Source organism: Peribacillus frigoritolerans (assembly GCF_001636405.1).
Classification (GTDB): Bacteria; Bacillota; Bacilli; order Bacillales; family DSM-1321; genus Peribacillus; species Peribacillus frigoritolerans.
In genome coordinates this window covers 470,687-586,029 of record NZ_KV440950.1, presented here as the reverse complement: position 1 = coordinate 586,029, position 115,343 = coordinate 470,687, and the positions used below count along the sequence as shown (strand labels likewise).

At 42.1% G+C, this 115,343-nt stretch carries 94 protein-coding genes, 1 tRNA gene, 1 pseudogene and 1 riboswitch (2 of these 97 running past the window's edge); of the genes and pseudogenes, 23 read left to right on the top strand and 73 right to left on the bottom strand.

Features of this window, described 5'->3' with window-relative positions:
* The 6 genes from A6755_RS02810 to A6755_RS02785 form a co-directional block, all read right to left on the bottom strand.
* Positions 1–1,083, bottom strand: partial view of a phosphoglycerate kinase gene (locus A6755_RS02810; RefSeq protein ID WP_063589721.1) — the 5' portion only. Its footprint begins 102 nt before the window's first position; 1,083 of the gene's 1,185 nt are visible here — the first part of the coding sequence; its start codon is at positions 1,081–1,083; its stop codon lies beyond the left edge, outside the window.
* Positions 1,084–1,329: 246 nt separating this feature from the next.
* Positions 1,330–2,337 (bottom strand): type I glyceraldehyde-3-phosphate dehydrogenase, encoded by a 1,008-nt coding sequence (gene gap, locus A6755_RS02805; RefSeq protein WP_034309982.1) that lies wholly within the window; start codon positions 2,335–2,337, stop codon positions 1,330–1,332.
* Between the two features lie 32 nt (positions 2,338–2,369).
* The gene (locus A6755_RS02800; protein ID WP_063589720.1) at positions 2,370–3,404 is read right to left on the bottom strand and encodes a sugar-binding transcriptional regulator; all 1,035 of its coding nucleotides are present in this window, start codon (positions 3,402–3,404) and stop codon (positions 2,370–2,372) included.
* Positions 3,405–3,543: 139 nt separating this feature from the next.
* Entirely contained in the window at positions 3,544–3,786 is a 243-nt protein-coding gene (locus A6755_RS02795) for a glutaredoxin family protein (RefSeq protein ID WP_052137347.1), read from the bottom strand.
* 15 nt (positions 3,787–3,801) lie between these two features.
* On the bottom strand, positions 3,802–5,139 hold the full coding sequence (gene rpoN / locus A6755_RS02790; protein WP_312019025.1) for an RNA polymerase factor sigma-54: 1,338 nt from the start codon (positions 5,137–5,139) through the stop codon (positions 3,802–3,804).
* Positions 5,140–5,453: 314 nt separating this feature from the next.
* Positions 5,454–5,525: transfer RNA gene (locus A6755_RS02785), tRNA-Arg, on the bottom strand.
* Positions 5,526–5,814: 289 nt separating this feature from the next.
* On the opposite strand from A6755_RS02785, the gene clpP reads away from it, so the two are divergent.
* On the top strand, positions 5,815–6,420 hold the full coding sequence (gene clpP, locus A6755_RS02780) for an ATP-dependent Clp endopeptidase proteolytic subunit ClpP (RefSeq protein ID WP_034309977.1): 606 nt from the start codon (positions 5,815–5,817) through the stop codon (positions 6,418–6,420).
* Positions 6,421–6,520: 100 nt separating this feature from the next.
* Here the strand turns inward: clpP and A6755_RS02775 are convergent, their stop codons facing one another.
* From A6755_RS02775 to A6755_RS02700, 16 genes are all read right to left on the bottom strand, one after another.
* A complete protein-coding gene (locus A6755_RS02775) occupies positions 6,521–6,778 on the bottom strand; it encodes an HPr family phosphocarrier protein (protein WP_034309974.1) in 258 nt (85 codons plus the stop codon).
* Positions 6,779–6,798: 20 nt separating this feature from the next.
* Entirely contained in the window at positions 6,799–7,752 is a 954-nt protein-coding gene (gene whiA, locus A6755_RS02770) for a DNA-binding protein WhiA (RefSeq protein WP_034309971.1), read from the bottom strand.
* A 67-nt stretch (positions 7,753–7,819) separates the two neighbouring features.
* On the bottom strand, positions 7,820–8,806 hold the full coding sequence (locus A6755_RS02765; protein ID WP_034309967.1) for a gluconeogenesis factor YvcK family protein: 987 nt from the start codon (positions 8,804–8,806) through the stop codon (positions 7,820–7,822).
* A complete protein-coding gene (gene rapZ, locus A6755_RS02760) occupies positions 8,796–9,695 on the bottom strand; it encodes an RNase adapter RapZ (protein WP_034309965.1) in 900 nt (299 codons plus the stop codon). Before rapZ ends, A6755_RS02765 begins: the two co-directional genes overlap by 11 nt.
* A 45-nt stretch (positions 9,696–9,740) precedes the next feature.
* Positions 9,741–10,199: an NUDIX hydrolase gene (locus A6755_RS02755; protein ID WP_034309963.1), complete on the bottom strand. Its 459-nt coding sequence runs from the start codon at positions 10,197–10,199 to the stop codon at positions 9,741–9,743.
* Between the two features lie 557 nt (positions 10,200–10,756).
* The gene (trxB, locus tag A6755_RS02750) at positions 10,757–11,704 is read right to left on the bottom strand and encodes a thioredoxin-disulfide reductase (protein WP_034309960.1); all 948 of its coding nucleotides are present in this window, start codon (positions 11,702–11,704) and stop codon (positions 10,757–10,759) included.
* 103 nt (positions 11,705–11,807) lie between these two features.
* Positions 11,808–13,310: a tetratricopeptide repeat protein gene (locus tag A6755_RS02745; protein ID WP_034309958.1), complete on the bottom strand. Its 1,503-nt coding sequence runs from the start codon at positions 13,308–13,310 to the stop codon at positions 11,808–11,810.
* Positions 13,303–13,482 (bottom strand): hypothetical protein, encoded by a 180-nt coding sequence (locus A6755_RS02740; RefSeq protein WP_063589719.1) that lies wholly within the window; start codon positions 13,480–13,482, stop codon positions 13,303–13,305. Before A6755_RS02740 ends, A6755_RS02745 begins: the two co-directional genes overlap by 8 nt.
* A gap of 39 nt (positions 13,483–13,521) precedes the next feature.
* Positions 13,522–14,178: a bifunctional phosphoribosyl-AMP cyclohydrolase/phosphoribosyl-ATP diphosphatase HisIE gene (gene hisIE / locus A6755_RS02735; protein ID WP_034309952.1), complete on the bottom strand. Its 657-nt coding sequence runs from the start codon at positions 14,176–14,178 to the stop codon at positions 13,522–13,524.
* Positions 14,175–14,933, bottom strand: a complete 759-nt coding sequence (hisF, locus tag A6755_RS02730; protein ID WP_034309948.1) for an imidazole glycerol phosphate synthase subunit HisF — start codon at positions 14,931–14,933, stop codon at positions 14,175–14,177. Before hisF ends, hisIE begins: the two co-directional genes overlap by 4 nt.
* Positions 14,934–15,668 (bottom strand): 1-(5-phosphoribosyl)-5-[(5-phosphoribosylamino)methylideneamino]imidazole-4-carboxamide isomerase, encoded by a 735-nt coding sequence (gene hisA / locus A6755_RS02725; protein WP_034309946.1) that lies wholly within the window; start codon positions 15,666–15,668, stop codon positions 14,934–14,936.
* On the bottom strand, positions 15,665–16,297 hold the full coding sequence (hisH, locus tag A6755_RS02720; protein ID WP_034309944.1) for an imidazole glycerol phosphate synthase subunit HisH: 633 nt from the start codon (positions 16,295–16,297) through the stop codon (positions 15,665–15,667). Before hisH ends, hisA begins: the two co-directional genes overlap by 4 nt.
* Positions 16,298–16,885 carry an imidazoleglycerol-phosphate dehydratase HisB gene (gene hisB, locus A6755_RS02715; RefSeq protein ID WP_034309943.1) on the bottom strand — a complete coding sequence of 196 codons (588 nt, stop codon included), beginning with the start codon at positions 16,883–16,885 and terminating at the stop codon, positions 16,298–16,300.
* Between the two features lie 104 nt (positions 16,886–16,989).
* Positions 16,990–18,264, bottom strand: a complete 1,275-nt coding sequence (hisD, locus tag A6755_RS02710; protein ID WP_063589718.1) for a histidinol dehydrogenase — start codon at positions 18,262–18,264, stop codon at positions 16,990–16,992.
* Positions 18,265–18,290: 26 nt separating this feature from the next.
* On the bottom strand, positions 18,291–18,920 hold the full coding sequence (gene hisG / locus A6755_RS02705) for an ATP phosphoribosyltransferase (protein WP_034311625.1): 630 nt from the start codon (positions 18,918–18,920) through the stop codon (positions 18,291–18,293).
* Positions 18,913–20,097 carry an ATP phosphoribosyltransferase regulatory subunit gene (locus A6755_RS02700; RefSeq protein WP_063589717.1) on the bottom strand — a complete coding sequence of 395 codons (1,185 nt, stop codon included), beginning with the start codon at positions 20,095–20,097 and terminating at the stop codon, positions 18,913–18,915. Before A6755_RS02700 ends, hisG begins: the two co-directional genes overlap by 8 nt.
* A 470-nt stretch (positions 20,098–20,567) precedes the next feature.
* Here A6755_RS02700 and A6755_RS02695 point away from each other — a divergent pair, with 470 nt between their 5' ends.
* The 3 genes from A6755_RS02695 to A6755_RS26870 all read left to right on the top strand — a co-directional run bounded on the left by A6755_RS02695 (position 20,568) and on the right by A6755_RS26870 (position 22,482).
* On the top strand, positions 20,568–21,626 hold the full coding sequence (locus A6755_RS02695; RefSeq protein WP_063589716.1) for a processed acidic surface protein: 1,059 nt from the start codon (positions 20,568–20,570) through the stop codon (positions 21,624–21,626).
* Complete coding sequence (locus A6755_RS02690; RefSeq protein ID WP_063589715.1) at positions 21,622–22,260, top strand: class D sortase; 639 nt, start codon at positions 21,622–21,624, stop codon at positions 22,258–22,260. The genes A6755_RS02695 and A6755_RS02690 overlap by 5 nt, the downstream gene beginning before the upstream one ends.
* Positions 22,261–22,338: 78 nt before the next feature.
* Positions 22,339–22,482, top strand: coding sequence for a YwzD family small protein (locus tag A6755_RS26870; RefSeq protein ID WP_174878684.1), 144 nt, complete (start codon positions 22,339–22,341; stop codon positions 22,480–22,482).
* Between the two features lie 40 nt (positions 22,483–22,522).
* Here the strand turns inward: A6755_RS26870 and A6755_RS02685 are convergent, their stop codons facing one another.
* The 10 genes from A6755_RS02685 to A6755_RS02640 form a co-directional block, all read right to left on the bottom strand.
* Positions 22,523–23,041: an acyltransferase gene (locus tag A6755_RS02685; protein WP_034309938.1), complete on the bottom strand. Its 519-nt coding sequence runs from the start codon at positions 23,039–23,041 to the stop codon at positions 22,523–22,525.
* Entirely contained in the window at positions 23,038–23,709 is a 672-nt protein-coding gene (ppaX, locus tag A6755_RS02680) for a pyrophosphatase PpaX (protein ID WP_063589714.1), read from the bottom strand. Before ppaX ends, A6755_RS02685 begins: the two co-directional genes overlap by 4 nt.
* On the bottom strand, positions 23,699–24,643 hold the full coding sequence (locus A6755_RS02675; RefSeq protein WP_063589713.1) for a nucleoside recognition domain-containing protein: 945 nt from the start codon (positions 24,641–24,643) through the stop codon (positions 23,699–23,701). The genes ppaX and A6755_RS02675 overlap by 11 nt, the downstream gene beginning before the upstream one ends.
* 27 nt (positions 24,644–24,670) lie before the next feature.
* Entirely contained in the window at positions 24,671–25,483 is an 813-nt protein-coding gene (gene lgt / locus A6755_RS02670; protein ID WP_063589712.1) for a prolipoprotein diacylglyceryl transferase, read from the bottom strand.
* Between the two features lie 26 nt (positions 25,484–25,509).
* Positions 25,510–26,445 carry an HPr(Ser) kinase/phosphatase gene (hprK, locus tag A6755_RS02665; RefSeq protein ID WP_034309933.1) on the bottom strand — a complete coding sequence of 312 codons (936 nt, stop codon included), beginning with the start codon at positions 26,443–26,445 and terminating at the stop codon, positions 25,510–25,512.
* 534 nt (positions 26,446–26,979) lie between these two features.
* Positions 26,980–28,080, bottom strand: a complete 1,101-nt coding sequence (locus A6755_RS02660; RefSeq protein ID WP_063592406.1) for a DUF4097 family beta strand repeat-containing protein — start codon at positions 28,078–28,080, stop codon at positions 26,980–26,982.
* Positions 28,081–28,616: 536 nt separating this feature from the next.
* Positions 28,617–31,496 (bottom strand): excinuclease ABC subunit UvrA, encoded by a 2,880-nt coding sequence (gene uvrA, locus A6755_RS02655; RefSeq protein WP_063589711.1) that lies wholly within the window; start codon positions 31,494–31,496, stop codon positions 28,617–28,619.
* Between the two features lie 6 nt (positions 31,497–31,502).
* Positions 31,503–33,488, bottom strand: coding sequence for an excinuclease ABC subunit UvrB (gene uvrB, locus A6755_RS02650; RefSeq protein WP_048684098.1), 1,986 nt, complete (start codon positions 33,486–33,488; stop codon positions 31,503–31,505).
* Between the two features lie 219 nt (positions 33,489–33,707).
* Positions 33,708–33,938, bottom strand: a complete 231-nt coding sequence (locus A6755_RS02645) for a CsbA family protein (protein ID WP_034309928.1) — start codon at positions 33,936–33,938, stop codon at positions 33,708–33,710.
* A gap of 189 nt (positions 33,939–34,127) precedes the next feature.
* Entirely contained in the window at positions 34,128–35,711 is a 1,584-nt protein-coding gene (locus A6755_RS02640) for a catalase (RefSeq protein ID WP_134402193.1), read from the bottom strand.
* A 219-nt stretch (positions 35,712–35,930) separates the two neighbouring features.
* Here A6755_RS02640 and A6755_RS02635 point away from each other — a divergent pair, with 219 nt between their 5' ends.
* Together A6755_RS02635 and A6755_RS02630 are read left to right on the top strand one after the other, a co-directional pair.
* Positions 35,931–38,189 carry an MMPL family transporter gene (locus A6755_RS02635; protein ID WP_134402192.1) on the top strand — a complete coding sequence of 753 codons (2,259 nt, stop codon included), beginning with the start codon at positions 35,931–35,933 and terminating at the stop codon, positions 38,187–38,189.
* A gap of 614 nt (positions 38,190–38,803) precedes the next feature.
* Positions 38,804–39,337, top strand: a complete 534-nt coding sequence (locus A6755_RS02630) for a YceI family protein (RefSeq protein ID WP_034309918.1) — start codon at positions 38,804–38,806, stop codon at positions 39,335–39,337.
* 56 nt (positions 39,338–39,393) lie between these two features.
* Here the strand turns inward: A6755_RS02630 and A6755_RS02625 are convergent, their stop codons facing one another.
* Together A6755_RS02625 and A6755_RS02620 are read right to left on the bottom strand one after the other, a co-directional pair.
* A complete protein-coding gene (locus tag A6755_RS02625; RefSeq protein ID WP_063589708.1) occupies positions 39,394–40,449 on the bottom strand; it encodes a FecCD family ABC transporter permease in 1,056 nt (351 codons plus the stop codon).
* Positions 40,446–41,450: a FecCD family ABC transporter permease gene (locus A6755_RS02620; RefSeq protein ID WP_063589707.1), complete on the bottom strand. Its 1,005-nt coding sequence runs from the start codon at positions 41,448–41,450 to the stop codon at positions 40,446–40,448. The genes A6755_RS02625 and A6755_RS02620 overlap by 4 nt, the downstream gene beginning before the upstream one ends.
* Before the next feature lie 190 nt (positions 41,451–41,640).
* Here A6755_RS02620 and A6755_RS02615 point away from each other — a divergent pair, with 190 nt between their 5' ends.
* Entirely contained in the window at positions 41,641–42,630 is a 990-nt protein-coding gene (locus tag A6755_RS02615; RefSeq protein WP_034309908.1) for an ABC transporter substrate-binding protein, read from the top strand.
* A 66-nt stretch (positions 42,631–42,696) separates the two neighbouring features.
* On the opposite strand, the gene A6755_RS02610 is transcribed toward A6755_RS02615, so the two are convergent.
* From A6755_RS02610 to secA (A6755_RS02570), 9 genes are all read right to left on the bottom strand, one after another.
* On the bottom strand, positions 42,697–43,890 hold the full coding sequence (locus tag A6755_RS02610; RefSeq protein ID WP_084738155.1) for a PDZ domain-containing protein: 1,194 nt from the start codon (positions 43,888–43,890) through the stop codon (positions 42,697–42,699).
* 192 nt (positions 43,891–44,082) lie between these two features.
* Positions 44,083–45,507, bottom strand: coding sequence for a S41 family peptidase (locus A6755_RS02605; RefSeq protein WP_063589706.1), 1,425 nt, complete (start codon positions 45,505–45,507; stop codon positions 44,083–44,085).
* A gap of 141 nt (positions 45,508–45,648) precedes the next feature.
* A complete protein-coding gene (locus A6755_RS02600) occupies positions 45,649–47,040 on the bottom strand; it encodes a murein hydrolase activator EnvC family protein (protein WP_063589705.1) in 1,392 nt (463 codons plus the stop codon).
* A gap of 93 nt (positions 47,041–47,133) precedes the next feature.
* Complete coding sequence (gene ftsX, locus A6755_RS02595; RefSeq protein WP_034309901.1) at positions 47,134–48,027, bottom strand: permease-like cell division protein FtsX; 894 nt, start codon at positions 48,025–48,027, stop codon at positions 47,134–47,136.
* On the bottom strand, positions 48,017–48,703 hold the full coding sequence (ftsE, locus tag A6755_RS02590; protein WP_034309898.1) for a cell division ATP-binding protein FtsE: 687 nt from the start codon (positions 48,701–48,703) through the stop codon (positions 48,017–48,019). Before ftsE ends, ftsX begins: the two co-directional genes overlap by 11 nt.
* A gap of 293 nt (positions 48,704–48,996) precedes the next feature.
* Positions 48,997–49,338 (bottom strand): cytochrome c551, encoded by a 342-nt coding sequence (gene cccB / locus A6755_RS02585; protein WP_063589704.1) that lies wholly within the window; start codon positions 49,336–49,338, stop codon positions 48,997–48,999.
* A gap of 49 nt (positions 49,339–49,387) precedes the next feature.
* Positions 49,388–50,251: a YitT family protein gene (locus tag A6755_RS02580; protein ID WP_034309892.1), complete on the bottom strand. Its 864-nt coding sequence runs from the start codon at positions 50,249–50,251 to the stop codon at positions 49,388–49,390.
* A 157-nt stretch (positions 50,252–50,408) separates the two neighbouring features.
* A protein-coding gene (gene prfB, locus A6755_RS02575) for a peptide chain release factor 2 (RefSeq protein ID WP_223255851.1) occupies positions 50,409–51,507 on the bottom strand; the annotation gives its coding sequence in 2 pieces (ribosomal slippage) (positions 50,409–51,443 and positions 51,445–51,507; 1,098 coding nt in all).
* Between the two features lie 151 nt (positions 51,508–51,658).
* Positions 51,659–54,172, bottom strand: a complete 2,514-nt coding sequence (secA, locus tag A6755_RS02570; RefSeq protein WP_034309885.1) for a preprotein translocase subunit SecA — start codon at positions 54,170–54,172, stop codon at positions 51,659–51,661.
* A 419-nt stretch (positions 54,173–54,591) separates the two neighbouring features.
* Here secA (A6755_RS02570) and A6755_RS02565 point away from each other — a divergent pair, with 419 nt between their 5' ends.
* Positions 54,592–54,915, top strand: coding sequence for a helix-turn-helix domain-containing protein (locus tag A6755_RS02565; protein ID WP_063589703.1), 324 nt, complete (start codon positions 54,592–54,594; stop codon positions 54,913–54,915).
* 131 nt (positions 54,916–55,046) lie between these two features.
* Here the strand turns inward: A6755_RS02565 and sinI are convergent, their stop codons facing one another.
* The 10 genes from sinI to A6755_RS02520 form a co-directional block, all read right to left on the bottom strand.
* Positions 55,047–55,187, bottom strand: coding sequence for a DNA-binding anti-repressor SinI (sinI, locus tag A6755_RS25800; RefSeq protein WP_084737319.1), 141 nt, complete (start codon positions 55,185–55,187; stop codon positions 55,047–55,049).
* A gap of 30 nt (positions 55,188–55,217) precedes the next feature.
* Positions 55,218–55,303, bottom strand: a riboswitch (cyclic di-GMP riboswitch).
* A gap of 621 nt (positions 55,304–55,924) precedes the next feature.
* Positions 55,925–56,482, bottom strand: a complete 558-nt coding sequence (gene hpf / locus A6755_RS02560) for a ribosome hibernation-promoting factor, HPF/YfiA family (protein WP_048684017.1) — start codon at positions 56,480–56,482, stop codon at positions 55,925–55,927.
* Between the two features lie 338 nt (positions 56,483–56,820).
* Positions 56,821–57,219, bottom strand: coding sequence for a flagellar protein FlgN (locus A6755_RS02555; protein WP_063589702.1), 399 nt, complete (start codon positions 57,217–57,219; stop codon positions 56,821–56,823).
* Positions 57,220–57,299: 80 nt separating this feature from the next.
* On the bottom strand, positions 57,300–57,563 hold the full coding sequence (gene flgM, locus A6755_RS02550) for a flagellar biosynthesis anti-sigma factor FlgM (protein ID WP_063589701.1): 264 nt from the start codon (positions 57,561–57,563) through the stop codon (positions 57,300–57,302).
* Positions 57,564–57,787: 224 nt separating this feature from the next.
* The gene (locus tag A6755_RS02545; RefSeq protein WP_034315676.1) at positions 57,788–58,207 is read right to left on the bottom strand and encodes a TIGR03826 family flagellar region protein; all 420 of its coding nucleotides are present in this window, start codon (positions 58,205–58,207) and stop codon (positions 57,788–57,790) included.
* Positions 58,208–58,306: 99 nt separating this feature from the next.
* Positions 58,307–58,999, bottom strand: a complete 693-nt coding sequence (locus A6755_RS02540) for a ComFC family protein (protein ID WP_034315679.1) — start codon at positions 58,997–58,999, stop codon at positions 58,307–58,309.
* The gene (locus A6755_RS02535) at positions 58,992–60,392 is read right to left on the bottom strand and encodes an ATP-dependent helicase ComFA (RefSeq protein WP_244889620.1); all 1,401 of its coding nucleotides are present in this window, start codon (positions 60,390–60,392) and stop codon (positions 58,992–58,994) included. Before A6755_RS02535 ends, A6755_RS02540 begins: the two co-directional genes overlap by 8 nt.
* Positions 60,393–60,505: 113 nt before the next feature.
* On the bottom strand, positions 60,506–61,348 hold the full coding sequence (locus A6755_RS02530) for a DegV family protein (RefSeq protein ID WP_063589700.1): 843 nt from the start codon (positions 61,346–61,348) through the stop codon (positions 60,506–60,508).
* Positions 61,349–61,532: 184 nt separating this feature from the next.
* Complete coding sequence (locus tag A6755_RS02525) at positions 61,533–62,216, bottom strand: response regulator (RefSeq protein WP_063589699.1); 684 nt, start codon at positions 62,214–62,216, stop codon at positions 61,533–61,535.
* 33 nt (positions 62,217–62,249) lie between these two features.
* Positions 62,250–63,404 carry a sensor histidine kinase gene (locus tag A6755_RS02520; RefSeq protein ID WP_034315684.1) on the bottom strand — a complete coding sequence of 385 codons (1,155 nt, stop codon included), beginning with the start codon at positions 63,402–63,404 and terminating at the stop codon, positions 62,250–62,252.
* A 614-nt stretch (positions 63,405–64,018) separates the two neighbouring features.
* Here A6755_RS02520 and A6755_RS02515 point away from each other — a divergent pair.
* Positions 64,019–64,654, top strand: a complete 636-nt coding sequence (locus A6755_RS02515) for a YigZ family protein (RefSeq protein ID WP_057278137.1) — start codon at positions 64,019–64,021, stop codon at positions 64,652–64,654.
* Positions 64,655–64,832: 178 nt separating this feature from the next.
* A complete protein-coding gene (locus A6755_RS02510) occupies positions 64,833–65,855 on the top strand; it encodes an LCP family protein (protein WP_034315688.1) in 1,023 nt (340 codons plus the stop codon).
* Between the two features lie 170 nt (positions 65,856–66,025).
* Here A6755_RS02510 and A6755_RS02505 read toward each other — a convergent pair whose 3' ends face one another.
* The 3 genes from A6755_RS02505 to A6755_RS02495 form a co-directional block, all read right to left on the bottom strand.
* Positions 66,026–67,111, bottom strand: coding sequence for a glycosyltransferase family 4 protein (locus A6755_RS02505; RefSeq protein ID WP_063574686.1), 1,086 nt, complete (start codon positions 67,109–67,111; stop codon positions 66,026–66,028).
* A gap of 76 nt (positions 67,112–67,187) precedes the next feature.
* Positions 67,188–68,291 (bottom strand): glycosyltransferase family 4 protein, encoded by a 1,104-nt coding sequence (locus tag A6755_RS02500; RefSeq protein WP_063589698.1) that lies wholly within the window; start codon positions 68,289–68,291, stop codon positions 67,188–67,190.
* An 18-nt stretch (positions 68,292–68,309) separates the two neighbouring features.
* On the bottom strand, positions 68,310–69,053 hold the full coding sequence (locus A6755_RS02495) for a WecB/TagA/CpsF family glycosyltransferase (protein ID WP_057278141.1): 744 nt from the start codon (positions 69,051–69,053) through the stop codon (positions 68,310–68,312).
* 111 nt (positions 69,054–69,164) lie between these two features.
* On the opposite strand from A6755_RS02495, the gene A6755_RS02490 reads away from it, so the two are divergent.
* From A6755_RS02490 to A6755_RS02480, 3 genes are read left to right on the top strand one after another with little or no spacing between them, the layout of a single operon-like run.
* Positions 69,165–70,595 (top strand): O-antigen ligase family protein, encoded by a 1,431-nt coding sequence (locus A6755_RS02490; RefSeq protein WP_063589697.1) that lies wholly within the window; start codon positions 69,165–69,167, stop codon positions 70,593–70,595.
* Between the two features lie 4 nt (positions 70,596–70,599).
* Positions 70,600–72,126: a murein biosynthesis integral membrane protein MurJ gene (gene murJ, locus A6755_RS02485; protein ID WP_063589696.1), complete on the top strand. Its 1,527-nt coding sequence runs from the start codon at positions 70,600–70,602 to the stop codon at positions 72,124–72,126.
* A 24-nt stretch (positions 72,127–72,150) separates the two neighbouring features.
* The gene (locus tag A6755_RS02480) at positions 72,151–73,317 is read left to right on the top strand and encodes a glycosyltransferase family 4 protein (RefSeq protein WP_063589695.1); all 1,167 of its coding nucleotides are present in this window, start codon (positions 72,151–72,153) and stop codon (positions 73,315–73,317) included.
* Between the two features lie 36 nt (positions 73,318–73,353).
* On the opposite strand, the gene tagH is transcribed toward A6755_RS02480, so the two are convergent.
* The 5 genes and pseudogenes from tagH to A6755_RS02455 form a co-directional block, all read right to left on the bottom strand.
* Positions 73,354–74,151: a teichoic acids export ABC transporter ATP-binding subunit TagH gene (gene tagH, locus A6755_RS02475; protein ID WP_063589694.1), complete on the bottom strand. Its 798-nt coding sequence runs from the start codon at positions 74,149–74,151 to the stop codon at positions 73,354–73,356.
* Positions 74,152–74,168: 17 nt separating this feature from the next.
* Entirely contained in the window at positions 74,169–74,966 is a 798-nt protein-coding gene (locus tag A6755_RS02470; protein WP_034315708.1) for an ABC transporter permease, read from the bottom strand.
* 3 nt (positions 74,967–74,969) lie between these two features.
* A pseudogene (locus A6755_RS02465) lies at positions 74,970–76,175 on the bottom strand (CDP-glycerol glycerophosphotransferase family protein); the annotation flags it as partial.
* Between the two features lie 123 nt (positions 76,176–76,298).
* Complete coding sequence (locus tag A6755_RS02460) at positions 76,299–77,837, bottom strand: glycosyltransferase family 2 protein (protein WP_063589692.1); 1,539 nt, start codon at positions 77,835–77,837, stop codon at positions 76,299–76,301.
* Positions 77,838–77,933: 96 nt separating this feature from the next.
* Positions 77,934–81,263 (bottom strand): CDP-glycerol glycerophosphotransferase family protein, encoded by a 3,330-nt coding sequence (locus A6755_RS02455; protein ID WP_084737299.1) that lies wholly within the window; start codon positions 81,261–81,263, stop codon positions 77,934–77,936.
* 888 nt (positions 81,264–82,151) lie between these two features.
* On the opposite strand from A6755_RS02455, the gene tagD reads away from it, so the two are divergent.
* The 4 genes from tagD (at position 82,152) to A6755_RS02435 (ending at position 86,246) form a co-directional block, all read left to right on the top strand.
* Entirely contained in the window at positions 82,152–82,550 is a 399-nt protein-coding gene (tagD, locus tag A6755_RS02450) for a glycerol-3-phosphate cytidylyltransferase (protein WP_034315711.1), read from the top strand.
* Positions 82,543–83,706 carry a CDP-glycerol glycerophosphotransferase family protein gene (locus A6755_RS02445; RefSeq protein ID WP_063589691.1) on the top strand — a complete coding sequence of 388 codons (1,164 nt, stop codon included), beginning with the start codon at positions 82,543–82,545 and terminating at the stop codon, positions 83,704–83,706. Before tagD ends, A6755_RS02445 begins: the two co-directional genes overlap by 8 nt.
* A 294-nt stretch (positions 83,707–84,000) precedes the next feature.
* The gene (locus A6755_RS02440) at positions 84,001–85,041 is read left to right on the top strand and encodes a C40 family peptidase (RefSeq protein WP_063589690.1); all 1,041 of its coding nucleotides are present in this window, start codon (positions 84,001–84,003) and stop codon (positions 85,039–85,041) included.
* A 278-nt stretch (positions 85,042–85,319) separates the two neighbouring features.
* A complete protein-coding gene (locus tag A6755_RS02435) occupies positions 85,320–86,246 on the top strand; it encodes an LCP family glycopolymer transferase (RefSeq protein WP_063589689.1) in 927 nt (308 codons plus the stop codon).
* Between the two features lie 20 nt (positions 86,247–86,266).
* Here the strand turns inward: A6755_RS02435 and A6755_RS02430 are convergent, their stop codons facing one another.
* From A6755_RS02430 to secA (A6755_RS02420), 3 genes are all read right to left on the bottom strand, one after another.
* On the bottom strand, positions 86,267–88,054 hold the full coding sequence (locus A6755_RS02430; protein ID WP_063589688.1) for an LTA synthase family protein: 1,788 nt from the start codon (positions 88,052–88,054) through the stop codon (positions 86,267–86,269).
* A gap of 244 nt (positions 88,055–88,298) precedes the next feature.
* Positions 88,299–88,760 (bottom strand): SLAP domain-containing protein, encoded by a 462-nt coding sequence (locus A6755_RS02425; protein WP_063589687.1) that lies wholly within the window; start codon positions 88,758–88,760, stop codon positions 88,299–88,301.
* The gene (gene secA / locus A6755_RS02420) at positions 88,757–91,135 is read right to left on the bottom strand and encodes a preprotein translocase subunit SecA (protein ID WP_063589686.1); all 2,379 of its coding nucleotides are present in this window, start codon (positions 91,133–91,135) and stop codon (positions 88,757–88,759) included. The genes A6755_RS02425 and secA (A6755_RS02420) overlap by 4 nt, the downstream gene beginning before the upstream one ends.
* A gap of 256 nt (positions 91,136–91,391) precedes the next feature.
* Here secA (A6755_RS02420) and A6755_RS02415 point away from each other — a divergent pair, with 256 nt between their 5' ends.
* Positions 91,392–92,819 (top strand): alkaline phosphatase, encoded by a 1,428-nt coding sequence (locus tag A6755_RS02415; protein WP_174878683.1) that lies wholly within the window; start codon positions 91,392–91,394, stop codon positions 92,817–92,819.
* Between the two features lie 366 nt (positions 92,820–93,185).
* Here the strand turns inward: A6755_RS02415 and A6755_RS02410 are convergent, their stop codons facing one another.
* From A6755_RS02410 to A6755_RS02400, 3 genes are all read right to left on the bottom strand, one after another.
* Positions 93,186–95,255, bottom strand: a complete 2,070-nt coding sequence (locus A6755_RS02410; RefSeq protein ID WP_063589685.1) for a SpoIID/LytB domain-containing protein — start codon at positions 95,253–95,255, stop codon at positions 93,186–93,188.
* Between the two features lie 320 nt (positions 95,256–95,575).
* On the bottom strand, positions 95,576–97,582 hold the full coding sequence (locus tag A6755_RS02405; RefSeq protein ID WP_084737291.1) for a penicillin-binding transpeptidase domain-containing protein: 2,007 nt from the start codon (positions 97,580–97,582) through the stop codon (positions 95,576–95,578).
* Positions 97,583–97,732: 150 nt separating this feature from the next.
* Entirely contained in the window at positions 97,733–99,169 is a 1,437-nt protein-coding gene (locus A6755_RS02400; protein ID WP_063589683.1) for a hypothetical protein, read from the bottom strand.
* 468 nt (positions 99,170–99,637) lie between these two features.
* Here A6755_RS02400 and A6755_RS26865 point away from each other — a divergent pair, with 468 nt between their 5' ends.
* Positions 99,638–99,781 carry a hypothetical protein gene (locus A6755_RS26865; RefSeq protein WP_174878682.1) on the top strand — a complete coding sequence of 48 codons (144 nt, stop codon included), beginning with the start codon at positions 99,638–99,640 and terminating at the stop codon, positions 99,779–99,781.
* A gap of 28 nt (positions 99,782–99,809) precedes the next feature.
* Here the strand turns inward: A6755_RS26865 and A6755_RS02395 are convergent, their stop codons facing one another.
* On the bottom strand, positions 99,810–100,127 hold the full coding sequence (locus A6755_RS02395) for a hypothetical protein (protein WP_034315725.1): 318 nt from the start codon (positions 100,125–100,127) through the stop codon (positions 99,810–99,812).
* Positions 100,128–100,674: 547 nt separating this feature from the next.
* Between A6755_RS02395 and A6755_RS02390 the strand changes: the two genes are divergently transcribed.
* The 3 genes from A6755_RS02390 to A6755_RS27430 all read left to right on the top strand — a co-directional run bounded on the left by A6755_RS02390 (position 100,675) and on the right by A6755_RS27430 (position 106,650).
* Complete coding sequence (locus tag A6755_RS02390; RefSeq protein WP_034315727.1) at positions 100,675–101,568, top strand: helix-turn-helix domain-containing protein; 894 nt, start codon at positions 100,675–100,677, stop codon at positions 101,566–101,568.
* 491 nt (positions 101,569–102,059) lie between these two features.
* The gene (locus A6755_RS02385; protein WP_063589682.1) at positions 102,060–103,685 is read left to right on the top strand and encodes a hypothetical protein; all 1,626 of its coding nucleotides are present in this window, start codon (positions 102,060–102,062) and stop codon (positions 103,683–103,685) included.
* Positions 103,678–106,650, top strand: coding sequence for a DEAD/DEAH box helicase (locus A6755_RS27430; protein WP_063589681.1), 2,973 nt, complete (start codon positions 103,678–103,680; stop codon positions 106,648–106,650). Before A6755_RS02385 ends, A6755_RS27430 begins: the two co-directional genes overlap by 8 nt.
* Before the next feature lie 128 nt (positions 106,651–106,778).
* On the opposite strand, the gene A6755_RS02375 is transcribed toward A6755_RS27430, so the two are convergent.
* Positions 106,779–107,387, bottom strand: coding sequence for a LysE/ArgO family amino acid transporter (locus A6755_RS02375; protein WP_034315735.1), 609 nt, complete (start codon positions 107,385–107,387; stop codon positions 106,779–106,781).
* A gap of 124 nt (positions 107,388–107,511) precedes the next feature.
* Between A6755_RS02375 and A6755_RS02370 the strand changes: the two genes are divergently transcribed.
* On the top strand, positions 107,512–108,957 hold the full coding sequence (locus A6755_RS02370; protein WP_063589680.1) for an aminotransferase-like domain-containing protein: 1,446 nt from the start codon (positions 107,512–107,514) through the stop codon (positions 108,955–108,957).
* Positions 108,958–109,105: 148 nt separating this feature from the next.
* Here A6755_RS02370 and A6755_RS02365 read toward each other — a convergent pair whose 3' ends face one another.
* From A6755_RS02365 to A6755_RS02350, 4 genes are all read right to left on the bottom strand, one after another.
* Entirely contained in the window at positions 109,106–109,522 is a 417-nt protein-coding gene (locus tag A6755_RS02365; RefSeq protein WP_063589679.1) for a hypothetical protein, read from the bottom strand.
* 737 nt (positions 109,523–110,259) lie between these two features.
* On the bottom strand, positions 110,260–113,997 hold the full coding sequence (locus A6755_RS02360) for a S8 family serine peptidase (protein ID WP_244889619.1): 3,738 nt from the start codon (positions 113,995–113,997) through the stop codon (positions 110,260–110,262).
* A 207-nt stretch (positions 113,998–114,204) separates the two neighbouring features.
* Entirely contained in the window at positions 114,205–115,107 is a 903-nt protein-coding gene (locus A6755_RS02355; protein ID WP_048685793.1) for an ABC transporter permease, read from the bottom strand.
* Positions 115,108–115,119: 12 nt separating this feature from the next.
* A protein-coding gene (locus A6755_RS02350) for an ABC transporter permease (RefSeq protein WP_034316217.1) crosses the window boundary here: on the bottom strand, positions 115,120–115,343 show its end. It continues 781 nt past the right edge of the window; the window shows 224 of its 1,005 coding nt (coding positions 782–1,005); its start codon lies beyond the right edge, outside the window; it ends in the stop codon at positions 115,120–115,122.

The following is a 115,343-nucleotide window of genomic DNA, read 5'->3' as shown; positions in this document are numbered from 1 at the left end:
TCCAAACTTTTCTGCAGCTGCGGCCGAATCCCCTCCGCCAACAATGCTGTACGTATCATTTGCTTCCGCCAAGGCTTGAGCAACGGTTCTCGTTCCATTCGCAAATTTATCAAACTCGAATACACCCATTGGTCCATTCCAAATGACAAGCTTGGAACTTTTGATTACATCCGCAAATAATTCACTTGTTTTCGGTCCGATATCAAGAGCCATTTTATCATTTGGAATAGCATCGATATCGACATTATCCGTCTCTGCATCAGGTGAAAATTCAGAAGTTACGACTGCATCGATAGGCAAATGAAGTTTTACGCCTTTTTCTTTTGCACTTTCGATGAAAGATTTGGCCAATTCTATTTTGTCTTCTTCCAATAAAGAATTACCAATTTCATGACCTTGCGCTTTAATAAATGTGTAACCCAATCCACCACCAATGATCAAGTGATCGACTTTTTCCAAAAGGTTTTCGATAACGCCTATCTTATCCTTTACTTTTGCTCCGCCAATTATAGCTGTAAAAGGACGTTCTGGGTTGGATAGGGCTTTTCCAAGTACAGAAAGCTCTTTTTCCATAAGCAATCCAGCAACGGCCGGGAGATGGTGAGCTATTCCTTCAGTTGAAGCATGTGCACGGTGCGCAGCTCCGAATGCATCGTTAACATAAACATCAGCCAGTGCCGCAAATGACTTCGCCAATTCTTGATCGTTCTTCTCTTCTCCTGGATAGAAACGAACGTTTTCCAACAACAGGATCTCGCCATTTTGCATGTTTTCAATGATTGATTGAACGGTCTCGCCGTATGCTTCTTCTGCCTTTTGCACATCTTTGCCGCTAAGTTCGCTTAGTCTTTCCGCAACAGGTGCTAAACGCAATTCTTCTACGACTTGTCCTTTAGGACGGCCAAGATGGCTGGCTAAGATGACTTTTGCGCCTTGTTCTGTCAAATAGGAAATCGTCGGCAGTGCAGCCTTGATTCTCGTATCATCCGAGATTTTTCCGTCCTGCATCGGCACGTTGAAATCAACACGGCAAAATACGCGTTTCCCCTTTAATTCAATATCTTTAATTGACTTTTTATTCATAATCCAAGAACCTCCTTAGATATTGTTATCATATTTTTGATTCTTTTAGCCAAAAAGGGAGAGGGTAAATTTCCCAACTCCCCTTTTCTCTTTTTCATTATAGTCGGTTTCCAGGAAATTATCCAAAAACAAGAAATGTAAACGCTTGACTGATTAATGACTTACTAATAATATCATCTTCTGCCAAGTTTTTTTAGAGCTGTGATAAAAAAAACCTCACCTTGGTGAGGTTTTTTATTATTCTAATTACAATCCTTTTTTAGCCAAATAGTCGATCAAATCAACAACACGGCTTGAATATCCTGTTTCATTATCATACCAAGATAATACTTTAACCATGTTTCCTTCCATTACCATTGTGGAAAGGGCATCGATTGTAGATGATGATGGGTTACCGTTATAGTCAGTTGATACTAGCGGAAGTTCGCTGTACTCAAGGATTCCTTTTAATTCACCTTCAGAAGCCTTTTTGAATGCTGCATTAACTTCTTCAACTGTTGTGTCCTTTTCAAGTTCAGCAACAAGGTCGACAACAGACACGTTTGGAGTAGGTACACGCATAGCCATACCATTCAATTTCCCTTTAAGTTCAGGAAGGACAAGTGCAACAGCTTTTGCTGCCCCAGTTGTTGTAGGAATGATATTCTCGGCAGCTGCACGTGCACGACGGTAATCTTTATGAGGCAAATCAAGGATTTGCTGATCATTTGTATAAGAGTGAACAGTAGTCATCATACCGCGTTTGATTCCGAATTGTTCATGAAGCACTTTAGCAAATGGAGCTAAGCAGTTCGTTGTACAAGAAGCATTAGAGATTACATGGTGGTTTGCTGCATCATATTTGTCTTCGTTTACACCCATGACGATCGTGATATCTTCATCAGATGCAGGAGCAGAGATGATTACTTTTTTCGCGCCAGCTTCTAAATGCTTAGCTGCATCCGCACGTTTTGTGAAACGTCCAGTAGATTCCACAACTACTTCTACTCCCAGTTCACCCCATGCTAATTGTGCAGGATCACGTTCAGCCAATACTTTTACTTTGTGACCATCAACAACAAGGTAATCCCCATCAACTGCTACTTTTTCATTAAGTGATCCATGAATTGTATCGTATTGAAGAAGGTGCGCTAACATATTAGCATCCGTTAAGTCGTTAATAGCAACAATCTCTACCCCAGGATTACTCAATGCTGCACGAAATACATTACGTCCAATACGTCCAAAACCATTAATACCAACTTTTACTGCCATGAAAAATTCCTCCTTTTAAGTTCGCAAATATATTAAGGGGTGTAATTCCCCTGAATTAACTCTTGTGCCGCAGCTTCATCCGTGATCAAAACGGTCGATGAAGGTGCGCCTTTCATGTAGGAACGGATAGCCTTTGCTTTAGTTTTGCCACCTGCCACAGTTATCACTCGCTTTTCAGGGCTAAGATCATCTAACTGGATGCCGACTGTCAAAACTTTATGAACAACTTTGCCGTTTTCATCGTAATAATAACCGAATGCCTCTCCTACAGCATTTCCATCTAACAGCTTCTTTAACATTTCTGGCGAAGAATTTCTTCTCTCTGCCATCGCCATGGCATCACCGATTCCATGAATGATCATATCGGCAGACTTGATTTGGGAAATCACTTCTTTAATTGCAGGTTCCTTCTGAAATGATGCATAAACCTCACCGCTTAATTGATCGGGTACATATAACACTCTGTATGAGGCTTGAGCCTTCTGTGCCATTTTTTCGACAATCGTATTGGCCTGATTCTTCACCGCTTCACCAATTCCCCCGCGGGCTGGGACAAATGTCAATTTCCTGGATGCTTCATCAGGTGACAACGAATTAGCCACTTCTGCCATTGTCGATCCGCCAGTAACCGCAATGATATTCTTTGAGTTCCATTCTCGTTTCATACGGTTTGCACAAGCTTTACCCAATTCTTTTTTCACCCATGGGGTTTCATCACAATTTCCTGAGACAATTATGACTTCATCCACTTGTAACAAATCCTGCAATTGCTTTTCCATTATGTCTATACCCATTACTTCACGCATTATTCCTTCTAACTTATCCAGGATTTCAATCCCTTCATCAGTCAGCGTCATGCCAGAACTGAAGATGTTAACCAGGTTCTGACTTTTCAGAAAATCAACCTCGCCTCTAAGCGTCCGCTCTGTCAAATTAAGGCTCACGGACAGACTGCGCCTTCCAACCGGCTGCATCATTTTGATATAACGCAGGATATCATATCTTTTTTGCATAACCAAAAGGAAATCGGGCAATAATTTTCTTTGTACCTCGAGTAATGTACGCATATTTAAAACTCCTAAAAAGTTAAGTTGGACATATAACGTCCCGGGTAGTCATTTTCTGTCCCACTTAAAACAAAAAAATATTCCTGCTACATATTTTATTCTAGCAGGAACGGAATGTTTCTTCAAATGATTTGAAAAATTATTTTTCCAAAAGCCTATTTAGAGCTGATTTATCAACGTTTCCGAACTGAACGATTTCATCTTTCCATTCAACGACAGGAATCATCAGCCCGAATCTCTCAAGCAAATCATCATCGGTATGGATATCGATTTCCTTATAGCCTATGCCTGACTCCACTTTCACTTCTTCGAGTATCTGCTTGGCTTTATCACATAACGGGCATTTATCCCTACTATATATAACAAACGCGTTCGTTTCCAAAACCACTCATCCTTTTCAGTCATATCTTTTTCGTTTAGATGAAGAAGGGATCCCTAATTGTTCCCGGTACTTGGCAACGGTTCGGCGTGCCAGGATAATTCCATGCTCTTCCTTCAGCCGTTCTGCCAAGTCTTGATCCGAAAGCGGCTTTTGTTTATTTTCCCCATTGATGGCTGCCTGGAGGCTCTTTTTCGCTTGCATGCCCGACATATCCTCATCAAGGCCGACCGACTGTAAAGAAGTGGTGAAAAATATCCGCATCTCTATCGTGCCAAATGGTGTCTGTACGTACTTCCCTTTAACCGCCCGGCTCACTGTGGACTCATGTATGCCAAGTTCGTCTGCGATTTCTTTCATCGTCATCGGCTTCAAATAGTTCAGGCCATGATGAAAGCACGCCGGCTGTTTTTCGACGATGCACTGAATAACCTTCAATATCGTTTCTTTTCTCTGTTGGATTCCCCTGGAGATCCATTGGTATTCCTGCCACTTATCCTGGATAAACCGCTGAACTCCCTGATCCTTATGGCTCTTCATTCGGTTTAAATACCCTTTATCCACATTAAGATTGGGTGTGTTACCATCATAATTCCCGACAAGCAGCATGCCATCCCGAACTTCCACGACCACATCCGGCACTATATAAGAAGGTTTTTCCTGAAAAAAGAGTGATGCCGGACGCGGGTTCAACGTCTGGACATAATCAAAGACCTCTTGAATCTCCTTCAGTGTAACACCGATTTTCTTACTTAGGTCTTTCCAGCGCTTTTCAGCAAAATCGAGGAAATGGTTTTCTATGATCGATTCTGCCAGCAGATTCTCCCCTTCTGCTTTCACTTGAAGCAAAAGGCACTCTTGAAGATTCCTCGCTCCGATGCCATGCGGTTCGAGTTCCTGTAAAATCGAGAGACACTCTTCCAAAACGGCCGGAGATATGCCTGGGATGCATATATCATCCAGCTGAGTCCTTAAGTAACCGTTTTCATCAAGGTTATGAATTAATAGAAGCATTGCCTTTTGCTGCTCACCGGAAAACTGCTGGTGATTCACTTGGGACATGATATGCTGTTCCAGCGATATGGTATCTTCACTGATCTGTTCAATCCAATAGTTGGCATCATACGTATTTTTAAGAGTCCGTTTACCTTTTTTGCGGTCAAAAGTTGGCTGAAATACAGAAGATGTTGGCTGATCTATTGACAGTAATGGGTTCTCCACCATTTTATTTTCTAAAAAAGCCGATAGCTCCTGCGAGGAGTATTGCAGCAATGTAATAGCTTGCATGAGCTCCTGGGTCATTGCCATCTTTAATGTTTGCTGTTGAAAAAGTCCTGCTTTCATATTCATACTCATCGATTCATCCCTCCCCCACTCCATTTTACATTATCAGGAGAAAATTCTACACAAAAACCCATGAAAACGCTTACGATTTTTTTCTGAATAGTTTATTTGTTTTAAATACTATATGTTAGAAACGCAAATTTAACAACTACTTTTATTGAAAAATCACCATTTTTCAATAGTGTGGGCGAATATTTTCAAGACAGGACCGACATTACAGGGTTCGATGGAATATTACGGAAAACGCGCAAATTCGGCAAAAATTTTAACTCTCCTAAAAAAGACCAATAAAAAATCCCCCACTTTATTAAGCAGAAGATTGGTAATGCCCTCGGCAGGAATCGAACCTGCATTTCAAGCTTCGGAGGCTTGCGTTCTATCCGTTGCACTACGAGGGCGTAATAGAAAATATTTTTTTAACAGACTTCATTATATGATAGAATACCCTCCTTTGCAAGGGTTATCATGTTTAAAACTTTATCATTTGGGTATTATGGGTAATGTGGAAATTCATCCCTGTGCGGCATATTATATAAAACATTCTATCAGGAAGGAGCCTTAGCCAGAAAATTGTCGAACAAATTATCCAGAATAGGGTTTGTTTTGTTTGACCTAAATTGACCAAAAAGTGTATCATACATACATAAAGAATTTAAATGATTCTCTTAATCGAAGGAGGAAATGAACATGAATTTAATTCCTACAGTTATCGAACAAACAAGTCGTGGGGAGCGTGCCTACGATATTTACTCCCGTTTATTAAAAGACCGGATCATTATGCTAGGAAGTGCAATTGACGATAATGTTTCCAACTCCATTGTTGCTCAATTACTATTTTTAGAAGCGGAAAATCCTGAAAAAGATATCACTCTATACATCAACAGCCCTGGCGGAAGCATCACTTCCGGTATGGCCATTTACGATACTATGCAATATATCAAACCTAATGTTTCGACAGTATGCATCGGTATGGCCGCTTCCATGGGTGCTTTCCTATTGGCCGCTGGCGAAAAAGGCAAACGTTATGCATTGCCAAACAGTGAAGTCATGATTCACCAACCACTTGGAGGAGCTCAAGGTCAAGCTACGGAAATTGAAATTGCTGCCCGCCGTATCCTTCACTTGAAAGATAAGCTGAACCAAATCTTGGCAGAACGTACGGGACAGCCTATCGAAGTCCTTCAAAGAGATACGGAACGTGATAACTTCATGACTTCCGAAAGAGCTCTTGAATATGGCTTGATTGACAAAGTCATCACGCGCAGCGTTCTTGATGATAAAAACTCTAAGTAATCCTGTAACAAAAGAAAGGCTCCGGACATCGCCATAAGCGACTTCCGGAGCCTTTTTTACATGATAAAAGAAAAGGATGCACATTTAGGCATCCTCTTTTTTAACCCTCTTGCTGTACGAACTCTTCCAATGCTTCTAATGCTTCTTTTTCATCGCGTCCTTCGATGATTAACTTCACGGACACACCAGAACTGATTGCAAGGCTCATTAACCCCATTATACTTTTTGCATTCACTTTCTTTCCTTCTTTTTCAAGAAAAACATCTGAATGAAAGCGGTTAGCTTCTTGTACAAAAAGAGCCGCCGGCCGAGCTTGCAAACCCGTTTTCAATTTTACCTCAACTTGTTTCTCCACCATCTTGATCTCCCCTGTTAGCTTTATTTTTTCGCAGCAATAGCCTCTCCCCCACGGAGCCTGTCAGCTATTTCATCAATCTTACGCAATCGGTGATTAATCCCGGACTTACTGATGGTTCCCCCGGATACCATTTCCCCAAGTTCCTTTAAGGTTATATCCTGAAACGCTATCCTAAGCTCCGCAATTTCCCGAAGCTTATCCGGTAAAATGCTAAGTCCTACCGTATCCTCGATATAATGGATATTTTCAACCTGGCGCAATGATGCCCCGATCGTTTTGTTCAAATTGGCTGTTTCACAATTCACAAGCCGATTCACTGAATTACGCATATCACGGACAATCCGTACATCCTCGAACCTTAATAAAGCTGAATGGGCGCCAACTATACTTAAAAACTCGGCAATCTTTTCGGCTTCTTTCAAATAAATGATGTACCCCTTCTTGCGTTCAAGTGTCTTGGCCTTCAAGCCAAACTTATTCATTAGCTCACAAAGGGCATCATTGTGCTCTTTATAAAGTGAGAAAATCTCAAGGTGATAGGAAGACGTTTCCGGATTGTTTACCGAACCCCCTGCAAGAAATGCACCTCTTAGATAAGAACGCTTACAGCATTTCTTCCCAACAATAGTATCGGATATATCATGGAGAATTTCAAAGCCATCGCCTAAAATTTCCAAATCGGTTAAAACCCGCTGCCCTCCGGATGACATCCTGACAATATATACATTGTTCTTTTTAAGCTTCATCTTTTTACGGACCAACAGCTCGACCTGGACCTCATAACTTTTTTTAAGCAGCGTATAAATCCTTCTGGCAATCGCAGCATTCTCAGTTTGAATATCCACAACAAGCTTCCGATTAGAAAATGAAAGGGATCCGTTCATCCGGATAAGCGCACACAATTCCGCTTTACCGCAGCAATCCTTTCCCTCTAATGTTGTAAGCTCTTTTTTTGTTTCTGAAGCAAAAGACATCCATTTCACCCCCAATCGAACGCAGGTAATCTATTTTTATCAATCAAAAAACCGTCCCCGCTTATATCTACGGTTCTATGTGGCTTTTTGTTTCATTTACAAGCATATTATAAAGCAAATCCGCCACTTTTTTCGTATCATGGCGTATTACATTCCCTTCAAAGCTGAAAATGCGTTCTTGTATGATTTCAAGACCCATCATTTTTAAGCTTTCCACATCATACATGACCGGTTTGGCATATTCAGCTTGATAGCGCTGCTGAATCTCGGTTGGTATTTCCTCATTATTAACAAGTATCCTGTCAATATATGCATTTCCCATATGGTCATATATCGCTTTTATATGATCACTCGCGCTATAATCCAGAGTCTCGCCGGCTTGTGTCATCAAATTGCAAATGTACACCTTCTTCGCCTTGGAGCGGGCAACCTCTTCTCCTAAACCAGGGACAAGTAAGTTAGGCAGAATGCTAGTATATAGGCTTCCTGGACCTATGACTATAAGATCTGCCTGCTTGATTTCCTGGAGAGTTTCACTAAGCGGCTTTATATGATGAGGAGACAGGAACACTTTTTTTATTTTCTTTCCTGAGAAGGGAATCTTGGACTCTCCTGTAACAATCGTGCCGTCATCCATCTCTGCATGGAGAACCACACTTTGATTCGCAGCCGGAAGCACTTTACCGCGGACATTAAGGAATTTACTCATTTCCTGGATCGCATGGACGAAATCCCCGGTCAGCGAAGTCATTGCCGCCAGTATCAAATTCCCCAGCGAATGCCCGGACAACTCATTTTTACTTTGAAAGCGATGCTGAAACATTTGTTCAACAAGGGGCTCTACATCCGATAACGCAGCCAGCACGTTACGAATATCACCCGGAGCGGGAATATCCATATCCTCGCGAAGGCGACCTGAACTTCCACCATCATCAGCTACCGTTACGATTGCCGTTATATCCACCGGATGCTTCTTTAACCCTCTTAACAAAACAGGAAGGCCGGTTCCTCCACCGATGATCACAACCTTAGGCTGTTTCTTTTTATCTAACATCTGCTTTCCCCTTACTTTTTTCGATATCGCGATGTGATACTTGAACCCTGTAATCCTTTTTGAAGTGGTTTGAAATATACTCCGTCAATGCTACAGAACGATGCTGGCCGCCTGTACACCCAATCGCAACAACAAGCTGCGCTTTCCCTTCACGTTTATAATACGGAAGCATGAAAGCGAGCAGATCGGTCACTTTTTCCAAGAATTTTTGCGTCTCACTCCATTTTAAAACGTAACTAGACACTTCCTGTTCCAAGCCAGTCCTTGGCCTCATATGGTCAATATAATATGGATTTGGCAGGAACCGTACATCAAATACAAGGTCGGCATCTATCGGCAGACCATGCTTGAACCCGAACGACATGACATTGACTGTAAAACCGACACTTTTATCAGCAGAAAACTCCGAAGCGATTTTCTCCCTCAATTCGCGCGGTTTCAGTTGGGAAGTATTAAAGATCAACTGGGCCCTTCCCTTCAATTCGTCCAAAAGTTCCCGTTCCATTTTAATGCCTTCCAATGGCCGGCCTAATGGAGCAAGGGGGTGGGTCCTTCTCGTTTCCTTATATCTGCGTACCAAGGAATCATCATCAGCTTCAAGAAAAAGGATTCTTGGTGATACTGCAGCTGCATCCGATAAATTATCCAGTGCAAGAAACAAGGAATCAAAAAATTCCCTTCCCCTTAAATCCATGACAAGAGCCACTTTATTCATCTTATTCCCGGAGTCCTTCATTAACTCCAAAAACTTTGGCAACAGCGTGGGCGGCAAATTATCGACGCAAAAAAAGCCGAGGTCTTCAAAACTTTGAACCGCCACTGTCTTACCTGCTCCGGACATTCCGGTAATGATGACCAATTGCGTTTCACTCATCTGCCCTGTACTCATAGTTTCTCCGCCCCCATGTATAGCAATCTTTTTTATCTCTAAAAATTAACCTGGATCCAACCGGTAAGAAAGCAGCTTGAACTCTGGCGTATAGGTAAAGGTTCCATAGATGATCCCACTGCCATGAACCATATAATCCAGGATGTGAAAATCACCTTCAGCCATCATCAGCTTTTTAACATCTTCAACCGGATGCCAGCTAAGTTCCCCTTCTTCACAAACATCCACATTTACACCATCGGAATCCGTTGCAAAGAAGGTGAACATCATCCATTCTGATAAAACTTTATCTCCGTCCTTCATGATGAAGGTGAAAATACCTTTGATGGAAGGGTTTTTTAAATAAACGCCCGTTTCTTCGCGATATTCCCTAATGCAAGCATCGCGAACAGATTCCCCAGGTTCCATCTTGCCGCCTGGAGCCACCCACCATCCGCGTCTAGGCTTTTTCAATAAGAGGATTTGATTATCTCTGATCAATACACAGTTTGTGACACGTTGCACGTTCTTCACCTCGATTGGCTCTGCTCGACTAATAGAAACCTTCACCCCCGTGTTGAAGAGATTCAGTTTATATCCTTAAACCGCCGCTAGATATCCATTTGGCGATCTACAAATGCTAATAGTTCAAACAAGTTGTATTTTTCATCTTCTTACCATTATGAAAGATATATATATGTTTAGTATATCTTATCATTATACTATTTTTAAAATAAGCTAACAATAAAGTAAACTTCCTGCATTGGGGGAATCTTCAATCGCAAGGAATCACATAGGTAAGCCTTTATCCTGCTTACCTCCTATTCTTCTCCACTTTCGCTTCCTAAATGCAAAGGAACGACTTGTTTCACATTAAAAACCGCTGGATACATCCTAAAAATTGGAACTAAAGATATAGTCTCAAAGCAGGAAAACAAAAAAAAGACACAGAAACTTATTCTGTGTCCTTAAACGTTTATAATTAAAGGGGGTCAACTTCTATCCCCTACTATACCGAATCATTATTTCACGCATGTTACAACATCGTTAAAACGGAATTACGATTGTATATTCTTGTGAAATCAAGCCTTTGGCTGCAATTTTTCTTGAAGTTCCTCAACAAAATGCTGAGCGGATTGGGCGGCAATGCTTCCATCGCCTGTAGCTGTAACGATTTGGCGCAATGTTTTTTCACGAACATCACCTGCAGCGAAAATACCAGGTACGCGTGTTTCCATCCGATCATTCGTTTCAATATAGCCTGTTGAGTTCAAGATGCCCAAGTTTTCAAATGGTTTCGTTAGCGGAAGCATTCCGATATAAATGAATACACCATCTGCGTCCATCACTGTCTCTTCTCCGTTTTCAGTGGAAACTAGTGTGACACCGCCGACCTTGCCGCCTTTTTCATTGATTTCCTTCAAAGTGTGATTCCAGATGAAGTTAATTTTCTCATTGGCAAATGCACGATCTTGAAGAATCTTTTGAGCACGAAGTTCGTCACGTCTGTGAACGATCGTCACTTTCGAAGCAAAGCGGGTTAAGTACACACCCTCTTCAACAGCAGAGTCTCCGCCGCCGATAACGAACAGTTCCTTTTGCTTGAAGAATGCACCATCACAAACTGCACAATACGATACACCGCGGCCGCCCAATTCTTTTTCGCCTGGAACGCCGATTTTCTTGTATTCGGCACCAGATGAAATGATGATTGAACGTGCTTTGAATTCCTTTGAACCAGCTTTGATCGTTTTATACTCTTCACCGTCGATGATTTCCTTAACATCCCCATAGGCATACTCCGCACCGAACTTCTTTGCATGGTCAAACATTTTCGTTGAAAGTTCAGGTCCGAGTATAGTGTCGAATCCAGGATAGTTTTCAACTTCCTCCGTATTGGCCATTTGCCCGCCCGGTACTCCGCGTTCTAACATCAATGTTGAAAGGTTCGCACGTGATGTATAGACAGCCGCCGTCATCCCTGCAGGACCAGCTCCAATAATAACAACGTCATAAATTTTTTCAGACATGTTTTCACTCCTCCATATTCCATTACAAATGGAACCTTCACTACGGTTAGTGTTCCCTACCTATTATCCTATATAACAAATAATTTTTCGTCCAAATATCTGCTCATCCGAGTAAGTTTTGAACCAACTTCACGTACTTAGATAAGGTGGACACCGAAATGAAATGTTTGTCTGCGATTGCCTGTTTGCTCGCCTTCTCACTTTTAAGCTGAATCCACACGTACTCCACCGCAGATGCCCATCCTGCAGGATTATTTAGCTTCTGCTCGGATTTCACCGCTTCGATGAAAACGGAAAACCACATTAAATAGAGCCCGGCTTCATTTAATTGTATCGGTTGGAAATGCTGATATAATAACTCAGCTGTGCGATCGGCAAAATCAATCGGTGTTAATTGGCGCTCTTTAGCAGGACCTTGAACAAGTTCGGCATAATCACGTTCCAATTCAGTGAAATTCTGGTTTAGGTTGAGGACCTGGTTTTTCAATAGCTTCTGTTTATGAACCGAATGTTTCAGAAGGAAAATGGCAAAAAGCCTTTCTTCGATGAATTCACTTTCCAGCCTTTTTATAATAGAAGGAAAATGATGTTCAAAACCATCTGAAGTTGCATTCATATCTCCCCAAGGCTCCATGCCTTCCTTTTCCGGGTTCATTTCCACGACCTTTTTCCATGCCTTTTTGGCAGCCTGTTCGTGGCCTAGGTGGTAAGCTGAAATGGTAAGCCAGTAGTAGAAGGTTCCATCTCCTTCGAACCCTTGCTTTTGAAGTCCTTTAAGCCAATTATATGCAGAAGCATAATTTCCGATCAGAGCGAAGGTCGCTCCAAGCTTGAAACGGTGTTCGGATAGCATGGGCCTAATTTTCTCCAGCATCTGTATGAGCTCTTCAACCTTTGCCTCATCCTGTTGATAATGATGAAATACAACAAGGTTACAAAGCGCATGCAGGTTTCCCGGACTTTTTTCCAGTACCTCATCAAGTGTTGCAAAAGCTTCATTCACTTGACCAAGATAGAAATAGGCAAGTGCCAGGTTATTATAAGCGGACCAGTAATCCTCGTACTCGGCAATCGTTTCTTTCAGCACTTCGATCGCCTTCGGGAAATTGCCTGATTCCAGGTACTCGCGGGCTTGTTCCTGTTTGGTAATGAGCCCATCATGCTTAAAGGGATTTTCTTCTGACTCATCCGACTCAAAAGTTATCAATTCAAGCAAATCCTCTGCGTCATCGCTGAACTCCCCGTCTTCTTCTTTATCAAGATAAGCACTGGCGTGACGATAAGCCTCCTTGAACATGCCTAAGTGGGCATAATTATTCGCCAGGAAGTAATGACATTCCGACATATAAGGATCCATCACATCCAAGATGTTTTCCAAAAGGTTGTTTGAATAATTATATTCACCGATTTCCGAGCAAGTGATAGCCAATTGACAAGCTATCATCGGTTCAGCAGGTTCAAGTTCCAGCGCACGTTCCAGGTATTTCTTTGATTTAGGTAATTCCCGTCTATGATAAGCTTTTAAACCCTTGGTGAAATAATACTCACCTGTTGGGTGAAAGGTTAGAATTTTTGCCTGTTGGCCAAATTTAGAGTCTTTACTCATGTAATCCTCCATCTACAAGTTGATTAACCATAGTATTATAACATATTGGAGAAAATTTGCCGAACAATTCAAGAAAATGGAAAACAGGAATCATCATGCTTTCTTCAAGAAAAATTGAAGCATTTTCCTTGTCATATGTTGATTCAGGATCACTGCCCGCCATCGTAAACACACACAAAAGCCCTCCTATTGACGGAGGGCAATCACCATTTCATTCGGTTTCTTTCGGTTCATCCTTTTCGGCATGTCTAGCCTTCAATACATCAAGCACCGCTTGGAAAGGCAGCTCCTGCTCTTGAAGAAGAACGAATAAGTGATAGAGGAGATCGGCACTTTCCATCGAAAGTTCCTCTGCATCACGGTTCTTAGCAGCAATGATCACTTCTGCCGCTTCTTCACCGACTTTCTTCAGGATCTTATCAACGCCCTTATCGAATAGGTAGGTCGTATATGAACCTTCAGGCATTTCCGATTTTCTTTTTTCAATCAATCTTTCTAATTCCGTCAAGAAAGTCACATTCGCCTTCACGGCTTGTCCGGCTTCCCCGTTTTGGTAAATCGTTTCGCTAAAACAGCTTGTTGCCCCAGTATGGCACGCAGGTCCTGCAGGCACGACCCGCACGACCAATGCATCCTGATCGCAGTCATACTTCATTTCGGTGATTTTCTGGATATTGCCGCTGGTTGCTCCTTTATGCCATAATTCATTGCGCGAACGGCTGAAGAAAACCGTTTCCCCTTTTTCAATCGACAATTGCAGAGATTCTTGATTCATGTAAGCAAGTGTCAGCACTTCGCCTGTTCCTGCATCTTGAATAATTGCCGGTACCAGACCTTTTTCGTCGTATTTAATAGTTTCAAGATTCATCGTACAACCACTCCTTGTTGTTTGAGAAACGCTTTGACTTCTTTAACGGATGTTTCTTTATAATGAAAAATCGATGCCGCTAATGCTGCGTCGGCTTTACCTTCTTGGAAGGCTTCCTGGAAATGTTCAGCGTTGCCTGCCCCGCCAGATGCGATGACCGGAACTGAAACGGCTTCAGATACCGTTTTTGTCAAAGCGATATTAAACCCTTGTTTCTCGCCGTCACAATCCATGCTTGTCAATAAAATTTCCCCAGCACCGCGGGATACGGCTTCCTGCGCCCACTCGGTCACTTCCCATTCAGTCGGTTTCCGGCCGCCGTGGGTATATACGCGCCATGACCCAAGCCCTTCATCATATCGGGCGTCTATGGCAACCACGATACATTGGGAACCAAAATAATCAGCACCTTCATTAATTAACTCAGGACGCAGGATGGCTGCTGTATTTAGGGATACTTTATCGGCACCAGCCCGCAGGATCTTCTTCATATCCGCCAATGAATTAATGCCGCCGCCCACCGTGAACGGGATTGCCAAGCTGCCCGCTACCGCTTGAACGACGTCGACGATCGTTTCCCTGCCTTCATGTGATGCGGAAATATCCAGGAAGACAAGCTCATCGGCACCTTCTTGATCGTAAAAGGCTGCAAGTTCGACCGGATCTCCAGCATCCCTAAGGGAAACAAATTGTATGCCCTTGACTACGCGCCCATCTTTTACATCGAGACATGGAATAATTCGTTTAGTGAGCATTTAACCACGCACCTTTTCTAGTGCTTCTTCCACAGTAAAGCGGTTGGTATAAAGTGCCTTGCCGATGATAGCCCCTGCAATGCCTTGGGCTTCAAACTCCTTGAGGGTGATAAGGTCTTCGAGTGAACTAATGCCTCCTGAAGCAATCACGTTTTTACCAGTTGCCTCCGCCATGGCCAATATACCTTTCACATTCGGCCCTGAAAGCATGCCATCCGTCGCGATATCAGTCACGATAAAGGTCTCGGCACCTGCATCGGCCAGTAGTTTGCCAAGATCTACCGCAAGGGTTCCAGACGTTTGAAGCCAGCCATGAGTGGCAACCTTGCCATCCTTCGCATCGATCCCGATAGCGATATGGCTTCCATATTTCCTAATCATATCTTTAGTGAAATCAGGGTCTGAAACGGCCGAGCTGCCTAGAATGACACGTTCCACTCCATTATCCAGATAATGGGCTATATCCCGTTCCGTTCGGATGCCGCCGCCGATTTGAATGCGGGCGCCTAACTCACTTGCCGCTTTAATTACGTAAGAATCATTGATTCTTACTCCCTCTTTAGCTCCGTCAAGGTCGACCATATGTATCCAACCGGCTCCTTGGTCCGCAAAGCTTTTAGCCATATCGAAGGGGGAATCACCATAAACGGTTTCCTGATTGTAATCTCCCTGGATTAAGCGGACGCATTTGCCTCCGCGCATATCAATCGCCGGGTAAATAGTAAAGTTGCTCATGCTTCTTCCTTCCCTTCTACTAATGACAGATAATTTCTCAAGAGTGACATGCCCATATTCCCGCTTTTTTCCGGATGGAACTGCATGCCGAACACATTCCCTTTACCAACGATTGCCGGAACTTCCACATCATACGTCGCCGAAGCGGTAACGAATGAATCATCTGTATCGACGTAGTATGAATGGACGAAATAAACATGTTCCTCTTCCAGCCCCTCATTCACTGGTGATGCGTGTTTGAATTCAAGTCGATTCCAGCCCATGTGCGGCACTTTATAAACCTTGTCATTCGCATCCACTCCCTTAAAACGAACGACTTTTCCCGGGATGAGGGATAATCCTTTTGCCGGTCCATTTTCCTCACTTTCATCAAAGAGAAGCTGCATACCAAGGCAGATGCCTAATAGGTATCCCCCATCCGCTACATATCCCCGCAGGAATTCATCCAGCTTTTGTTTTTCCAAAAGACTCATGGCATCCCTGAAAGAGCCAACGCCGGGAAGTATGATCCCTTTCGACTTTGAAAGTTCTTTTGGGTCATCGGAAATGAATGAATCGGCACCAAGGCGCTCAAGACCTTTACTTACAGAAAATAAATTCCCCATGCCATAATCGACGATCCCGATCATTTACAACATTCCTTTCGTCGAAGGGATGCCTTTGACACGTGGATCGATTGTCGTAGCTTCATCCAATGCACGGCCAAGCGCTTTGAATATTGCTTCGATCATATGATGTGTGTTGTGACCGTAATGAACGACTACATGAAGGTTCATCCTGGCTTCAAGAGCGAATTTCCAAAGAAACTCGTGCACCAGTTCAGTATCGAAAGTACCGACCTTTTGCGAAGGAAACTCAGCCCGGAACTCCAGATGCGGACGGTTGCTTAAATCGATGACAACCTGGGCGAGTGCTTCATCCATTGGTACGAAAGCATTTCCGTAACGCTTTATCCCGCGCTTGTCTCCAAGGGCCTCCAATAACGTCTGACCCAAGCAAATGCCAATATCTTCAGTTGTATGGTGATCATCCACGTCTGTATCTCCATTTGCATCTACTGCCAAATCAAACTTCCCGTGTTTCGTGAACAAATCCAGCATATGCGTCATAAACGGAACGCCGGTCTTAATGGAGGAATTACCTTCCCCATCCACATCAAACTTCAAACTTATTTCCGTTTCATTCGTCTTTCGCTCCACACTAGCAAAACGTTCCATTACAGCTCCTCCTCAACGGGGTACGACCCCTTTTCCCAAGATGTAAAAGCATGTCTAAAGTCTTTATATTACTGATTTCACTTATTTAATCATTCAGGACCTTTTCACGATTCATTCACACCACGTGATTCGATGGCACGGGCATGGGCCTCAAGTCCTTCCATTCGGGCAAATGCTGCGATTTTTTCTGCATTTTTGCGGAAGGCCGTTTCACTATACATGATGATGCTCGATTTCTTTTGGAAATCATCCACATTCAGCGGGCTGGAAAAACGGGCGGTTCCATTGGTAGGCAACACATGATTGGGGCCTGCAAAGTAATCCCCGACGGGCTCCGAGCTAAAACGCCCAATGAAGATTGCACCGGCATGACGGATTTTAGCCATGATTTCAAGTGCATCTTTGGTCACAATTTCCAAATGTTCCGGTGCAAGTTCATTAATCGCTTCAACAGCTTCTGCCATATTCCCGCATACAATGATTCTTCCATAATCCCTTATCGATGCTGCAGCAATATCATGACGCGGAAGCAACGCCACCTGCTTGGTCACTTCTGATGCCACTTCTTCTGCAAGAGACGTAGAAGTCGTGACCAAAACACTGCAAGCCTGGGCATCATGCTCCGCCTGTGATAACAAGTCTGCCGCTACTTCTGCAGCGATGGCCGTTTCGTCCGCCAATACCGCTATTTCACTTGGACCTGCGATCATATCAATGGCGACATCCCCGAATACTTCGCGCTTCGCTAACGCCACATATATATTTCCCGGACCCACTATTTTATCCACTTTCTTAATTGTTTCCGTCCCATAAGCGAGGGCAGCTATGGCCTGAGCCCCGCCAACTTTATAGATTTCCTTAACTCCGGCAATTTTGGCGGCTGCCAAAACCACTGGCGATAATTTCCCATCTTTCCCTGGAGGAGATACCATAACGATCCGTTCCACCCCCGCGGCCTTCGCAGGCAGTGCATTCATCAATACTGACGAAGGATAGGCCGCTGTGCCTCCAGGTACATAAACACCTACAGCATCAAGAGGTGTCATTTTTTGTCCTAGCATCGTTCCTGTATCATCAGTCGTAAACCATGAATTTCGAATTTGTTTCTCGTGAAACATTCGGATATTATTCGCAGCTTCTTGAATAATATCAAGCTGCTCAGCAGTCAATGCCGCTGTCGCTTCTTCCATTTCCTGCTCCGATACAAGCAATTCCCCTGGACTGACACCATCGAAACGTTCAGTATAGGTATGTAAAGCCGCGTTTCCGCGTTTCCTGACATCATAAATAATATCCTGAACCGCTTTTCTTTGATCGGCAGTACCTGCTTCAACCGAGCGTTTCAGGGAAATCCCTTCAGCAAACCGTTCTATTTTCATACCTTCACCTCATTAGCGATTCTTTACTATTCAATAATTTCTGCTAGCCGTTCCACGATTTCGGTAATCCTTGCTTCTTTAATTCGATAGCTGACAGGGTTTGCTACCAGCCTCGAAGTCACATTGGCGATTTTCGCATATTCCACAAGACCGTTTTCCTTCAATGTCCGCCCGGTTGAAACGATATCGACGATTCGTTCAGCTAACCCAATTAACGGTGCTAACTCAATAGACCCATTCAACTTTATAATCTCGACTTGCTCCCCCTGCTCGCGAAAATAACTGGAAGCAACATTCGGGTATTTACTGGCTATTTTGGGGGCGATGTCACTTATTTTCGTACCAGGCAGTCCAGCTACAGCCAAGTAGCAGGCACTGATTTTCAAATCAAGTAACTCATAGACATCACGTTCTTCCTCAAGCATGACATCCTTCCCTGCAATTCCAATGTCAGCGACACCGTGTTCCACATAGGTTACGACATCCATCGGTTTAGCTAAAATGAACCGAAGATTCTCTTCTTCCACCTCAAGGATCAATTTCCGGGAATCATCAAACTCGGGAGGGAGACGAAAACCGGCCCTTCTTAATAGCTCTGCCGCTTCTTCAAATATTCTCCCTTTCGGCATGGCAATCGTTAAAAAGCTATTATTCATCTTTTCCATTCCCCCCGTTCCCCACGAATAAATGAACTTCAGAAAATGTCCGTGTAAAAGCATCGACATTTTGGACGACTGTAATATCTTGAATCGTTACCGATTTCCCTTCGGAGCGTTTTTCCCTTGCAAAACCGATCGCTTCCAATCTTCGTTCGGGACTGAATAAAATACATTCTGGCGCGACAGGCTGAATCGGCTCCCCAAGAGCTTCTGCAAGACGATCCACCCGGATTGCAAAACCTGTGGCCGAAGCATTCCAGCCGAACTTCTCAAGCAGGTTATCATACCGGCCGCCATTGCCGATTGGAGAACCGACTTGTCCGGCATACACTTCAAATAAAGTTCCCGTGTAATAACTCATATGACTGACCAATGTAAGGTCGAAGCTCACATATTGTTCAACGTCAAATTCTTTTAGCTGCGCAGACAATTCCTTCAGTTCAGCCAAAGAATCTTGCCCTTTATTATTTTCAACCAACCCTAGCGCCTTTCCCATGGTTCCTTCACTGCCACGTAAGGAGGTAAATTCGATAAGCCGTTGTTTATCAATGGATGAAAGCGGCAGTGATTTAACATGCTCACGATAACCAACATAATTTTTTTCATACAAAAACTTCCTTAATATAGAGGCCCTTTCCTCCGTACCTAGAATGCTCAAGAAAAACTCTTGCAGAAATCCGATATGTCCAATGGAAATTTTAAATTCCTGAAGCCCTGCAGCCTTTAGAGCATCCGCAAGCAGGGCAATCATTTCAGCGTCGGCACTTATTGACTTATTCCCGATACATTCAATGCCAATCTGTTCGAATTCTGCCGGCTTGCCTCCTTCACGCTGCTGTGCCCGGTATACATTCGCGGAATAAGCCAGGCGAAGCGGAATTTGCTGTTTTAGCAGCTTGGATGCTGCGACCCGTGCAATGGGCGCTGTCATCTCGGGACGGAGTACGAGCGTATGCCCCTGGGAATCAAGAAGTTTAAACAACTGTTGATCCAATATTGCTGAAGCCTCGCCAATTGTTTCATAATATTCCAAAGCTGGCGTTTCAATAAATTGATAGCCCCACTTCTTGATTTCATCACTCATTTTATTTCTGGCCGACACTTTCGTTTCATACAGCACCGGCAATGTATCTCTCATGCCTAATGGTTTTTCAAACATAAATGGCTTTGTCACGACTGCACATCCTTTTGCAATATTGATTACTATCTATATCCAATCGGTCCGCCTATAGGCAAAAACCGATGCACCCATTCCCTATTTTTTTATCCCTTTATCTTTCCAAGGTTTTCACGCTTAAATCCAATTTTCGGATAACATATAAAAATAGTATCAAATTAAATGACATAATCCTATAAATAATCGCAATAATCTATTAAATCACTTTAGTTCGCTAATATGGTAGCAGGTTGAAGTTATTAATAGTTTACCCCTGCCCCCACCTCACGTCAAGGAAAATATGCCTAATCCCATTCCTTCCTACCACGTCGTTCTTGGATATTCTTCATGATTGGTTTAAGCCCTTTTCCCCGGATACTTCTTCCTATCTTTAGCCATTCATTGTTATTAATGTGTACCTTTTGGTTTAGCTGTTTTATAATACATAGGAGTTTGGCAATATTAGAGAAATTTAGGGGGATATGGGAATGAAGAGATATTTTTCGTTTTTTGTGGCACTTATCGTTCTTTTTTCACTGGGTTCAAGCGGAACGAAGGGTTTTGCGGCAACTAAGATCAACCAGGATGAGCTTAATGCATACCTTTCTGAAGTTAGAATGACGCAAGAAGAATTGGAAGAGTATTTATCCTATTACGACTTAACATTGAATGAACTGAAATCGGCAGAAGAGTTGCGTGAAACATTAGGACCTGCCGTCACTCTTGAGAGCTTACAGAATCTACTTAAACAATATGAAATGACAGAAGCTGAACTTACTGAATTATTAATGGAATACGGCGAACTGGAAGAGGGTGATTCCATCATCGATACCTTCCATTTCATTTACGACATTGAGGATATCATCGATTTAGAAATGGATTATGATGAGGAAGAGATGGAATATGGCGAGGAAGAGATCAGCGATTTAATGGATGGTCTCTTTACTGAGATCGGCCTTACGGACGAAGAGCTCGACAGATTCATGAACCACCTTTTGCCTATCGTCGAAGACCCTTCTTTTGAATCTCGTTTAATGGCGATCTCCGATAGGATGAATCAACTCGAGTATTTTGAAACAATTGATGAATTATCTGCAGAACAAGTGGCAGAATTGCTTTCGATATATAATGATCTTCAAAGCTTGCTGCAAATTCAATTCAAATTTTCTTTAATTCAGGATGGTGTCACGACAAACCTATCCCTTGAGGCATTATTCCAGCTTAAGGAATTGACGAATGCTAGTTTACTAGTTTCCATTTATGATTTAAACGGACATTTCCTTCTCGATTTTACATTGACTGGTGAAATGATCGGTTCCGATTTAGTGAAAGAAACCAGCAATGACATGAAACAGTCCACCGAGGTCATTTCTAAAGTGGCTGAGGTAAAAAAAGAAAAGAGGAAACCTTCGAAACCTGAGCATAAAACGGAAAAAGGCGGAGTGCTTCCTAAAACGGCAGGTAATTATTTATTCGGGGCTTTATGCGGTTTAGTGTTGATGGGTATCGCTTTCGGATTAATTAGAAAAGCGAGACTCACTAATTAAGATGAGCAAAAATAGGCAATCCAGGCATAAGAAAAAATCGTTGCTTATCACTGCTGTTTTCTTTTTAACCTTAGGTTTTTATTTTACAACGACAAACGCTTATACGCTGTTAAAAGGCTATGCCCTATATAAATGGAATGAATCTGACACGACGGAAGCTACGGCTAAGCTCCCCGAACCGAAGACGAAAGCAAATAGTCCCGATGAGCTTGAACTATATGAAGAACGACCGGAGACAGGTGATTTGATGGGTGAGCTTTATATCCCAAAAATCGAGGCAACACTCCCAATTTATCACGGAACGGACGAAGATGAACTCGAAAAGGGCGTCGGTCACTATGCGGGGTCCGTCCTTCCCGGTGAAAAGGATAATTCCGTTTTATCCGGTCATCGGGATACAATTTTCAGAGATCTAGGTGAAGTCGGCGAGGGTGACTTGCTGATTGCCAAGACAGAAGCAGGTTCGTTTACATATAAAGTGAGGAAGGTCCGTATCGTCGATGCGGATGACCGTACCGTGATCGTTCCCAAGCCTAAAGCCACACTTACAGTAACAACCTGCTACCCTTTTTCATATATTGGTAGTGCACCGGAACGGTACGTATTGGTTGCCGATTTATTGAAATCGGAATAGATAAATGAGATGCGGGGCTGAAATCGTTCAGCTCCCTCTACATAAATCTTTACTAGATGATAGGAGGACAAGCTCAATATGGAAAAACAGGCACAGGAAAGGTTTTTTCAAATTTTAAAAGAAACGTATGAAGCGACGGTGAACCAGGAAAATATATCAATCAACGAAGTGATAGATCATCTAAAGAATGAACTGACTCCGTTATACCCAAAATGCCATTAAAAAAGGACCTGCCGCATATAGGGGCAAGTCCTTTCTTTTATCATAAGGAAGTTTGCTGCTCTCTCTCAAGCATTTCCTCTTTGGTATATATGATTTTCATTGGATTCCCCCCAACGAAAGCTCCCTCCGGAACATCCTTATGGACAAGCGTCCCCGCAGAGACAATCGCCCCATTACCAATTGAAAGTCCTGGAAGAATGGTCGAATTCGCGCCAATCAATACTTCATCGCCAATGACCACTTCTCCTAAACGATATTCATGAATCAAATATTCATGAGCAAGGATCGTCGTATTATAGCCAATGACAGTATTTATTCCGACCGATATTTTTTCCGGAAACATCACATCCGGCATGACCATCAAGGCAAACGAAGTATGCTTCCCGACCTTCATATGTAAAAAAGTCCTGTATAGCCAATTCTTCATGCCCAGAAAAGGCGTGTAACGCGCTATCTGTATCACCACAAAATTCTTGACGACTTTCCAGAATGGAACGGTCTTAAATACATGCCATAGTGAATTGGCCCCTTCAACTGGATAGCGGGACGTGCGCCTCATTTTTTTCTAGCCTCCGTGAGTTTTTCAACCTCAACGATATTCAATAAATCCGCCATCTGCTCAAGCATATAATCAGGGTGATAGCTTTCCAGGAATTCACGGCCTTTAATGGACCAGGAGACCCCTGCCGTTTTTGTACCTGTATTTTTCCCGCCCATGATATCATGATAACTGTCGCCAATCATGATCGCTTCTTCAGGGACCGAACCGAGTTGATGTAAAGCTTTTACCAAAGGCTCTGGGTCCGGCTTTGCCTTTTCCACCTCATCCAGTGTGACCACCACTTCAAAGAACTGATCCAGTTTGCTTAAACGCAGGCCCTTTTCGACGACATCACGCTTCTTTGTCGTAACGACTGCCAATTTATAACCGCTCTGCTTCAGCGTTTGAACGGTTTCGAACACCCCGTCAAATTGTGTGACAAGCAAATCATGGTTCCTCCAATTATGCTCCCGATAGTATGCGATCATTTCATCCACACGTTTTGAATCAATGGAAGAAAACGTATCGACCAAAGTCGGTCCGATAAATGGAATGATATCTTCCCGCTTGTACTTTCCAGGACAAAAGTGGTTTAAAGTTTCTGTAAAAGAGGCGATGATCAATTCATTTGTATTAATCAACGTACCATCAAGATCAAATAATAATGTAGTTATGTTACTGTTCATATACAGCTTCCTTTCTCTGTACCCTATCAGTCCGATTCCATATATATGCAACGACCATCGTTAAAACAATGGCAGTGAGCAGCCGAATAAGTAACAGCGGCAAGACCGGAATCCCCAGCGGAATAAAAATCAGTGTGTCTTCTACAACAGCATGGCAGGCAACTAAAAAGATGAATGCAATCGTCATATCCTTCTTCGAAACATTATCCTCTTTAGCCGCTTGAATCATTACGCCCGCGCCATATGCCAAACCAAGAGTCAAGCCTGTAACGAAAGGCATGGAAGCATTCGGCTTCATCCCCAGGACCTTCATGAAAGGAGCAAGGCTCTTCGAGAAGGCTTCCAGCCACTTTAAATCCTTCATGATTTGAACCGCCACCATGAGCGGAATAACGATGACCGCAAGCTGGCCAATTCCTGAAAGGGCCTGGATGACCCCATGCAAAAGGATTGCTCCCGTTCCGTTAATCTCTGCAGCCTCCCCGATAGCCGTTCCGTGGGCCATTTCAGATCCGCCCTGCCAAACAAGATTGATGACGACCGCGGACAAAAGCGCAAGCCCTATCCGTACTGTTAGAATGACCCACAGCTTGACACCGGTTTTCATCGCCACACCTGACTCAATCAATAAATTATGTGAAAAAGATAGCATCATAGCGATGATAAAAACTTCTTTCACAGTCAAATCAAGCGTTAATATGCCAGCAATCGCTGCGTATAAATTCAGGAAATTCCCTAATACAAGAGGAATTGCAGCATCCCCTGGAAGACCGATGAGATTCATCAAAGGCGCTATCAAGTTGATGATGAACGGCAATACAGGCGTATATTGAAGCACAGTGACGATCAGAGTAACCGGAAATATCACTTTCCCCAAAGACCAGGTTGTATCCAAGCCTGAAAGAAGTCCCTTTTTAACCGAATTTACTATCACTATGCCCTCTCCCTTTTCACATATTACCTATGCATCTAAATATCTTTTGTCTGCATGCCCGCGGACCCTTCTATAGACCACTAAAGCAATGGCTACAGCTATCAACACTATCGAAATCACTTGTGCGATACGCAGTGACTCCGTCAGCATCAAACTGTCCGTCCGCAATCCTTCGATGAAATAACGTCCGATGGAATACCATAATACATAGGTTAAAAACAGTTCCCCCCTGCGCAAGTTCACTTTCCGTAAACTTAAGAGAATTATGACTCCGAGGATATTCCAAATCGATTCATACAAGAAGGTCGGGTGATAGTAAGTACCGTTTATGTACATTTGATTTATGATGAATTCAGGCAAATGCATATTTTCAAGGAATGACCTTGTTACTTCTCCCCCATGCGCTTCCTGATTCATGAAATTACCCCAACGGCCAATCGCCTGCCCCAACAATAAGCTCGGTGCAGCAATATCCACCAGCTTCCAAAATGAGACCTTCTTGACCTTTGCAAAAACGATTGCAGTCAGCACCGATCCGATCAACGCACCATGTATGGCAATTCCGCCATTCCATATTTTTATGATATCCCCCGGGTTTTGTGAATAGTACTCCCATTGGAAGATCACATAATAAATACGGGCACTAATGATCGCGATCGGGACAGCAAACAAAATCAAATCAGTAAATATTTCCTTATCAAGACCTCTTCGCTCAGACTCCCTTAATGCGATAATTAGTCCCAATAACACACCGAAACCGATGATTAGCCCATACCAATGTACCTGGATGGGCCCTAGATCAATCGCTATCGGATTCAGCGGCTGTATTCCTTGTTCCATTTTGTCCCCTCTTTTCCTATAACCTTTTAAAATTCATCATGTTCCGGATCTGCAATGGCATGGTTCAAGCGATCTGAAAACTGTTCTGCAGCATTTACTCCCATTCGTTTCAGACGGTAATTCATGGCTGCCACTTCAATGATAACAGCTAAATTTCGCCCTGGACGGACAGGTACGGTAATTTTCGTCACTTCCGTATCAATGATTTTCATTTTCTCTTCATCAAGGCCAACCCGGTCATACTGCTTATTTTTTTCCCATAGTTCCAGATTGATGACGATTGAGATCTTTTTATTGCTGCGGACTGCACCAGCTCCAAAAAGTGTCATTACATTTATGATTCCCAATCCCCTTATTTCAAGAAGATGTTCGATTAAATCCGGGGCATTCCCGACAAGTGTATCTTGATCTTCCTGCCTGATTTCGACGCAGTCATCGGCTACGAGACGATGACCCCGTTTCACTAATTCCAGGGCTGTCTCACTTTTACCGACTCCGCTTTTACCGGTGATCAACACACCTAAACCATAGATATCCACCAATACACCATGAACGGCAGTGGTTGGTGCCAACCTGCTTTCAAGGAAATTGGTCAGACGGCTGTATAACCTTGTCGTCTTCATATTGGATCTCATCACAGGAACGGATTCCCGCTCAGAAGCTTCGATCAATTCTATCGGCACTTCCTGACCACGCGTAATGATGATGCCTGGAGTGAAGTCCCGGCACAACTCTTCCATCCTCTGTATTCGATCCGGTTCATTCAACCGATTAAAAAAGGACATCTCCGTCATACCTAACAGCTGTACTCGATCTGCTGGATAATAATCAAAAAAACCGGCTATTTCAAGTCCGGGACGAGATAAATCACTCGTGACGATCGGTCGGTTAATTCCTTCTTCCCCACTGATAAGTTCTAGACCGAACGCTTCTACTATATCCTTTGTACGGACTTTTGCCATATATCTTTCCTCCTTTTGGAGCGATGCTATTTTTTGAGATACTTTTTCTATTTTAGCATTTTTCTGTTAATAACCAAACAATGCACTATCGATTTAACGTTTTTTTATTTACTCCCGCCGGATTTGCCACGTGAACAGGAAAGAGATGAGGATGAACATAAATAAAAGAAAGCCCGCCATTTTATATTGGCCGGCTCACTTTGGAGACAAAAGGGATAGGAAAACGCATCTTTCATCAAATGATGTTCCCGAACCAACTCCCAAGCACCCCCTTAGGTGTGGTTTCGCTAAAAATTGCATGTTGATTTCCGCTCAAGAAACTCGCTTATCCAGAGGCGGTCGTGGAGCCTCCTCGGCTTGCGCCTGCGGGGTCTCCCCTAGACGCGCTTTTCCCGCAGGAGTCTCGTACACCCGCTCCAATCAACCTTATTATTAAATTTAGAACAATTCATAAAAAAACTGCAGGCAAACTCGTTTTCAGAGAGTTTCCCTGCAGTTTGCTCCGTCAGTGATATCAACAGTCTTTCCCTTTCTTCAGGAAACCGTTATTGCTGCAGTCTTCGTTTCTGCAAAAACATGAAGCACAGGAACTTCTTCTTTAACCGTCTTGAACTTAAGGACCTTCTGAACCACATCACTTTTCTCTTCGATGATGGTCATCCCTTCCAAAGTTACATTAAAGCTTCCTAAATTGGATTTCAACTCTCCTTCGATCGCCTTGCCTGGAGGCAGGGTCAGCTGGACTTTTCCAGTGACTGACTTAGCATGGATCGAATCGCAATCCATTCCTGAATTCGTACAGATGACTTCACCATTGAACGTTTGAACATCCAATTTCTTGAAGTACCCATCGGCATTAATTGCTCCATTCAAGGTCTCGGCTTCCAGGTCATTAAAATTGGTATCTGAAATGGTGATCATCCCGTTACCAGTTTCAAGCTCACAGAAATCACCCGTACCCCGCATGATATGAATGGCACCATTCGCCGTTTTCGCTTTAAAGTTCTCTGATTTCAATGATTCAGCCGTGATTGCTCCATTGAACATCCTAACATGAATGTCCTCATATTCCTTTCTTGGAATGTACATGGTCGTATCAACCTTTATGGATTTTTCACGAACCTTGAACTTCAATTTTCCATTTTCAATCGTGAAATCGACTTCTTCCAAAAAGTTTTTCCTGGCTTCTTCTATATCTTCCACACGGTATACCTTAGCTTGGCATTCCACCCGGACATCATCATGGTCCCATGCGGCGATTTTCATTTTCCCATTTGCTATATCTACATCAACTACATTCAGGAAATCTTGATCATGCTGGAAAATATGACTGACCTCCACAGATTTTCCGAAATTGAAATCAAGATCCGTTTCTTTGATTTTCTTAAAAGCACTTTCAACGAAATCCATAATCTTTTCTTTCGATGACTGGATATTCTTCTTAAACGTATCCTGATTGCTTCCTTCGCTTTTCTTATCCACGACTACCGTCGATAATTCATTTTGCAATTTCTGCTCTTTAGCTTCACTTTCCTGACTGGCTTTATCTAATTCTTCCAATAGGCCCATGGCTTCTTCCGCTGATAACTTTCCATCCTGAATCATTTCTAAAATTTTCTTTCTTTCCTCCTGCATGAACATTCCTCGCTTTCTTCTATCATTTTATTCATACATACGCCTAGATATCTAAAAAGTTTCATAAATACCGTTTTTCCCATCATTCGACAAACGAAAATGACAATTTCCGAAAAGGAAGATGTTTGATTTCCCCGGAAATATCTTGTTTTCCCATTCTTTAATCAAATGATTGATTAAATGAACACCGTCATTTTTCTACAAAAAAACAAGCCTGATGGCTTGTTCCAGACTGTAGATAAACTTCGAAGAAAAGCCAGTTTTGCCTGCAGTTTTTATTTAAAAACGTACCAATTGATTTCAGAAATCCGCTCCCTTTCCGCCGGCTGTCTGCCAAGCCTCCTCACCGCAAGCGGCTGTGGGGTCTTGGCTAGCCAGTTATACGGCAGGAGTGTCGCAAATTTCTTCAATCCAATAAGGATTACTGTAAAAAACCATTAAGGTTAATCTAGTCTTGTTTTAAAATCATGGTTCGGCATTAGACCGTTCCGAACCCTTTTTGTCTAAAACCTTAACAAGCCTGATGGCTTGTTCTTTTAAGCATGTTCATGCTCTGTTTCTTTTTCTTCAATCCAATTTTCCATACGAATTTGATCACGGGTAAGTACAGGTTTTAAGTATTTTCCCGTATACGATTCGGAAACTTCACATATTTTTTCAGGTGTTCCATAAGTGACGATCGTACCGCCCTTATCTCCGCCTTCCGGTCCCAGGTCAATAATATGGTCCGCCGTCTTGATGACATCCAGATTATGTTCGATCACCAAAACTGTATCCCCATTGTCAACCAGCCGCTGAAGCACCTGGAGCAGCCTTGCTATATCGTGGACATGAAGTCCGGTAGTCGGTTCATCCAAGATATAAAATGAGCGCCCAGTGGAACGGCGATGCAATTCGGAAGCGAGTTTCACCCTTTGCGCTTCACCGCCTGATAAAGTGGTGGCAGGCTGTCCAAGCTTGATGTAACCCAAACCAACGTCATAAATCGTTTGCAGCTTCCGTTTGATTTTTGGGATATTTTCAAAGAAACTAACGCCTTCCTCGACTGTCATATCGAGGATGTCGGATATATTTTTCCCTTTATATTTCACCTCAAGTGTTTCCCGGTTATAACGCTTACCATGACAGATTTCACATGGGACATATACATCTGGGAGAAAATGCATTTCAATCTTGATAATGCCATCACCTCGGCATGCTTCACAGCGGCCGCCCTTCACATTGAAACTGAACCTGCCTTTTTTATAACCGCGTATCTTCGCTTCATTAGTCGAGGCAAATACGTCACGAACATCATCGAATACACCCGTATAGGTAGCTGGATTCGATCGTGGGGTCCTGCCAATTGGTGATTGGTCAATATCAATGACTTTATCTAAATGCTCAACTCCCTTAATCTCGCGGAAATCACCTGGCCTGGCTTTTGCCCGATTCAGCTTTTGAGCCAAAGATTTATGGAGGATTTCATTCACTAATGTACTTTTCCCTGATCCAGATACTCCCGTAACCGCTGTAAAGACCCCAAGTGGGAATTTCACATTAACGTTTTTCAGATTATTTTCCTTGGCACCTTTTATCTCAATGACACGGCCATCATTTTTCCGGCGTTCCAATGGCAATGGAATGAATTTCTTCCCTGCCAAATATTGACCCGTTAAGGATTTAGGATCATTCATGACCTCTTCCGGAGTACCGGCGGCCACTATTTCCCCTCCATGCGCTCCGGCTCCTGGACCAACATCAATCAAATAATCCGCAGCAATCATCGTATCTTCATCATGCTCGACAACAATCAGGGTGTTCCCGATTTCGCGCATATTCTTCAATGTTTCGATCAAACGGTCGTTATCCCTCTGATGCAGCCCTATTGAAGGTTCATCCAGAATATAGAGGACTCCCGTTAAACGGGAACCGATCTGCGTCGCCAATCTTATACGCTGCGCTTCACCGCCGGATAATGTTCCCGCTGCCCTGCTCAACGTCAAATATTCCAAACCTACATTAGCCAGGAAACCGAGCCGCTCACGAATTTCACGTAAAATCAATCTCGCAATTGCCGCTTCCTTTTCAGTCAAATCAAGCTCATCGAAAAATACTAATGCATCTTCCACTGATAAAGCTGTCGTTTCACTTATATGGACCCCTTGAATGAGCACGGAAAGACTCTCTTTCTTCAAACGGTGACCCTTACAGGTTGGACAGTGATGTTCTGACATGTATTTCTGCATTTGCTCACGAATATAGTCTGAACTCGTCTCCTTGAAGCGCCTTTCGATGTTTCTTAAAACTCCTTCAAATGGAATATATCCTTCTTGCACTCTTCCAAAATCATTTTTATAACGGAAATATATCTTATCTTTACCTGAACCAAGCAAGACCTTATCCATCTTCTCTTCCGGTAAATCTTTAACGGGCACATCCATATCTATTCCATAATGGTTGGCTACCGCTTCAAGGAGCTGAGGATAATATTGAGAACTCGTCGGCTCCCATGGCGCAATCGCATGTTGACGGAGGCTTAATTCGTTATTCGGGATGACGAGATCACGGTCCACCTCAAGCCTCGCCCCCAAGCCATCACAATCCGGACAGGCCCCGAACGGGCTATTGAAGGAAAACATCCTCGGCTCTAACTCTTCAATCGAAAATCCGCAGTATGGACAAGCATGATGTTCACTGAAAAGCAGCTCTTCCTCACCCATTACGTCAATGATGACTTTGCCTTCGCCAAGCTGTAAAGCACTTTCCAATGAATCTGCAAGCCTTGCCATGATCCCCTCTTTAATGACGATCCGGTCAATGATGACTTCAATCGAATGTTTCTTATTTTTTTCGAGAGTGATTTCCTCACTGAGATCATGCATTTCCCCGTTCACACGAATGCGGACATAACCTTGTTTCTTAACATCCTCCAAAATCTTCGCATGTGTCCCTTTTCTGCCTGAGACGAGCGGTGCCAATACTTGAAGCTTGGTTCTCTCAGGGTAATCAAGAATGCGGTCCACCATCTGTTCGATCGTTTGTGAGGTGATTTCTATATTATGGATCGGACAGGTCGGCCTGCCGACCCGTGCAAATAACAGCCTTAAATAATCATAGATCTCCGTAACAGTCCCTACAGTTGAACGAGGATTCCGACTGGTCGTTTTCTGGTCTATGGAAATGGCTGGTGACAAACCTTCGATCGCATCGACATCCGGTTTATCCACTTGGCCTAAGAATTGACGAGCATAAGCGGACAGTGATTCCACATAACGTCTTTGCCCTTCTGCATAAATCGTATCAAAAGCCAAGGAAGACTTTCCAGATCCGGATAATCCGGTCAGCACAACAAGTTTGTCTCTCGGTATCGTGATATCAATATTCTTTAAATTGTTGGCCCTGGCGCCTTTTATCACAATTTTATCCATTGCCATGTTTCGTCACCCTTCCGCTTTTAACTCTAGTAATAAATCACGCAGCTCGGCAGCTCGCTCGAAGTCCAGTGCCTTTGCCGCTTCCTTCATTTCTTTTTCCATGCTTGCCATCACTTTTAAACGCTCTTTTTTAGGGAGCTTCGCAAGGCTTGGTGCAAGATCTTCCTTATACTCTTCTCCTTCTTCTGCTACATGCGTCGCCCTTATGGAGTCACGGATATCCTTTTGAATGGTTTGAGGCATTATTCCATGCTCTTCATTATACTTCTCCTGGATTTCACGGCGCCGCCTCGTTTCATTGATGGCAAGTTCCATCGAATTCGTGATGCGGTCTGCATACATGATGACATGGCCGTTGGCATTACGGGCTGCACGGCCCATCGTTTGAATAAGCGAACGTTCCGAGCGAAGGAACCCTTCCTTATCGGCATCCAGAATGGTCACTAACGACACTTCCGGAATATCCAGGCCTTCCCTTAAAAGGTTGATTCCAACGAGTACATCATATTTGCCCATTCGGAGTTCCCGGATGATTTCTATCCTTTCCAAGGTCTTCACTTCCGAATGAAGATATTGGACCTTGATGCCGATTTCCTTTAAATAATCAGTTAAATCTTCAGACATCTTTTTCGTCAAGGTCGTTATGAGCACACGCTCGTTCTTTTTGACGCGCTCCTGTATTTCACCGATCAGGTCATCTATCTGCCCTTCAATCGGCCGCACTTCTACCGTCGGATCCAGCAATCCGGTAGGACGGATGATTTGCTGAACCATTTCTGGTGTATGTTCGAGTTCATATGGTCCCGGAGTTGCCGAAACGAATATGGATTGATGGACCTTTTTTTCAAATTCTTCAAATCTTAGCGGGCGGTTATCTTTCGCGGACGGCAGACGGAAGCCATGGTCGACGAGCACTTGCTTCCGCGCCTGATCTCCATTGAACATTCCGCGGATTTGCGAAAGGGTCACATGTGATTCATCCACGACCAATAGGAAGTCCTCTGGAAAGTAGTCCATTAAAGTGTATGGTGTCGCACCCGAGGGGCGAAGGGTTAAATGGCGGGAATAGTTCTCGATCCCAGAACAAAAGCCCATTTCCCGCATCATTTCCAAATCATAGCGGGTCCGCTGCTCCAAGCGCTGTGCTTCAAGGAGCTTTTCATCTTCCCTTAATTCCTTCAATCTCTCTTCCAGTTCCGTTTCGATATTTTGAATGGCTATCCGCATTTTCTCTTCGCGGGTTACGAAGTGGGAAGCCGGGAAAATGGCAATATGTTCCCGTTCACCGGTAATTTCACCGGTCAGGGCATCGACTTCACGGATACGGTCAATCTCATCCCCGAAAAACTCGACCCGTACACAATGTTCATCACGGGAGGCCGGGAAAATTTCTACGACGTCGCCGCGAACGCGGAAGGTCCCCCGTTGGAAAGCAATATCATTCCTCTCATATTGAATATCCACGAGTCTGTGCAGCAAGGCATTCCGGTCTATTTCCATGCCAGTTCGGAGGGAAACGACCATCTCCCGGTACTCTTCAGGAGAACCGAGTCCATATATGCACGAAACACTGGCAATGATGATGACATCTTTCCTTTCGAACAAAGATGATGTGGCCGAGTGACGCAGTTTATCGATTTCATCATTGATGCTTGCATCTTTTTCGATGAATGTATCCGTGGATGGAACATAAGCCTCTGGCTGGTAGTAATCATAATAGCTAACGAAGTATTCGACGGCATTATTAGGGAAGAACTCTTTGAACTCACTGTAAAGCTGCCCTGCCAACGTTTTATTGTGGGCAATGACAAGAGTCGGTTTATTGATCTTTTGGATCACATTGGAAACGGTGAACGTTTTCCCTGTACCCGTTGCCCCCAATAACGTCTGCATTTCCTTGCCTTCCTTAATCCCTTCGACCAGCATTTCAATTGCTGCCGGCTGATCTCCTTGAGGAGAGTATTTTGAGACTAACTCAAACTTATCCTTCACCAAGCATGGCCTCCTATTGAAATATTTTTATATGAAAACGGGACATGCCTATATCCCTTCTATTTATTCCGGTTTAATAAAGCATATATACACATTCTACCACAATAGCCTTAAAACAAACCAGCAATAAGCGAACATCCATTCGATTTTTGTTTTAATGAACTTCATGATGTGTTGAGGGGAATGACAAGTTTGAGTACAAAAAAAGCACCTTTGATGTCAGGCGCTCTTGGATGTACGTTTCATCATTCTTTTTGATAACCAGAATCCCACTGTCAGGGATAAGGCATCGACGATGATCAATAAGTTTGTATGCGTATAACCTTTATATGCGGACGCTGTAATCAAGGCAACAGTTAAAACAAGGCCTACGACATTGTTATAGGTGACTCTTGAAAATAGCATGACAAGTAGACAAGGAAGGAAAAGGGCAGAAAGAATTTTAATCATTTTTTCATCTCCTTTATAAGAGAAAAATAGAGTAGTTTCAGTTTAAATGATTATGAAGTTTTTTGCCAATCAATTTCCTGCTTGATTTTAAAAGGCATCCTTGGAAGAGCATCCACACATCCATTAATTATGCCCATAAAAAAAAGAGGCAAACCCCTTTATAAGGAAGTTTGCTTCTTTTCAGTTCAATCAATATGGATCCGCTTCATGTCCTTTTCTAACGGCGGCCTCAGGGTTATCCGTCCCACCCAGTGGTTTTGAAGATTCCGTATGTTCAGAGGCCGCGGCCAGTCCCTCTTTCAACCTGCGGCCATACTCTTCATCGGCCTCTTCTGCAAGTGCTATCATTTTTTCCTGAATGCGCTTGTCGGCAGGAGCCAATGCCGCCACTAAATTGGAAATTAAATCGTCTTTTTCCCAATCCTCGAATTCCCGGAACGTTTCCCCAGCCTGTTTCGTATTGTTTTGGCGATCGATTGTCTCACGGACAAGTTTCCCTTCCACCATAGGTGTATACTCTTTGCCCGTTTGATTGGCTTCCTTCAAGCCGCCGACAGTGGATGGTTCGTAGTTGATGTGGGGGCTTTGGCTGCCTCTGCCAACTTCATATTGCATCTGTCCGCCAGTCTGATTCGTGGCAGTTCGTTTCTTTGGAGCATTGATCGGCAGTTGCAAATAATTCGCGCCAACACGGTGACGCTGTGTATCGGAATAAGAGAATGTACGTCCCTGTAACATCTTGTCATCAGAAAAATCCAGTCCATCCACTAGGACACCGGTACCGAATGCAGCCTGTTCGACTTCAGTGAAATAGTCTTCAGGGTTTTTATTCAATACCATCGTACCGACATGCAGCCATGGGAACTCATCTTTCGGCCAGATCTTCGTATCATCCAGCGGATCGAAATCCAACTCAGGATGATCATCATCACTCATGATCTGTACGTTGAGATCCCATTCCGGATAGTCCCCGCGTTCGATCGCTTCATATAGATCCTGTGTGGCATGATTGAAGTTCGTAGCTTGAATTTCATTGGCCTCTTGCTGCGTCAGGTTCTTGATCCCTTGTTTCGGCTCCCAATGATACTTGACGAGCACCGCTTTCCCTTCCTCATTCACCCATTTATAAGTATTGACCCCTGATCCTTGCATCATGCGGTAGTTAGCTGGGATGCCCCATGGGGAAAACACAAAGGTAACCATATGGAATGTTTCAGGTGAACTCGAGCAAAAATCGAAAATCCTCCTGCCGTCCTGAATATTCGTGACCGGATCCGGTTTGAATGCATGAATCAAATCCGGGAATTTCATGGCATCACGGATAAAGAAAATTTTCAGGTTATTGCCTACAAGATCCCAGTTTCCATCTTCCGTATAAAATTTAACGGCAAATCCCCTTGGGTCACGTAACGTTTCCGGGGACGTCCCTCCATGAATAACAGATGAAAACCTCACGAATACCGGGGTTTTTTTACCTTCTTCCTGAAAAACCTTCGCTCTCGTATATTTTGAAATCGGCTCGTCCCCCGCTTTACCTGTCGGAACGAAATAACCATGCGCACCTGCACCGCGGGCATGCACAACTCGTTCAGGGATGCGCTCCCTATCAAAGTGGCTGATCTTTTCCAGGAAATCATAGTTCTCAAGTGTACTAGGACCTCTGTTCCCTACAGTTCTTAGACTCTGGTTATTCGTTACCGGGTGCCCTTGCCTGTTCGTTAATGTTTCATTCGTTTCACCATTTGTTTTTTTGGATTTATCAGACAAAAAAATCCCTCCTTTGTTAATAAAGGCCACAATACTACTATACTTTCCCCCATTTCCTATATTTAACTCACCGATCTTCAAAATTTAATTGAAATTAGGTAAATAAGTACTTTTCCCCTATATATCGATGAGCCTATTTTCATGCCATTAACGACTTGAAGAGTTTAGTAGTTGGAGTGAGCATACCCATTTTTGTATAAGTCAACATCACACCACTATAATGAAATGAGGATAAAAAATTTAAAAAGCGGGGTGCCTACATTGGACGAATCAATAATAGGAAGACTTGGCAGGATGATGACCGGAAAAACCAGTCGTTGGGTTGTCATTGCCGCATGGATAATTGCAGCAATCGCATTAACCTTCATATTGCCTGCCGTTAATGATCGAACAGCAAATAATGCCTCAGACTTGCCTGAAGACTCACCTTCTGTCGTGGCTGATGAACTTATTAAAGAAGAGTTTCCAAATTCCTCCGGAATACCTGCCCTGCTTACATGGCATCGGAAAGGTGGACTGACAGAGGCCGACTTGGCTGAAATCCAGTATCTTTCCAAGGAACTGACAGATAATCCATTGACACAGCAATCTTTCTTACCGCCGCTTCATGAAATTCCGTTGCCTGCTCTTAAAGGATCGGTTTCAGAAGATGGAACGACTTTCGTACAGCCGCTTTTCTTTAAAGAAAAGACCGAGACTGAAATTCTCGAAAAAAATCTTGAAAGCATTAATGAAGCAGTAACGGAGCGCATTGGAACGGACCCATTCAAGGTCCCGACCGATTCAGATGAATTATCCCTTCGAGTGACAGGCCCTGTAGGAATATCAGTCGATGCAACGGGTTTATTTTCAGGTGCTGATTTCAAATTGCTTTTAGCGACAGTAATACTTGTACTTGTCGTATTATTACTCATTTACCGCTCTCCGCTTTTAGCCATAATTCCTTTAATCGGAGTAGGCTTCGCCTATATTGTCACAAGCCCGATCCTTGGCTTCATGGCAGATCATGGTTGGATTACAGTCGATTCACAGGCCATTTCAATCATGACCGTATTATTATTCGGTGCCGGAACGGACTATTGCCTATTTTTAATTTCTCACTACAGAAGTGAATTAAGGAATCATGAAAACAAACGGGAAGCCATGATCGCCGCATTTAAAGATTCATCAGGCGCCATTGCGATGAGCGGCCTAACGATCGTCATCTCCCTGCTAACATTGCTTGTAGCCAAATACGGAGCCTACCACCGTTTCGCTGTACCATTCAGCTTGTCGATTTTAATCATGATGCTGGCAGCTTTAACACTTGTACCTGCATTGCTTTCTGTATTCGGAAGGGCTTCCTTCTTCCCAATCGTCCCGCGTACACCTGAAATGGCAGAAGCACGGGCCAAGAAAAAGGGAAAAGCCGTCAAAAAGCATAAAGAAGGCCGCATCGGTAACTGGATTGGCCATATCGTCACAACCAAGCCATGGACCGTCATTCTTACATGCCTGATCATCTTCAGTGTTTTAGCTGGATATTCTTCACAAATAAAATATTCATATGATATTCTCTCTTCCTTCCCTGAAGATATGAACTCCCGTGAAGGCTATTCTGTCATTTCCGACTCGTATTCACCAGGCGAACTGGCACCGGCGACAGTGGTTGTCGATACGGATGGTGAAGATATTGATTTAGCACCGGCATTAAAAGGGATGGATATTGTGGAAACTGTTGCCGATCCAGTCTCAAGTAAATCGAATGAAGATCTGCAATCCTATGAGGTCACATTCAACATCAACCCATATGATATCGAGGCCATAGATTCCATTCCTGATATCCGCACAATGGCGGAGAAAGAATTGAAAGCCGCCAATATATCTTCGGTAGATGAAAAGGTTTGGGTTGGAGGGCAGACTGCGACTCATTTCGATAAAAGGGATACCGTCAAATCCGATGAATTCTTGATCATCCCGATCATCATCGTCCTGATTTCCCTGCTCCTTTTAGCCTACTTGCGATCTATGACAGCCATGGTGTATTTAATGGGGACAGTCATTCTCTCATTCTTTGCAGCTATGGGGTTAGGTTGGATTATCCTGCACCATTTCATGGGTGTCGATGCGATAGAGGGGACAATTCCACTTTATTCTTTCGTATTCCTGGTCGCACTTGGAGAAGATTATAATATTTTCATGGTTTCAAGCATTTGGCGTAAGAAAGAAACGATGCCAATCAAGCAGGCCATCAGAAAGGGCGTTGCCGAAACTAGCGGTGTCATCACCTCCGCCGGAATAATCTTGGCAGCCACTTTTTCCGTTCTAGCCACACTTCCGATTCAAGTATTGGTCCAATTCGGGCTCATTACCGCCCTTGGTGTTTTAATGGACACATTCATTGTGCGCCCGTTCCTTGTTCCTGCAATCACCTCCCTCCTTGGCCGCCGTGCTTTTTGGCCGGGTAAAGTGACCAATCAAGAAGAGAAAGAACAGGCCAATTAATAAAGATGTCCGCTTTACCCTTCTTCATTAAAAACCCTGTGACCCATAAATGTACAGGGTTTGAGTTTGTAGACAAAAGGGTTTTTACCTGAAATTTCAAAACAAAGTCGATTGTAACGGAGGGTGCGAGACGCCTGCGGGAAAAGCGCGCCGAGGAGGCTTCCGGACCGCCCGCGGAAAGCGAGTGCCTGGAGTTGAAATCATCATTCTTCGAGTTTTATAAACCTTCATAAAAACTGAGACAAACTTGATTTTCATCGAGTTTGTAGACAAAAGGGTTTTTACCTGAAATTTCAAAACAAAGTCGATTGTAACGGAGGGTGCGAGACTCCTGCGGGAAAAGCGCGTCGAGGGGAGACCCCGCAGGCGCAAGGCGCCGAGGAGGCCTCCGGACCGCCCGCGGAAAGCGAGTGCCTGGAGTTGAAATCATCATTCGAGTTTGTCTACAGTCTGAAAAACCTGTGCCCCATAAATGCACAGGGTTTTTCATGTTTTCAAAATTAAGGAAAACTTTCAGTTGACACCATTGCTTTCAGCTCTTATAATTACATTAAGTTAAGATATCTCAAATTAAAGATATATAAATTCAAGATTAATAATCAGGAGGAATAAATATGACAAATACAAAATGGATAGTCGACCCGACTCACAGCACTATTGAATTTTCCGTAAAACATATGATGATCGCCAAAGTAAAAGGAAGTTTTAATAAGTTCGAGGCAAGCATTCTAGCAAACCCATCGGATCTAACGACTGCAGAGATTGATTTTACCGTTGATGTGGCCAGTATCGACACACGCAATGCAGACAGGGACAATCACTTACGTTCCGCTGACTTCTTTGATGTAGAAAAAAACCCTACATTAACATTCAAATCAACGAAAATCGTGAAAACGGATGAAGATGAATACGATGTAACTGGAAATGTGACTCTTAATGGAGTTACACAAGAAGAAACTTTCAGCATCACCTTCGAAGGCCAAGGGAAAGATCCATGGGGAAATGAAAAAGCAGGCTTCAGCGGAAAAGGGAAAGTCAAACGCAGTGATTATGGTCTAACCTATAACGCGGCATTAGAAACAGGCGGCGTACTGATCGGCGATCAAATCACGCTTACCATCGAAATCGAAGCAGCTAAAGAAGCTTAAAGAAATAAAGAAGCAGCCATCCCTAGGATGACTGCTTCTTTTTGCATTTACCGGAATTACGAATTTCTCGTTTTATATAGTAAATAAATGAAGTATGGTGCCCCGATGCTCGCTGTGAAGACACCAGCCGGTATTTCCAAAGGTGAGAATAAAGTCCGTCCAATCAAATCCGCCACCATAACCAGGATGCCGCCAAGCAAAGCCGAAGTCGGCAGTAACACTCCAAAACTAGAACCAACCAGCCTTCTGGCCATGTGCGGTGCCATTAATCCCACAAACCCTATTCCCCCAGCAAAAGCTGTGGAACCGCCAATCAAGGCCGTACTGATCATCAATAATGTAAACCGCTGTTTTTGGACATGCCCCCCAAGCCCCGTTGCCAGGTCATCGCCTAGCTCCTGTAAATTAATATTCCTGGCATACAGGAAGGCAATTAACAGGAATAGAATCGTCCATGGTGCCAGTACAGCGATATTATTCCAAGTGGAGGTGGACACTGACCCGGTGATCCAAAGGTTTGCCTGGCTCGCTTGAAAGACTGGGCCAAGAATCATCATCATCGTAGTGAGCGCCTTCATTAAAGCCATCACCCCAATCCCGATCAACACAAGCCTGATCGGGGGAACCCCATTTTTCCAGGCTAATGAATAAACGAGTAAGGCCACGACTGTCGCCCCAATGAATGCAGCGACCGGCAGCCAATTGATGCTCACCGTTAATGAATGGTTCTTATCGCTAAAAATGGCCAAGAATCCAACGACCGCCACAGTCGCTCCTCCCGTAATTCCCAAGATATCAGGCGAAGCAAGTGGGTTTCTAATCATCCCTTGAAGGATACCCCCAGCTACAGCAAGGCCCATCCCTACCAACAGGGCAACAATTATTCTAGGCAGGCGGAAAGAGTGGATAATAAGCCGGTCGCTCTCCGTCCCTCCTCCGATAAAGACCTGGAGAACGCTTAGCGGATTTATATTCATTTCACCCACTCCAGTACTGATCACAAATACTAGTGAAGTGACTAAAAATAATATGAAAATCACGATCATGGCTTTTTTATCCATCAAGAATGATATTTTTTCATTAAACAAACGAAAGCTCTTATATGACTTCATCGACCGCTGAACCCCTTTCTAGCTATATAAATAAAGAATGGGGTCCCGATTATGGCTGTCATGACTCCAACCGGAACTTCTCGAGGCATCAGGATATACCTGGATATGACATCGGCTGCAATCAAAAGCACCGCCCCGAAAAGTCCAGAGAAGGGAATCAACCAGCGATGATCGATGCCAACTATAGAACGGGTAAGATGCGGAACGACGATTCCTATAAAGCCAATCGGACCCGCAACCGCTACTGATCCGCCAGAGAGCAGGATGATTGCCAGCCCCAGGACCAGTTTAAGGAATGCTATATTCAGTCCAAGACCCTTTGCAACATCTTCACCCATGGATAACACATTCATTTTACCGGACATGATCAAGGCAAGGGCCCAGCCTGCGGCAAGATAAGGCAGGACGGCAACTAAATTGTCCAGGCTTCTACCGGAAACGGATCCGGCAAGCCAGAATAGGACTTGCTCTAAAAGAGCCTCATTAGAAACAAGAAGACCTTGTGTAAGTGAGGCTACCATTGCCGTCATGGCTGCACCTGCCAATGTCAGCTTCATCGGTGTCAAGCCGCCGCGTCCCATGCTTCCTATCATAAATATGCTTATCGCGGCTATGGCGGCCCCTAGGAATGAAAGCCATGTGAATACTTGAAGATTGCTTATCCCAAAAACGGTGACACCGGTGACCACCGCCAATCCCGCCCCGGCGTTGACCCCGAATATATCCGGGGAGGCGAGGGGGTTTTTAGTTAGCGTTTGCATCAAAACCCCGGAGATGGCTAAACTTGCACCGATGGCCGAAGCGATCAGGGCACGCGGAAGTCTGACTGATTGAATGACAATGTGTTCGTTCGTCCCATTGAAATCGGTAAAAGCATCGATGGCCATTTTCCATGTTGTATCCGTATAACCGTATACAATGCTTGAGCACAGTAAAAACAGCAGCAAAAGAATGGTAATGAACAGCCCCATCCATTTCTGCCATGAATTTTTTAATAACATATCCAGTTACCTTTCCAATCACGTTTGTATATCCGTATTTAATTCAATTGTACTGGGGTTAACAGGATTATGTCAACGAATTTGAGAATCATTTTCAATTATATATTGACAGAAAAGTATATTCATTTTATGATGATGCTGTTAAGTGCGAATGATTATCATTTGCTGACAAATTGGGAGGGATACATAGATGTTTAGATTTAAGTCTTTATTAACGCTTTTTACAATATTTGCAGTCTTCCTTCTAGCAGCTTGCGGGAACTCGGATGAAAAGGCCGATGGAAATAAAGCTGAAGACAAGAAAGAGGAGAAAAGCTACACAATTGAGCATGCCATGGGCACTGCCGAGTTGAAAGAAACGCCTAAAAGAGTCGTCGTTTTAACAAATGAAGGTACTGAAGCATTGATCGCTTTAGGAATTAAACCTGTTGGTGCCGTTCAATCATGGCTTGGTGACCCTTGGTATGACCATATTAAAGATGATATGGATGGGGTCGAAGTTGTTGGTGTTGAACATGAAGTTAACTTAGAGAAAATCGCATCACTGAAGCCTGACTTGATTATCGGAAGCAAGATACGCCAAGAAGCTGTTTATGATAAATTAAATGCAATCGCCCCTACCGTTTTCTCGGAAACGCTAAGAGGAGATTGGAAAGAGAACTTCAAACTTTATGCAAAAGCCTTGAACCTTGAAGAAAAAGGTAACGATGTAATTGCGGAATTCGATAAAAATACTGAAGATCTTAAAGCTAAATTGGGTGATAAAGTAAATCAAGAAGTTTCCATTGTTCGTTTCATGGCTGGAACTACTCGTATTTATTACACAGATTCATTCTCTGGAGTGATTTTCGATCAATTAGGATTTAAACGTGCAGAACAACAGAAGGAACTTTTCACTGCAGATAATAAATTAGGCAACCTTGCCATTGAGGTTGGAAAAGAAGTCATCCCTAAAATGGATGGAGATATTCTCTTCTACTTCACCTACGCTCCTGAAGGCGACAAACAAGCCCTAAGCACAGCAAAAGAGTGGACGAATGATCCACTTTGGAAAAACCTTGATGCAGTCAAAAACGGAAATGCCCATGAGGTCAGCGACGCAACATGGAATACAGCTGGCGGAGTAATTGCAGCTAATAAAATGCTGGAAGATATAGAAAAAATCATGCTTGAAAAGTAATAACACGTTTCCATTGAAAAAGGCCTTTCTCGATATAATTCGAGAAAGGCCTTTTATTTTATATCATTAACCCACTTGTCCGCTTTCCTTCAATTGATCGTCAACGAACAAGAGGCCCAGTTCGTAATGCTCCCCGTCAAATAGAGCTCTTTGCACAAAACGAATCTGTTCATTATTATCGATGACCTCGAGCTTGCAATGTGCCCGGTTTATTTGTAGCGCCCTGTATAGCTCTTCTTCTTCCCTGACGACGACCCCATTTATTTTCGAAATGACCTCGCCTTTTTGCAACCCCATTTTATCTGCCGGAGATTGAGGGATAACGCCTAAGATCTGGACACCCAGCTTACTTTTCGAAAAATAAAAAGGAAGCTTTTGATCCATTGCCTTTTGGGAATGATGCAGGAATTCACGGCAAAGGATTGCCAAAACAACCGTTATGATTGCCAATGGAGGGTACCAGTAACCAACTGCAGCCAATACCGTAATCACAATTCCCAATGCCCCTACCTTTTTGCCTTGCGCCTTAATTGCCAGTTCCGGGAGCGTCCCATGAACTTGTTGCTTAAAGCCGATTAAAATGGGCAGTACGATCGGCGACAGGGACATGTCCCCGATTGTAAAAACCGGATACCATTCGAAAGGAGCTGGAAGTTCTCCTCCAGGAATCATAACGAACATGGGAATTAGCCATACCCGCTGTGAAACATACACACCTATCGGCTGCCCCCTTTTGGATACCTCCAAGTGAGGAGAGACCTTTTTACTTCCATTAGCAACGATCAAAAACCCTTCAGCAATCAGTAATAACCCCATTAAAATAACAAGTGTCGGATATACGGACCGATCTAGCTGATTAAGGGCATCCTGAAATAACGTCAGCTCGATATCTCTATCATAAAGAAAGAACAGGATAAAGAAAGTGAGCCCCATTGTATAAACGGGGGAAACAAACCTCTTTTTCATGGATAGCATCGCCAAAACCGTAACCACTGCCATGATGGACATTGCCGCCAAAGGAATGGCGAGTCCGGTGGCCAGCGTGAGGAAGGAAAGGATCAATCCCCCTATCAATCCTTGAGGCAGCATGGAACGCAGCTCCATGGAAAAACTGTAGATCTTCGTATTAAAATCATGGCGTTCCCGTTTAACGCGAAGATAGCCGATGAATAAGCAATAGGCAATCGAAACATAAAGCAAAGGGTGAAGGAAAAGTTTTCCTAATCCCATTAAGCATGCAATCAGCCAATCCGTTGTCAATTTCTTTCCACCATCCTCAAAAGTAATCAAAATTTTGTCAAACTTCGTTCTGGTCAGTTACCTCCTATTCTATCAAAAATGTAGCCTCCATGCCTATTAAGATGCAGAAAAATTAGGTTTATCTCAAGTTAGCAGGCAAGGAATGATTAAATGCAAAAGAGGCACCGCTCCAAGGGGAACGATGCCATCAAGTTACTTCACTAAATAATTCAAAGCTGTGCGTAACTGGATATCATTATCTTCATCCTGGATCTTTTCCAGAATGGCGGATTCCAGATGCGCTGCGGTTTTAGCATCCAGCTTACCGGTCACTTCCAGGCCGAATTGTTTTTGGAATGCCTTTACTGCGATTTCGGTACTCCAATCATAATATCCATCCTCACGCCCCGGTTCAAATCCGAGTCCTTTCAGAATGCTTTGGGCATACTGGATTTGTTCATCATTCATATCCCGCTCCAACACCTTCTCAATCGCCAGCTGATGGGCATCAAAATACTCCGGTTGCTTGACTTTGATCGTCGGTTCGATCCCTTTTTTATGGATCCAGTTCCCTGAAGGAGTCAGCCACTTATATAACGTAAGTTTAATCTTACTGCCATCACCCATTGGTACAGCTTGCTGTACTGTGCCTTTACCGAAAGTCTTCTCGCCAACCAATGGATAGCCTCCCGCCTCTTGCATGGCGCCAGCCAGGATTTCCGAGGCAGATGCGCTCCCTTTATCCGTCAAGACGGCAATGGGATAACTTTTCGCTTTCTTAAGGCTTGTGAAAAACGATTGTGTTTCCCCCGTTCTTTCTGCAATTTGCAAATAGGGCTTGTCTTTTGTGATGAACTCGCCAAGAATCGTTTCCACACTGGAAAGAAGGCCGCCTGGATTGCCGCGTACATCTATGACCAAGCCCTTGATTCCCGTCTTTTCCAGCTTCTTAATCTGCTTTTTGAAATCACTTGCAGTATTTTCCGAGAATGTGGTCAACTCGATATAACCGATTTGTTCTCCGCCGACTTCCTTAATTGATGAAAATACGGTATCCAATGGAATTTCGGCGCGCACCATATTGAATTCAAGTGGATTATCAATCCCTGCCCGCTTTATTTCCATTTTGACGGGTGACCCTTTTTCGCCGCGGATTTTCAGGCGTGTTTCATACAGATCCAGCCCTTCTACACTTTCACCATTCACCTTGAGGATTTGATCTTTCGGCTTTAATCCAGCTTTTTCTGCAGGTGAGTCTTTGTAAGGAGAAACAATTATGACCTTACCATCTTCCATTCCGATTTCAGTCCCGATCCCTTCAAAAGAGGAGTCCAGGGTTTCATTGAATTGCTTAGCGGTCTCCTTGTCCATATATACGGAATAAGGATCTTTCAGTGCTGACAGCATGCCTTGGATGGCACCCTCCACCAGGTTGGAGCCGTCCACCTGCTCTACATACTGACTTACGATTAAGCCGTAAGCTTGTTCCACTTTTGCCCATTCCTTATCCTTTGATATTTCTTGGCTTTCATCCTTTGCTTCATTCTTGGCCGGAAGGCTTGTCCAATATATGCCCCCCACTGCTCCAATGGCTAGTGACATGATGATTGCTAGAGGAAGTACCCATTTTTTGACCATATTTATCCCCATTTCTGACCTGATATGTATTTCACTATATGAGGGGAATGAAAAGAATATGCTTATAGAAAATGATGACACCACATAAAAAAACAGACAAGGAATTTATCCTGGTCTGTTTTTCATTTGATATATTGGGTATTAATTAGGTATATAGTTTAATGGATTAACAGCATTTGACTTGCTATAATTCCATGAGCCTTTATGTAGCTCAAAGTGTAAATGCTGACCATATGAATGTCCTGTATTACCCATGATGCCCACTTGTTGACCTTTGGCAACTACAGCACCTTCGCCTACTTGTCTAGAACTTAAGTGTGCATACACAGTAGTCCATTGCTGACCGCTGATCGAGTGGGTAACGAAGACGACGTTACCGTATGTACTTGAGAAGTAAGAACGGCTTACGACCCCGTCGGCTGCCGCTACAACCGGAACCGTTCCACTAGCAGCTATATCGATGCCGGCATGCTGTTTATTCCAGCGTTCACCCATTGTTGAAGATACATATCCTGCACTAGGTCTAGTGAAAGTACCCGATGATACGGCTGGCGCTTGACTTACATTAGACGAAGCGGGTGAAGATGATGATGAACTGTTGCTTTTTGCACTATATCCTGAAGAAGTGGATTGTTTTTTTGTTTCGGTTGCCTGTGATGCTTGTGATGCTGCTTGTGCAGCCGCTTGTGCAGCTTCTTGCTCTGCACGTTTTTTCGCTTCGGCTGCCGCTTTTTTACGAGCTGCTTCCAATTCGGCAAGACGTTGATGTTCCAAGCTGATGGCTGATTTGATGGCTCTTTCTTGAGCAGCGAGATTCGCTTTTTCTTCCTCTAGACCCATCTTCTCATGTTCATGCTTTTCAGTTTGTTGCTTTAATTTTTTAACCAATGCATCCTTTTCTTGCTTCTGCTGTTTTTGTTGCTTTTGAATTTCCAATAGTTCAGCTTTTGCCACTTCTAAACTGGCAAGCTTCGTTTCAACGGCTTTTTGCTTTTCTTCGAGATCTTTTTTATCCAGCTCATGCTGCTTTAAAATATCGCGGTCGGCTTCAGCGATTGTCGCTACAGCTCCGACACGGTCAACTAAATCCCCAAAACTGGATGATCCGAATAATACTTCAAGGTAGTTCACGTCCCCGCCAGTCTCCTGGAAAGAAAGTGCCCTTTCCTTCAATACTTCATTACGTTTCGCGATCCGCTCTTTTAATACTTTAATCTCTTCTTTCAATGCCTCGATTTCTTTTTTCGTTTGTGTAATTTCAGCATTTTTAGCATCGATTTTTTTTGCGGACTCTTCGATTTTCGCTTCAATGGCAGCGATTTGGTCTTCTGCTGTCATTTGCTTATCCTGCAGGCTATCGATTTTCTTTTCCGTCTCGGAAATATTCGATTCAACACCTGAACGTTTTTCCTGGATGGATTCTTTCTGTTTCTCTAAATCCGATATAGACTCAGCATAAACCGAAGGTGCCGCTAGAATGCTTCCCAACCCGATCATGATGGAGGCATTCATGGCAATGATATTTTTTTTCACGTTTCATTTCCCCTTTCAACCCGTTACATCCTTGCCTTGTAACGTCTCTCTATTTATGTCTGGCTACTTTTGGCTTTCGAGTAAAGATACAATTTAAACTTTCAAGAACTTCCTGACGGACATCAAGCTGCCCCATATTCCGATAACCGCACCAATTACGATGAGGATGGCCGATACTTGATAAATAAACGGATTTGCAGGCAGGAAATCTATGAATTTGAACGTAATCTGCGGTGCTGCATATTTATAAAGATTATAGTAGAGTACTGCAATCAGTCCTATCGGAATGATGGAACCGAGGACTCCCAACCAAAGTCCTTCCAAGAAGAATGGCCAACGGATGAATGTATTCGTCGCTCCTACCAATCTCATGATCTCAATTTCTTTTCTTCTGGCTACAATGGTAATTTTAATCGTATTCGAAATCAGGAACATTGCAGTAAATAGTAAGCCTACAATAAGAACGATCCCTATGTTTCTAGCAATATTAACAAAGCTGAATAGTTTCTCGACGTAGCCTTGTCCATATTTAACACTTTGGATATATTCCATACCTTCGATTTTTTTTGCCACCTTGATGACATCTTGCGGAGATTTCGTTTTGATAACATAAACATCCCTTAATGGGTTATCCTGTTCAAATGGTTTAAAAGCCTCACCATTATCTCCTAAATCATCTATTAAATTAGTAAGCTCTTCATCTTTTGGAGAGAAAATCACTGATTCGATACCGTTTATCTCCGTAATTTGCTTACCGATAGCTTTTATATCGTCATCATTCGCCGCATTATCAATATGTGCACGAACTTCGACATCTTTCTCCACATTTCCCGCGATATGATTTAAATTCATCATGAGCACTAAAAAGACGCCAACCAAAGTTAGAGTGACCGTTACTGCACTGACTGAAGCAAACGTCATCCATCCATTACGGCCAATATTTTTAAAACTTTCACGGAAGTGACGGAGCAATGTTCTAAATTTCATATCCGTAATCACCTCGATGTTCATCGCGAACTATTTTTCCACTTTCAATGGCAATGACACGTCGTTTAATATTGTTGACGATGTCCCTATTATGTGTAGCCATGACCAGTGTAGTTCCGCGTTTATTAATTTCTTCGAATATGTTCATGATTTCCCATGATGTTTCGGGATCAAGATTACCTGTAGGCTCGTCGGCTATGACTACCTTGGGATCATTGACGATCGAACGGGCTATCGCAACCCTTTGCTGTTCCCCGCCAGATAACTCGGAAGGAAGCATTCTCGCTTTATGTTTAATGCCAACCAGATCAAGAACTTCCATGACTCTCTTTTTGATTTCTTCTGGTTCTTTTTCAATAACTTCCATGGCAAAAGCAACATTTTCATATGCAGTGAATGTTTGAAGGAGTTTAAAATCTTGGAATACCATACCGATATTACGGCGGAATAGAGGAACTTTCGAATTGCGGATACTTGGCAGGCTTACGCCATTGACCAAAATATTACCGCTTGTAGGCTTTTCTTCCCTATACATCATTTTGATGAAGGTCGATTTTCCGGCACCGCTCGGACCCACTACATAAACGAATTCGCCTGGCTTTATTTTCACATTGATTCCATTAATGGCAATTACGCCATTTGGGTATGTCTTTTTTACATCTATCATTTCTATCATTCTAAAACCACCTAATTTGCTTGGATTATCACTATGTATCTACAGCTTTTCGACAATTTTCACTGAAATCTGACAGGAATCTTCCTTACTTGAGCACAGAAACATTATAACATCATATTTTGTCAAATTAAGCATAAAAAATATTACAGTTTCATTTCAGTTAGACATATATCAACATCTATGTAATAATTCCAGGATTTGATTGCTTGATAAGTGGTTGATTCGCGAGTTATTTTGAGGGTTTAATGGAGGCTAAATGAAACGTCCCGCTAAGCAGAACGTTTCATTAATCATTATTTATGTCCAGCAAGCCATTCAGCGACCATGCTCGCTTCCTTGCCCTTGATTATACCTTTTGGCATTCCGCCTTGACCATTCGCAATGACTTTTTCAATGTCTTCTTTTGATAGCTTGGAACCTACCTTCGTCAAGTTCGGTCCCACGCCGCCTTCAAGATTCACTGCATGGCAGCTTGAACATTTGTTTTCATAAATTTTTGCGGCATCACCGGCACCTGCCGTAGACGTTTCGCTATTTTCACTTACAGACTCTTTATCTGCAGCATCATCGTTCCCACCGCATGCAGCCAAGGCCAAAGAAGTACCCAGAATTAAGGCTAACCACTTCATTTTCATTGAACTTACCCCCTCTGATTTATACCAGCACAAGAACATTATACCAATTTCAATCCAGTTTAAAACCCTCCCCAAGTACCTCCGATGCGTCCATTACAATTACAAACGCTTTAGGGTCAACGAGTTTCACCAATTGTTTCAATTTGGTGAATTCCGACTGGTCTATTACACACATCAAAATTGGACGAGTATCATCCGTATAGCCGCCATACCCGGATATGCCTGTTACACCCCGGTCCAGCTCATGTATGATAGCATCCCTTACTTCCATTTCTTTATTCGTGATGATCAGTGACATCTTCGAACGGTTCAATCCAATCTGGACAAGGTCGATCGTCTTGCTTGTCACATATAGTCCAATCAATGCATAAAGGCCTTTTTCAATATCAAAAACGATGGCAGCACTTAAAACGATGATTCCATCAATGACAGCCACACAGGTCCCCAATGACAGATGGGTATATTTATGGAAAATCTGTGCCGCCAAATCGGTCCCCCCAGTGGAACCCTTGCCGCGAAAGACGATCCCCAGCCCAAGCCCGACCATCATCCCCCCGCAAATCGAACCAAGCAATGCATCATTCGTCCATGCCTCCCAATCATTTGTCAGAAATACCACTAAAGGCAGAAACAAGGTTCCAATCAGGCTTTTGGCTCCGAAATGCCTTCCGAGGATAATAAGCCCCGCAATGAACAAAGGGATATTAAAACCCCAAAGAACATAAGCCGGCTCCCAACCGAGAGTTGAATCGAGAATCGTGCTAATCCCGCTAACCCCTCCGGATGCGACCTGGTTAGGCAGTAAAAACACATTAAAACCAATGGCAATTATGGACGAACCGACAATCACCAATCCATACTCCGTTAACTTTTGAACGAAAGGGTGCCTCTGCTCCCTGTATCTTCTCTTCATTTTGCATAAGTCTCCTCGAACCATCATTATTATCTAGTATTGGCCGAACGAGGTAGAGCATCCCTTTTCAATCCTGTAAATGTCAGCCAGAAGATTCATTAAAAAGGGAAATCATAAAAAAAGGCCGGACCGGGGAAACCGGTCCGACTGGCTGATCTTATAATTTTGAACGCAAGTACGCATCAATGAACATATCGATATCCCCATCCATGACAGCTCCCAAGTTTCCGGTCTCCGCACTAGTACGGTGATCTTTAACCATGGAATACGGATGGAAAACATAAGAACGAATTTGGCTTCCCCAGCCAATTTCCTTTTGCTCCCCGCGGATTTCATCCAATTCAGCTTGTTGCTGTTCAATTTCACGTTGATACAATTTGGCTTTCAGCATATTCATGGCCTGGGCCTTGTTTTTGATTTGGGATCTCTCGTTTTGGCACGTCACCACGGTGTTCGTAGGTAAATGGGTGATCCGGACCGCAGAGTCCGTTGTATTGATATGCTGACCACCTGCACCACTTGCCCGGTACGTATCGATTTTCAAATCTTCCGTTCGTACTTCTATATTGATCGTCTCATCGAATTCCGGCATGACTTCACATGAAACGAATGAAGTGTGGCGTCGTCCTGAGGAATCGAAAGGAGAAATACGGACAAGACGGTGTACCCCTTTTTCCGCTTTCAAATAACCATAGGCGTTATGGCCTTTGAAAATTAAAGTGACACTCTTGATCCCAGCTTCATCACCTGGAAGGTAATCAAGGGTTTCCACTTTAAAGCCTCTTTTTTCACCCCATCTTGTATACATGCGCAACAGCATGGAACCCCAATCCTGGGACTCGGTACCGCCTGCACCAGGATGCAGTTCAAGAATGGCATTTTTCGAGTCATATTCTTCACTTAATAAAAGTTGAAGTTCAAAGTCATTCATCTTTTGTGCAAGAACCGTGATTTCTTCTTCCAGCTCAGCTAAAAGTTCTTGATCATTCTCCTCTTTCACTAATTCATATGTCAAATCCAGATTTTCATATGATTCATTCAGGTCGGACAATTGATTGACTTGTTCTTTCAAAGCATTCGTTTCATTGATGACAGTTTGTGCTTTTTGCTGATCATTCCAAAAATCGGGATGTGTCATCTCATTTTCTAGCTGTGCGATTCGTGCCTCTTTTTCATCTAAGTCAAAGAGACCCCCTAAAGTCCGTTAATCGTTGCGCTGTCCGTTCAAGTTCATTTCTTATTTCTGCTAATTCCATTTCTCTTCACCTCATTAAGTATGTTAAAAAAAATCCCTGAAGAGGGATTCCCTTCATTACAATAAACCTCTTCAAACTATATGCAAACTAAACATGAAAAGAGGCGGCTAGCCTTGGACTTAACCGTCTCATCTTCATTATACACCTAACTTTAGCCTAAATTGCCATGGCAATTCTTATATTTTTTACCGCTGCCGCATGGGCATAACGCGTTTCTTCCAACGTCTTCCTTTTTACGGGCAGGGGCTTTTTTCACTTTTCCCCCGTCTTCTTCCTTCGGATTGACCGCTTGTCCTTTTATGACTTCCTTGCGTTCCAAATTGTTGCGGATTTCAGCCTTCATGATGTATTTCGCGACTTCATCTTCCATTGAAGCAATCATCGCTTCAAACATTGCAAAACCTTCAGATTGATATTCACGAAGCGGATCTATTTGGCCATAAGCACGAAGGTGGATCCCTTGGCGCAGCTGCTCCATTGCATCAATATGGTCCATCCACTTACTATCGACTGCACGAAGAACGATTACTTTTTCGAATTCACGCATTTGTTCTTCAGATAGCTCTTCTTCTTTTTGGTCATAGCCTTCTTTTACTTTTGCTAAAATGAACTCAACCAATTCCGATTCGTTTTTCCCTTCCAAATCAGCCACAGTGATTGAACCTTCATTGAATAGGTTACCATTCAGGTAGTCGACAAGGCCTTGTAAATTCCAGCCTTCCTCATCGCCCATTGGTGCAAACGCGACAACATTTCGCTGGATGGATGCCGTGATCATCGTTTCGACGATTTCACGTAAGTTTTCACTTTCCATGACATCGAAACGCTGTTTATAGATAATTTCCCGTTGTTGACGGAGAACATCATCATACTGCAGTAATTGCTTACGTGAATCGAAGTTATTGCCTTCGACCCGTTTCTGTGCGGATTCAACGGCCCTTGTCACCATTTTACTTTGAATTGGCTGGGAATCATCCATACCTAGGCGTGCCATCATGTTTTTCATGTTATCCGAACCGAAGCGGCGCATCAATTCATCTTCCATTGATAAATAGAATTGAGTGACCCCTGGATCTCCCTGACGGCCGGACCGGCCACGCAGCTGGTTATCTATACGCCTGCTTTCATGACGTTCCGTGCCGATGACAGCAAGGCCCCCAAGCTCCTTGACACCTTCACCAAGCTTGATATCCGTACCGCGACCTGCCATGTTAGTAGCGATCGTAACTGAGCCTTGATTACCCGCATTCGCAATGATTTCCGCTTCACGCTCATGGTTCTTTGCATTCAAAACATCGTGAGGGATGCCTTTTTTGGATAAATAGGCAGATATGACCTCAGATGTTTCGATGGCAACCGTACCGACAAGCACAGGCTGACCCTTTGTATAACGTTCGGCGATATCTTCCACAACAGCCTTGAATTTCCCATCAGTTGTCGCATATATAAGATCTGCCCTGTCATCCCTGATGATATTCCTGTTTGTCGGGATCGCAATGACATTCATATTATAAATATTGCGGAATTCCTCTTCTTCCGTTTTGGCTGTACCGGTCATACCTGAAAGTTTTTCATACATCCTGAAATAGTTCTGGAATGTAATCGTCGCAAGAGTCATGCTTTCATTTTGAATTTCGAGTCCTTCTTTCGCTTCGATCGCCTGGTGGAGACCTTCACTGTAACGGCGGCCTTTCATCAAACGGCCAGTGAATTGGTCAACGATGACTATCTCGCCTTCCTGGACGACATAATCCACATCCAAATGCATGGAAACATGAGCCTTTAACGCCTGATTGATATGATGATTCAAAGTAACGTGACTAATATCGAATAAATTATCGATATTAAACGCTTTTTCAGCTCGATTCATCCCATCTTCCGTCAGCTGAACACCTTTTGTCTTTTCATCATATGTGTAGTCCGTATCTTTCTTTAAGGTTCTTACAAACGCATTGGCCTGGATATAGAGCTGAGCCGATTTCTGTGCCGAACCGGAAATGATCAATGGCGTTCTCGCCTCATCAATCAAAATCGAATCGACCTCATCGATGACAGCGAAGTGCAGCGGACGCTGTACCATTTGTTCTTTATATAACACCATATTGTCACGAAGATAATCAAAACCTAACTCATTATTCGTACTGTACGTAATATCAGCATTATACGCTGCCTGCTTTTCTTCTTTAGAATGACTGTTCAAATTCAACCCGACGGTCAAACCGAGGAAATCATACAAAACACCCATTTCGGTGGCATCACGGTGTGCCAAGTATTCATTGACGGTAACGACATGTACACCTTTACCGGTAAGCGCGTTTAAATAAACCGGCATCGTGGATGTTAAGGTTTTACCTTCCCCTGTTTTCATCTCGGAGATATTTCCATCATGAAGGGATGCCCCACCCATGATTTGAACACGGTAAGGATATAAGCCCAGAGCACGCTTTGCCCCTTCACGCGCAACCGCAAAAGCCTCGACAAGCAAATCATCAACGGTTTCCCCATTTTGATAACGCTCTTTAAACTCTTCCGTTTTGGCACGCAACTGTTCATCCGATAACGCAGCAGTCTCATCAGCCAGCGCCTCGACCTGATCGGCGATTTTTTCTAAACGTTTGATTTCTCGCTTATTCGGATCAAAAACTTTATTTAATATATTAAGCATTCAATAACGCTCCTCTATTATGGTAATGATCGTTCAATGACAAAATTCATATAAGTAAGAAGAAACACACCTTCTATTATTACTAATGCACGCTTAATTTTACCACTTCTATCATAGAGGTACAACTTCATGTCACTTCGCTGGTATAGACCTGAATGCAATTCTTGCGAAAAACAATGGATAAATGAGGAGGAAAACTGTTAAAATAGGAGGAAGTATAAAAAATATGTTGCAAACTCCCCACTATTCCATATGCAAATGTGAATTATCCACAACCTTCCATCACTAGATGCTGTGTCCTCTCTAGAGATAGCATGCCAAGGTAATCCAACCTTACAGGCGTCATGTTTTGAATGATAAGGTGGGCTGCCGAAACTTATTAGCGGAAGATAAATAGAACATGTTTCGAGGTGGTATTGATGATTGGTGAACGTGTAAAAAAACTGCGAGAAGAAAAGAAAATGTCGATGACTGAACTTGCCGATAAAGCAGGCGTTGCAAAGTCTTATTTAAGTTCGCTCGAGCGGAACTTACAAACGAATCCTTCTATTCAATTTCTTGAAAAAATCTCCTCCGTACTTAACATCCCTGTTGATGCCCTGCTTTACGATGCACCAAATAAGGAAACCTTGGACAATGACTGGATGAGAATCGTTGAGGAAGCCATGAATTCGGGTGTCTCAAAACAACCATTCAGGGAATTCATCGAGTTTAATAAATGGAGAAAAGATAAAGAAGAGTAGAGTGGTAGTGCACTAGTTTACCTACATAATCCTAAGCTAGACTCACAAGAGTCCCAAGGAAGAATAAACCCTATAAACAGCCAATGAATCGAACCACTGTTTATAGGGATGTTCTCGAATTTGTTTTGAACCTATTTTCCATCGTTCTCCTCAAATATTGCCTCAGGGCTTTCCCGTTTCAAAAAAGCAATGATTTCCTCTTTTTTGAAACCCAAGCTTCTTGCTTCAGAAATCAATTTCACCCATTCTTGATCCATTTCCACATTAGCCACCTCTTCTACCTCCTAAAATACTCTTGTATTTCAGGCAGACCAGCCATCATAGTCACAAGGACCTTAGACCTGTGCCTTTGCGCCCTCATTTTTCAAGGAGTTTGCCTTTGTCGTGGTATTTATTACCAAATACATTACCTATAATCATATTATAACGGATACGCACTCCATATATTGCTATTTTATGTCGGTAATCCACATAAATGCAAAAACTTTCATCCGACAAAATATTACAATATTAAGAAAATTTGAAGTTCAGGTGATTTTTCATAGACTAATTCAATTTCGTTTTACTCTTCTTAAAATTTCTTTGGGGTGTATTGATTCTCTCGATTGTAAATGCATCGTGGGCTTTTTGCGAAGTTAAGTCCTCACCGCAGGTCGGGCAAAGCCACTTTCCATTTTCCGCACTGCTAAAAGAAGCCCTGTGGCATGTATGGCAATTCTTTCGATACAAATAATCCAACCCCCTCTGCCCCTTGATCAAATTGTTTTCTACAAATAATTCATTGTTCTTTTTAAAGAACTAACAATTCGAGTGTAGTGCAAAAGATATAGGTATTTGAATAGGTTAAATTAACTATTTATCTTAATGAAGAACAAATTTCGTTCTTTTAAGTGATCTTTGTGTTTTTTAGAAAACCAAAAAAGCAATCATTTTTACGTTCAAACGGATTCTATCAACATGCAAAAAAGCACAACCCGGATGGGCTGTGCTTTTGATCTTAGAATAATAATTAACTAGGTTCAATCAATCCATAGCGTCCATCTTTTCGGCGGTACACTACGTTTGTTGTATTAGTATCCGCATTCGTGTAAACGAAGAAACTGTGACCAAGCATATTCATTTGTAAAATCGCTTCTTCACTGTCCATTGGCTTTAAATCAAAGCGTTTATTGCGGACCACTTCAATATCATTATCGTCTTCGAATTCATCCACCACTTCGTCAGCTTCCGTATTGAAGGCGAATGCATCGGGTGTAGTCGATAGATTGTTTCGGAACTTGCGATTGACCTTCGTTTTATGTTTACGAATTTGGCGTTCAAGCTTATCATTGATCAAGTCAATGGCAGCATACATATCCGCATTTTCCTCTTCAGCGCGAAGAACCAAATTCTGCATGGGAATCGTCACTTCGACCTTTGATGTATTATTGTTCACTTTTAAATTGACTAACACATTTGCATCTGGTGTATTGTTAAAATATCGTTCTAACTTGCCAATTTTCTTTTCGACGTATTCTCGAATTGCTGGAGTTACCTCAATGTTTTCACCGCGTACGTTGTAATTCATAAAGTGAGTCCTCCTTAAATTAAGACTATACAGTTAGATTCTACAATACCCCTCCGGTTCCTTTTAGAAACACATCATGAAATATGTCGAAATAATGAAACAATTGTCGGAAGGTTTGGAAAGGGTTGATGTCTGCCCTAGCTTCATTATATCAAATGCTATGCTAGAAAGAAAAAATTAAGCCTATTTTATTTACAGAAAATTTAAAAATATTTAACATAAAAACCGTTTGGACTCCAAAAGGTAAGGAAATCAATTTCTTTTATCATAGAACACGCCATCCACTGATAGACTTTCATACGGATTCGTGTATTTATTGGAGGACTTTTTCTTCTTATTCATTTCCTGGATATCCAGATGAATTGAAGGGACTGATAGATCAATTGCTGATTTAAACCGTTCCGCTCCTTCAGCTTTGCCACTTCATCGATCAATGCCGCTTTTAGCATTTCAAGGACTTCCGTTTCTTCTGGTCCTGTCAGTTCCGTCACGGTATGGATGGAGGCAGGCTGTCCCGCCGCTCCATTGGCTGCAAGAAATTCCTCGACTGCCCTTTCTCTTTCCTTATCCGTCTGACTGATCGCTTTAATATGCTTTTGTTCCGAAATCAGCAGGGCAGTAATCGCCTCGGTATCATTAGCTTTCAAAATGGCCGTTTTTCTTATCGCCAATTGATTGAAGCTTTTATGAAGCTTGATCAATTTTTCAAGCGATCCGATGATGTTCCGTGCAGTCATTTTGCTGCCTCCTCCGCTCATAAATTAAGGACGGAAACTTGCTCCGTCCACTTCATTCAAGCTTCTTTTTCATGGAAAATTCATTCCCGGTAAAAATCGATGAGACCCTTAGCCGTTGCTTGTGCATTCAATTTATAATTTCCTTTTTCAACCTGGATTTTCAGTTCATCCACTTTTGCTTGTCTTGCAGCAAGAATCGAAGATGATTGCTGCATTTCTTTTGCCGCTGAAGAAATTTCAACTTTATCCGAGGATTTGACCTTGGATTCCTTGATATTCCCCGTTTTATTGGCTTGAAGATTATAAGGGTTAACACCTGTCATACCGACGTTATTGATTTTCATATTCCAGATCCTCTCCTTCGGTCGATTTTATAAATCCCATTATGTTTCGATTCCTTAACACATGAAAATGGCTCTGGACTGTGTTATTCTCCCTATCTTTATTATCGACAAGGAACTGATTTCTTTAATTGTTTGCTGTAATCTTTCCTTCGACACCCATTGTCGAATATTGTTCTCAATATCGAATATTTTAACAAAAACGGCATCATGTTTCCATGAATGAATTACCCTTTTTGCTCATCCTTCATGTAGTACGTATTTTTTTTATCATTTCCTTGAATTTCAGTCAGGCGCTTTTCTTCATTTTCAAATGCCTGCAAATCCGTAACGAGCGAATTGCCGCATTTGCCGCATAACCTTCCGCTCTTGATGTTGGCGCCGCACTTTTCACAAGGAATTCCGAGATTGGGAAACTGTGAAATTCTCAGCTTTCCGGTTCTCACAAATTTAATAATTAACCTTTCTTCAACGCCGGTTTCCATAACCACCTGCATCATGGACGCCGTTCTATTTGTTTTCTTGCGAATATATGCATACACTTTATCATATTGGGCTTCTTCTTCTTTATAACAGGCATCGCACACATCACGGAATTTCGTCATAACGAATAACGAATTACAGTTTGGACAGTTGAATACATCCATCGAGGCCCCTCCTTCACCATCACGGCGATTATTCTTCAGTACTGTATATATCGAATAATCCCGGCGATACTTTAGGAAGTTTTATTAAAATAAGCTTTTTCACCTAGCCAGGGTGATCGATGATACTTCTTTGGCCCCAGCCGTTATCAATGCCTTTGCTGCATGCCTGAGAGTTGTGCCAGTTGTGTAAATATCATCGATGATCAAAATGGACTTATGCTCCAGCATATCAGATTGCATGACCTGAAAAACCTGCGGTAATGACATTCTCTCTTGACGAGATTTTTTTGATTGTTTTTCGGTATGGATTCTTGTCAAGGTCTCAACCGTATGAAGTCCAACTAGATCTGCCAAAGCCTTTCCCTGGTTGAACCCCCGCTCCTTAAGCCGTTCATCGCTAAGCGGGATGGCGGTTACCAGGTCAAACTCCACCTCCTTTAACCTTTCTTTCAAAAAAGGGACGAAAACCTCAGCTAACGCATAATCACCCCGGTACTTATATTTAGCAATCAGGTCTTTTAAGTATTCATTATAATGAAATAGCGCTATGTTCTTCGACAAATAGCCTCCCCATTCCCTATTCCTTTCCCATCTTGAACAATCGAAACAGAGGTCGCCGGTCATATGGTCCCCTCCCAGCTCCCTTGAGCACATTGTACATGTATCTCCGGTTATCCTATTAAGTTTCCCCTCACATCCTTCACAGATTGCCCTTGCCTCGGCCTGCTTTAGCAGGCTCCCCCATGTCAAAGCTTGCTTCATTCCTTCATCACAAACTAGACATCTATTCATCCAGCAGCCCCCTTTTCATGGCATTTTTATTCATCATCTGTATATGGCGGACCGCCTCGGACATCGCTTCACTTTTACCGTAATGAAAAAAGGTGACCGTCCCGGAAGGGTTCGCAAAGCTTCTCCCTACCCTGCCGGCAATCTGAACGAGAGCGCTATCGGAAAACACTTCATGTTCAGCACCGATCACGGCTACTTCCAACCGCTCGATTGTCACGCCCCGTTCCAGGATGGTCGTGGTCAGTAATCCCGGAACGAGTCCATTCCTTAAGGCCATTACTTTTTCCTTTCGATCAGGGTGCAGGGAGTGGACAATCGATAATTCAGGGGACAGCCTTTGAAACAGCGGAAGGACTTGCTCCATCACTCTGATGCTTGGAAAAAACAATAGGAAGGGGATATTCTGGTTAAGGCGCTCACTTACCCATGCGTTGATTTTCGATGGAATCTTTTGTTGAAGGAATAGTTTTTGCCAATTGCCGCTCCACTTCATTTCAGGAACGGGGATTGGCTGGCGATGATAACGGGCCGGGATTATGAAGGCTTTCAATTTGCCGCTTCGGTATAGCCGCCGCATACTCTTCGAAGGTGTGGCGGTCAAGTAGATGGTTGCCGCGGATACCTTTTTCGACTTATTAACCGCATAATGCAGCGAATCATCCATTGAGTAGGGAAACGCATCGACTTCATCAACGATGATGACATCGAAAGCTTCAATAAAACGGAAAAGCTGATGGGTCGTGGAAACGGTCAGTGGCGAAAAACCATGTCGATCTTCACTGCCGGCATGGAGGGTAGTGACTTCAATGGCAGGAAAAGCTTTTTTTAACCTTGGGGAGAGTTCGAGAACGACATCGGTACGCGGTGTTGCCAAACAAATCCGTTTCCCGGCAAGCAAGGCTGCCTCAATCGCTGGAAATAACACCTCCGTCTTCCCTGCCCCGCATACAGCCCATACCAGGAATTCATCTTTTCCGTTTACGGCTTCAACGACACAGTCGGACGCATTCTGTTGACCTGCCGATAAAGTGCCCATCCACCTCATCACATTGTCAGGAATCGTATATTGAATGCCGGGACCGGTCCACCTATAAAGCTTTGCACATTCACTGACCCGTCCCATCATGATGCATGAGCGGCAGTAAGTGCAATCTAGATTGCAAATCTTGCAAGGGAAAGTATAAAAAAAGGTTTGATCTTTGTTACCGCAGCGTACACAGTGATAACTGCCGTTCCCGGATTGCACGCCGCAAGTTTCCGAGACATACCCATTCTTGAGGTGCTCTGTGAGGATTTCTTGGGAGAAGGGGATTTCGAAGGCCAAAAGATGTTTTCCGGTGAGATGGTTCTGAAGTTCAGGGGAATAAGGCGGGGAAATGCTCGTTTTTTTCAAACTGCAACCTCCATTTCTTGATATATTACACTCCCCCTTATCATTCGCTTTTAATTCCCGGATTCCTTTTTGTTCATAAAAAAACGCCTTTCAATTAGTAAAGGCGTCAAAGCTTAAATTTTATACCAGCCCATCCCCATCGAGCCTTCGCCCAGATGCGTTCCGATTACTGGGCCGAAGTAGCTGATGTCGAATTCGACATTCGGGAACCGGGCTTCAAGTTCCGCTTTCCAGTCTTTGGCTTCACTTTCCCGTTTTGCATGAATGATGACGGCCTTATATTTCTCGCCGCTCGCCGCCTCTTCTCCAAGTAAATCGGCAATCCGTTTCATCGCTTTTTTCCTTGTACGGATTTTTTCGAATGGGACGATGACTTTATCAACAAAATGGAGCACCGGCTTCACTTGAAGCAGACTGCCGATCAAAGCTTGGGCACTGCTTAAGCGGCCGCCGCGCTGGAGATGGGATAGGTCATCTGCCATGAAGTATGCCTTGACCGATGGTTTCATTTCTTCAAGCCTGGCCATGATTTCTTCTGCACCTTTGCCATCAAGTGCCATCTTCGCCGCCTCGATCACGTAAAACCCTTGTACCATGCAGCTGATTTCCGAATCAAACGCATGAACCCTGATTCCCTCGACCATTTCACCTGCAGATACAGCTCCTTGATACGTGCCGCTGATGCCGCTCGATAAATGAATGGAAATAACATCATCATATTCTTTTTGCAGTTCCTCGAACTTCTCGACAAACTTCCCGATTGGAGGCTGTGAAGTGGTCGGCAATTTCTCCTGCCTCTTTACTTCCTCATAAAACTCATCCGCAGTAATATCAATTTCCTCCCGGTAAGCTTCATTGGAAAAAATGACATTAAGCGGCATCATATGTATATGTAAACGATCACGCATTTCCTTTGGTATATATGCAGTGCTATCTGTTACGACTGCGGTTTTCATATCAGTACCATCCTTATAAAAATTTACTTCGTATCATATTCAACATTCTATCTGAAAATGCCTTTATTTGCATTAAATAGCTTTTTTAATTACCAAAAATTTGAATATGATCACCAAACAAAAAAATCCAGCCCTTCAGCACGCATTGCGGAATCTGAAGAGCCGGACTTATCGAACGCTTTGATTACTTCACTTCTACCCAGCCGTTTTTAATAGCTAGGACAACCGCTTGTGTACGGTCATTCACATTCATCTTCTGAAGAATGTTACTCACATGGTTCTTGACTGTTTTTTCACTGATATATAGAGTTTCGCCGATGGCCCGGTTGCTTTTCCCGTCAGCTAAAAGCTGAAGCACTTCACATTCACGTCGAGTCAATAGGTGAAGCGGCCTCCTGATTTCTATCGTATGTATGGAATCACGATCAGCACCCTCTTCAGCTGCTAAACGGCGATATTCTTTAACTAAGTTATGGGTGACCTTCGGATGAAGGTATGAGCCGCCTTCAGCGACTACACGCACAGCATCGATCAACGCGTCTGCGTCCATCTCTTTCAACAGATAACCTTGTGCTCCTGTTTTCAATGCGTGCTGCACGTAGTTTTCATCATCATGAATGGAAAGGATGATGACTTTTGTTTCAGGGTAACGGCTCACGAGCATTTTTGTAGCTTCGACCCCATTCATGTTCGGCATGTTGATATCCATGATAACAACATCAGGTTTATGTGTTTCAACAAGATCCATAGCTTCGCTTCCGTCATCACCCTCGGCAACAACATCAAAGGATGATTCAAAATCTAATATGCGCTTTACGCCTTCACGAAAAAGCTGATGGTCATCGATTATGACGATACTAGTCTTCAACGGCTTCTTCCTCCTAGTTTCTATTTAATATGTCTATTCTCTATTATTTAAATGGTAGGGAATTTGGATAAATACCAAAGTGCCTGCCCCCGGTTGTGAATCGATAGTCATTTCACCTTCCAACAGCTCGACTCTTTCTCTCATTCCAACCAAGCCAAATGAGCCTTCTTTTTGAATCGAAGAGTCAAACCCCTTTCCATCATCTTTGACGACGACGGTCACCATCTCCTTGGAAATGGACAGTTTAACTTGAATCTGTTTTGGGTCCGCGTGCTTCAATGAATTTTGTACAGCCTCTTGAACCAGCCTGAATAATGCGACCTCCATATCGGAAGGGAGCCTTTTGACCTGCCCAAGGTTGACGAAATTCAGATTCACGCCATTATTATAGTCTTCGGTCGTTTGCAGGTACTTTCTGAGGGTTGGAACAAGTCCTAAATCATCAAGCGCCATAGGCCTAAGGTCATAGATGATTCTTCGCACTTCATATAAAGCATTCCTTACCATGACCTTTAAACTGCGGATTTCCACTAACGCTTCATCAGGACCTCTCTCCCGCTGCACTCGTTCTATCAGGTCTGAGCGCATCATGACGTTTGCCAGCATTTGCGCCGGACCATCATGGATTTCACGTGAGAGCTTTTTACGTTCCTGCTCCTGGGCTTCGATTATTTTCAGTCCGAAGTCCTGCTTGCGTTTCGCTTCTTGAAGGGCTTCCCCCACAAATTTAAGATCTTGTGTCAAATAATTCTGCACCACCGATATTTGCGAGACGAGATGCACCGCTTTATCGATCGTCTGCTGCAAACCCCTTAACCTTAACTCAAGTTCATCCCGGCGATTACGGAGCTCTTTCTCCAATTGCCGGTTAATTTGTAAATCGACTTGCAGCTTATGTGCCCTTTCATAAGCATCGCGCACTTGTTCTTCAGAAAAATGGTTGAAGTGCATACTGACTTCTGAAAGCCTTTTTCGAGCAAACCTGGCTTTTGAATCCAGTGCATCGCTGTCGGTTATCACAATGGCAACCCTGATTTTCACATCATCAAGCTCTTTTGATAATGTCTCGAAATCCTTTCGGCATTGTTCGCCGATATCAAAGACTTCATCCTTACTTTCACTAACAGTGCTCACCATTGTTTCTAAGATCTTGTCCAATGCTTTAGCATCAACCTTTTTTATGGACATTAAGATCCCTCCACTTAAATCAAAAGACTTAAACAATTTATTGTCTCAAAGACTATGTATATGGAAAAAAGTTCTTTCCCTTTTTCATGAATGGTTAAATTTCAGGAAACATTTGTATGAAGTAACCTTCATGAACATATTGTACCAAAAAAAGTTTAAAAATACGTTAATTTCCTTTTTGGTTTCCATAAAATGTACATACTTACTATACATCTCATAATCCGGCCATTAAGTCTGCCTATTAAAGGCAGATAGCCATATCAATTATCCTAATACAAAATATCCTTTTCAATCAAATGGGATATTCCGCTCCATTGATTATCATATGAAACAGATGCATTTATTAAATGGCAAAATCCTTGAAATGAGAGGACACGTTAAGGTAAAGCCAGGATAATGGCACAGAACTCATGTTTTTCCTATAATGTTATTCTTTTAAGCATATATGACCAGCTAATAACAATAACAGGCAATGAAATTAATTATAACACGTACAGCTTTATCTTATATTAAAGTTTCTTTACACATGCAGTATGTAAATGAATCGTGATTGCCACTTTTTCCGCAAAGCCTTATAATAAATCAACTAATAGGAAGCACGAAGGTGGAATAATATGCTCACTCAATATTTAACGGTGGCTGGTCGCGGCGAACATGAAATCGTCATTGAAAAATCCCGTTTTATTTCCCACATCGCCCGGGTCGAAACCGAAGATGCCGCACAGGCCTTTATCCAGGAAATCAAGAAAAAGCACAAAGATGCTACACATAATTGTTCAGCTTATATGATCGGGGAACAAAATCAAATCCAAAAAGCCCTCGACGATGGGGAACCGAGCGGAACGGCAGGCGTCCCTATCCTAGAAGTGCTTAAGAAGAAAGAACTGAAAGACACAGCTGTTGTGGTCACTCGGTATTTTGGCGGCATCAAACTTGGTGCTGGCGGTCTCATTCGCGCTTACAGCAAAGCTACTTCAGAAGGGATAAATGCCACTGGTGTCGTCATTAGGAAACTGATGCGGGTCATTTCGACAACCGTCGACTATACCTGGCTTGGAAAATTGGAAAACGAATTGCGCTCTTCCATTTATCAAATAAAGGAAATTCAATACCTTGATCAGGTCAATATCCTTGTATATGTTGAGGAAACACAAAAAGAGACATATATCGCTTGGATTACAGAGCTGACAAATGGTCAGGGCCATATCACCGAGGAAGAAATGCTTTATTTGGAAGAGGAATTCTCCTGATATACTCCTGCATATTTTCCCTTTTTTTTGCTGTAATATAATTGAAAAGAAATATTTATTTTACGAAATTATTAAATCATTGTAAAATTAGGTGTAATATATGACGAAATATAAACTGCAGGATTCGAAAAATAGCGATATATGTCTGATGTTCGTTATTTAAAAGGAGAAGAAAAAGATGTCTACTACTAGGCGTGTTTATAAAATTAAAAAAACAAAGAAAAAAAGGCGAAAGAGGCTTTGGTTATTGCTTGTTCCCCTTCTGGTACTTGGTCTGGGGGCTTCTACGTATGCTGCAACCCTGTATATGAAAGCCCAGAATGTATTCAATGATTCCTATGACCCTGTGGAAGCTTCAGCAAAGCGAGATGCAGCGATCGACCCGCTCGAAGATAATTTCTCGATTCTTTTCATAGGAATCGATGATAGCAAGGACCGTGACTTAAAAGGAAATTCCCGGTCGGATGCTTTAATGCTGGCCACATTCAATAAAGATCAAAAATCTATAAAGCTATTAAGCATTCCGCGTGATTCATATGTTTACGTGCCAGCTAAAGGCGTAACCACGAAAATCAACGCGGCCCATGCAGCCGGCGGTCCGAAAGCGACGATGGACACCGTAGAGGAGTTACTCGATGTCCCTGTCGATTATTATGTTCGCATGAACTTCAATGCTTTCATCGATGTTGTAGATTCATTGGATGGCATCGAAGTCGACGTCCCTTATGAAATGTATGAAATCGATTCACATGACAAAAAGAATGCCATCCACCTCGAAGAAGGATTACAGACCGTTGATGGTGAAGAAGCATTAGCATTTGCACGGACACGTAAAAAAGACAGTGATATCCAACGCGGCGAGCGTCAGCAGGAAGTGCTGAAAGCCATCATTGCCAAAGCAACCTCTGCTGGATCACTAACGAAATATACAGACGTAATGGAAGCTGTCGGCGACAATATGACAACGAACCTTAAATTCTCGCAAATGAGAGGTTTCATAAAATATGTGACTACCGATAAAGGCATCAATCTTGAAACCATCAAACTTGAAGGTCAGGATTCTACCATTAACGGAAGCTATTATTATCAGCTGAACGATACATCATTAGCGAACACTAAGCTGTTGCTTCAATCCCACTTGAACCTGGGACCAGCTGAAGGCAATCAAACTGAAGCAGTTCAATCACAAATACAAGAATAAAGCGAACCCCCCACTCGTCATGAGTGGGGGGTTTTTAATGCATTATATGAAATCACAAAGAATAGCCCTAAAAAGATCAAGCCTGTATTACAAAAAAGCCACCAACCGTTATTTCAAACGATTGGTGGCTTCAATAAAACTAGCGAATCTAGTAATCTATTCCTAAATGATCATGGCTTGTTTTTAAAGTTGAGCATCTTGAGCAACGGCTGGTAGTTTGAATTGACCAAGCCAATTTTCTCCACGAAAATCTCTATGATCAGCAGAAGTCCCGTTACAAGGATCAAAGCCCCCCACATCGTGGCAAATGAAAAGATTATCGCCGCTAAACCAAAGCAAGCAGCTAAAGCATAAATGAGCAAGACAGTTTGCTTATGGGTGAATCCCAAGTTTATCAAACAGTGATGTAAATGTGATTTATCAGCAGCCGAGATCGGCTGTTTATTGACGACCCTGCGGATAATCGCGAAAAATGTATCCGAAATGGGAACACCCAAAATGATGATCGGTACGATCAAGGAAATCATCGTTACGTTTTTAAACCCTAGAAGGGAAAGAACGGCAATGATGTAACCTAAGAATAAGGCACCTGTATCCCCCATGAAAATCTTTGCCGGATGGAAGTTATATTTCAAGAAGCCAAGAGTGCTTCCAATCACGATCAATGCGACCACGGCAACAAATAGGTCCCCTTTAATAAGGGCCATAGTTGCAATTGTCACTAATGCGATCGTTGAGACACCGCCTGCAAGACCATCCAGTCCATCTATTAGGTTGATTGCATTAATGATGCTGACGATCCATAAAATGGTGATCGGTATACTGAAAACACCAAATTCAAGAGTATCGGTAAAGAACGGCAAGTTGATGAATTCCACTTCAAGACCGCCCCATAATACGATAATGAGGGCAGCCAAAACCTGGCCCAGGAATTTGGGTGCAGCTCTTAATTCAAAAATATCATCAGCCATCCCGATCAATATGATGACAAGCGCTCCCACCAGAAGGGGCAGCTGCTCCCCAAAAGGCAGCTGCTCCCCAAAATCATCCATGAAAGGCAAGAAGAGCAAGAAGAGCAAGAAGGTAATGCAAAAACTCAAAAATATAGCTAAACCGCCCATGCGCGGCATAATTTTACTATGCACTTTTCGCTCATTCGGTTTATCGGTAGCTCCTAATTTAAAGGCCAGCTTTCCGACAAAAGGAGTCAAAAAAATGGATAATAAAAAGGCTACCAACAAGGCCCCTATTAACATCAAGAACCACCTCAATTCAACTAAAAATCTAATACCCGTTACGATCTATAAGAAAACCTATATATAAATGCTTATTTTAATTTTTCATCCTCAAATAAACATTATATACGTTATTGGCTAAAATCTCTATAGAAAAGTTGTTTTTTGCAAATTTTTGTAAATCCAGCCCTATCTTTGTCAAGTCCCCCGATTTTTTTAATTCCAAAGCATTGCAGATGGCCAGCTTCAGCTGTTCGACATTGCCGATATCCGTTATCCAGCCCTTGCCCCGATCGGGAATCAATTCCTGTACACCGCCGACATCACTAGTGATTGCCGGAAGGCCGGATCTTGCACCTTCAAGTAAAACGAGTGGGAAACTTTCGCTTAAGGAAGTCAATAATGTGATGTCCCCCAACGGGTAGATTCGATCTAAATCTTCACGATACCCTAAAAAGTACACATGATCGGATAATCCCTTTTCCGAGACCATCTCTTTTAGAGCGGTTCTCCTGCTTCCGTCCCCTGCAAGGATCAGCTTCACATGGGGAAATTCCGATACCACTTCACTTAGTGCCGCTAAAGCAAATTCATGACCTTTTACCGGTTCAAGCCTTGCAGGCATGATGATGATGAAATCATCTTTCCCAAACCCGAAATCTTCTCTTTGAAACGGGAAAGGCAGTTCCTTTTCAAAGTCAATTCCGTTCAGGATCTTTGTTATTTTGGATGAATGGATTCCTTGGTCAATCAAGTCCTGCTTAAAGCGGTCGGAAACCGCCAGTATATGATCGGCATATTGGAATGACCTTACATGAAGGCCAGTAAACAATTTCCCTTTTACACCCTGCCCTAAAAAATCATGATGAGGCGAACTGTGAACAGTAAGGAGCCATGGGCATTTAATGAGGCGCTTTATAAAAGCACCATATATATTAGCCCGCGGACCATGTGTATGGATGATGTCTATATTATTTAGACGGATAAAGTCCCTTAAAGGTTTCAAAATTGAAAGGTCATATTTGGAATGTTGCTTGAAAAGTTCAGTTTGTATCCCGGAGGACATGGCCCGCCGGTATAGTTCACCATTTTCAAATACACCTAGCAAACACTCCTCTTTATTCAATTGGTTCAGTAAGGACATAATATGAAACATACCGCCGCCGGTTTCATTACCAGCGTTTAAGTGCAAGATTCTCATCCAGTCCACTCCTTATGTTCAGGAACGCTGCACCGTTTTCCTTAACCGCCGAACCTTTAATACGAATCTTGGCAGCGCAAGCATCCGTTTCCACCGTGAAGGTTGCTGGATCAGTCGGTACAACCATTCAAGACGCATTTTTTGCCAGAAAACCGGGGCGCGGTTCACCTTTCCCGCAAGGACATCAAAGCTTCCCCCTACTCCCATGAATAGCCCTTTATTGAATAACGCATAGTGTCTGGAAACCCATTTCTCCTGCCTGGGGAACCCTAATGCAGTCAATATGATGTCAGGTTCAAGTTCCGCTATCGACTTCGGCAGGGCATCATCCTTGATATCAATGTAACCATGGTTGTATCCCACCAACTCGAGACCCGGGTATAATTCTTTCACTTTCAGGGCCGCTGCTTCAATCACGTTTTCCTCCGCTCCAAGCAGATAAACCTTCAACGCTTTTTCATCAGCGACCCGAAATAATTCATTCATCAAGTCGAATCCTGTAATCCGCTCTTGTAAAGGTTGATTTAGCCATTTAGAGGCCATAATAATACCAACGCCATCAGGAGTGATGTAATCAGCCGATATAATGATGTCTTTATAGTCCTTATGTTCATTTGCATACTCGACTATTTCGGGATTTGCCGTAACGACAAACGTTTTTTCCTGATTCATCAATCTCGGATAAATCATTCTATTCATGAACTCATCCATATTGCTATCAATGAATGGTATGGTTAGTATCTCAACAAACTTCTCTGTCATTTCACTTCAGCCTTTCATATGTACTATACATCTAAAGGGTGGGGTATTATTCAAGAAATTTTTTCATACACATCATAGAACGTGATTTTTGATTCAAAGGTGGTTAATCAATTGAAGTTTATAGAAAAACAATCGTTACCCATTCTATTTCTGTGCCTGCTCATCCCATCGGCAGTGCCTCACCCTATCGCCGGTTACATGGCAACGGCGCTGATGCTCGTTTTTATCGTTATAAATAAAAAAAACCTGTTATTAATTCTATTCATTTATTTCCCTGCCCGTCCCCTATTGATGGAACTGAATAGCGGCTTAACTTATACAGGTGACCTAATCATCCTCACCTTATTCATTTCTTTGCTTATTGAAAAATTCAAAAAGAACGAATGGCCATTTTCGAAATATCATTTCACTGCGCCATTTTGGTTGTTTTGTTTAATTGGTGCCGGTGCTGCACTCATAAACGGGGTGGGAATCCTCCCCATCTTGTTTGAACTCCGTGCATTGCTTATTACATTCTTGCTTCTTTACATTATCGGTGAATTAAATCTAGAAAGAAAGGATATCTTTCGCTTTTTGAAGGTAATCCTAATATTTACTATCTTACTTAGCCTGCATGGCATAGTGGAGAAAATCTTTTCCCGTACAATCCTGCTTCCCCGCACATGGGAATTGTGGAATCTTTCTCCAACAAACCGCATGAGGATTTATGGAGCACCAGCCAATCCTAATGTATTTGCCTTATTCTTAAGCATTCAGTTATTCCTTGGTTTCTTTCTATTTCAGTCGCTGAAAAAATATAAATGGATCGTCTTTCTGGCTGCCATCCTGATTTCCGGAACGTTACTGCTTACCTATTCGCGGGGCACGATGATTGCATTCGGGTTCGCTGCGCTTGTCTTTATAATTTGGACTAGAAATAAACCATTTCTCAAATATGCTGTAGGAGCATTTTGTCTCGGACTGCTTCTTATTTATTACCCAGTTTTATTTGCATCAAGCAAAGTGGAGGTATCCGCATCGATTCCCATGGAAAACGTGGTGATCGGCAGCACTCCATCTTCCGAACACGAAGATGCCCTCTCCAATCGCTTTTCAGAAATGTTCTCTGATAAGACCCTGCACCAAAGTACGGAATGGGGCCGGTTATATGTCCTAATCAAGGGAATTGAAATTTTCAAAGATCACCCGATAATCGGCACCGGGCTAGCAACCTTCGGAGATTCTGCGACACTTTCCTTCTCCTCACCAATCTATCAGGAGTACCAAATTGGTGAAAGGATGTATACCGATAATCAATATATCCAGATTCTGGTCCAAACTGGTGTGCTCGGCTTCCTTGCAGTTCTTGCATTCATCTTTTTCACCTGCCGGAAAATCCTGAAATCGGGAAAAGGCACATTTGGGGCGTTCACCATCTGCCTGATGTTGGCCGCACTATTAGCAGGACTTTTCTACAATATTCTTGAAGATAAAACGTTTACGCTGATATTTTATAGTTGTTTGGGATTCTGTTTACAGAAGGACATCATTTTAAAGGATTGAAAATATGCCTACTCTTTCAAATGTCATTAAATCGGTCGGGCTCGTCACCATTATTGCAGCCATTGGAAAAGTCCTCGGATTCGGGCGGGAATCGATCATAGCCGCCTATTTCGGGGCATCATCCATGGCGGATGTTTTTTTCGTGGCAAGCCTCATTCCAACCATTCTTTTTACGGCTCTCGGCAGCGGTCTTCAGGCCGGCGTTATTCCTATTTACTTGGAAAAGAAAGCGGATAACCCAAAGAAGGCGGACGAATTCATCAGTGTTTTAGGTTCTTTCTTCATGCTGGTTGCCGGAGTCCTGACCATTGCCTGCATGATTTTCATAAAGCCGCTCGTCATGATGACAGCCCCGGGCTTCTCCGATTCAGAGCTTGCCCTGACGGAATCACTGACCCGGATCATGCTGCCAAGTTTACTATTTTTCACGCTTTCATACATGGCGACGGGGGTCCTGAATGCGAATAAGCGCTTTATACTGCCGGCACTCACTTCAACTGCACAAAACACGGTCATTATAGCAGCCACCGTATTGTTCGCTGCTCCCTTTGGGATTGAAGGACTGGCTTGGGGGTTTGTGTTCGGTGCAGCAAGCCAGTTCCTTATTCAATACCCATCATTGAAGAAATACGGAATCCGACCCATCGTCTCTTTCCTGCCTCACAAAAGGCAGATTGCACAAACACTGCTCACCTTTTATCCAATTATTATCGCCGCTTTGGCGATCCAGTTGAATAGTGTCGTCGATCGGATCATTGCGACTTCGCTCGAAACTGGGAGCGTATCGGCCCTTAATTATGCGAATCGCCTGCTGTGGCTGCCATTGAGCATTGTCCTCACGCCGCTGATTACCGTATTGTACCCTTCAATCGTCGAGCGCGCGCTTATAGGCTATCAATCCTTCCTTAATTTGACCTTAAAAGGGTTGAAATCACTGTTATTTCTAGCGATTCCGTTCATGGTCGTCATGTTAATCAGTGGAAACAGCCTAATCACTCTGGCTTTCCAACGCGGGGCTTTCGATGCTTCAGCAACTGATATGACTTATAGGGCATTCCTCTTTTATTCAGCTTGCCTCCCATTCTTTGCACTGAGGGATTATTTGATGAACGCCTTTTACGCCTTGAAGAAAACGAAAGTGGCCATGTATTCCTGCCTGATTGCCGTTTTGCTTAACGTGCTGCTCAGCTGGGTTCTATCACGTTATCTCGGCGTCGGTGGAATTGCTTTAGCAACAGGGATTTCCATGCTCATGCAATCTCTCTACCTTTTCGGCTACCTATGGCTGAAGACAAAAAGTACGGACAAGGCCGCTTTCAGGGATGTTTTTCAGGAAAGCGGCAAGCTTACCATCATCGGAGTCATCCTTTACGGAATCGCACACTGGATCCACCCGCTTACCCTAATGCTGCCCATAATCATGGAATTGGTGATCATCACGCTGCTGGTATTCGGATTATATCTCGCACTATCCATGCTTTTTAAAGTAGGCAGCCTGCAAGGGCTGAAAAAGATCAGATCATCAAAGTAATCCATTAGAAGAAGGAGTGCCAATATGAACATTTTAATCACAACGATTTTCAACTATCCTCATGAAGGAGGGCTATCGAGCCATATCACTACGTTAAATAAGGGTTTAATGTCACGGGGCCATAATGTGGACATATTATCTTTCTCTCAATTACCACCTTTCAAGAGGAAGATGCTCGCCCAGGCTCCAGGATTTTTGTTAAATAAAGTAAAACAGGGGAGCGGCCAGCTTTTCAATGATCGGCAACGCCAAAAATTATTGGCTTCATCTATTAACGCCTTGAAAAAGAACTATGATGTCATTAATGCCCAAGACATTTTCGCAACGCTCGCCTCCATCGAATCCGGGATACCAACGGTGCAAACCGTCCATGGATATTATTCATTCGAGGCAGTCAGCAGGGGCGCTCTTCTTCCGGACAGTGAAGAAGATTTGATCATCCGCGAGCTAGAAAGAAAAGCTTATCAGTCCGCTGCAAAAGTTGTGACGGTCGATCAAAGGATCAAAGACTATATAAATCATTTGGCACATATAGAGGCGGATACGATCAAGAACTTCATTGACGTGTCTGCTTTTAAACCGGAGATGGCAAAGCGGGAGCAAACTCGCCGGGACTTTCAAATACCGCTACATAAAAAGATGCTTTTCGTTCCGAGAAGAATGACGGAAAAGAACGGTGTCATCTACCCGCTCCTTGCTTTGCCGGAGGTGCTGGAAAACCATCCTGAAACGGTTTTGGTCTATGCGGGTACAGGGGAACAGCGAAGCCGGCTTGAGGAAACCGCAGCCAGTCTCAATATATCCGCTTCCGTACTTTTCCTGGGTTCTGTGCCGTTCGAGAAAATGCATAACCTCTATGAAGCATCGGACATCGTACTCATCCCTAGCGTTCATTCCCACGGGGTGGAAGAAGCGACTTCCATTTCCGCTTTAGAAGCGATGAGTTGCCGCTCACCCGTCATTGCAAGCGCAATCGGAGGTTTAAAGGAGATTCTCATTGATGGCGAAGATGGCCTTTTAGTAGAGGAAAAAAATAAAGAAGCACTTGCACAAGCCATCTCCCTTCTGCTTAAAGACACTGAATATGCAGCAAAGTTAGCTTCGAAAGCAAGGTGTAAAATGGAAAGCGAATACTCCCACCTTTCAGCGGCCGAGCGGTTTGAGAAAGCTTATGTTGAAGTGCTTAACTAAAAAAAGCAGACCCGAAGCCCGGGTCTGCTTTTACATTCATACCAGTGCGGAACTACGCCTTTTCATTTGCTCTTCACGGTATTTTTTCTGTTCTTGTTTAGACATGGCGTTATATTCTTTTAAGAATGCCTCATATTGCGGCATTACTTCCTTCATGGGACCGTATGCCTTTAACTCTCCATATTCAAGCCATAATGCCTTTTGGCAAAATTTCTTCATCTGACCGATTGAATGGCTGACGAAGAACATCGTTTTGCCCTTTGCCTTAAATTCGTTCATTTTCTCTAAACACTTCTCAGCAAAGTTTTTATCCCCGACTGATAAGGCTTCATCAATAATCAGGATATCTGGATCGATATGCACGGAAATGGAAAAACCAAGCCTGGACTTCATGCCGCTTGAGTATGATTTCACCGGTTGGTCAATGAACTTACCCAGTTCGGAAAACTCAATGATCTCAGGCTCAAGTTCTTTGATCCGATTTTTATCGAATCCGAGCATCAGCATTTTCAGTTCGATGTTTTCCCTGCCCGTCAACTGATTATTCAGGCCCGATGAAACGGCAATCAAGGCCGTTTTCCCATTAGTTTGGACATTTCCGTCCGTAGGCGGGACAATGCCTGCAATAATATTGGACAATGTGGATTTACCTGATCCGTTGACCCCGACAAATCCTATTACATCACCCTTTTCTGCTTCAAAACTAACATTCCTCAGAGCGAAGTACTCTTCCCCATAGCTTTTAGGCAAAAGGAGATCCAATAATTTTTCCGAGTTTTTATTATATAATTTATATTTTTTCGTTATATCTTTGACTACTACCGATTTTTCCAAATTTTCTCACTTCCAGTTTACTTAAAGTCAACAAAGCGATCTCTGAACCTGACATGCAGCGAGGAACCTATCATAAACAAGATGATAACGACTGCCCAGAAATAAAGCGTATACTCCCAATGCGCTATCAGATACCATGATTCCCCCAACAACGAAGCTCGATACCCTTCCACAATATAATATAGTGGATTCAGCTTCATGATGTTGACTATGGTAGGATGTTCCTTAGCATCCATTACCCAAAGGATTGGTGTTAAATAAAACATGACTTTCATTAAGGACACGATGATATTATGAACGTCACGAATGATGGTTGATAATGTTGAAGTGATTAAACCCAATGAAAATAACAGCAAGACCGTCGCTGCAACATAATACGGCAGTTGCAAGATATAGAGTGTAGGGAGGTAACCTGTAAACCCTAATAGGATGATGATGACTCCCAGCAGCATGAGATGCTGATACAACTTAGCAAAGATGACATACGATGGAATCACACTCATCGGAAAGCTCATCTTGGATACCATATTCATTCGGGAATAGACGGATTTGGACGTTTGGGTTATGGCCGGGTTCACAAAGAACCAGACAACGATCCCTGCCATCAGCCATGGAAGGAAATCATCCCCGCGATTTAAGATGATAAATCCAAATACAAACCAATAAATCGCAATCTGTATCATAGGATTGATGATTTCCCATAGGACTCCCAGGTAGTTACTGCTGTTGGCACTTTTCACCTCATAAACAGATAAACGCCTTACTAAATAAAAATGTTTGATTTGTTCTTTTAAAACGGTCAAAGCTGAACTCATAAATTACACAGACCTTCCTAAAAACACTTTTTCTACGACACGGCGTGAAGCCTGGCCATCCTCGAGTGCACAAAACCGCTCGTGAAAATGATTGAAATCATTGGTATTTTCATATTTCATCGTCTTGATACTATCAATGACCGCATCAGATGTTTTGACTAACAAACCTGGTGCATTCTTTTCGAAATCAAAGTAAAATCCGCGAAGCTTATCCCTGTAATTTTCAATATCATATACATAGAAAAGCATCGGACGCTGTAAATTTGCGTAATCAAAGAATACGGATGAATAATCGGTTATTAATAAATCCGAAATAAGATACAAATGACTAATATCTTCGTAACTGGATAAATCATAGGCGAATCCTTCATACGCTGATAAATCCAAGTTCTCAGAAACCAAATAATGAAGACGGAGCAAAATGACATACTCCTCCCCCAATTCCCGTTTCATTCGATCCAGATCCAGTTTTATTTCGAACTTATATTTTCCCTTGCTATAAAACTCATCATCCCTCCAAGTGGGGGCATATAAAACGATCTTTTTCTCTATTGGTATACCCAACTTCTGTTTCAATGAGTCGATTGTATCACGATTATTCCCGTTGTAAAGGATATCATTCCGTGGATAACCGGTTTCCAGAATTTTAGAGGCATCGACATTGAAGGCCCGGGCAAAGATTTCACTTGAATAAGCATTCGGTGAGATTAAATAATCCCATTTACTTGATTCGGCATGGAAATTTTCTTTATATTTATCCGTCGTCGTTCCAGGCATATGAACTTCATTCATATCCGCCGCAAGCTTCTTTAGTGGAGTACCATGCCACGTTTGCAAATAGATCGTGTGCTTCGGCTTCGGAATCCAAAGCGGAAGCCTGCTGTTCGTCACCCAATAACGGGCCCTTGTCATTTTGAGCAGCCAACTGAATGAAAAACGATCGAGATATGGAATGCCTGCCTCTTCGAAAAGAGCAGCATATCTTTTATCCACGCTCCAATACATTTTATATTCAGGATGGTTACTCTGCAAGTATTCATAAATCGCCCGGGGATTACAGCTATACTGCTTGCCCAAAAAGCTCTCAAAAATGACAAGCTTCTGGTCCACTGGCAACACTGTGCCCGCCAATGCAAAAGCCATTTTATATCCTCTTAAAATAATTGCTTTAGCCTTATTTTTAACTAGCGATAGAAAGGAAGGTCTCTTTGAGGTTTGTACATTTTCATTTGACATATCCGATCTCCCTTTTTATTGATTAATGATCATTTCAAACTAAAAATAAGCTCACCCAATAAAAGGGAGAGCTTATTTTTGGCGTACTTCTAACAGCTACTCCAAAGACTTAATTGCCAGTCCCAAATTATTTGCCACTGTTGTATAAAACTCCACATTTTTCTTATTATACGTCATCTTATTTTTCAGGATCCTTTTAATATTCATCAATTGATAATCATTGTAGCGAATGAACACTGTAAATAATGACATTTCCATTTTATCAATTTCTTCTAAAGAAACAGTAAATTGACCTATATTACCGTCTATTTGAACTCCGCAATTGATTTCATTGTCCACTCTTTTTCGATCACGTATCAATACAGAATCTATGTTGTCTATATCATCACCATAAATCTCAAAACTTTGGTGATAGACATTATCCATGATAAAGGAATCCATTGCACGGGCAAGCATCGGTATCCTGACAAAGCGATACTCGTCTTCCAGAAATGGAAGTTCATAATATGGTAAACCATCTTTAATATGATACTTTTTATTGGAATCTCGCTTTAACCATTCAAACAACTTTACGAAATCCTCAATGCGATCGCCCATGAATAATTCAAGAGCCAATTTATAAACAGGCACCTTAAATTCATTCTTAAAGTCATATGACAGGTTATTCGCAGTTTCGACAGCTTCCCTTAATATTTCTATAAAATCTTCTTTATTCTTGGATTTCACAAAAGTTTGGCTGTCGAACGTTTTTACAATATCGTACTCATAAATCCGGTTAAGGGCCACCTTTTTCAATTCAATGGCAATGTCCTTGGATTGAATATACTTTATTATGTCGATATCCGCTTTCCTTTTTTCCAACACATTCGTAACACGTGTTAAGGAAGAGGGATTTTCTGAAGTCCTATTGACATAATAAATAGGCTTTTTAGTAGTTGATACTGCTCTGACTTTAAAGAAAACATCAGTAAAAAACCATTTATCTTCACCGAATTTCATATTCGGAAAACCAATTTCATTTTCTTTAACCATAGGCAGATTCATCATCCTGGCCGTTGGACCCATATGATAAAAAAAGTGCGGAACATCCATTGGGGTGATGCTTCTTCTTTCTTTAATGGAAGCAAACTCACCGATGACACTCTCTGCCTCAGATTCGACTTTTACCGTTTTGCCCACTACATAATCATCACCGGTTTCCTCCAGGATATTATAGAGGCTTTCCAGTCCATCATGGGCAAGCCAGTCATCCGCGTCTAAAAAAGTTATATATTTGGATGTTCCCAACTCTATTCCAATATTTCTGGGGGTCCCAGGTGACCCATTATTTTCTTGAAGAGTAACTGAACAGATATTTTTATATTTAGCTGTATACTCCTGAATGATTTTATTGGTAGCATCAGTCGAACAATCATCAATAATGATATATTCAATCTGATCTATACCCATTGTCTGATTTATTACTGATTCAATTGTTTTTCTGATGAATTTTTCAGCATTATAAGCAGCCGTGACTACAGTGACCTTTTTTTCTTTTCCTAAAAATTTATTCCTTAAGCCTACAGGGTTATTTTTTATTGAAATATTACCGCTCTTTAAAAGTTCCCTCGCCTTTTGACGTACCAAGAAATTCATACGATTCCCTCCTTATAAGTAGAGGTAACATAGATGTTTCTATCAGTCAGCCAGTTACCAGTTACTTAAAAGCAACAATACCCTTTATTTCAGGAATCAATCATTAAAAAATTTATCCACGATTCTCTGTGTAGCTTTACCATCCTCTATTCCACAATACTTCTCTCTAAATAAACCATATCTCTCTTTGTATTGCATGTTTATTTCATCAATATTGGTAATAGTATCGATAATCTCCTCAGTCGTTTTTAAAAATGGACCTGGTGCTTCCTTTTCAAAGTCCATATAGAATCCGCGGATGTTATCTCTGTAATCTTCCAAGTCATACGTGTAGTACAAAATCGGCCGGGCAGTATTAGCAAAATCGAACATTACGGAAGAATAATCCGTAATCAATATATCAGAAATCAGGTAAAGTTCCTGGATATCTGAATAATTGGATACATTTATCACGAAATCCTCGAATTCGCTCGGAATGCTGAGATTATTACTTATAACAACATGCATCCTTAACAACAGGATATATTCATCCCCTAGTTCTTCCTTCATTCTTTCCAAATCAAATTTCAGCTCGAAAATGAATTTATTGTTTTTCGAAGTTTGATTATCCCGGAATGTAGGAGCATATAAGATGACTTTTTTCCCTTTTGGTATCTTCAGTTTTTCCATCACTGAGTCGGCAACCATTGAAGCATCTTCCTTGTAAAACAAATCATTTCTCGGATATCCCGTTTCCAATATTTCCCCTTCATATTTGAAAGCACTTCTGAAGGCTTTGGATGCGTATGGACTTGGTGATATTAAGTAATCCCATGTTCTCGTTGCACCATGCACCCGATTCAAGTACCCCTCGTCTCTTCCTTGAATATTATCGATATCAAACAGCATTTTTTTCAAAGGGGTTCCATGCCAAGTCTGAATATATGTCGTTTCCTTCCTTTTGCTTAAATAAGTAGGGAAGTTTTGATTATTTATCCAATAACCTGCTTTGGCCAAATAATAATAATATTCCGGGCTTAGGCGTTTGATCAGCTTCGTGTTCTTTCCTTTTATCGGTAAATTACCATTATACACCCAAACTTTTTTATATTTATTATCCCTTTTGACCAGTTCTTCATAAATATATTTGGGGCTATCGGAGAATTGCTTCCCTATCCCACTTTCAAAAAGAATAAGGTTCCGGTCAACCGGTATGATCCTGGACATGATTTTATAAACTTTTTTCATGACAGGGAAATACTGTTCACTTTTCCTAAATCGATTCATAATGAGTTTTGATATCGGGTGGTTATATAATTTAATAAGTGAATTCTGATCTTTTTCTGCATGTTTAATCACTTCGAATATCCTTGAATTAGAATGGACATCCCGATATTTAATAAAACGGTTGGCCTTATCGATATACTTTTTCTTCATGACAAAATCAGTGTTGGCGTATTCGGCTAAAACACCCAACAATCCATCCAATTCATCAACGATTTCACCCGGAAGATCGTTATCCAAATCCAAATGTGACGGTCTTTTCCCTATGAAACGATCTCTATCAAATTGATAGTAAATAACCGGTTTATGCAGGAAACTAAAGTCGAAAGCAACACTTGAATAGTCCGTGATCATAATCGCGCTTTCCTTAATTAACCTTTGGACATCCACTTCACCCTGACTAATCACCCGAACAGGGGCATCTTTAAAATAAGACGTGAATTTCTGCATATTAGGGTGAAGGCAAAAAATGATTTCAAACCCATTATTTTTAGATAACTCATGTAAAACCGGGTGATTCACCAAGTTCTGATACCTTTCGAAATACTCGCTTTCCAAAAATATTTCATCGGATGTAATCCAATCTCGCCATGTCGGAATGATCAGTAATTGCCGCTTTGTTAAAACATCATCCTTAAATAGTGAGTCGAACCTAGAAAGTCCGGTCGTGAATACTTCCTTCTCGTTGTATCCAAAATCCGTTACGATCATATCCTTTTCGAAGTCTGAACTAACTAGAAAAACATCCGTACTAAAACCGGAGGATGCATTTTTGCCGTAGTTTGCAACCATGTTCTTAGTGCCCATAACACCATGTTGAAGAAATACCTTAACTCCCTTAACACGATTTTTAAATTCAGATGTTCTTAAAGGATATAAATAATCCGGATGATGTGATGAAATGATACGTGTCGATTCCATTGTCTTTTTAATATGATCCTTTGACTTGAAATAAAGGATATTTCCAAAGGGCTCGACGTTCTTGGCTTCCACGGAATTTTCTTCTATTACATAATAGACTTCTTTTTCAGGGTGGTTTTCCCTCATATATTTAAAAAAGTGATATCCGGTATCTTGGGCCTTATAAGTTCTTTCGCCAATTAGCCAAACATCCTTTTTCTTTTTAAATAGGGCCAAAAAACGCCTCCATCCCATCATCTTTTTTAGATATCGATAACTTTCCGTAGAGAAGTTAAACACTTCCAAAGATAAATTGGATGCTTTAAAGGTATAATATGGATTGATGATGGCCACTCCATTATTCGAACTCACATCGGTCTTTTTTGTAAATAATTTAGTTCTCGTGGTCGGTCTTCCGACGCGTACCATTTTCGGCTCTTCCTGATCATGTAAATGTAATTTCATGTAAATATCATAGACATCATCTTCCAAATCCACACTGACTAATTGTTCTAAATCCAATTTCAAATCATATATATAACGATTCAGTCCAAATTTCTTAATATTCATTTCCTTATTATGAATAAAAGATAGATTGGCCTGATATTCTTTGCCACTTTGTCTTCCTCTAACTAGGCCCTCACCTTTTATGATCACGGAATGCTTGGTGAAGATTTGACCATTAACATGCATGGTCTTCGAATTGTTTTTCATTTTTTCAATTTGAGACTTAATTTGAATTTTAGGGGTTTTATTGATGTAAAGAGATATATTTCCTTTATTCGTTATCGAGAATATACCTTGTTTATCTTCATAGGTGTAAATACTTAAATTGTTCGTGTACGTCTCCTGAAAACGCCCTAGACGAATTGGAAATTCAATATGAACCTGTTCGTTCTCTTCTACATATTCAGCTTTATGTTCGATATTAAGTATTGTTTTCTTACTCAGCTTTTCAATCGGAACGGCTACCTTTATATAACAGTCATAAACAGTCGGTTCATCATCTGCTAATTTCCGCATTAAATCTTTCATATCTACTTTAAAATCAAATTTAGACGAGCTCACCGATTCAGCTATTTTTATTTTCTGATCTTCGTTTTCCCTAGAATATAGCCATAGTTCTTTTGCGCAATAATGTTCTATTGAAAATTCTCCTTTAATCAATAGCATATTTTCCTCTTGCGCAATGGTCAGAACTTGTTTCAGCTTAATTTTAGGCGTTTTTTTTGCTTTCCCTTTTCCAAGAAGCTTTTTAATCATTTTAGACCACCTATAACAAATTATTTATTTAAATAAAAATGAATCATTCATTGTACTTTAAAATCATAAACTTTTTTTGGCTTTTCCTCAATATCATTAAACATACAGGTGGATTTCCCTTAATTACCCTTCAATTCCACCTATGAACAAAAAAGAAAATATCCAGGTGATTCATTGTCGTACCAAAACAAAAAACCGCAAAAATCAAATGCATGTCCTTCCATGTTGCCAGAATAGAAAGGGAATAGCAAAAACATGTCTTTCAATTACAAAGAAGTCTTCTTACTATCAAAGTGAACGCTTTCAAAACAGGTCAACCGTTTATATTTCCCCCTCATTAAATGGTTCCATAAAAGTTAAGCGATAGATTTATGGCCGATAGATACCCATCCTCTGTCCTTCACCTTCCACTTTTAGAAAACAGGATTTATGAAGCTCCTCTAGTTGTTCTCTCCTAAACGTGGTAAAATTGTGAGTGGCTTTTCTGATTGCAGCAAGAATGATGAAATCTTTTTTCATTCATTAATGTGAGGGGAATTATTTTTAAATACCATTAAGTATAAATCCTTACATTAATTATGGACACTTTATTATGCCCTTCAGAGTCATACAAATTAGTCAACATTTAATTTTAACTTAAAAAATAATATTTACAAGAATCATCAATGTAAAAAATTGTGGTTTATTTGTAAAAAAATTGTGGTTTATTTGTAAAGCTATTAAGTTATAATTAGTTAGAGAATGTCATTGCCTAAAAAATACAGGAAAACAACAAGCGGAATAAAAGAGCTGGTTGCCTGTTTTATTGTTCCATTTCATATTCTAATAGACCAAATATATATTAATTTGATTGAATAACAGTTCAAGAGTCTTAAAGGAGGAATAAAAATGAAAAAAGTAATCACTTACGGAACCTTTGATTTGCTTCATTGGGGTCATATCAATCTATTAAAACGTGCTAAAGATTTAGGGGATTATCTGATCGTTGCCATTTCTACGGATGAATTCAATGCTTTAAAAGATAAAAAAGCTTATCACAGCTTTGAAAACAGAAAAATGATCCTAGAATCAATTCGTTATGTGGATGAAGTCATACCTGAAGACAATTGGGAACAAAAGAAGGAAGACATCGTTCGCGAAGGTGTGGATATCTTTGTAATGGGTGATGACTGGAAAGGCCAATTCGATGAATTATCCGAAGTTTGTGAAGTGGTCTACCTTCCAAGGACAATCGGCATTTCGACTTCCCAAATTAAAGATGACCTTCTACAAGTTACTAATGGCTAAAGAATTCGCGATAGGGATTTATCTTTTTTGTTTCAAAGTTTTATTCTCTATCTTTAAACTTTTCCCTTTATATGACAAAACGACCTTTGTCACATCATTCGGGGACAATTGCCAATATATCGCAGATGAAATGGACAAGCAGGACATTTCCGTTCAAAAGGTATTTTTAATGAAATCAAGCAGTTCTATACAAGTTAAGGACGATGGGGAAACCATCGTCCTTCCGTTTGAATCAAAAAATATCAGTGCCATGTTCCGATCGATTTATCATCTGGCTACATCAAAATGGATTATCATCGATAATTATTTTGGCTTTCTTTCAGCCATTTCATTCAAAAAGCAAGTGACATGCGTGCAAGTGTGGCATGCGGCCGGTGCCGTAAAGCAATTCGGAGCAAAAGACCCTTCCATTAAAAACCGTTCAGCCGGTGCAAGGAAAAGATTTTTTGAGGTATATGGTAAGTTCGATTATGTTACGGCAGGTTCAGAGAGAATGGCCGAGATTTATCAAGAAAGTTTCCAACTGCCGGCATCCCATATCCTAAGGACCGGGATCCCTCGGACCGATTTCTTTTTTAATGATGAATCAAAAAGGACTGCCCGTAATGCTTTGCTGACCAAGTATCCAGAACTTGAGCATAAGAAAATCATGTTATATGCCCCTACATTTCGTAATGACGGCTTGAACAACGGAGAGATTGCTCTTGATTTGGAATTGCTCTACAAGGAACTTAAGGGCGAAAATTATGCGTTATTGCTAAAGCTGCATCCAGCTGTAAAAGCAGAGCATGATTTACAAGATAAATTCCCGGGATTCATTTACCCTGTCAATAGTGACTTTCACGTTAATCAACTGCTGATCAGTACGGATCTTTTAATAACCGATTACTCATCGATTCCATTTGAATTCTCTTTTTTGGGAAGACCCATGATATTCTTTGCATATGACTTAGAAAAGTATGTGCAGGAACGGGGATTCTGGGAGGATTACTCTTCTTCCATGCCCGGACCCGTGGTATCCACCACGGAAGAGCTCTTGAGGAAAATCCGTACCGCCGATCATTCATCAATGAAGATCGCTTCCTTTAACCAAAAATGGAATGAATACTCCACGGGAAATTCAAGCAGGAACTTAGTTAATTTCCTTTATAAATAAAACCACCCACTTCGTAAAACGAAGTGGGTTTTCTATTTTTCCATAACCACTGAGCGGGCATGCACGCCCTACAAAAAGGTACATTTTTTTCATAAAGTGACAAAGGGAAACACCACGCTCCGAAATGTGAAAAAAGACTCACAATATAGAAAATATTGTAGATTACAATACTCAAACGCCACCAATATAAACCAGTAAAATACTACTATTTTCCCCTTGTAACAAAAATGTAATATGTTTAAACCCATTTATTTTGTTAGAATAGGGAAAAAGACATATTCGAGGTGGAAAACCGTGAAAAAAAGTGTTGTCGCATTTTCGACATTAGCCATTTTATCTTCGACTTTTGTTTCTCCTGCCCTTGCCGGTACATATACAGTCAAAAGCGGTGATAACCTAAGTAAAATCGCCCAAAATCATAATACGACGGTAAAAGACTTAAAACAGCTTAATAACTTAAAATCAGACTTTTTGAGAATCAATCAAAAATTAATTACACCCAACTCCAAAACAACATCAAATGCTCCTTCAGTTTCCATGAAAACAACAAAGAAAACCACATATACCATTGTTTCAGGTGATACCTTAACCAGGATAGCAAACAAGCATAACCTTACACTTGCTGAATTGATGAAAATGAATAACTTAAAATCCGATAGAATTTATGCAGGCGCCAAACTTATCGTATCCAAATCAACCACCACCACTACCATTGATTTACCCGGCAGCTCCAAACCATCCAGTGGTACACAGACCCCAGCCAATTCGTCTACATACATTGTGGTAAAAGGTGATACTCTTTCCAAGATTTCCAGAAAAACAAACTTGACTGTAGCCCAGCTTAAATCGATCAACTCGCTAAAGTCCGATTTAATCAGAGTGGGGCAAAAACTGAAATTAAGTACCTCGGCAAGCACTGCCCCTGCAGATAAAAACGATGGTGGAAAAGTGGAAGCCCCAAGTTCAGGAAACAAAGTGGCCAAGCTCGTTTCCGAAGCAAAGAAATTGATTGGCACACCTTATTCGTGGGCGGGTTCCTCCCCATCAGGATTCGATTGCAGCGGTTTCATCTACTATACGTTCAAGAAGGCTGGGTATGATGTTCCAAGGCTTTCATCGTCCACCTATTATGATATGGGCAAAAAAGTTACTTCACCGAAAAGCGGCGATCTTATCTTCTTTGCAACGGGTTCCAATAAATCAGTCATAAGCCATATGGGAATATACTTGGGCGGCGGGGAATTCATTCATGCCTCATCAAGTAAGGGAGTAACGATCAGTACTACTTCAAACTCTTATTTCAAAAGTAAAATCATCGGTTATAGAAGTTTATAAGATTCACTTGCCAGACTTTCTCTTAAAGTCTGGCAAATTTTATGAAAAGATTCATAACTTCTTTAACTATGCTATACAATTTTGGAAAAAAATGAATGATGTGTAAACGAAGGAATTCAGAATCCTTCGTTTTTTTGAATGAAAAAAAGGTAAATATGCACTCTAACTACAAAAAGAAACTATTCTATTTTTGACAAAAAAAAGGTATAGTTAAAAATACCGACTAGGTACTTTTTCACACCTTCCATTTTGTGGGATGGTTAAGGGAGGAATATTAAATGAGATCCGAACATAAAAAAAAGAAAAAGAAACGCAAAACGTTTAAAATAATCGGCTTCACCCTTCTTATCCTTATCATTGGCGCAGGTGTTTATGGCGCTTCAGTATATCAATCATTAGCCGGTGCGATCAGCACTATGCAGGGCACAGCCCATAAAACGGATAAACGTGTAGAGGACATCAAGTTCAAAAGCCAAGATCCATTTTCATTACTAATTCTTGGTGTGGATGAAAGAAAAAATGACTCAGGTCGATCAGATACGATGATTGTCATGACCGTTAATCCTAAAAAAGAATCGATTGAATTATTGAGTTTACCGAGAGATACCCGTACAGAGATTGTCGGTAAAGGTATAAATGATAAAATGAACCATGCCTATGCATATGGCGGAGTGGCCATGTCGATAAATACAGTGGAATCCTATTTGGATATTCCTATTGACTATTACGTCAAAATGAATATGGAAGGCTTTCAGGATATCGTGAATGCCGTTGGCGGTGTCACGGTCGATAATGATATGGACCTTGCCTATAAAGGATATACCTTCAACAAAGGTACAATCGACTTAAATGGTAAAGAGGCCTTGATTTATTCCCGAATCCGTAAAGAAGATCCCCGCGGGGATTATGGACGGCAAATGCGGCAACGCCAAGTTATCCAAGCTGTCATGAAAAAAGGGGCAAGCCTATCAACACTTACCAATTATGACGATATATTCGAAGCTTTAGGTAAAAACGTGGAAACCAATTTAAGTTTCAATGAAATGTTGAGCATTCAAAATAACTACAAATCATCCCTCAAAAATATTGAACAATATACACTTGAAGGTGACAATCAACGGGTAGATGGCGTTTGGTACAACATCGTTCCAGAAGATACAAAGCTTGAAGCCCAAAATCGCATTAAAACACATTTGGGATTATAATGGAAGGAGGATGACTTTTATCAGTCATCCTCTTTTTTTACCTCCTTCTCAATTTTTTTAAAGTAATCGGAACGTATCACCTGATCACTCAGATCAATCTCCTTTTGATCTTCTGGTGAAAATCCTTCGACCTTGCCTTCCCCATTTATTTTCATTTGAGAACCATAATCCCCTTTTAATATCAAGGCATCACCCTCTTCGCCATCCAGCATGCTCTCTCCAAAGTATGAAGAACTCTTTATATTGAACAAATCATATAGAGTGGGCAGAATATCGATTTGGCCCGCCACCTTATCAATCGTTCTCCCTTCCATATCCTCCTGATAAATGATCACGGGAATGGGCATATATTTTTTAATCCACTCTTCATTGCTAATTTTACTACCATAATACGCTTCAACCTCGTGTTTATCTTTCAAGAATAGCCCATCATGATCTCCGTAAATGACAATTACGCTGTCTTTCAACTTCCCGTCATCCTTCAACTTCTTCACGAAATCCCCGATAGCTGAATCTGTATAATGAATGGCTTCGAAGTATTTAGTCAGGTAACTATTTTCTTTTCCAACTTCAGGCTTCATTGTTATCTGTTCCTTCGGCAGTGAAAAAGGTACATGGCTGGTCAAAGTAACGAAAAAAGCGTAATAGGGGTTTTGTTTATCTTTTAAGAAATCATAGCTTTGATTAAAGAAACTGCGGTCTCCCAAGCCCATCGAAATCATCTCATCCTGCTTCATATCCTCTATGGAAAGATAGTCATCAAAACCTAGCGAGGGATATGCATGCTGCCTATTCCAAAAGTCTTCTTCATCTCCGTGGAAAGCAAAACTTTGATAATCCGACGTCTTTAATTCCTTGGAAAGACCAGGAAAATCATTATAAGGGAACCGAAAAAAGGTCGCACCTTGCTTTAAAGGAAATAGTCCGGTATTCACGATAAGCTCTCCATCAGATGAATTTCCAAATACCGTCTGCGGATATACATGCGGGAAATACAATCCCCCTTTCGCCAGTCCATTCATGAATGGCGTGACCTCCTGCCCGGCACTGGTTTGAAAGAGCGGAAACGACTGTAAAGATTCCACCTGAATGATAATGAGATTCTTCCCCTCCAAGGATCCTGAATGGGCATTTTCCTTTCTTTTCTTTTTATTGAAGTAATCAGAAACGGCCTTCTTTTCTTCCGAAGACATTTCATCCCTTCCCGAGTCAGTAAAATAGGCATACGTATCCAATGCATGATGGCCGATAGGGCCCCAGGTTCGTAAGAAGGTATTTGCCTCATAACGCCGGGTTATATCTACTTTGTCGATAAAGATATTCTTGACTGGTTTTAATCCTGCTATCATCAGGAATATTACGGCCGGCACAAGTGCCATATGCTTGAGGGGGTATTTTTTCTTCACAAAAGATTCAGCAATTGGAATGCCTGCCAGAAGAAAGATTGCATCCTTGATTTCCATCATACTGAATATACTTTCACCTAGCCCATTCAGATTGCTTTTTTGCATCCACATATAGGATGTTATAGGTGTTGAATAATAACGATAAAACCAGATGTCCCCAAGGAAAAAGACCATGATCGAAAGAAGGAAAACTGAAAAAACGATGCCCTTTACGATTCCATTCGATATCCATTCCTTCAGATAAACAACAAAACCGGCAGCACCGATGATTATCGTAATTATTCCAATAGAAAGATCGTTACCCATCCTATCATTCGTATAAATGAAAAGTATGGACACGATTGAGAATGACAATAACTCAAATAGCCTCTCCTTCAAGCGTCGATTACGGTTATTCTTCATGTTCCTGCCACTTTCCTCTTCATTATTTCCAAGCCTTGGTTAGGCTAGATTGCGGAAGATTACTTATAAATATTACTTAGCGTTACCATTTATGAGAAATTGCACACAGAAAATGGCATAAATATTTGGTGCTACTGACCTCCCTTATAAACAAAAAACCTTCATCACTAAAAGGATGAGGGCTTTGCTTTGGCGCTCCGGCAAAAAAGCTGCCGATTGCCGCTAGACTCTTGCGGTTGTTTTTCTACTTTCTCTTCATTTCAAAAGCAATCTTCCAACCTTCATCAGGAATCGATTCCGCCAACATATCCCCTTCCTCGAACAAGAAACGCCATGGCATGCTTGAAAGTGCCGGTATCTCACCAAGCTCTGTGAGATCGAATGTCTTTTTCACAAGGAGTTTTCCATCTCCATCAACTAACAGTAAATCCACGATATCAAAACTGACGGCTTTATCTATTGAATTTCGCAGAAAAGCCACTATGATGACATCATCTTCCACCCTAGTCAGCTTGATGCCGGATATTGAAATTTGGTTCGGTTTTAATGCAGGCAGCCTTTGATGGTGGAATTTATATACATATTCCTCTTGCTTGGAAATATCCCACCCCTTGTGAAACATCAGGACAGTATGAACGGTGTCATTCTGATCTGCTAACTTAGGTACATCTGAAGCTGCATTATCCCTTTTTCCAAATAAACTCATCGTTCCTCCCCCTCCAAAGAAGCTGCATCTTGCTGATTGCTTTTCATATATTCCATAAAACGGATGCTTATCTCCGCCTCAATTTTACTTAATAGAAGGTTGAATTGACTGAGAGCTGCTTTTTCAAACAACGCATATGGGTCCTGCTGACCATATTCGCTTAAACCAATGCCTTCCTTCAAACTGTTCATTTCATCTAAATGGTTCATCCAATTTGTATCGATGTGCTGCAGCATGAAAGCGCGCAACTGGTTTCCCCATTCTGCATCGTCTTGAAAGATCACCAGTCTCGATTCCCATTCACCTAAAGCCTCCAACACCCTTCCTTCAATTTGGCCTTCTATATCCTTCAAATCACTTTCCTGCCAACCTAACGACAGCAAAACAAAGGTTAGCTCCTCAATTAAGGCAGAGGAGTCAGGCTCCGCTATATGTTCACGGTCATATTTCACTGTGAGCCGAGTAATGTATTTTACGATGTATTCAAGTAAAATGGCCGAAATCCGTTCAGGCTTCATATCAAGAATCCGATCTCTCATTGCATAGATGATTTTACTCTGCTCATTTAATGCATGTTCCAACTTCAATAAGTGATATCGGCTTGATTGATGCATCTGCTCTACCGTTTCCTGAACCATTTTAACGAATTTATCGGGTGCAGGGCCCAGCACCACCCCATTTTCATCCGTTTTGATTTTCTTGATATAACGTCCCATTTCTTCTTCATCATAGTAATGAAATAAATCATCTTCCAAAGAAATGATGAATTGTGTTGAACCAGGATCACCCTGCCGCCCGGAGCGTCCTCTTAACTGCATATCGATCCGACGGCTTTCGTGTCGCTCCGTCCCGATAATATGAAGGCCGCCCAATTCCTTGACATCATTCCCAAGTAATATATCCGTCCCTCTCCCAGCCATGTTCGTGGCCAGCATCACCTGTTTTTTTTGCCCGGCATTCGCAATGATCTCCGCTTCATCCTCTTCCGTCTTCGCATTAAGGATTTGATGTTTAATTTTCCGATTATCCAGTTGAACCGAAATTTTTTCAGATTGCTCAATGGAGGTCGTCCCGATCAGGATAGGTCTGCCTTCATCATGGATCCGTTTTACTTCCGTAACGATTTTGTTGATTTTGCTTGTTTCATCTTTATAAAGCAAATCAACCTCATCCACTCGAATAATTGGCTCATTAGTTGGAATTTCAATGACGGGGAGCTGATATATTTCCTGGAATTCAGACTTTGATGGTATGGCACTCCCTGTCATCCCAGACATTGAATGATATAATCGAAAATAATTTTGGACGGAAATCATAGCCTGTGTTTCATTCTCTTCGGAAATCTCCAATCCCTCTTTTGCCTCAATGGCTTGATGCAGCCCGTCACTGAAGCTTCGCCCTTCCATCACCCTGCCTGTGAATTTATCGATGATTGCAATCTTTCCATCGATGACAATGTAGTCCACATCCAATTTCATGATTGCCCGCGCTTTCAGCGCCTGTGTAACATTATGTAATAACTCTTGATGCTCCATTCCATACAGATTGTCGATGCCAAAGGCCTCTTCAATCTTGGAAGCACCTTGATCCGTGAAGAAGGCGGACCTTGACTCGACGGAAATCTCGTAATCATCCTTTTCTATAAATGTCTTCATGATTTGCGCCGTGATCTGGTAAAGCTCAGTCCCGTCGTTTGCCCTGCCCGCAATGATTAATGGTGTCCTCGCTTCATCAATCAAGATGCTGTCAACCTCATCGACAATGGCAAATCGGTGTCCTCTTTGAACCTTGTCTTCCCTTCGATAAACCAGATTATCACGCAAATAATCAAAACCGAACTCTGTTGCCGTCCCATACGTGATATCTGCCGCATATGCTTCACGTTTCGCGGAAGGTCCCATTTGGGAAATGTTCAAACCGACCGTCAATCCTAGAAATTCAAGAATTTGTCCCATTGACTCTTTATCACGTTTGGCCAAATATTCATTGGCCGTTATTATATGGACACCGTTACCGAACAGTGCATGTAAATAGCTAGGCAATGTAGAGACAAGCGTCTTTCCCTCGCCCGTATTCATTTGGGCAATGCCCCCTTCACTCAGGACAAAACCGCCTGCAAGCTGAACATCATGGTGCCTAAGATTCAATACTCGCTTGGAAGCCTCCCTCACGACCGCAAAAGCTTCGGCTTGTATATCCAAAATATTATCACCAGCATCCAAAATGCTTTTAAATCTATTCTTCATTTCGCTTAATTCCAGATCTGAATATTTTTCATATTTACCCTCTAGCCGATTCACTTCTTCTACCAACTTATAAATTCTCTTCAAGTCTTTAGAACCTTCTTTGAAGAACTTTTTCATACTGGATAGCATGGGGTTTTCTCTCCTATTAATTCAATTGACCTTTAGTGAAATTATATCAGTTATGTATTTACTGTTTATAAATTTCCGCCTTCATATTGTAATTATATAGAAATTCTTTATTTTTTTGAAAGACAAATTATACAAAAACCGACTCGATGCCGCTAACCATGCTAAAAAGACTAGCTCCATCCTTAATATCAGGGAGGAGTTTTTTTATCGATTTAAACAAATAATAGGAAGACTTTCACCCAATGGAGGATTTCAGATGAATAAGACATCCAGATATAAACTCGTACAGCCGCCACACCGCTTTGGATTATTCGTTCTTATAATTTTCTTTATTAGCATGAGCCCCCCTATTCAAGCAGAAACAAGAACCCCCCCCAAGAATGTCATATTGCTGATTGGCGACGGCATGGGGCTAGGGGCAATAGAAATTGCCCGGCAATTGGAATATGGAAAGACAGGTGTACTACATTTGGAAAAACTGGAGCATGTCGCCCTGATGCGCACCTATTCCGCCAATAATTACGTCACTGACTCGGCGGCAGGAGGGTCGGCGATTGCCACTGGTATAAAAACCAACAATGAATCAATCGGTGTCGATGCCAATGGTTCCGAGGTGGATAGTGTATTGGATGCCTTTCAGAACAATGGCAAAAAAGTCGGGATCATCTCAACCAATATGGTAGTCGATGCCACACCCGCTGCCTTTGGTGCAAGTGTGCCTAACCGCTGGACAGGTGGCGCAAATATCGCGAGGCAGCTCTTTGATAACAGGATTGACGTCATTCTCGGCGGTGGTGCCAGCTATTTCGAGGCGGATAAGCAGAATGGCGAGGATTTAATTGCCAAATTTAAACAAGCTGGCTATGGGATTACGACGACTAAAGAAGAACTTAGTTCCATTAATAATCCGGCAAAACTTTTAGGATTATTTCACCCTACCTATATGAATTTCAAACTGGATAAAGAAGTATTACATTCCCAAGAGCCATCCCTCCCCGAAATGACATCCAAAGCATTGGATATTTTATCCCGGGGTGATAAGGGATTCTTCTTGATGGCCGAAGGTGCGCGTATTGACCATATGGAGCATGCAGCCGACATCACTGGAATATGGAAAGAAACAATCGAATTTGACCAAACCGTAAAAGAGGTTGTAGATTGGGCAAAAAATCGAAATGATACGTTGATCGTTGTACTTGCAGACCACGAAACAATGGGGACCTCCGCTTCTGAAACAATGGATATCACGGCATTGAAAAAAATCAGGGTTTCATCTGAATATATGTCCAAACAGCTTACATTCGATAAAAATAATGAAATCAAACCAGAAAGTGTCGTTTCCACATTCAAGAAGTATGCACATATATCCCTTACGGATCAAGAAGTCGATCAATTCATCGATAACGTAAAAAAGAATAAAACGCTTGTCTATCCAAAGCATCAAATCGATTGGGAAATCGGTAGCACCATCGCCAGGCACCATAAGGCGGGCGTAGCTGATCGAAGCATACGGGCGGCCAGTTCCACAGGAGGACACACAGCCAATATGATTCCCGTTTTCGCCTCCGGTCCAGGCAGTGAAGCCTTTGATGGAGTCATTGAAAATACCGATATCTCAAAAATCATCACAAAAGCCGCCGGTGTTCCGTTCACACCCGGTCAGCATAAAACAAAGGAGGAGTGAATGCATTCATTCCTCTTTTAAGATTCTCATTTTCATTTTGATTAACGTCCGTTAACTCAAGTTATGGCGAAGTTTGCGGGCATTACTCACGAGTTTAATGCATTTACTCGTGAGTTTCCGCCTTTTACTCGTGAATTTGGTGCGTATACTCGTGAATCCGTGCTTTATTCGTGAGTTCGGGCCTTTTACTCGTGAATTTAGTCCATTTACTCGTGAGTTTCCGCCTTTTACTCGTGAATTTGGTGCATTTACTCGTAAATCTGTGCTTTACTCGTGAATTTAGTCCATTTACTCGTGATGATGAAGAGTCATGATGCCATAATAAAGTAGAGCAAAAAAAGACGCCATGATTGACGTCCTGCTCACTCATTTTTTTATATGTTTTTTTAATACATACCCAATTTGGCTTCCCTTTTTCACTTTGTACCACTCATCTTGTTGAGCCAGGATCGTTACAGATTGGTCCCTGTATAGATTCCCAACCGTTTCAGAAGATGCATTTCTATTTTCTTTAATATATAATTCGCTTGCTGTCACTATTCCCGTCGTCTTCCTAATCGAGATTTTCGTTGAAATGGTTTTCTGATTGTCACTCTTATCCTTAGCTGAGATTGTCACCGTAAATATGCCGCTGGACATATTTTTGAAATCCCATGTTGCTGATTGCCTGCCTTTACTGAACGGCCTTTCAGAAAGGATACCGACAACCTTCCCTTTACTGTTCTTGATTTCCACTGTTACATTAGCGTTTTCATTAATTATATATGTTATGTTCGCTTTTTCGGTACTATAGTCCCCCGATTTTTTGACATCGGTGATTTTCGGTGCCGACGTATCTTTACTGATCTTAATCGGCATTGTTGCCAAACCTTCATTCCCGTTGCGGTCCATTGTAGATATTTCTGCTTTATATGTACCGTTACTCACCGCTTTTGTGTTCCAGATTGCTGAATGGGTACCCTTTTTCATTGTTTGGTCACGGACTGGGGTAGCTATAGATTTCCCTTTACCATCTTTAATCGTAAGTGTAACCACAGTATCTTCTTTTAGGGAGTATGTGATTCCAACCTCATCATTGACATGATCCGTTTTCGCTTTCATGCTTACTGAATTCGGTTCTGACTTGGCGACAAGATCCGTTTTAAATCCCGCGCCTGGTCCATATTCCCTTTCTATAGTTGTGTCAGGATAATAAAATCCCAAAATATCTAGATAGGATTGTCCTGCTTCCGCTCTGTTTTTCGCCCCAAACTGACTTAGCCCGACACCATGCCCATATCCTGATCCTTTAATAGAAATTTTGGAGTGATCGGAGGATGAATGGTCAACCAGATAGCTTTTCATCACCTCTTGCCCCACCATGCTCCTGATTTTGGAAGCTGATACATTAGTAAGCTTAACCGTTTGCGGCAAAAGCTTTCCCCGGTCATCAACGAGGTCCCTTACATAGAAATTCAATTGGATGGAGCCTTTCGTTACACGGCCTCCCGTTTTCTCATTTGAAAATGTTAACAAGGGAATCTCCGTTATTTTAATATCTTTCTGCGCATATCCATTATTCTTCAGCCAAGCCTTAAGCTTCGGCACAACCGTTTTATCTTTTTCCTCTACACTTGTCCACCATTCTTCCGGTTTAGCTAAGTCCATTTTTGAAAGGTCGATTTGCTGCTTGTCCAGCGTTATCTCCCAACTGGTTTTCGGATCATAGAAATCTTCTTTTATAGATAAATATGCAAGGGGGTTGCCACTTGACCAAACATTTGAATTCGATTCGGTCATTCCTCCATTGCTTGAGGAAAAGAACGCTTCGATTATTTCGCCATCATGCTTGATTATCATGCCCTTCGTCTGCTCAATGGCAGAATTAGTTCGATAGTGACCGGCAGCCCCGCCATATACTTGGTAAGAAACCGTATCATCAATTATTGTGGATTGATGGCGAAGTGCATAGGTCCGGGCAGCAATCGCCTGTGCTTTTAAGGCTTCGGAGTGCCATAGTGCAGGCATCTCCAGCGGGACGACGCCCTTTAGGTAATCTTCCATATAAACAGTATTGATCGGCCGGATGTAACCGTCCTCCGCTGTAAATGAAAATGAGCCTTGATACGGACGGCCGTTTATGGATAATGAAGAATCAGGTTTAACTGGTATTACCTTAAAAGAAGCATAAGATCCCTTTTTCTTAGTTCCTTTGTATACGGCAAGTTTAGCCGACTCCACTTTCAAAGTCAGATTTTCCCCCGCCTTTATGAATAACTCTCCCCTTGATGTACGGTAGTCCCCGGTTGCCGTTATTTCGGCACTGGTTCTATTGCCCAAATAATTCTTCAGTTTCACTTCCATCGTTGAATTTTTTTCTGCTGCCGTCGCTTCATGAGAAGGAAATGCAAAAAAAGTGATAAAGAAAGCGATAAACAAATACTTTAATCTTTTCATTCCTTTTCATCCTCATTCCCATTCTATTCATCTTTCAAGGATTTTTGAATTAATCCCATTCAATCCATCGGCATGTGGTAACATAACGGCCTGGATGATGTCACTCTGTAAACATCATGATTTCAGGACGTCCCGAGTATACTAGCAAGTTATTGAACTCCCTTTTTACATTCTGTATGCACGACCCATTCTCCTTCAAATCCAGCTTCATTGCCGCCATAAATTAGAACACAACCAAAATAAAGCAGGACATGGAAGAAGCCAATGTCCTGCTTTTTAATGTTAAATGCTTGCCCAGTTCAGATGGGTGACTTTTTTCTTTACTTTAAGTACTTCTTCAACACCGGTTTCATTTGGTCGACAACGACATGGCTGCCGCCTCGTCCTTTTACATCTTCCATCATCCATGCCATGAGAAGTTCCGGGTCTTCTGTGTCCATGGCAACAAACCAGCCGTTTTCTGTTCCGTCCGCGTTTTTGGATGCCTTGATTTCAGCAGTTCCCGTTTTGGCAGCGATTTTGATGCCAAGATCAGCTATTCCATGTCCGCTTCCCTTAGGATGCTCCACTACTTGTGTCAACATCTTGGTGACCTGATTCGCTTGGTCTGCTGATATCGCATTTTCTTTCCATATTTTCTTTTCTATTTTATCTCCAGTTATTAAGAAAGGTGCAGGAATGTTTCCTTCATTCAAGAAGGCTGAATAAGTCATGGCGAGGTGGAGCGTGCTCATTTGAACTTGCGCTTGACCATATCCGGCATCTGCCAATCTTCCCTCACTGTCGATCTTGCCAATGCTCGATGCTTTGATCGGATAATCATAATTCAAAGACTCATCAAATCCGAAAGCCTTGAGTCCATTCGTGAATTTTTCCTTTCCAAGCCCGAGAGCTTTTTGGGCAAAGTAAATGTTGTCTGAATAAATTAATGCCTTTTCCATATCGATTGGAACTCCAGGGTCCGAAACCCTTGTAATGGAATGATCTTTCCATGTCGATTTGGCCCACGTTTTCCCTTGGATATTGATCGACTCTTTCGGATCCACACCATTTTTCAAGGCGATCGCCGCAGTGAGGGCCTTAATGGTTGAACCAGGTGCAAACGTCGAACTGAAGCGGTTCAGAAGTGGTTTTTTCGGGTCTTCTTCAAGCGCTTTTTGTTCTGCTTTCGTTATTCCGAAAATATATTTATTAGGATCGAATGACGGACTTGAAACAAGTGCAAGCGTTTCGCCTGTCTTCGGATCAATTGCCGATGCCGATCCAGTTTCGTTCTTATATTGCTTGAAGATATCCTTTTGAAGCTCGGCGTCGATGGTCAATGTAATTGTTTCTCCCTCTTCAGCAGGCTTTTCAGCAATCACCTTTTCTTCGCCATCTTCGGTTTTAATGAAGATTTTACCGCCAGGTTTGCCTTTAAGCCGCGCTTCCAACACTTCCTCAAGACCTCGCTTGCCAATAACATCACTTGCGGTATATCCTTTTCCTTTCAATTTCTCCAGGTCCTCGGCCGATGCCTCACCGACATATCCGATTAGATGGGCAGTGGCCTCTTTATACGGATATATGCGCTCTTCCGTATTATTGACAGATACCCCGGCAATGCTCAATAGCTTTTCCAAAGTTGCACTATTATCATTTGACATTTTCTTGATGGGCACGAAATAACTTGGCTTTACCCATGTTTGTTTTAATTTCTGATTCACTTCGTCAGTGGACATGTTGAGGATTCCAGCGACCTTTTTAACTGTTTCGGATTCGTTGGCCATTTTCTCTGGCACGATTCCCACTTCTGCCACCGTTCCATTCATGGCGAGGCCGCGTTCATTTCGATCGACAATTTCCCCGCGAATGGCTGGATACGATTCAACCGATACCTTCTCACCAGCTTCCAATTGAGGGAATATGTAGCTCTCATCCCACTCGATGTACCAATTTTCTTCCTCGCCTTCCCCTTCCTTGACAAGTGTCGCTTTATGGTCAGAGCTGACTGCGCCCGCCATAGTGGACATATCTACGGTATATGCAAGGCTTACCTTTTCTCCATCTTTATGATCTTTTTCTTCTTTTGGCTGTTTATAGTCCACCTTTAATTGGTCGGCTTCAATGCCCGTATAGATTTTTTCATAACGCTTCTCAAATTCATCCGCACTGATTTCTTTCCTTGTCTCAGGTGACAGATACTCGTACATCTTCGCAAAGTCTTGTTTATTCCAAAGCTTCGTGTATGCCGCAAAGCGCTCTTCCGGACTTGGCTTATCCGAGCAACCGGCCAGGAACAATACGCTCATCAACAATAAGCTGGAAACTAAAGCTAGTTTCTTCATGATTTCCTCCTAATGAATAGTTAGATTGATATACCTATAGTTTAGCAAAATATTAGGGGAATGGGGGATTTCGTATGCCAAATTTCTTCATTTTTCTAATTTAACCATGTTTTTTCTAAAACAAAAGTCCTGTACATCGTGTACAGGACTTTAAAGCATTCTTTTTTTTCGGCTTTTTTTCTCTTGCAGCCATTTTTTCAGGAAGAAAAACCCCAGGATGCCCGAAATGAGAAGACCGCTTGTCGTTACAATGACAGCTACCCATTCGTATAAGGTGTAATCCATATACGCTTTCCATGGTAATTTCCCTTTCCAATCTTCAATGTATAGATTCATTCCGAATATACCGGAGACCACCGTATAAATCGTTAGTATTTGCAAAAGATAATTACTGCTTTTCCCAGACAGTTTATCCTGATTTTGATAAAGGTAGGAAAGTGTTTCCTTCACTTCTCTGTAGAGAGGGGCAATCCTGAAGGTTTCATCCGTTTTTTTGAAAAGCTCTTTACCGATTGCCGTACTATTCACTTCAGTGAATAAGTACTTTGCAGAAAACTGAGTGATCATGAAAATCAACTGTTCTGTATCCGATTGATCTTTTTCCACATCAATCTGGGAATGTTCATGAGCCAATTTAAGCAGTACGATCTTATAATAGAAGAAAAGCAACAATGTATAAAAATGCTGGCCGTACATTTCGCTTGCCAGTTCCTGTTCCAGTTTACCTGTCGCTTTCGTGACACACGCGAAATGATACATGCTAGTTACATAATAGGTTTCCTTGCCCCACCTGTCATATACCCTTTCTTGATAATACTTTTCTATATAATCAGGGTTTAATGCGCCTATATATGGCTCACCATCATTGTCATACCCGTTCAGCTCACTGATCCGGAATAAATCATTTTTAGAAATATCACGATTCTCAGGGAATGCCGTATAACTGATCACATACATTCTTTCATCGATGAAAAAGGGCAAACTCCCAAAATAGGTCGGATCCGCTTGTTCTTCATCCATATATTCCTCAATAGGCGGCAACAGTTCATTGAAGATGAAATCCTTCACCTGTTCATACTGATTTTCACGGCAGCCAACTTTCGTTTTTTCTTCATCATCAGCAATCGGTTCGAGGATTCTAAATGTATCGCCAAAATAGAGCACATCATTATGTGAAAGCCCTTCAGGTAAAGTAACACGTAGATTCATCATCCCAATATGAAATGGGCATATGAAAATATCTATAGAGTTAATAATAAATGGGGTATTTAGATAGGGTGATTCGAAGGTACAATCAATATCCAGTTTTTTCGTGAAACGCCGCAAGCCTTCCTTCTGTTTTGCATGACCCGGAAATAAAATCGGCTCGATGTATGGCATGAAATACTTTTCCAATTTACGGTGCGAAACTTTATGGCCGCCGTAAAATTGATTTTGTTGTTCCATATCTTTCAAGTTCAAAAAAACGAAATTGTTCTCAAGCAATTTTCCCACAAACTTTTCAATCATTTTTCCTTCAAGCGTAAATGGAAAAATGAACTGCTGGAAAGTTCGCTTCGTGGGATCATTCTTCACTTTCACATCCATAAAGTATATTCCTCCGATTAAACTGCTATAAACACAGGTTTAATTCATCTTGTTTCTTATATTTACCCATGTATATACAAACAAAACGAAACATAATATAGAAATAAAGTGGACAAATTATCCAAAAAAACAAAAAGATCCCCCAAGCAAGTGCTCGGGGGCCATCGAAAAGAGTTCTTCAACCCTCTTCACTTTAGGGTACTAGAAACTGATGTTTCTAATGAAAAATCCGATATTCGGACCATTTTAGCATTTTTTTAAAGTATGATAAAACTCGAAATTCTCCCATATTTAGGCTTTACCACTTATTATCATCTAATTAATCCTTATATGCAGGGATTGACAGATGAAAATATAACTATAGGAATAATTTGTGATCTATTGGCTCATTATTCTTATCCCTTTATGAGGAAATCACGTTTTAATTAAAAAAAAATGGGTAAATAAAAAATACAAAGGAGAGACATCATGAAATCCGATAGAAATAAACAACACTTTAAATTTTTTGAAAGAGCAAATAACGCTAAACCAAGTGAAAGGAAACAATTGAGCGATTTCATCAAAAAGAAAATGAATGCTCAAAACACTCATTTAAATGGTAAAAACTCATGACATGTGGGATGTCATGAGTTTTTATCGTTTAAAATGCGATTTCATTTCCCTGAAGGTTATGCTTCACACATTTTTTGATACCGATTACATTCAAAAAATGTTTAATTTTCTTCATTGAGGTTGCCTGATATTCATCCGCAATGGAAAACTCTTTAATATAGGCGATTTTTTCTTGTACATCTGTATCTATATGATCTTGGCTGTATTCTTTTTCATCTGATTTTTGGCATGTGTACACCACAGCTTCACCAATATTCCTTGTTGCCTTATCAAAATAAAAAGAAAACACAATGGCACATTCATCATCATAAAAAGAGGGTTGAACTTTCATATTAATATCAATCATTAACCTTACACCTCTCTCCGTTTTGTTATTTACACTATAACAAAATCACTAAAAGGAAATAGGCGTTACAAACTACCCTCACGTTTCTTCCACGCCTACCAAATGGACCTTACACTCCCCATTCATAGATAATTATAACTACAGGAATATGCGCAAAAGAATAATCAATCAAAAATGATAATAAAAAAACATCTTCAATTGAAGATGCTTGAATCAGTAATAGTAAGCTTCATTTACTTATTTATATAAACCTGGAAGTTCTGCGTAAAGGCCTGGTAATTCGCTTGGGACAATAACAAAAGCAGCGATGATAAGAAAAGATACGACTAATGCTTTAGTACTTTTTTTCATAGGTCATTCCTCCTTTTCTTTTAAAAAAATATTGGTTAAAATAGAAATAATTTCTATAGTTATATTTAACCACACTTCTTTAAACCATATATTTCGACTAAAGAATCTATTTAAACCGTTCAGGACCTGTACATACCGCTTTCACCGATTTTTCATAACAAAATATAACTCTAGGCATATTTTAAGGAGAATCAAAATGGATTTTTTTGCAGTTGGACAAAAGATCAAAGAGCTACGTAAACAAATCGGGCTTTCCCAGGAAGAGTTGGCAACCGGTATTTGTACACAAGCACAGATCAGTAAGATTGAAAAGGGCGATGTCTATCCATATGCATCCACTCTCTATTTAATTTCCCAACGTTTAGGCGTTGATGTAAACTATTTTTTCGATATTGGAATGACCCCTAGGCTGGATTACGTGGAAGAAGTGATTTATCAATTAAAAATAGCCAGAAGAACCCGAAATTATGAGGAAATGCAGCAAATTGTAAAGGCCGAGGAAAACAGTCCCCTCTTTCTTCAGAATAAAAAGAATCATCAATTGATTCTTTGGCACAAGGGAATATACGAATATGAAAAAAATAAAGATTTAGATAAAGCCATCGATTTCATTAATCAGGCCATAGCCATTACCCATACGACAGACAAAATTTATTCGGAACGGGAGCTTGAAATCTTAAGCAGCCTTGGTGTAATGTATGTTGCCGAAGAACAGTACGAAAATGCATTCGCCTTGTTACGGAAAGCTTTAGATCACTTGAAAGCCCTGCCCTTTTTGACGGATAAAACGCTTAAGACACGTCTATCCTATAATTTCGGCAGAGTGTTAACACGCCTGGTCCGATACGAAGAGTCCATTGCCTGCTGCCAAGATGCCATAAAGTGGTGCCTCGAACATGACCAATTATATGCTTTAGCGGATTTACATTACCATTTAGGGTATAATTTTGAACTCGTAGGTAACTTTGAAGAGGCAAAAGAGTACTTGGAAAAGTCAGCTTTTCTATTCGATTTACAAAAAAATCATACCTTTGTTACATTCATCAACAAAAAGTTGGACAGTTGGAAGAATGAAATGAAAATTAACTAATTTCATATTTTAGAGCCATTCCCGCGGGAATGGCTCTTCCCATTAACCAAGAATATGTATAATCTCACACTCATCATTTTCAAAACCTCTATTCTACATTTTAAATTCCAAGCCAAAATGAAGTATAATAAAGAGATGCTTCAAAAAACGCACATTTAAAAAGGGTTCCAGCCCCTCATCACTTAGTCTTGTGAAGCTAATGAGGATGAAGGATTCCAAGCATGTTCATCGTGAATGCCGGTTATTCCTGTTTATATCCGAACCGCTTATATTCATGCGGATTTTTGACGATATTGACTTTTACAGGGTATTTATGAATATAACGGCAAGAAGCAGTGATTAAATCGAATAGAACGTAAAGAGAACGGCCATAGTCCGGCATTCGATCATATATACACAAAGCCGGGATGGGAATTACGAAAAGTTAAGAACTGATGGTTCATGATCATACAAAAATATATAACTAGGGCTGGTCCCTGAAGGAGGAGAGTATGGAGCGGGAGTTGTTGTTAGTTGGGGAGCGGCTGGCGGAATTTTTGGAGGCCGGGGATCCGGAAGATTCGGATGTGGTGAATCAAGGGCTCCAGTTATACCGTCAGGGGCTCGTTGATATTAAAGAAGAAGCGGTGGATACGATTGCAGCTGAGGTACAGGAAGAGACACGATTTAAGTCCAGGCTGAATCTGCTCTCCCCACAGGATGGAAGCTGTACATGTGATTCAAGGTTCATTTGCCGGCATCAAATGGCCGTTTTCTTTTCTGCATATTCCGAACACGCTAGTGTTTCCGAATGGCTGGGCGATTGGAAAGCACCTAAAAACGCCTCAGCCGCCCAAGCACTGCAGCAGGTGAAACCGGCAAGTGAATTACTTAAACAGGCGGCGGGGAGATCCATCACCTTAGATAAAAGCTATCCATCATGGAAGCAATTCGTGAATGATGCCTTTGCGGAACATGTCGAGCCCCATATAGGCGAGGCTACTTACATGATCGAAAATCATATACAAACTTACTTTAAACGCCTTAGCTCAAAAGCTCCAATGGAAAGGGAATGGAAGTTGCTTTATCATTTCGTTACGCAATTTTGCACAATGCAGCAGACACTTAGAATGATTCAGCTGCATAAAAGTGAGACGCAAACGATCAGGGTCTTTTATGCACTTGCCGTCGACTTGGCAGAAGAGCTGCATGAAACGGTACAGCCGCTAAGCAGGCAAGCGCGGCCCTTCGCCTTTGACCCCTTCGTTTTCAGCATCAAGGAAGATGTAGCTAAACTGCTGGATGGAGGGGAAGGCCTCGAATATGAAAAGATCGACCTCTACCGGGAGATATGGAGCTACTTATTCTCCAACTCCTCATGGCGTAAAGAGGAACTTGAACGAATCAATAAAGAACTTCCCGAGAAGTATATGGGCACCACTGAGAGGACGTCCTATATCCTTGCAGCCATTCACCTATCCCTTTTGGAAAACCATGATAAACAAGCGATTGAGCTTCTCCATGAATTGAAGAAGGATGCCTGTCCATACATTTTTTATTGGCTGAATCTCCTGGCTGAATCTGAAAACCGGGCACGGGCCATCCCTTTCATTGAATTCATCAATAATAATGTCCAGGAATTCCTTGCCGGTCTATCCGATTATTATAAACGGGTAGATTTCGTCCGGACCTTTACGACTTTAATTAACAGTTGCTGTTATAAATTAAAACGGACCGATTTGCTTGAGAAATTTTACAGGGCCACCCTTCCGCACAGCTATTGGAACTATGCAAATTTCCTTTTTGAACAAGGACAATACAAAAAATGGGTGGAGATGCATATTTACTCGGAAATCAGCATTGACTTAATCAGCAGTGAATCCATCAAAGAAGTGGTATCAAAAGAACCGGAACTAATCCTGCCCCTTTATTATCATGCGGTCCAGGAAAAAGTTTCTTTGAAAAACCGGCCTGCTTATAAGCAAGCTGTCCGTTATTTGAAAAGGATGCGCACCATCTATAAAAAGAGCAAAAAGGAAGACGTATTCGAACGGTATATACTTTATGTAGCAGATTCGACCAAACGGCTTCGCGCTTTCCAAGAAGAACTAAAAAGGGGTAAGCTTATCGATGTTTAATCCAGGGAAATTAAAAATCAAAATAGCCGCTCTCGAAAACGGAACTTACGCCCTTGGTGTCGTCAATGAAGAGAATGCCTTCCTCACCACGAATCACATTCGCAGGCTGTTATTCAACTGGGATGACGCAAGCTTTTATGGAACTAAAATGACTACGGATATAGTGGATGGAAATCAAGTATTCATTCTTGACGCTTGGGGACTTCTCAACTTTTTTGCGAGGGAAAGCTTTAACTCCTTCATAGAATGGGAATGGTCTGAAATATCCTCCCTTTGCCTGTCAGCAGCGCCCGTTCTTCATGAATCCATAGAAGCTGGAATCCCCGTACCGGATTTCACCAATCTTCAATTGGACTCCATCGGTTGGAAGCTGCCGGAGGAAGTGGAAGAGGAATTCGTCCCTTCCTTTTGGGAAGAAGAAATATCTTTGGATCTTCCTTCACCTGAACTGGAAACCAACCGTACTTTTATCGAAAAGTGGTATAACGGTGCCGCTAATATGTATTTAAAAAACTATTCACCCATGCAGCATAAATGGAGTGAAGCCGTCGGGGCATTAAAGGATACTCGACTTTCTCCCGAAGAATTGCAGGCCTTTTTTGACAAGGACAGCTGGCAGGAATGGCTCGGTACCTTGCCCGATCCCAAACCATTCACTATAGGTCTCCGTTTAACTGAGCCTCCAGATGGCAACGGGCCTTGGATGCTCGATGTTACCCTTCGTTCCAAAAGGGATGAGAATATCATTGAAACATATACAGGAAAAAAACTTCCGCGCGGCTGGAATAAGTATGCAAGTGATGTGGTGCGTGCTACGAAACGCTGGCAACTCGTCGTGCCCTGGCTTGGGGAGAATGGCCGTCTGAAAAGGGAGATTTCAGAAACGGATGCATGGGAGTTCTTGACCGATGCAAGCGAAAAGCTCCTATTTCTTGGCGTCGAAATTCTCCTTCCATCGTGGTGGCTTGCCTTGAAGGAGTCCTCATTGAAGGTCAAAGCGAAAGTGAAGAGCCAATCGAACCGCGGCCCTTCTTATGTCGGGTTAAAAGCTTTAATGGACTTTGATTGGCGGTTCTCTTTAAATGGCAAGGAGCTCACTGAGGCGGAGTTCGAGGAGCTCGTCAATGAAAAAAGGCGGCTTGTCTTCATCCGCGGCCAATGGGTCAAGCTTGACCCTGCTTTCATTAAGCAAATACAGGAGCTGATGGAAACAGCGAATGAAAAAGGCATCCAACTGACTGACTTGCTGCAGCAGGAACTGTTGAATGGCGTGGATGAAGATAGCGATGTCGATTCTGAAAACGACGAAATGCTCCGGATTCAATTTGAATTGAACCAGGAGCTCCGTAAAATGGTGGGAAGGCTCAGGGAAACCAAAAACATATCCATCCTGCCCGTCCCTAATGCACTTCAAGGTGATTTACGCCCTTATCAAAAACTGGGCATGAGCTGGCTCCTTTTTTTAAGGGAGCATGGTTTTGGTGCTTGTCTAGCCGACGATATGGGACTTGGAAAAACTGTCCAGATGATTGCCTACCTACTTCATGTGAAAGGCAAAGAAAGGGTCGGTAAAGAGCTGCCCACTGCGCCCAAGGATGAACAAAAGAGTGAACCGATCATCGTCGAAGAGGATAGTAGTGCGGAGAGCAGTGATGAGGGTGAAGCCATTACCACTGCCCCTGAATCCGTCCCTGTACAATCGGCGCTCATCGTCTGCCCGACATCGGTACTTGGCAACTGGCAAAAAGAATTGGAAAAATTCGCTCCATCACTTAAAGTTCACCTACACTACGGATCGAATCGTGCTAAAGGTGAGGCATTTACTAAACTGGCAGCCGATCATGATATTGTCTTAACATCATATGGACTGACCCACCAAGATGTGGCTGAACTGACCTCCATCCATTGGAGCAGTGTTATCCTTGATGAAGCACAAAACATCAAGAATGCCCAAACGAAGCAATCCAAGGCGGTCAGAAAGCTAAATGGCAGACATCATATCGCCTTATCGGGTACGCCGATGGAAAACCGTTTAAGTGAGCTATGGGCGATTTTCGACTTCATCAACAAAGGTTATCTCGGAACGCTAGGTCAGTTTCAGGAAAAATATGTGGCGACCATTGAGCGTGATGAACAGAAGGATAAAATCAAGGAATTGCAGCGTTTGATACAGCCATTTTTGCTTCGCCGTACAAAACGCGATAAAGAAGTCGCTCTTAATCTTCCGGATAAGCAAGAACAAAAAGAATTCGTACCGCTTACCACTGAGCAAGCATCGTTGTATGAACAACTGATTAAAGATACATTCACTGATATCGAACAACTGTCTGCCTTTGAAAGAAAAGGCATCATCCTCCAGATGCTGAATAAGCTAAAGCAACTTTGCAACCATCCAGCTCTTTACTTAAAAGAGACGGAAAAGGAAAACATCATGAAGGCACCTAACCGATCAGGCAAACTCGAGAAGCTGACCGAGCTTATCGATGCGGTCCGCGAACAGGATGAAAGCTGTCTCATTTTCACACAATATATCGGGATGGGCAATATGATTAAAGAATTGCTGGAAAAACGATATGGCTTTGAAGTGCCATTCCTGAATGGGAGTGCGAACAAGAAGCAGCGTGATGAAATGATCACCCGATTCCAAGATGGGGAATTCCCTATTTTCATACTCTCATTGAAAGCAGGCGGCACGGGTCTTAATCTTACAGAAGCAAACCACGTGATTCATTATGATCGCTGGTGGAACCCAGCTGTTGAAAATCAAGCCACCGACCGTGCTTACCGAATTGGTCAACAGCGTTTCGTTCACGTTCATAAGCTAATCTGCACAGGGACCCTGGAAGAAAAAATCGACCAGATGCTTGATAAAAAGCAAGCCCTGAACGACGAAATCATCAGCAGTGACAACTGGATCACCGAACTTTCCACAGAGGAAATCAAGGACTTGGTCGCTCTTCAATAACCTGATTTCACGATAGAAGATGATTGAGGGCAAAAAAAGGAGAATGCATATAGATATGCATTCCCCTTTTTTTATACATAGGCGTCCTGTTATACATGGCATCGTTTGGTTCGAAAACGTTTATTGATTCAAAATAGCGACTTCACCATATAGAGGGCTGTGATCCAAATGATGATTGCAGAAATTTTATTTAATATTCCAAGGAATTTTCCAGATGTATCAACCTTTTTCAGCAATCGTCCCGCAAGACATAATCCGTGGAACCAGCACCATGACACAAAGATGCACGTCATGGTGAAAATCATTTTATCTTTTCCTGAATAAACAAGTGAGCTCGAACCGATTACACCTATCGTATCCAGGATTGCATGCGGATTCAGTAATGATACGGATAAAGCAAATACAATTTGTTTTTTTGTCGACATCTGCATGGATTGGACACCTGACTGTGAGTTTGATTTGGCAAACCAAATCTGAAAGCCCATATACAATAAAAATATAACGCCGATTATGATTAATGTAAGGCGCAACCAATCGTATTGCATGACAATCAACGAAACACCTAAAATAGCTAACAGAATGAGCACCGTATCGCAAATTGCAGCTGTGATCGTTGCTGGCAATGCTTTTTTTATTGTAGGTTGGATTGCTCCTTGATTAAAAATGAAAACATTTTGCACTCCCAATGGAAGTATCAGCCCTAATGCCAATAATAATCCATGAAAAAATGGCCCCATATGAATACCCCCTTCCCTCATATTCAGTATAATGAATAAAACAAAGGAATTGACCCTCCAATTGGTTGGTCTTCAAACCAACCAATTTATAATGAATATAGAACATGAAAGGAGTGGTTTTCGTATGTTTATCGAATGGAGACCAAACCGGTCTTCCGCGCAATCACTTCACCAACAAATAGTAGATTGGATCAAACAACAAATTACACGGGGGGAATGGCCAGTTGACACTAAGCTTCCATCACAACGCTCATTGGCCGACTCATTTGGCGTAAACCGAAGTACCATCATCACAGCCATAGATGAGTTGATTGCAGATGGATTATTGGAAACTAGGCTTGGGTCTGGCACATTCGTTTCCAATAATACATGGAATGTGCTCGTCTCCAGCAAACAGTCCGACTGGAAAAACTATGTACGGAATGGCCTTCATGAACCTAATTTAAAAACGATTCAGGATATTAATCAGTATGAAACGGACACTGCCATCATCAGATTAGGCACTGGTGAGTTATCTCCAGCGCTATTGCCTACAAAGCAAATCGAAAAGACGTTGCGATCCACTTCCTTTGATGCACACTCATTGGGATATTCCGAACCCAAGGGTGACAAGAGACTTCGCCAATGTATAAGTGTTTATTTAGAAACAAAAGGGATCAACGCAAGTCCCAGCTCCCTCATGGTCGTTTCTGGCGGGCTTCAGGCACTCCAGTTGATTTCAGTTGGTTTGCTTCAAAAGGAATCGATGATTTTACATGAGTCCCCTTCCTATTTAAATTCCGTCCACCCTTTTCAATCTGCGGGCATGCATTTAGTAGGTTTATCAAAACAAGGACGTGAAAGTATCCCGACACAAATGAAGCGCATCAATGGAAGGAAGAAAGCGTCACTGTTTTATACTGTCCCAACGTTTAACAATCCAACGAATACTACATGGTCAAAAGAAGAAAGACTTAACCTCCTATCACTATGCAAAAAAGAACAGATCCCGATTATTGAAGATGACGTATATAGTGATTTGTGGTTTGATGAGGAACCGCCGCCGCCATTAAAATCCCTTGATGCAGATGGCCTTGTATTGCACATTGGCAGCATGTCCAAAACTTTAAGCCCAGGATTGCGCATCGGCTGGATTGCTGGCCCCATAACTGTGATTGAACGTTTAGCGGACATCAAAATGCAAATGGATTACGGTTCCAGTGCACTTTCCCAACACCTTGTGGCAGAATGGTTAGCAAATGGTCAATATTCTAAGCATTTAGAGTGGCTAAGGCAAAAGTTGAAGGAACGCAGGGATTTTACATTAACTCTTCTCAATCAATATTTTAAAGGGCTGGCCGAATGGCAAATACCTCAAGGCGGATTTTATATATGGCTGAAATTATGTAAACCCATCGTGAATCCAAACCTTTTCAAGCAAGCGATAAAGGAAAACATACTTCTTAATCCGGGATACATATACGAACCAAATAACCATACACATATACGGCTTTCATATTCATACGCCTCGGAGGAACAATTAGCTTATGGCATCCAAACCCTTTCAAAGATCATTCGGCGCTTGGTTTGACATCTCCAAGGATAGGAAACGCTCATCATGGCGAAACATTAATGGAGCTGCCGTGGCAGCTCCATGCTTATTGAGTAAAGTAACTTTTCGTATGAATTATTCGGATATCTCATACCTTACAACGTCCTGCCTATAAATGTTTGGGATTTCATGGCGTAGCTGCTTTCATTTTTACGTTCCGCTCTTTTTGCTGGATGATGAAAAAAGAATGGTGATAGCCATGATTGATCATGATATGGTCGAGGATTTCAGTAAGCGCCTCCCCTTTATTCAGCTGATAAGTCTCTGAACTTTCCTCAATGATGATTTTTCCTTGGTGGGGGTCATAATTAATAGATGTTTTAGCACCTCTTTCAAAAAAAGAAAGGGTTACCTCCTGACATAGAGGAAAATCCTGATAGGGTGAATCTGAACGGGGATCCTTTTCAAAGGGAGAATGGACGTGCTGAAGTGCATCAAAGAAACTCGTTTTTGTAAGATATGACCTGTCGCTTCCTCTCCTTTCGAATTTCACTGTAATTGCAATACTAGTTACTTTATTGCTAGATTTCTTCTTATAATTCATAGGTACCCTCCTTTTAATAAACCCTTTATACCTAATTCTTTTATCCTATTCGATATACCTGCCGGATAATGAAAAAACTTCCTCACCAAGAGATTTCCATATTAACACGGTGAAAACAAAGCAAACCATTTCCAAAATCAGCACGAAAGAATTCAAAATCCGGAAATAATATTGGGCAAAAAAGAGCCCAATTGGATAAGAGAGCCCATACTGTAGTTAGAAGAAAGCGAGTATGCCTACAGTTTTTTTCTTTGAAAACGTTCCGGCTTATTTCAGAAATTCGCTCCCTTTCCGCCGACTGTCTGCCAAGCCTCCTCGACGCAAGCGTCTGTGGGGTCTCGGCTAGCCAGTTATTCGGCAGGAGTGTCGCAAATTTCTTCAATTTAATGAGGTTTCATTCCTTATAAAAAGGTAAAAATTCATGAAGGATAACCAAGATTTCTTTTTATAATCTCGGAGGGTCCATTCCGAACCCCATCTTGTATAAGGAAAAGCGAGTTTTCCTAAAGTTTTCATAAAAAAAGGCATTCCAGTTGATTGGCGGTTGTTCGGGACTCCTACAGGAATAGAGTGTCAAAGGGAGACCCCACAGGCGCAAAGGAGCGCCGAGAAGGCTTCCCGGACCTCACGCGGAAGGCGAGTGCCCTACGTTCCAATCAACGATAGCATTGTTCTACCCCTCAAAAGATGCATGTCCACAAAAAACAGCCCTCTTGAATAAGAGGGCTGCCTTTCGTTTATTTTTTTGCTTTATTGATGTTAAAGGATTTCTTCGATTCATTTCCTGCAAGATCGGTCACCTTAAATTCAATCTTGTTGTTGCCAGTCTTAAGCGGCAGTTCCAAATCCTCTATCTTTTTCTTATAGGAACGCATTTTGTATGGTTCCTTGAATTCATGATAGAATATTTCACTTCCGTTCAGGTAAAGGCGGATTTCATCGAAATTATCTTCTACCGTCACGTCCACTTTTGGATTTTTGCCTTTGAATCCCACAGTTTCCGGTACGCCTTTAACTTTTAAACCCGGCTTTGTAGCATCGACCATTATCGTCCTTTTAAAGGAAACCGTGTTATCCCATTTATCGGTTGCTTTAATGGTGAAGCTTTGGACACCATCTTCGAATTTCTTTTCATATGAGAATTCATATTTTTTATTCGTTTCGTTATACGTTGCAGGTACCGTTTTATTGTCGATTTTAAATTCTTTTATTTCCGACGCTTCTTCAATTTCTCCTGTTATTTTGATTTTATTTTTATTGTTCACGCTCAAGGCTTCAGGACTCTTGATCTTTACAGCTGGTGCATGATTATCGATTGGAGCCGAATCACCGGCCAATTCGGTTTCAGCCGTTTTCTCATTACCTGCATAGTCGATTGCCACAACCTGAACCTTTTCCCCTTTTACATCAGGGAGGGTGAATTGTTTAGCATTCGCCGGGAGCGGCTCTTCCATGATGGATGCTCCGTCGACTTGTACATCGTAATAAGCAAGCCCTGAACCATTCAAATTATCCTTACCTTGGATGGTTAAAACATTGCCTTTTTTCGAAATCTTGACCGTCGGCTTTACCGTATCGATTTTGATTGGCATTTTAACCGTCTGCCATTTTGCACCCTCGTAATCTATCATCGCTTTGATTTCAAAATAATAGACCCCATCCTTAGCGAGTGCATTATTGATTTTACCGTCCCATTTACGGGCCGGATCCAGCGTGTATGCGGTCCCTAGTCCGCCATCATAATAGTCCTTGCGTACATTATTCTCTGTGCGAAGTTTCCGGACTGATTTGGTTTCACCATTCAATATATTGTATTCTACCTTTTTCGCATTCCTTAAGAATGATAGGACAGGCACGAAGTCATCCTGTGCACCATCGCCATTTGGGGAAATCGCGATTTTTTTGCCATTGAAGGTTTTCCCCGCAGGGTCATAGCCAAGATACGTGAAATCTTCACCTGCTGTTGATACTCCCCCTGCCATGCCATAGAAAGATTCTTTGTCATATTTGGTGCCATCCAGGATCGGGGCTTTGTCCCATTCCCCTTTAAATCCTACATACGGTACATTCAGTTCCGGATTCGTATCGGCTGGATCCTTCAATGAGATGAACCCTTCAACAAAATAGCCGTTTGGAAACACCTTGTCAATATCTACAAGAGTTTGAAGGTCATCACCAAGTACCTTTGCATCGGATATGTCCACTTTCACTTCGAATGTAATCGATTTTTTTGCAGGAACGGTAATCTTATTTGTATTTTTATTATTGATTTTAATCGTAGCGTTCTTAATTTCCTGTGCTTCCAGCTCGTTAGCGGAATAGCCCAGTTGTCCCTGGATTGCATAGTCTGTTTGGATATTTCCCTTTACATCATACTTGACTGCTTTGTTGCTGTAGTTTTCAACCTTTAAAGTAAAGGCGAACTTATTGCCGACCTCCTTCATGGCAACCTTCGCTTCTTTCGTGAATGCCTCGGTCACGACAGCAGGTGTGGACAATGCGGATTGCAGCTGCATGACCCCGGCTCCCTGCCTGCGAGGCGAATAAGGGTTTTTCCAGTCAAGGGCATTATTGACGACCCCCTGATCCGTTAATGGTTTTGATGTATTCATCATCAGGTTCTTCGCTAAACTAGCCCGGGCCGATCCTTCTAATTTAAAGTCTTTATCCACTCTTTCTAGAACCAGTGCCGAGCCGCCGGAAACATGCGGCGCCGCCATCGAAGTACCGCTCATCATTCCATATTCATCATTATTCAGCGTTGAATAAATTTGTCCGCCCGGAGCGGTGATTTCAGGTTTGAAATCCAAGTTCGGCGCGACTCCCCATGAACTGAATGAGCTCATTTTCCCTGCTTCTGGATTTACAGCTTTTGTTTTATCGCCATTAAAGGTAATCATCACCTTTTCGCCATCCGCTAAGGCCGCTTTCAGCTTTGCACCATCCGATTTCAACATGAACAGCTGGGGAATGGTGATGCTTGGATCTGTAGCCATGGAAATATATCCGTCAGCATTATTGTAAATTATGACTCCTGTCGCTCCTGCTGCCTGGGCATTTTGCGCCTTTTCTATAAAAGAAAGCGTGCCGCGCTCGATGAGGGCGAACTTGCCTTTAACATCCACTTTGGAAAGCTCCTCTGTCGTCCCAAGACCAGCAGCCACCAATTCATGTGATTTATCCTTCAAGGCATTGGGATGCACGCTTGAAGCCGACATGAATGGAGCTTTTCCTGCTTGACCGTTTATTTCATAAGTCGCTGCATCCAAATCCATATAATTATTCTCTACCGATGCCACTTGTACAGAATCGTAAGCAAGTCCAGGTGAACCTGAAACGCCAATGTCCGGGTTCGAGGCTGATGGGTTGGCAAATCCATTTCCAAAGTGTGCCGAGTTTCCTGCTGAAATCGACATGAGGATCCCATTATCAACAGCTCTGGATACCGCCTGCTGCTCCGGATCGTCTGCCGATACAAAGCCTGCAGTGGAGCCAAGGCTCATATTCAGCACATCCGCCCCAAGAATGATGGCATCGTCAATCGCCTTAATATATATATCGCCCCATGTTGTCTGCATATCGGGATCATTTCCGAAGACCTTTAATGCAAGCAGCTGGGCTTCAGGAGCAACCCCTTTAATGCCGCCATTCTCTTCATCTCCATTGGCTCCGGCCGTACCTGCCACATGCATTCCATGCATGGAGGCCTCTTCACCAAGGTCAAGGATTTCTTCATTTTCATCCATGTAATTGTATCCATAAGGAACCTTGGCCGTATAGTAATTGCCTAATAGATGGCTGGATTCCTTCATCGCGCTGATTTCACTTTCAGTCAGTTCAGCCTTATTCTCGTCGTTCAGGACCATATCACGGTGAGATGGGTCGATTCCAGTATCAATAATCCCGACGACCATCCCTTCCCCTTTATATCCATATTCCCGCCATGCTTCCTGGGCTTGGACAAGCTCTTTGCTATATAGCATTTCGGGTTTTTCTGCAGGACGTTCATATTCATTCGCTATATGTACTTCAGCAACTTCAGGCATGGCTTCCACCTTTTTGATCTCACCATACTGAAGTTCACCGCTGAATCCATTGACGACTGTCGTAAAACTTTCAAGTTCCTTGAAACCTATTTTTTTCTCTTTCACCTTTTTTTTCAATTTCTTCTGAGTAGCTAGCTTTTCGGACTTTAATTGTTGTTTCTTATTTTTCGATAACTGTTTAAAAAGCTTCCCTTCTTTCGAAGCCGTTTCTATTGCCGGGGCTTCCTTCATCTCTACGATGACCCTGACCTTCTCATTGCTTTTGTATTTCTTCCCCAAGTCATTTTTCTTCAGCTTTATAATGCTTTCCTGATTCTTCTTACCTGCACCGCCCGAGCCTGTCGGGGGATCTGGGAGCTTGGCTGCGGAAACGCTTGCAGTAAATACTAATAGAAAGATTGCTAGAATGGACAAGCTACGTTTGATCAATGAACTTTCCTCCTCTAAAATAAGCAATTTTTGGAATATTCTTACTGAGTATAAAAGTATCACAACTTTTGGGGTGATTTTAAGGGGTAATAGTCACTATTTTCCTATTTAGAACTAGGATTTTTTTATTATTTTTCATATTTTGCTAGAATTACAAGATAAACGGCAAAAAGATGGTGATGTTAAACTAACATCACCCTTTTACTTCTAGTTTTTCATTCTTGGATCCAAGGCATCGCGCAGTCCATCCCCCATTAGGTTAAAGCCGAGTACCGTAAGCATGATCGCAAGCCCAGGGAAGAGAACCGTCCATGGTGCTTGAATGATGAACGCCCTGGAATCGGCGAGCATTTTCCCCCACTCTGGTGCTGGCGGCTGTGCACCGAGACCGAGAAAGCCGAGCGCTGCACACTCAATGATGGCAGTTGCAATCGCCAAGGTACCTTGAACGATAATCGGTGCAAGGCTATTCGGAAGGACGTGGTGAAGGAGAATGCGGCCATCCCCCATTCCAATTGCCTTTGCAGCCGTTACATATTCCTCTTCTTTCACCGTTAAGACCCGTGACCGTAAAAGCCGGCCGAATATCGGGACATTGACGATGGCGATGGCAATAAGTGCGTTGCGAAGGGAGGGCCCCAAAACGGCAACGACAGCAATGGCAAGCAAGATACTAGGAAAGGCCAGAATAATATCAAAGATCCTCGATATGATCGTATCTATCCACCTGCCGTAATAACCGGCAATGATCCCCAAAAAAGACCCAACCACAACAGATCCGGCAACAGATAAGAAGCCGACCCCTATTGAAATGCGCGAGCCATAAATGACCCTGCTCAAAATATCCCGGCCAAATTCATCCGTTCCGAACCAATGCTCCGCAGACGGGGCCAAATGTTTATCACTTAGCTTTTGCCCATCAAATGAATAAGGTGCTATAACGGGCGCGAAGATGGCGATTAAGATGAAAAATGAAACAATCCCCAGACCCACGATGGCTACCTTGTTTTTCCTAAAGCTTTTCCAGCCTTCCTTCCAGGGAGAGATGACTTTTTCCTCTGCCTCTTTTGGAGGAAGGATTGGCGGAGTATTCGTTGCTATTTCAGGCATGAGTTTCCCTCCCTATTTATACTTAATCCTAGGATCGATCGCTGCGTACAACAAGTCCACAACTAGATTAATCATGACAAACAAAAAGGCGATGACGAGAATTCCGGACTGTATTACCGGATAATCCCGAGATAGGATTGCATCATAAATATATGTACCGATACCTGGCCATCCAAAAATGTTTTCCGTTAAAATGGCGCCGCCTAAAAGTAATCCTGTCTGCAGACCGATAACAG

Coding starts and splice junctions, on each gene's coding strand:
- A6755_RS02645 (WP_034309928.1), bottom strand. CDS start 33,938: ATGATTAAAATTCTTTCTGCCCTTTTCCTTCCTTGTCTACTTGTCATG.
- uvrA (WP_063589711.1), bottom strand. CDS start 31,496: ATGGCAATGGATAAAATTGTGATAAAAGGCGCCAGGGCCAACAATTTA.
- hisG (WP_034311625.1), bottom strand. CDS start 18,920: ATGAATAATAGCTTTTTAACGATTGCCATGCCGAAAGGGAGAATATTT.
- clpP (WP_034309977.1), top strand. CDS start 5,815: ATGAATTTAATTCCTACAGTTATCGAACAAACAAGTCGTGGGGAGCGT.
- A6755_RS02580 (WP_034309892.1), bottom strand. CDS start 50,251: ATGAAGAGAAGATACAGGGAGCAGAGGCACCCTTTCGTTCAAAAGTTA.
- A6755_RS02615 (WP_034309908.1), top strand. CDS start 41,641: ATGTTTAGATTTAAGTCTTTATTAACGCTTTTTACAATATTTGCAGTC.
- A6755_RS02530 (WP_063589700.1), bottom strand. CDS start 61,348: ATGAAAACCGCAGTCGTAACAGATAGCACTGCATATATACCAAAGGAA.
- tagD (WP_034315711.1), top strand. CDS start 82,152: ATGAAAAAAGTAATCACTTACGGAACCTTTGATTTGCTTCATTGGGGT.
- A6755_RS02775 (WP_034309974.1), bottom strand. CDS start 6,778: ATGGTGGAGAAACAAGTTGAGGTAAAATTGAAAACGGGTTTGCAAGCT.
- rpoN (WP_312019025.1), bottom strand. CDS start 5,139: ATGAGTATGAATATGAAAGCAGGACTTTTTCAACAGCAAACATTAAAG.
- A6755_RS02405 (WP_084737291.1), bottom strand. CDS start 97,582: ATGAAGAAACTAGCTTTAGTTTCCAGCTTATTGTTGATGAGCGTATTG.
- A6755_RS02460 (WP_063589692.1), bottom strand. CDS start 77,837: ATGAATTTCTTGGTACGTCAAAAGGCGAGGGAACTTTTAAAGAGCGGT.
- ppaX (WP_063589714.1), bottom strand. CDS start 23,709: ATGAACAGTAACATAACTACATTATTATTTGATCTTGATGGTACGTTG.
- A6755_RS02605 (WP_063589706.1), bottom strand. CDS start 45,507: ATGGTCAAAAAATGGGTACTTCCTCTAGCAATCATCATGTCACTAGCC.
- A6755_RS02635 (WP_134402192.1), top strand. CDS start 35,931: ATGAGGATAAAAAATTTAAAAAGCGGGGTGCCTACATTGGACGAATCA.
- ftsE (WP_034309898.1), bottom strand. CDS start 48,703: ATGATAGAAATGATAGATGTAAAAAAGACATACCCAAATGGCGTAATT.
- A6755_RS02800 (WP_063589720.1), bottom strand. CDS start 3,404: ATGCGTACATTACTCGAGGTACAAAGAAAATTATTGCCCGATTTCCTT.
- A6755_RS02765 (WP_034309967.1), bottom strand. CDS start 8,806: ATGTTAGATAAAAAGAAACAGCCTAAGGTTGTGATCATCGGTGGAGGA.
- A6755_RS02515 (WP_057278137.1), top strand. CDS start 64,019: ATGCTCACTCAATATTTAACGGTGGCTGGTCGCGGCGAACATGAAATC.
- A6755_RS02410 (WP_063589685.1), bottom strand. CDS start 95,255: ATGAAAAGATTAAAGTATTTGTTTATCGCTTTCTTTATCACTTTTTTT.
- A6755_RS02355 (WP_048685793.1), bottom strand. CDS start 115,107: ATGCCTGAAATAGCAACGAATACTCCGCCAATCCTTCCTCCAAAAGAG.
- lgt (WP_063589712.1), bottom strand. CDS start 25,483: ATGGAACAAGGAATACAGCCGCTGAATCCGATAGCGATTGATCTAGGG.
- hisF (WP_034309948.1), bottom strand. CDS start 14,933: ATGCTCACTAAACGAATTATTCCATGTCTCGATGTAAAAGATGGGCGC.
- A6755_RS02395 (WP_034315725.1), bottom strand. CDS start 100,127: ATGATTGATATTAATATGAAAGTTCAACCCTCTTTTTATGATGATGAA.
- A6755_RS02385 (WP_063589682.1), top strand. CDS start 102,060: ATGGAGCGGGAGTTGTTGTTAGTTGGGGAGCGGCTGGCGGAATTTTTG.
- hisIE (WP_034309952.1), bottom strand. CDS start 14,178: ATGAATCTTGAAACTATTAAATACGACGAAAAAGGTCTGGTACCGGCA.
- A6755_RS02745 (WP_034309958.1), bottom strand. CDS start 13,310: ATGAGTAAAGACTCTAAATTTGGCCAACAGGCAAAAATTCTAACCTTT.
- rapZ (WP_034309965.1), bottom strand. CDS start 9,695: ATGAGTACAGGGCAGATGAGTGAAACGCAATTGGTCATCATTACCGGA.
- A6755_RS27430 (WP_063589681.1), top strand. CDS start 103,678: ATGTTTAATCCAGGGAAATTAAAAATCAAAATAGCCGCTCTCGAAAAC.
- A6755_RS02365 (WP_063589679.1), bottom strand. CDS start 109,522: ATGAATTATAAGAAGAAATCTAGCAATAAAGTAACTAGTATTGCAATT.
- A6755_RS02565 (WP_063589703.1), top strand. CDS start 54,592: ATGATTGGTGAACGTGTAAAAAAACTGCGAGAAGAAAAGAAAATGTCG.
- A6755_RS26870 (WP_174878684.1), top strand. CDS start 22,339: ATGGAAAAACAGGCACAGGAAAGGTTTTTTCAAATTTTAAAAGAAACG.
- hisD (WP_063589718.1), bottom strand. CDS start 18,264: ATGAAAATAGAACGGTTTGCTGAAGGGATTTCCCTGAAACGCTCGGTT.
- hisH (WP_034309944.1), bottom strand. CDS start 16,297: ATGATCGGGATCGTCGATTATGGCATGGGGAATTTATTTTCTGTAAGT.
- A6755_RS02470 (WP_034315708.1), bottom strand. CDS start 74,966: ATGAGTTCAGCTTTGACCGTTTTAAAAGAACAAATCAAACATTTTTAT.
- A6755_RS02520 (WP_034315684.1), bottom strand. CDS start 63,404: ATGTCCATAAAAAAGGTTGATGCTAAAGCATTGGACAAGATCTTAGAA.
- secA (WP_063589686.1), bottom strand. CDS start 91,135: ATGCTATCCAGTATGAAAAAGTTCTTCAAAGAAGGTTCTAAAGACTTG.
- hprK (WP_034309933.1), bottom strand. CDS start 26,445: ATGGCAAAAGTCCGTACAAAGGATATAGTAGAAGCGTTCGGTCTAGAA.
- whiA (WP_034309971.1), bottom strand. CDS start 7,752: ATGTCTTTTGCTTCAGAAACAAAAAAAGAGCTTACAACATTAGAGGGA.
- A6755_RS02390 (WP_034315727.1), top strand. CDS start 100,675: ATGGATTTTTTTGCAGTTGGACAAAAGATCAAAGAGCTACGTAAACAA.
- gap (WP_034309982.1), bottom strand. CDS start 2,337: ATGGCAGTAAAAGTTGGTATTAATGGTTTTGGACGTATTGGACGTAAT.
- murJ (WP_063589696.1), top strand. CDS start 70,600: ATGCCTACTCTTTCAAATGTCATTAAATCGGTCGGGCTCGTCACCATT.
- A6755_RS02445 (WP_063589691.1), top strand. CDS start 82,543: ATGGCTAAAGAATTCGCGATAGGGATTTATCTTTTTTGTTTCAAAGTT.
- A6755_RS02375 (WP_034315735.1), bottom strand. CDS start 107,387: ATGGGGCCATTTTTTCATGGATTATTATTGGCATTAGGGCTGATACTT.
- A6755_RS02370 (WP_063589680.1), top strand. CDS start 107,512: ATGTTTATCGAATGGAGACCAAACCGGTCTTCCGCGCAATCACTTCAC.
- A6755_RS02695 (WP_063589716.1), top strand. CDS start 20,568: ATGAAGAGATATTTTTCGTTTTTTGTGGCACTTATCGTTCTTTTTTCA.
- A6755_RS26865 (WP_174878682.1), top strand. CDS start 99,638: ATGAAATCCGATAGAAATAAACAACACTTTAAATTTTTTGAAAGAGCA.
- A6755_RS02425 (WP_063589687.1), bottom strand. CDS start 88,760: ATGAGTTTATTTGGAAAAAGGGATAATGCAGCTTCAGATGTACCTAAG.
- A6755_RS02455 (WP_084737299.1), bottom strand. CDS start 81,263: ATGATTAAAAAGCTTCTTGGAAAAGGGAAAGCAAAAAAAACGCCTAAA.
- A6755_RS02555 (WP_063589702.1), bottom strand. CDS start 57,219: ATGACTGCACGGAACATCATCGGATCGCTTGAAAAATTGATCAAGCTT.
- A6755_RS02430 (WP_063589688.1), bottom strand. CDS start 88,054: ATGAAGAATAACCGTAATCGACGCTTGAAGGAGAGGCTATTTGAGTTA.
- A6755_RS02505 (WP_063574686.1), bottom strand. CDS start 67,111: ATGTTAATAGGGGCCTTGTTGGTAGCCTTTTTATTATCCATTTTTTTG.
- ftsX (WP_034309901.1), bottom strand. CDS start 48,027: ATGAAATTTAGAACATTGCTCCGTCACTTCCGTGAAAGTTTTAAAAAT.
- A6755_RS02625 (WP_063589708.1), bottom strand. CDS start 40,449: ATGAAGTCATATAAGAGCTTTCGTTTGTTTAATGAAAAAATATCATTC.
- hpf (WP_048684017.1), bottom strand. CDS start 56,482: ATGAATTACAACGTACGCGGTGAAAACATTGAGGTAACTCCAGCAATT.
- A6755_RS02620 (WP_063589707.1), bottom strand. CDS start 41,450: ATGTTATTAAAAAATTCATGGCAGAAATGGATGGGGCTGTTCATTACC.
- A6755_RS02480 (WP_063589695.1), top strand. CDS start 72,151: ATGAACATTTTAATCACAACGATTTTCAACTATCCTCATGAAGGAGGG.
- A6755_RS02630 (WP_034309918.1), top strand. CDS start 38,804: ATGACAAATACAAAATGGATAGTCGACCCGACTCACAGCACTATTGAA.
- hisB (WP_034309943.1), bottom strand. CDS start 16,885: ATGGAACGTTTTGCTAGTGTGGAGCGAAAGACGAATGAAACGGAAATA.
- A6755_RS02685 (WP_034309938.1), bottom strand. CDS start 23,041: ATGAGGCGCACGTCCCGCTATCCAGTTGAAGGGGCCAATTCACTATGG.
- secA (WP_034309885.1), bottom strand. CDS start 54,172: ATGCTTAATATATTAAATAAAGTTTTTGATCCGAATAAGCGAGAAATC.
- A6755_RS02400 (WP_063589683.1), bottom strand. CDS start 99,169: ATGGATGTGAAAGTGAAGAATGATCCCACGAAGCGAACTTTCCAGCAG.
- hisA (WP_034309946.1), bottom strand. CDS start 15,668: ATGAGCAACTTTACTATTTACCCGGCGATTGATATGCGCGGAGGCAAA.
- A6755_RS02435 (WP_063589689.1), top strand. CDS start 85,320: ATGAGATCCGAACATAAAAAAAAGAAAAAGAAACGCAAAACGTTTAAA.
- A6755_RS02495 (WP_057278141.1), bottom strand. CDS start 69,053: ATGACAGAGAAGTTTGTTGAGATACTAACCATACCATTCATTGATAGC.
- flgM (WP_063589701.1), bottom strand. CDS start 57,563: ATGAAAATCAATAACGTCGGTATGACAGGTGTTAACCCTTATAATCTT.
- A6755_RS02545 (WP_034315676.1), bottom strand. CDS start 58,207: ATGGATGTATTCAACTGTCCAAACTGTAATTCGTTATTCGTTATGACG.
- A6755_RS02500 (WP_063589698.1), bottom strand. CDS start 68,291: ATGAGAATCTTGCACTTAAACGCTGGTAATGAAACCGGCGGCGGTATG.
- A6755_RS02540 (WP_034315679.1), bottom strand. CDS start 58,999: ATGAATAGATGTCTAGTTTGTGATGAAGGAATGAAGCAAGCTTTGACA.
- A6755_RS02510 (WP_034315688.1), top strand. CDS start 64,833: ATGTCTACTACTAGGCGTGTTTATAAAATTAAAAAAACAAAGAAAAAA.
- A6755_RS02660 (WP_063592406.1), bottom strand. CDS start 28,080: ATGCAGGAGGAAAGAAAGAAAATTTTAGAAATGATTCAGGATGGAAAG.
- cccB (WP_063589704.1), bottom strand. CDS start 49,338: ATGAAAATGAAGTGGTTAGCCTTAATTCTGGGTACTTCTTTGGCCTTG.
- A6755_RS02415 (WP_174878683.1), top strand. CDS start 91,392: ATGAATAAGACATCCAGATATAAACTCGTACAGCCGCCACACCGCTTT.
- trxB (WP_034309960.1), bottom strand. CDS start 11,704: ATGTCTGAAAAAATTTATGACGTTGTTATTATTGGAGCTGGTCCTGCA.